The 115,343-nt window shown below is 54.1% G+C and carries 114 protein-coding genes, 1 tRNA gene and 1 pseudogene (2 of these 116 cut by a window edge); 39 read left to right on the top strand and 77 right to left on the bottom strand.

What is annotated here, in order from left to right:
• The 9 genes in view from M6D89_RS12545 to M6D89_RS12585 are tightly spaced (at most 32 nt apart) and all read right to left on the bottom strand, a layout consistent with a single transcriptional unit that may run on beyond the window.
• A protein-coding gene (locus M6D89_RS12545) for an LpxL/LpxP family acyltransferase (RefSeq protein WP_253968426.1) crosses the window boundary here: on the bottom strand, window positions 1-330 show its start. It extends 597 nt beyond the left edge of the window; the window shows 330 of its 927 coding nt (coding positions 1-330); the start codon lies at window positions 328-330; its stop codon lies beyond the left edge, outside the window.
• Window positions 323-1,066, bottom strand: coding sequence for a glycosyltransferase family 2 protein (locus M6D89_RS12550; protein ID WP_253968427.1), 744 nt, complete (start codon window positions 1,064-1,066; stop codon window positions 323-325). The genes M6D89_RS12545 and M6D89_RS12550 overlap by 8 nt, the downstream gene beginning before the upstream one ends.
• On the bottom strand, window positions 1,059-1,421 hold the full coding sequence (locus M6D89_RS12555; RefSeq protein WP_253968428.1) for an ApeI family dehydratase: 363 nt from the start codon (window positions 1,419-1,421) through the stop codon (window positions 1,059-1,061). Before M6D89_RS12555 ends, M6D89_RS12550 begins: the two co-directional genes overlap by 8 nt.
• A complete protein-coding gene (locus M6D89_RS12560) occupies window positions 1,418-2,803 on the bottom strand; it encodes an AMP-binding protein (RefSeq protein ID WP_253968429.1) in 1,386 nt (461 codons plus the stop codon). Before M6D89_RS12560 ends, M6D89_RS12555 begins: the two co-directional genes overlap by 4 nt.
• Window positions 2,793-3,353, bottom strand: a complete 561-nt coding sequence (locus tag M6D89_RS12565) for a COG4648 family protein (protein WP_253968430.1) — start codon at window positions 3,351-3,353, stop codon at window positions 2,793-2,795. The genes M6D89_RS12560 and M6D89_RS12565 overlap by 11 nt, the downstream gene beginning before the upstream one ends.
• Window positions 3,350-3,601, bottom strand: a complete 252-nt coding sequence (locus M6D89_RS12570) for an acyl carrier protein (RefSeq protein WP_253968431.1) — start codon at window positions 3,599-3,601, stop codon at window positions 3,350-3,352. Before M6D89_RS12570 ends, M6D89_RS12565 begins: the two co-directional genes overlap by 4 nt.
• 32 nt (window positions 3,602-3,633) lie before the next feature.
• On the bottom strand, window positions 3,634-3,897 hold the full coding sequence (locus M6D89_RS12575) for a phosphopantetheine-binding protein (protein WP_253968432.1): 264 nt from the start codon (window positions 3,895-3,897) through the stop codon (window positions 3,634-3,636).
• Window positions 3,890-4,678 (bottom strand): lysophospholipid acyltransferase family protein, encoded by a 789-nt coding sequence (locus tag M6D89_RS12580; protein WP_253968433.1) that lies wholly within the window; start codon window positions 4,676-4,678, stop codon window positions 3,890-3,892. Before M6D89_RS12580 ends, M6D89_RS12575 begins: the two co-directional genes overlap by 8 nt.
• Window positions 4,662-5,393: a beta-ketoacyl synthase chain length factor gene (locus M6D89_RS12585; protein ID WP_253968434.1), complete on the bottom strand. Its 732-nt coding sequence runs from the start codon at window positions 5,391-5,393 to the stop codon at window positions 4,662-4,664. Before M6D89_RS12585 ends, M6D89_RS12580 begins: the two co-directional genes overlap by 17 nt.
• Before the next feature lie 205 nt (window positions 5,394-5,598).
• Between M6D89_RS12585 and M6D89_RS12590 the strand changes: the two genes are divergently transcribed.
• The 6 genes from M6D89_RS12590 to M6D89_RS12615 are packed head-to-tail and all read left to right on the top strand — an operon-like array spanning window position 5,599 to window position 11,559.
• On the top strand, window positions 5,599-6,501 hold the full coding sequence (locus M6D89_RS12590; RefSeq protein WP_253968435.1) for an ABC transporter ATP-binding protein: 903 nt from the start codon (window positions 5,599-5,601) through the stop codon (window positions 6,499-6,501).
• Window positions 6,498-7,667 (top strand): ABC transporter permease, encoded by a 1,170-nt coding sequence (locus tag M6D89_RS12595; protein WP_253968436.1) that lies wholly within the window; start codon window positions 6,498-6,500, stop codon window positions 7,665-7,667. The genes M6D89_RS12590 and M6D89_RS12595 overlap by 4 nt, the downstream gene beginning before the upstream one ends.
• Complete coding sequence (locus M6D89_RS12600) at window positions 7,660-7,932, top strand: phosphopantetheine-binding protein (protein WP_253968437.1); 273 nt, start codon at window positions 7,660-7,662, stop codon at window positions 7,930-7,932. The genes M6D89_RS12595 and M6D89_RS12600 overlap by 8 nt, the downstream gene beginning before the upstream one ends.
• A complete protein-coding gene (locus M6D89_RS12605; protein WP_253968438.1) occupies window positions 7,929-9,080 on the top strand; it encodes a beta-ketoacyl synthase N-terminal-like domain-containing protein in 1,152 nt (383 codons plus the stop codon). The genes M6D89_RS12600 and M6D89_RS12605 overlap by 4 nt, the downstream gene beginning before the upstream one ends.
• Entirely contained in the window at window positions 9,077-9,919 is an 843-nt protein-coding gene (locus M6D89_RS12610) for a beta-ketoacyl synthase N-terminal-like domain-containing protein (protein WP_253968439.1), read from the top strand. Before M6D89_RS12605 ends, M6D89_RS12610 begins: the two co-directional genes overlap by 4 nt.
• Window positions 9,920-9,930: 11 nt before the next feature.
• Window positions 9,931-11,559 carry a histidine kinase N-terminal 7TM domain-containing diguanylate cyclase gene (locus tag M6D89_RS12615; protein ID WP_253968440.1) on the top strand — a complete coding sequence of 543 codons (1,629 nt, stop codon included), beginning with the start codon at window positions 9,931-9,933 and terminating at the stop codon, window positions 11,557-11,559.
• Here the strand turns inward: M6D89_RS12615 and darH are convergent.
• The 4 genes from darH to M6D89_RS12635 are packed head-to-tail and all read right to left on the bottom strand — an operon-like array spanning window position 11,556 to window position 15,056.
• Window positions 11,556-12,542 (bottom strand): BtrH-related acyltransferase DarH, encoded by a 987-nt coding sequence (gene darH / locus M6D89_RS12620; protein ID WP_253968441.1) that lies wholly within the window; start codon window positions 12,540-12,542, stop codon window positions 11,556-11,558. The two genes, M6D89_RS12615 and darH, sit on opposite strands and share 4 nt — an antisense overlap.
• The gene (locus tag M6D89_RS12625; protein ID WP_253968442.1) at window positions 12,539-12,946 is read right to left on the bottom strand and encodes a DarG family dialkylresorcinol biosynthesis protein; all 408 of its coding nucleotides are present in this window, start codon (window positions 12,944-12,946) and stop codon (window positions 12,539-12,541) included. The genes darH and M6D89_RS12625 overlap by 4 nt, the downstream gene beginning before the upstream one ends.
• A 12-nt stretch (window positions 12,947-12,958) precedes the next feature.
• Window positions 12,959-14,107, bottom strand: coding sequence for a beta-ketoacyl-ACP synthase III (locus M6D89_RS12630; protein WP_253968443.1), 1,149 nt, complete (start codon window positions 14,105-14,107; stop codon window positions 12,959-12,961).
• A 7-nt stretch (window positions 14,108-14,114) separates the two neighbouring features.
• Window positions 14,115-15,056, bottom strand: coding sequence for a dialkylrecorsinol condensing enzyme (locus M6D89_RS12635; RefSeq protein ID WP_253968444.1), 942 nt, complete (start codon window positions 15,054-15,056; stop codon window positions 14,115-14,117).
• Between the two features lie 143 nt (window positions 15,057-15,199).
• Between M6D89_RS12635 and M6D89_RS12640 the strand changes: the two genes are divergently transcribed.
• Window positions 15,200-15,619: a DUF2141 domain-containing protein gene (locus M6D89_RS12640; protein WP_253968445.1), complete on the top strand. Its 420-nt coding sequence runs from the start codon at window positions 15,200-15,202 to the stop codon at window positions 15,617-15,619.
• Here M6D89_RS12640 and M6D89_RS12645 read toward each other — a convergent pair.
• On the bottom strand, window positions 15,600-15,887 hold the full coding sequence (locus tag M6D89_RS12645; RefSeq protein WP_253968446.1) for an ApeI family dehydratase: 288 nt from the start codon (window positions 15,885-15,887) through the stop codon (window positions 15,600-15,602). The genes M6D89_RS12640 and M6D89_RS12645 overlap by 20 nt on opposite strands.
• 54 nt (window positions 15,888-15,941) lie before the next feature.
• On the opposite strand from M6D89_RS12645, the gene M6D89_RS12650 reads away from it, so the two are divergent.
• The 3 genes from M6D89_RS12650 (at window position 15,942) to M6D89_RS12660 (ending at window position 18,335) form a co-directional block, all read left to right on the top strand.
• Complete coding sequence (locus M6D89_RS12650) at window positions 15,942-16,382, top strand: hotdog family protein (RefSeq protein ID WP_253968447.1); 441 nt, start codon at window positions 15,942-15,944, stop codon at window positions 16,380-16,382.
• On the top strand, window positions 16,379-17,044 hold the full coding sequence (locus M6D89_RS17405) for a 4'-phosphopantetheinyl transferase family protein (protein WP_253968448.1): 666 nt from the start codon (window positions 16,379-16,381) through the stop codon (window positions 17,042-17,044). Before M6D89_RS12650 ends, M6D89_RS17405 begins: the two co-directional genes overlap by 4 nt.
• 118 nt (window positions 17,045-17,162) lie before the next feature.
• Window positions 17,163-18,335, top strand: coding sequence for an endo-1,4-beta-xylanase (locus M6D89_RS12660; RefSeq protein WP_253968449.1), 1,173 nt, complete (start codon window positions 17,163-17,165; stop codon window positions 18,333-18,335).
• Window positions 18,336-18,384: 49 nt separating this feature from the next.
• On the opposite strand, the gene M6D89_RS12665 is transcribed toward M6D89_RS12660, so the two are convergent.
• The 8 genes from M6D89_RS12665 to rlmE all read right to left on the bottom strand — a co-directional run bounded on the left by M6D89_RS12665 (window position 18,385) and on the right by rlmE (window position 26,777).
• Window positions 18,385-19,050, bottom strand: coding sequence for an outer membrane protein (locus tag M6D89_RS12665; RefSeq protein ID WP_253968450.1), 666 nt, complete (start codon window positions 19,048-19,050; stop codon window positions 18,385-18,387).
• 993 nt (window positions 19,051-20,043) lie between these two features.
• Window positions 20,044-20,128 (bottom strand) — tRNA-Leu (locus tag M6D89_RS12670).
• Between the two features lie 370 nt (window positions 20,129-20,498).
• Window positions 20,499-20,891, bottom strand: a complete 393-nt coding sequence (gene secG / locus M6D89_RS12675; RefSeq protein WP_253968451.1) for a preprotein translocase subunit SecG — start codon at window positions 20,889-20,891, stop codon at window positions 20,499-20,501.
• 32 nt (window positions 20,892-20,923) lie between these two features.
• Window positions 20,924-21,697, bottom strand: coding sequence for a triose-phosphate isomerase (tpiA, locus tag M6D89_RS12680; protein WP_253968452.1), 774 nt, complete (start codon window positions 21,695-21,697; stop codon window positions 20,924-20,926).
• 106 nt (window positions 21,698-21,803) lie between these two features.
• Complete coding sequence (gene glmM, locus M6D89_RS12685) at window positions 21,804-23,141, bottom strand: phosphoglucosamine mutase (RefSeq protein WP_253968453.1); 1,338 nt, start codon at window positions 23,139-23,141, stop codon at window positions 21,804-21,806.
• Window positions 23,142-23,154: 13 nt separating this feature from the next.
• The gene (gene folP / locus M6D89_RS12690; RefSeq protein WP_253968454.1) at window positions 23,155-24,009 is read right to left on the bottom strand and encodes a dihydropteroate synthase; all 855 of its coding nucleotides are present in this window, start codon (window positions 24,007-24,009) and stop codon (window positions 23,155-23,157) included.
• Window positions 24,010-24,094: 85 nt separating this feature from the next.
• Window positions 24,095-26,032 carry an ATP-dependent zinc metalloprotease FtsH gene (ftsH, locus tag M6D89_RS12695; protein ID WP_472924536.1) on the bottom strand — a complete coding sequence of 646 codons (1,938 nt, stop codon included), beginning with the start codon at window positions 26,030-26,032 and terminating at the stop codon, window positions 24,095-24,097.
• A 124-nt stretch (window positions 26,033-26,156) separates the two neighbouring features.
• Window positions 26,157-26,777, bottom strand: coding sequence for a 23S rRNA (uridine(2552)-2'-O)-methyltransferase RlmE (gene rlmE, locus M6D89_RS12700; protein ID WP_253968455.1), 621 nt, complete (start codon window positions 26,775-26,777; stop codon window positions 26,157-26,159).
• 81 nt (window positions 26,778-26,858) lie between these two features.
• Here rlmE and yhbY point away from each other — a divergent pair, with 81 nt between their 5' ends.
• Window positions 26,859-27,161: a ribosome assembly RNA-binding protein YhbY gene (yhbY, locus tag M6D89_RS12705; protein WP_253968621.1), complete on the top strand. Its 303-nt coding sequence runs from the start codon at window positions 26,859-26,861 to the stop codon at window positions 27,159-27,161.
• Window positions 27,162-27,257: 96 nt separating this feature from the next.
• Here the strand turns inward: yhbY and greA are convergent, their stop codons facing one another.
• From greA to carA, 3 genes are all read right to left on the bottom strand, one after another.
• Entirely contained in the window at window positions 27,258-27,734 is a 477-nt protein-coding gene (greA, locus tag M6D89_RS12710; RefSeq protein WP_253968456.1) for a transcription elongation factor GreA, read from the bottom strand.
• On the bottom strand, window positions 27,731-30,952 hold the full coding sequence (carB, locus tag M6D89_RS12715; protein WP_253968457.1) for a carbamoyl-phosphate synthase large subunit: 3,222 nt from the start codon (window positions 30,950-30,952) through the stop codon (window positions 27,731-27,733). Before carB ends, greA begins: the two co-directional genes overlap by 4 nt.
• 65 nt (window positions 30,953-31,017) lie before the next feature.
• The gene (carA, locus tag M6D89_RS12720; RefSeq protein ID WP_253968458.1) at window positions 31,018-32,157 is read right to left on the bottom strand and encodes a glutamine-hydrolyzing carbamoyl-phosphate synthase small subunit; all 1,140 of its coding nucleotides are present in this window, start codon (window positions 32,155-32,157) and stop codon (window positions 31,018-31,020) included.
• A 403-nt stretch (window positions 32,158-32,560) separates the two neighbouring features.
• On the opposite strand from carA, the gene M6D89_RS12725 reads away from it, so the two are divergent.
• Window positions 32,561-34,237: an LTA synthase family protein gene (locus M6D89_RS12725; RefSeq protein WP_253968459.1), complete on the top strand. Its 1,677-nt coding sequence runs from the start codon at window positions 32,561-32,563 to the stop codon at window positions 34,235-34,237.
• 85 nt (window positions 34,238-34,322) lie between these two features.
• Here the strand turns inward: M6D89_RS12725 and M6D89_RS12730 are convergent, their stop codons facing one another.
• The 17 genes from M6D89_RS12730 to M6D89_RS12810 form a co-directional block, all read right to left on the bottom strand.
• A complete protein-coding gene (locus M6D89_RS12730; protein WP_253968460.1) occupies window positions 34,323-36,224 on the bottom strand; it encodes an acyltransferase family protein in 1,902 nt (633 codons plus the stop codon).
• Between the two features lie 159 nt (window positions 36,225-36,383).
• A complete protein-coding gene (gene dapB, locus M6D89_RS12735; protein ID WP_253968461.1) occupies window positions 36,384-37,190 on the bottom strand; it encodes a 4-hydroxy-tetrahydrodipicolinate reductase in 807 nt (268 codons plus the stop codon).
• A gap of 11 nt (window positions 37,191-37,201) precedes the next feature.
• Window positions 37,202-37,807 (bottom strand): GTP cyclohydrolase II, encoded by a 606-nt coding sequence (gene ribA, locus M6D89_RS12740; protein WP_253968462.1) that lies wholly within the window; start codon window positions 37,805-37,807, stop codon window positions 37,202-37,204.
• Between the two features lie 16 nt (window positions 37,808-37,823).
• Complete coding sequence (locus tag M6D89_RS12745; RefSeq protein WP_253968463.1) at window positions 37,824-38,459, bottom strand: retropepsin-like aspartic protease family protein; 636 nt, start codon at window positions 38,457-38,459, stop codon at window positions 37,824-37,826.
• A gap of 28 nt (window positions 38,460-38,487) precedes the next feature.
• On the bottom strand, window positions 38,488-38,985 hold the full coding sequence (locus M6D89_RS12750; RefSeq protein WP_253968464.1) for a phosphatidylglycerophosphatase A family protein: 498 nt from the start codon (window positions 38,983-38,985) through the stop codon (window positions 38,488-38,490).
• Between the two features lie 14 nt (window positions 38,986-38,999).
• Window positions 39,000-39,980 carry a thiamine-phosphate kinase gene (thiL, locus tag M6D89_RS12755; RefSeq protein WP_253968465.1) on the bottom strand — a complete coding sequence of 327 codons (981 nt, stop codon included), beginning with the start codon at window positions 39,978-39,980 and terminating at the stop codon, window positions 39,000-39,002.
• An 8-nt stretch (window positions 39,981-39,988) separates the two neighbouring features.
• A complete protein-coding gene (gene nusB / locus M6D89_RS12760; RefSeq protein ID WP_253968466.1) occupies window positions 39,989-40,441 on the bottom strand; it encodes a transcription antitermination factor NusB in 453 nt (150 codons plus the stop codon).
• Window positions 40,441-40,908: a 6,7-dimethyl-8-ribityllumazine synthase gene (ribH, locus tag M6D89_RS12765; RefSeq protein ID WP_253968467.1), complete on the bottom strand. Its 468-nt coding sequence runs from the start codon at window positions 40,906-40,908 to the stop codon at window positions 40,441-40,443. Before ribH ends, nusB begins: the two co-directional genes overlap by 1 nt.
• Before the next feature lie 20 nt (window positions 40,909-40,928).
• The gene (gene ribBA, locus M6D89_RS12770; RefSeq protein WP_253968622.1) at window positions 40,929-42,047 is read right to left on the bottom strand and encodes a bifunctional 3,4-dihydroxy-2-butanone-4-phosphate synthase/GTP cyclohydrolase II; all 1,119 of its coding nucleotides are present in this window, start codon (window positions 42,045-42,047) and stop codon (window positions 40,929-40,931) included.
• A gap of 62 nt (window positions 42,048-42,109) precedes the next feature.
• Complete coding sequence (locus M6D89_RS12775; RefSeq protein WP_253968468.1) at window positions 42,110-42,760, bottom strand: riboflavin synthase; 651 nt, start codon at window positions 42,758-42,760, stop codon at window positions 42,110-42,112.
• A gap of 14 nt (window positions 42,761-42,774) precedes the next feature.
• Complete coding sequence (ribD, locus tag M6D89_RS12780) at window positions 42,775-43,932, bottom strand: bifunctional diaminohydroxyphosphoribosylaminopyrimidine deaminase/5-amino-6-(5-phosphoribosylamino)uracil reductase RibD (protein WP_253968469.1); 1,158 nt, start codon at window positions 43,930-43,932, stop codon at window positions 42,775-42,777.
• A 3-nt stretch (window positions 43,933-43,935) separates the two neighbouring features.
• Complete coding sequence (gene nrdR / locus M6D89_RS12785; RefSeq protein WP_253968470.1) at window positions 43,936-44,418, bottom strand: transcriptional regulator NrdR; 483 nt, start codon at window positions 44,416-44,418, stop codon at window positions 43,936-43,938.
• Window positions 44,419-44,537: 119 nt separating this feature from the next.
• Complete coding sequence (gene hisD / locus M6D89_RS12790; protein ID WP_253968471.1) at window positions 44,538-45,842, bottom strand: histidinol dehydrogenase; 1,305 nt, start codon at window positions 45,840-45,842, stop codon at window positions 44,538-44,540.
• A gap of 41 nt (window positions 45,843-45,883) precedes the next feature.
• A complete protein-coding gene (gene hisG, locus M6D89_RS12795) occupies window positions 45,884-46,519 on the bottom strand; it encodes an ATP phosphoribosyltransferase (protein ID WP_253968472.1) in 636 nt (211 codons plus the stop codon).
• A gap of 10 nt (window positions 46,520-46,529) precedes the next feature.
• Entirely contained in the window at window positions 46,530-47,792 is a 1,263-nt protein-coding gene (gene murA / locus M6D89_RS12800) for a UDP-N-acetylglucosamine 1-carboxyvinyltransferase (protein WP_253968473.1), read from the bottom strand.
• Between the two features lie 12 nt (window positions 47,793-47,804).
• Complete coding sequence (locus M6D89_RS12805) at window positions 47,805-48,038, bottom strand: BolA family protein (protein ID WP_253968474.1); 234 nt, start codon at window positions 48,036-48,038, stop codon at window positions 47,805-47,807.
• Between the two features lie 137 nt (window positions 48,039-48,175).
• On the bottom strand, window positions 48,176-48,793 hold the full coding sequence (locus tag M6D89_RS12810; protein ID WP_253968475.1) for an MlaC/ttg2D family ABC transporter substrate-binding protein: 618 nt from the start codon (window positions 48,791-48,793) through the stop codon (window positions 48,176-48,178).
• 154 nt (window positions 48,794-48,947) lie between these two features.
• Between M6D89_RS12810 and M6D89_RS12815 the strand changes: the two genes are divergently transcribed.
• The 12 genes from M6D89_RS12815 to yjgA all read left to right on the top strand — a co-directional run bounded on the left by M6D89_RS12815 (window position 48,948) and on the right by yjgA (window position 57,435).
• Window positions 48,948-49,910, top strand: coding sequence for a calcium/sodium antiporter (locus tag M6D89_RS12815; protein WP_253968476.1), 963 nt, complete (start codon window positions 48,948-48,950; stop codon window positions 49,908-49,910).
• Between the two features lie 38 nt (window positions 49,911-49,948).
• Window positions 49,949-50,917: a KpsF/GutQ family sugar-phosphate isomerase gene (locus M6D89_RS12820; RefSeq protein ID WP_253968477.1), complete on the top strand. Its 969-nt coding sequence runs from the start codon at window positions 49,949-49,951 to the stop codon at window positions 50,915-50,917.
• Between the two features lie 18 nt (window positions 50,918-50,935).
• Complete coding sequence (gene kdsC, locus M6D89_RS12825; protein WP_253968478.1) at window positions 50,936-51,463, top strand: 3-deoxy-manno-octulosonate-8-phosphatase KdsC; 528 nt, start codon at window positions 50,936-50,938, stop codon at window positions 51,461-51,463.
• A gap of 4 nt (window positions 51,464-51,467) precedes the next feature.
• Complete coding sequence (gene lptC, locus M6D89_RS12830) at window positions 51,468-52,043, top strand: LPS export ABC transporter periplasmic protein LptC (protein WP_253968479.1); 576 nt, start codon at window positions 51,468-51,470, stop codon at window positions 52,041-52,043.
• Window positions 52,033-52,557 carry a lipopolysaccharide transport periplasmic protein LptA gene (lptA, locus tag M6D89_RS12835; protein ID WP_253968480.1) on the top strand — a complete coding sequence of 175 codons (525 nt, stop codon included), beginning with the start codon at window positions 52,033-52,035 and terminating at the stop codon, window positions 52,555-52,557. The genes lptC and lptA overlap by 11 nt, the downstream gene beginning before the upstream one ends.
• A gap of 5 nt (window positions 52,558-52,562) precedes the next feature.
• Entirely contained in the window at window positions 52,563-53,288 is a 726-nt protein-coding gene (lptB, locus tag M6D89_RS12840; protein ID WP_253968481.1) for an LPS export ABC transporter ATP-binding protein, read from the top strand.
• Between the two features lie 133 nt (window positions 53,289-53,421).
• Window positions 53,422-54,942 (top strand): RNA polymerase factor sigma-54, encoded by a 1,521-nt coding sequence (locus M6D89_RS12845; RefSeq protein ID WP_253968482.1) that lies wholly within the window; start codon window positions 53,422-53,424, stop codon window positions 54,940-54,942.
• 57 nt (window positions 54,943-54,999) lie between these two features.
• Window positions 55,000-55,290, top strand: coding sequence for a ribosome hibernation-promoting factor, HPF/YfiA family (gene hpf / locus M6D89_RS12850; RefSeq protein ID WP_253968483.1), 291 nt, complete (start codon window positions 55,000-55,002; stop codon window positions 55,288-55,290).
• A 4-nt stretch (window positions 55,291-55,294) separates the two neighbouring features.
• Complete coding sequence (gene ptsN, locus M6D89_RS12855) at window positions 55,295-55,750, top strand: PTS IIA-like nitrogen regulatory protein PtsN (protein WP_253968484.1); 456 nt, start codon at window positions 55,295-55,297, stop codon at window positions 55,748-55,750.
• Window positions 55,751-55,756: 6 nt separating this feature from the next.
• Window positions 55,757-56,629, top strand: coding sequence for an RNase adapter RapZ (rapZ, locus tag M6D89_RS12860; protein ID WP_253968485.1), 873 nt, complete (start codon window positions 55,757-55,759; stop codon window positions 56,627-56,629).
• A gap of 5 nt (window positions 56,630-56,634) precedes the next feature.
• Window positions 56,635-56,910, top strand: a complete 276-nt coding sequence (locus tag M6D89_RS12865) for an HPr family phosphocarrier protein (protein WP_253968486.1) — start codon at window positions 56,635-56,637, stop codon at window positions 56,908-56,910.
• Between the two features lie 6 nt (window positions 56,911-56,916).
• Window positions 56,917-57,435, top strand: coding sequence for a ribosome biogenesis factor YjgA (gene yjgA, locus M6D89_RS12870; protein WP_253968487.1), 519 nt, complete (start codon window positions 56,917-56,919; stop codon window positions 57,433-57,435).
• 18 nt (window positions 57,436-57,453) lie between these two features.
• On the opposite strand, the gene M6D89_RS12875 is transcribed toward yjgA, so the two are convergent.
• From M6D89_RS12875 to M6D89_RS12900, 6 genes are read right to left on the bottom strand one after another with little or no spacing between them, the layout of a single operon-like run.
• Window positions 57,454-61,449: a YhdP family protein gene (locus tag M6D89_RS12875; RefSeq protein WP_253968488.1), complete on the bottom strand. Its 3,996-nt coding sequence runs from the start codon at window positions 61,447-61,449 to the stop codon at window positions 57,454-57,456.
• Between the two features lie 3 nt (window positions 61,450-61,452).
• Entirely contained in the window at window positions 61,453-62,922 is a 1,470-nt protein-coding gene (rng, locus tag M6D89_RS12880) for a ribonuclease G (RefSeq protein ID WP_253968489.1), read from the bottom strand.
• A gap of 34 nt (window positions 62,923-62,956) precedes the next feature.
• Window positions 62,957-63,550 (bottom strand): Maf family protein, encoded by a 594-nt coding sequence (locus M6D89_RS12885; protein ID WP_254722339.1) that lies wholly within the window; start codon window positions 63,548-63,550, stop codon window positions 62,957-62,959.
• Between the two features lie 7 nt (window positions 63,551-63,557).
• Window positions 63,558-64,055, bottom strand: coding sequence for a rod shape-determining protein MreD (mreD, locus tag M6D89_RS12890; RefSeq protein WP_253968490.1), 498 nt, complete (start codon window positions 64,053-64,055; stop codon window positions 63,558-63,560).
• Between the two features lies 1 nt (window position 64,056).
• Window positions 64,057-64,929: a rod shape-determining protein MreC gene (mreC, locus tag M6D89_RS12895; protein ID WP_336297556.1), complete on the bottom strand. Its 873-nt coding sequence runs from the start codon at window positions 64,927-64,929 to the stop codon at window positions 64,057-64,059.
• 46 nt (window positions 64,930-64,975) lie between these two features.
• Complete coding sequence (locus M6D89_RS12900; protein ID WP_253968492.1) at window positions 64,976-66,010, bottom strand: rod shape-determining protein; 1,035 nt, start codon at window positions 66,008-66,010, stop codon at window positions 64,976-64,978.
• Window positions 66,011-66,351: 341 nt separating this feature from the next.
• Here M6D89_RS12900 and gatC point away from each other — a divergent pair, with 341 nt between their 5' ends.
• From gatC to cysZ, 5 genes are read left to right on the top strand one after another with little or no spacing between them, the layout of a single operon-like run.
• Complete coding sequence (gene gatC, locus M6D89_RS12905; RefSeq protein ID WP_253968493.1) at window positions 66,352-66,639, top strand: Asp-tRNA(Asn)/Glu-tRNA(Gln) amidotransferase subunit GatC; 288 nt, start codon at window positions 66,352-66,354, stop codon at window positions 66,637-66,639.
• Between the two features lie 60 nt (window positions 66,640-66,699).
• Window positions 66,700-68,154, top strand: coding sequence for an Asp-tRNA(Asn)/Glu-tRNA(Gln) amidotransferase subunit GatA (gatA, locus tag M6D89_RS12910; protein WP_253968494.1), 1,455 nt, complete (start codon window positions 66,700-66,702; stop codon window positions 68,152-68,154).
• Window positions 68,155-68,166: 12 nt separating this feature from the next.
• On the top strand, window positions 68,167-69,615 hold the full coding sequence (gene gatB / locus M6D89_RS12915; protein WP_253968495.1) for an Asp-tRNA(Asn)/Glu-tRNA(Gln) amidotransferase subunit GatB: 1,449 nt from the start codon (window positions 68,167-68,169) through the stop codon (window positions 69,613-69,615).
• Window positions 69,612-69,908, top strand: a complete 297-nt coding sequence (locus M6D89_RS12920; RefSeq protein ID WP_253968496.1) for a PA4642 family protein — start codon at window positions 69,612-69,614, stop codon at window positions 69,906-69,908. The genes gatB and M6D89_RS12920 overlap by 4 nt, the downstream gene beginning before the upstream one ends.
• Window positions 69,909-70,676: a sulfate transporter CysZ gene (gene cysZ, locus M6D89_RS12925; RefSeq protein WP_253968497.1), complete on the top strand. Its 768-nt coding sequence runs from the start codon at window positions 69,909-69,911 to the stop codon at window positions 70,674-70,676.
• A 39-nt stretch (window positions 70,677-70,715) separates the two neighbouring features.
• Here the strand turns inward: cysZ and M6D89_RS12930 are convergent, their stop codons facing one another.
• From M6D89_RS12930 to M6D89_RS12950, 5 genes are all read right to left on the bottom strand, one after another.
• Window positions 70,716-71,198 carry a YajQ family cyclic di-GMP-binding protein gene (locus M6D89_RS12930; protein ID WP_253968498.1) on the bottom strand — a complete coding sequence of 161 codons (483 nt, stop codon included), beginning with the start codon at window positions 71,196-71,198 and terminating at the stop codon, window positions 70,716-70,718.
• Between the two features lie 9 nt (window positions 71,199-71,207).
• Entirely contained in the window at window positions 71,208-72,098 is an 891-nt protein-coding gene (gene ampE / locus M6D89_RS12935; protein WP_253968499.1) for a regulatory signaling modulator protein AmpE, read from the bottom strand.
• Window positions 72,099-72,102: 4 nt separating this feature from the next.
• Window positions 72,103-72,657 carry a 1,6-anhydro-N-acetylmuramyl-L-alanine amidase AmpD gene (gene ampD, locus M6D89_RS12940; protein WP_253968500.1) on the bottom strand — a complete coding sequence of 185 codons (555 nt, stop codon included), beginning with the start codon at window positions 72,655-72,657 and terminating at the stop codon, window positions 72,103-72,105.
• A 641-nt stretch (window positions 72,658-73,298) separates the two neighbouring features.
• Window positions 73,299-75,602, bottom strand: a complete 2,304-nt coding sequence (locus tag M6D89_RS12945; RefSeq protein ID WP_253968501.1) for a DUF1631 domain-containing protein — start codon at window positions 75,600-75,602, stop codon at window positions 73,299-73,301.
• A 292-nt stretch (window positions 75,603-75,894) separates the two neighbouring features.
• A complete protein-coding gene (locus M6D89_RS12950) occupies window positions 75,895-76,212 on the bottom strand; it encodes a hypothetical protein (RefSeq protein WP_253968502.1) in 318 nt (105 codons plus the stop codon).
• 28 nt (window positions 76,213-76,240) lie between these two features.
• Here M6D89_RS12950 and nadC point away from each other — a divergent pair, with 28 nt between their 5' ends.
• Entirely contained in the window at window positions 76,241-77,104 is an 864-nt protein-coding gene (nadC, locus tag M6D89_RS12955) for a carboxylating nicotinate-nucleotide diphosphorylase (RefSeq protein WP_253968503.1), read from the top strand.
• 340 nt (window positions 77,105-77,444) lie between these two features.
• Here the strand turns inward: nadC and M6D89_RS12960 are convergent, their stop codons facing one another.
• The 4 genes from M6D89_RS12960 to M6D89_RS12975 form a co-directional block, all read right to left on the bottom strand.
• Window positions 77,445-77,693 (bottom strand): BrnA antitoxin family protein, encoded by a 249-nt coding sequence (locus tag M6D89_RS12960; RefSeq protein WP_253968504.1) that lies wholly within the window; start codon window positions 77,691-77,693, stop codon window positions 77,445-77,447.
• Window positions 77,677-77,940 carry a BrnT family toxin gene (locus M6D89_RS12965; protein ID WP_253968505.1) on the bottom strand — a complete coding sequence of 88 codons (264 nt, stop codon included), beginning with the start codon at window positions 77,938-77,940 and terminating at the stop codon, window positions 77,677-77,679. The genes M6D89_RS12960 and M6D89_RS12965 overlap by 17 nt, the downstream gene beginning before the upstream one ends.
• Window positions 77,941-78,412: 472 nt before the next feature.
• Window positions 78,413-78,832, bottom strand: coding sequence for a type II toxin-antitoxin system VapC family toxin (locus tag M6D89_RS12970; protein ID WP_253968506.1), 420 nt, complete (start codon window positions 78,830-78,832; stop codon window positions 78,413-78,415).
• Window positions 78,832-79,083 (bottom strand): type II toxin-antitoxin system Phd/YefM family antitoxin, encoded by a 252-nt coding sequence (locus M6D89_RS12975; RefSeq protein ID WP_253968507.1) that lies wholly within the window; start codon window positions 79,081-79,083, stop codon window positions 78,832-78,834. The genes M6D89_RS12970 and M6D89_RS12975 overlap by 1 nt, the downstream gene beginning before the upstream one ends.
• A gap of 442 nt (window positions 79,084-79,525) precedes the next feature.
• Between M6D89_RS12975 and M6D89_RS12980 the strand changes: the two genes are divergently transcribed.
• From M6D89_RS12980 to M6D89_RS12995, 4 genes are all read left to right on the top strand, one after another.
• Window positions 79,526-80,845 (top strand): nucleotide sugar dehydrogenase, encoded by a 1,320-nt coding sequence (locus M6D89_RS12980; RefSeq protein ID WP_253968508.1) that lies wholly within the window; start codon window positions 79,526-79,528, stop codon window positions 80,843-80,845.
• Between the two features lie 200 nt (window positions 80,846-81,045).
• The gene (locus tag M6D89_RS12985; RefSeq protein ID WP_254722340.1) at window positions 81,046-83,061 is read left to right on the top strand and encodes an acyltransferase family protein; all 2,016 of its coding nucleotides are present in this window, start codon (window positions 81,046-81,048) and stop codon (window positions 83,059-83,061) included.
• Between the two features lie 76 nt (window positions 83,062-83,137).
• On the top strand, window positions 83,138-84,946 hold the full coding sequence (locus M6D89_RS12990) for a glycosyltransferase (protein WP_253968510.1): 1,809 nt from the start codon (window positions 83,138-83,140) through the stop codon (window positions 84,944-84,946).
• On the top strand, window positions 84,943-85,968 hold the full coding sequence (locus M6D89_RS12995) for a glycosyltransferase family 4 protein (RefSeq protein WP_253968511.1): 1,026 nt from the start codon (window positions 84,943-84,945) through the stop codon (window positions 85,966-85,968). The genes M6D89_RS12990 and M6D89_RS12995 overlap by 4 nt, the downstream gene beginning before the upstream one ends.
• Window positions 85,969-85,990: 22 nt before the next feature.
• Here the strand turns inward: M6D89_RS12995 and M6D89_RS13000 are convergent, their stop codons facing one another.
• From M6D89_RS13000 to M6D89_RS13035, 8 genes and pseudogenes are all read right to left on the bottom strand, one after another.
• Window positions 85,991-86,878 carry a glycosyltransferase family 2 protein gene (locus M6D89_RS13000; protein ID WP_253968512.1) on the bottom strand — a complete coding sequence of 296 codons (888 nt, stop codon included), beginning with the start codon at window positions 86,876-86,878 and terminating at the stop codon, window positions 85,991-85,993.
• A 2-nt stretch (window positions 86,879-86,880) separates the two neighbouring features.
• Window positions 86,881-88,131, bottom strand: coding sequence for a lipopolysaccharide biosynthesis protein (locus tag M6D89_RS13005; protein ID WP_253968513.1), 1,251 nt, complete (start codon window positions 88,129-88,131; stop codon window positions 86,881-86,883).
• Complete coding sequence (locus tag M6D89_RS13010; protein ID WP_253968514.1) at window positions 88,124-88,981, bottom strand: FkbM family methyltransferase; 858 nt, start codon at window positions 88,979-88,981, stop codon at window positions 88,124-88,126. Before M6D89_RS13010 ends, M6D89_RS13005 begins: the two co-directional genes overlap by 8 nt.
• Window positions 88,978-90,171 (bottom strand): glycosyltransferase family 4 protein, encoded by a 1,194-nt coding sequence (locus M6D89_RS13015; protein WP_253968515.1) that lies wholly within the window; start codon window positions 90,169-90,171, stop codon window positions 88,978-88,980. Before M6D89_RS13015 ends, M6D89_RS13010 begins: the two co-directional genes overlap by 4 nt.
• 70 nt (window positions 90,172-90,241) lie before the next feature.
• Window positions 90,242-91,093: a glycosyltransferase family 2 protein gene (locus tag M6D89_RS13020; protein WP_253968516.1), complete on the bottom strand. Its 852-nt coding sequence runs from the start codon at window positions 91,091-91,093 to the stop codon at window positions 90,242-90,244.
• On the bottom strand, window positions 91,090-92,931 hold the full coding sequence (locus M6D89_RS13025) for a hypothetical protein (RefSeq protein ID WP_253968517.1): 1,842 nt from the start codon (window positions 92,929-92,931) through the stop codon (window positions 91,090-91,092). Before M6D89_RS13025 ends, M6D89_RS13020 begins: the two co-directional genes overlap by 4 nt.
• A 39-nt stretch (window positions 92,932-92,970) precedes the next feature.
• Window positions 92,971-94,806, bottom strand: a complete 1,836-nt coding sequence (locus M6D89_RS13030; protein WP_253968518.1) for a tetratricopeptide repeat protein — start codon at window positions 94,804-94,806, stop codon at window positions 92,971-92,973.
• Between the two features lie 461 nt (window positions 94,807-95,267).
• A pseudogene (locus tag M6D89_RS13035) lies at window positions 95,268-95,376 on the bottom strand (prepilin-type N-terminal cleavage/methylation domain-containing protein); the annotation flags it as partial.
• Between the two features lie 701 nt (window positions 95,377-96,077).
• Here M6D89_RS13035 and pilB point away from each other — a divergent pair.
• The 5 genes from pilB to yacG all read left to right on the top strand — a co-directional run bounded on the left by pilB (window position 96,078) and on the right by yacG (window position 101,392).
• Window positions 96,078-97,784, top strand: a complete 1,707-nt coding sequence (pilB, locus tag M6D89_RS13040; RefSeq protein ID WP_253968519.1) for a type IV-A pilus assembly ATPase PilB — start codon at window positions 96,078-96,080, stop codon at window positions 97,782-97,784.
• A gap of 3 nt (window positions 97,785-97,787) precedes the next feature.
• Window positions 97,788-99,056, top strand: a complete 1,269-nt coding sequence (locus M6D89_RS13045) for a type II secretion system F family protein (RefSeq protein ID WP_253968520.1) — start codon at window positions 97,788-97,790, stop codon at window positions 99,054-99,056.
• Window positions 99,057-99,058: 2 nt separating this feature from the next.
• A complete protein-coding gene (locus M6D89_RS13050) occupies window positions 99,059-99,925 on the top strand; it encodes a prepilin peptidase (protein WP_253968521.1) in 867 nt (288 codons plus the stop codon).
• Window positions 99,926-100,608: 683 nt separating this feature from the next.
• A complete protein-coding gene (gene coaE, locus M6D89_RS13055) occupies window positions 100,609-101,211 on the top strand; it encodes a dephospho-CoA kinase (RefSeq protein ID WP_253968522.1) in 603 nt (200 codons plus the stop codon).
• A complete protein-coding gene (gene yacG / locus M6D89_RS13060; RefSeq protein WP_253968523.1) occupies window positions 101,204-101,392 on the top strand; it encodes a DNA gyrase inhibitor YacG in 189 nt (62 codons plus the stop codon). Before coaE ends, yacG begins: the two co-directional genes overlap by 8 nt.
• A gap of 203 nt (window positions 101,393-101,595) precedes the next feature.
• Here yacG and M6D89_RS13065 read toward each other — a convergent pair whose 3' ends face one another.
• The 12 genes from M6D89_RS13065 to murC form a co-directional block, all read right to left on the bottom strand.
• A complete protein-coding gene (locus M6D89_RS13065) occupies window positions 101,596-101,895 on the bottom strand; it encodes a type II toxin-antitoxin system RelE/ParE family toxin (RefSeq protein ID WP_253968524.1) in 300 nt (99 codons plus the stop codon).
• On the bottom strand, window positions 101,889-102,074 hold the full coding sequence (locus M6D89_RS13070) for a hypothetical protein (protein ID WP_253968525.1): 186 nt from the start codon (window positions 102,072-102,074) through the stop codon (window positions 101,889-101,891). Before M6D89_RS13070 ends, M6D89_RS13065 begins: the two co-directional genes overlap by 7 nt.
• A 672-nt stretch (window positions 102,075-102,746) precedes the next feature.
• A complete protein-coding gene (locus tag M6D89_RS13075; RefSeq protein ID WP_253968526.1) occupies window positions 102,747-103,688 on the bottom strand; it encodes a Nudix family hydrolase in 942 nt (313 codons plus the stop codon).
• A 679-nt stretch (window positions 103,689-104,367) separates the two neighbouring features.
• Window positions 104,368-105,588, bottom strand: coding sequence for a bifunctional glutamate N-acetyltransferase/amino-acid acetyltransferase ArgJ (gene argJ / locus M6D89_RS13080; RefSeq protein WP_253968527.1), 1,221 nt, complete (start codon window positions 105,586-105,588; stop codon window positions 104,368-104,370).
• Between the two features lie 12 nt (window positions 105,589-105,600).
• Window positions 105,601-108,345, bottom strand: a complete 2,745-nt coding sequence (secA, locus tag M6D89_RS13085) for a preprotein translocase subunit SecA (protein ID WP_253968528.1) — start codon at window positions 108,343-108,345, stop codon at window positions 105,601-105,603.
• A gap of 83 nt (window positions 108,346-108,428) precedes the next feature.
• Window positions 108,429-109,364 carry a M23 family metallopeptidase gene (locus M6D89_RS13090; RefSeq protein ID WP_253968529.1) on the bottom strand — a complete coding sequence of 312 codons (936 nt, stop codon included), beginning with the start codon at window positions 109,362-109,364 and terminating at the stop codon, window positions 108,429-108,431.
• Between the two features lie 170 nt (window positions 109,365-109,534).
• Window positions 109,535-110,446 carry a UDP-3-O-acyl-N-acetylglucosamine deacetylase gene (lpxC, locus tag M6D89_RS13095; protein WP_253968530.1) on the bottom strand — a complete coding sequence of 304 codons (912 nt, stop codon included), beginning with the start codon at window positions 110,444-110,446 and terminating at the stop codon, window positions 109,535-109,537.
• A 502-nt stretch (window positions 110,447-110,948) separates the two neighbouring features.
• Window positions 110,949-112,103, bottom strand: a complete 1,155-nt coding sequence (gene ftsZ, locus M6D89_RS13100) for a cell division protein FtsZ (RefSeq protein ID WP_253968531.1) — start codon at window positions 112,101-112,103, stop codon at window positions 110,949-110,951.
• A gap of 51 nt (window positions 112,104-112,154) precedes the next feature.
• Window positions 112,155-113,393, bottom strand: a complete 1,239-nt coding sequence (ftsA, locus tag M6D89_RS13105) for a cell division protein FtsA (protein WP_253968532.1) — start codon at window positions 113,391-113,393, stop codon at window positions 112,155-112,157.
• A 51-nt stretch (window positions 113,394-113,444) separates the two neighbouring features.
• Window positions 113,445-114,269, bottom strand: coding sequence for a cell division protein FtsQ/DivIB (locus M6D89_RS13110; RefSeq protein WP_253968533.1), 825 nt, complete (start codon window positions 114,267-114,269; stop codon window positions 113,445-113,447).
• Window positions 114,266-115,189 (bottom strand): D-alanine--D-alanine ligase, encoded by a 924-nt coding sequence (locus M6D89_RS13115; protein WP_418930358.1) that lies wholly within the window; start codon window positions 115,187-115,189, stop codon window positions 114,266-114,268. Before M6D89_RS13115 ends, M6D89_RS13110 begins: the two co-directional genes overlap by 4 nt.
• A 13-nt stretch (window positions 115,190-115,202) precedes the next feature.
• A protein-coding gene (murC, locus tag M6D89_RS13120; protein WP_253968535.1) for a UDP-N-acetylmuramate--L-alanine ligase crosses the window boundary here: on the bottom strand, window positions 115,203-115,343 show its 3' portion. 1,284 nt of this gene lie beyond the right edge of the window; only the last 141 of its 1,425 coding nucleotides appear in the window; its start codon lies off the right edge, out of view; the stop codon is at window positions 115,203-115,205.

Consider the following 115,343-nt stretch of genomic DNA (forward strand, 5'->3'; position numbering starts at 1 on the left):
TTGCTCTTGCAGCTGCAATAATTGTTTATGCCCGGTAAACGCGACATCGGAGCGCTGAATGCGCCCCATCCAAGCCCCTAAGCGATCGAGCAAAGCGGCAGCAAAGCTTAGATGATGCCGCCACACCTGCCAGGTATTACTTGTAGCCCCTGCGCGCTGTAGGTAATCGCGACTGTAACGTCGGGTTGCGGCGCGGGTGAGAAAAAAATACAACACCACCAGGTAGACTACCGGCTGAACCAAATAGCGCCCGCCGTGACGATACACCCAAAACAACAGGCGCATACCCAGGGCACTGCCCCGCTCGCGCTCTTGGTGCCAGTTACTCACCGCGAGACCTCAGACGGCGCCAAATTAATACCGGGGCACGCCACAACATACCCAATACCAGCCGGGTATGCATCCAGCTAATCGCCACATTATCGCCCCACAAGCGAAAGTTAGACACCCCATGTTCCGGGTAAACAACTTTGGTAGGCAGGCTAAGCACGGTATGCCCGCGCCAGAACAGCCGCACCATCACCTCGGTATCAAAATCCATCCGTCCGCCCAAGCGAACATCGTGGGCCAGATCCAACGTAGGCTTTAATGGGTAAACCCGAAAGCCACACATGGAATCTTTAATCTGCAGTGACAGGGTTTCAATCCACACCCACACGTGGGTTAAGTAGCGACTGTAAAAGCGATGTTTAGGCACCGACTCATCGTACTGGGGCACGCCGGTGATCAACGCTGCGGGGTTTTGCCGGGCAAGCGCTAACAGCTGCGGCACATCCGCACTGTCGTGTTGACCATCGGCGTCTATTTGCAGCGCGTGGGTAAACCCCAACCCCAGAGCATGCTGCATACCCGCCAGCACTGCTCGCCCTTTACCGCCATTGGGGTATTGTTCGACCAATTCACAACCTGTGTCACGCTGTAATCGCCGCAGATTTTCGCGCGCGCACTGATCGCCGCCATCGTTGACTAACACGCAGCAAAGACCCTGAGCCATTAGCGCATGGACCACGGGTGTCACTAGATGGGCGTGGTTATAAACCGGAATGACCGCACAGGCTTTAAACACCTTGGCCCTCTCCAGCAAATAGCAAAGCGCCTTTGGCGGTGACTCCGCGGGCATTGTGGTAGGTAAACTTGACCAGGCCCTTTGCCGGTTGGTAATCGAGCGTTAACTCCATGGTGACAGGCGGGCGAACCAGCTGTTGGAATTTATTAGAGCGCAAACTTTTAAAAGGCGTTTTAATATCAAAATAATCCACCGCCAGCTCGTGCACCCAGGCTACTTGAACCACACCGGCCAACACGGGCAGGCCGTCAAAATGGCCCTGAAAACACGGGTTTTCGGGGGTTAAGTCGAAGCGCCAGCGCACTAAGTGTTCGCGCGCTTCCACCAGGCGAAGAGAGTCGGGCAAAGCAATCACGCGGTCACCTCAAACAGCTTCACAATATCCCCCTGGGGCAGTTTGCCCTGGCTGTTGCGCGGCAACTGTTCGACAAACCGCCAGCGCCGCGGCAACAGCGGCCCCTCGTAATAGCGCGCGAGGTGCTCACGCAAGCCCTGGTTCAGGATACGCTTTCCCGAGTGCTTAATAACCTCGAAGGCGTCGTGGGTGATACTCGCCACTATAACCACCTCGTCCCGGCGCCCGCGCTTTACCGCCGCGCGGGCCTCCTTGACCCACACATGTTCGACCAGCCGCTGCTCCAACTCGGTTAACGACAAGCGCTTGCCCTCGACCTTGGCAATTAAATCCGCGCGCCCGCGCAACTCAAAGCGGCCATCGGCCTGCATTTCGGCTTTGTCGCCCATGGTAAACCATGGCAAGTTGCTTAGATGGGCACTTGAGACCTGTAATAACCCAGCGTCTGTGGTGCTGACCTCAACCCCCGGCAAGCTCTGCCAAACATTCGACTGACTTTGCCGCCGCCAGGCCACACCACCGGTTTCGGTACTGCCCAGAATTTCATAGAGGGGCGCAGGGCATCGGCTTTCCATGGCCTGCGCAGCGTCGGCTGTTAACAGTCCGCCGGAGGAAAAAGTAACCGAAATATTATCGCTCGCTTGCACAAACGGCTCGCTGCAAGGCAGGCGGGCTAAATGGGTGGGGCTGGACACCAATACCGCCCCGGGATGGGCCTGCGCCAGCGCGGCGAGAGGTTCGGGAAAATGACAGACTGAATCGACAAACGCAGCCCCGCGCGCCAACGGCCACAAAATGACATGCAAGAGGCCGTAAATATGCTGATGGGACACCGTGGACACGACGGGGCGCTGATCCAGCTCGGCACCCCACACCCCATGAAGCGCGGCCAACTCGGCTTCCAGATCGTTAAGATTTTTTATAATCGGGGCGGGCTCGCCCGTACTGCCCGAAGTAAAAAGCACCAGTTGTACATTCCGCGAAAAACACACCTCGGGGGGATTTTCTGTACTTTCTTTCCCCGCTAACGCCAGGGCACGGATTTGCCACTGGGGGCAGGTGAGATTATCCAGCGGGCTATCGCTGATCAGCGCATCGATGTGTGGCTGCAGCTCGGCGGCGGACTGGGGCTGCAGATTCTGCGGCATAACAATTTTTTTGCCCGCCAGCGCCAGGGCCAGTAATACCGTTAAAAAGTCGTAGCCCGACGCCAACCAAACGCCCACGCGCTCTTCGGAAGATCGCCGTAGACTGTGATACAGGGCAAGCACATCAGCGCGCAGACGGGTGCGATTGAGTGGTTCACCGTCCCGGTAGGCGATCACCCTTTCATCCCCCCCAAATGCGAGGCGACGTAAATTGTTACTGAATTTAAAGTCCATGTTTTTTCTTAAAATATAATTGGCGGTAGGCAAACTCACCGGCAAACAGTGCCCCCATTAACCCGTAGGCGATACCGCCATTGTATAACGCCCACACTTCGCGACTGCTGAACAGCGCCGTATACGCGGCGACAGCTCCGTTGCACAGCAAAAACACCACCCACAGACGCGTAACCCAGGCCGTGTAAACCTCAACGATGGGCGGCAGCCCCTGAGGAAATTCCAGCCGGGCCATTCGCGCAGGCAGAGTCGGAGGGTAATACAAGGTGTAGGTAAAGTAGACCGCGACAACGGCATTAATCAGCGCGGGCCAAAGCTTTAGCAATCGCTCGTCGTTAATCCACCAAAGCGCGCCGGCCAGGGCCATAAACCCGGCGACAATGACAAGGCGCTGGCCTGTATTCGCGGCTTTCACGCCCAGCCTTGCCCCGTAAATCCCAGCCAAAGCCAGGCCTATATAGCGCGGCTCTAGCCACTTGGTGCCCAGGTAAACCAGCGGCGGATACAAAATAAGTATCGCCACCGCGACTATCCCCAGGCTGCGGGTCACTTGGCCCTCAGCAGCTCATCAATCACGTTAACGGCGTCGCCAATCGTGCGCACGCCCTTAAACTGCTCGGGCTTCATTTGCTGACCGGTAACATTGTGAATTTTGGCCGCCAGGTCAATGGCATCAATGCTGTCAAAATCCAGATCGGCGTACAGGTCTGCCTCGGGCGAAATGTCATCGGCGTCAATCATAAACGATTGCACCAAGACATTTTTTAACTCGGTGTAAATTTCTTCTTTGGTCATCATCTTATCTGCGGTTCGGTTTACGGCGATGCGCGTTACTGCGAGGCACTTTGTGCCAAAACAAAATTGCGCAGGCTCGCGACACTGTAAAAATGTTCTTTGTTTTGCTCGGAGTTAGCATCGATTTTGACATTAAAGTTTTTTTGCAACGCCAGTCCCAACTCCAGAGCATCAATCGAATCCAGGCCCAGGCCATCGCCAAACAGGGGCGCCTCGGTGTCGATATCTTCTATAGCAATATCTTCCAGCTCTAACTCGGTAATAATCATTTGTTTTATATCGGTATCGATATCAGCCATAACGCTTTAAACCTTCTGCATAATAGTTCTCTAAGTAGCGCGTCAATAAGCGCGCCGCTCGGGGTTTATCATCGTACTGTTCAAGCAGCGCGCGCGGCTCGAGACACTCGTAAAAAAAGACATCGATGTGGGCTTTCCGGGGCGGTATCCGATACCAGGGCTCGCCTTTCACCAAAGTCAGAGGCCGACAGGTAATAAACACCGTCAGCAAGGGTGCGTCCGTGCGCACCGCAACATTGGCGGCGCCACGCTTGAACTGTAACGCCTGGCCGGGCACGCTGCGCGAGCCCTCGGGAAATATCAACACCGCCTGGCCGTCATCCAGCGCCTGGCGGCAGCCCGTTAGCAATTCATCTCCGCTGGCATTGCTGATAAAGCCCCCAGCCAGCATCACCCCGCGAATATACAAATTGCGCCACAGCGCGCCTTTTACCACACAATTGGCGCGCGGCAGAAGGGAAAATAAAATCACCACATCAATCAGCGTCGGGTGATTGGCAATCACCAAGTGCCCCCCGGCGCGCTCCAGCAGCTGGCGGTTGTGCAAATGCACCCGAATCAACCCCAGCCATTCCATCAGTGCCACGAAGCGGGCAAAGCTAAATTGCTGCAGCGCCCGCACCCGGGCGGCTTTAGCGCCGCGCTCGCCCGGCAGGGCGTAAATCACCGGAAACACCAATACGCTTTGCGCCAGCGCCAAAAACGAGAAGCAGGCAAAACAAAACCCCGTTGCCGAGGTTCGCCAGAGCCGGTCGCCCCAGTAACTAATCCTGTGCAGCACCGCGCCTCCAACACCACCGATGGTTTCCCGTATCGGCGGTTAACATTTGCTGTGAACCGTGCCACCAGGCCAAAAACTCGATGAGCAGCGAATTGTGCCCCGCACTTTCCCCGGCATCTTCCATGGTCAGACATACCGACGGCGCCGCAGGCTCGGGCTGGGCGCTTAACACCAGCGCCAGGGCTGCGGGCATTTCCCGTTCATCGGCATAATCGCGATAAAACTCTGCTAACGGCTCCTCGCTGTGGACCAGTAACACTTGCCGGGCCCCCTGTTGCAGCCAAGTCTCGGCCTCTCGCCAGGCGGCGGCCAGGGTATCGCGTCCCGCCGCCAGCGCCACCGAGGGCGCCTGGATTTTCTTGATGATACTGAATATGCCCAGCGCCGAGTTGTGGACCGATAAGCTAAAACCATTGGGTGACAGGGGGGCGTCGGTCGCCAGCGCCTGTAACAGTTTAAACGTCCGCTCAGTATCGCCGTGGCGCGAGGAGAAAATCACCGGCGCATCGGCCGCCAGGCTCTCGCAGGCGGGTTCGGCCACCTCCAGCGCCTGGCGTCCCCAGCGCGTGAGGCGCCGGCGAGTCATCGCTGGCACCCCAGCCGCAGCGGGCTTGGCGTCCGTCTCGGGAAGGCAATCGGGGCGAAAATCCGCCCACTGCTCGGCGCTCTCCAGCCCCGGGGCCCAGGCGCTACAATGAGTTACCCACACTTGCATAAACTGCATCCAACTCGCTAATTCCGTATGCTTCTCTTTTGGTGGGCCATTTTACACGACCTGTGGCGCCGCCGCAGTGACAAATAATGACCACTCGCAAAGGCGCTGCCACGAAGCGGCGCACTTAAATAAGCCCCATTGGGTGTAGGTCTCGGAATATAGTGCCAAAACCAGTATAGTTGCGACTTTTCCTGCGAAGAGCCCCATGTTAAGCCTAGATCGACTCAGTTTTGGCTATCGCCCCCACGAGCAGCAGATTGCCGATTTAAGCCTTGATCTCGAGGCGGGAGAGGTACTCGGCCTGCTGGGCCCCAATGGGGCGGGCAAGACCACTCTGGTGGGGCTGATTACGGGCCAGTTGCGCCCGCGAGCGGGGCACGTGCACTTTGATCGCGCTCCGGTGCGCCTGGGCCGGCCGGGCATTGCTCTGGTCCCGCAGGAGTATGCGTTTTATCCGCGTTTAAAGGTGCGGGAAAATCTCGCTTATTTTGCCGGTTTACTGGCCCTATCGGCCGCCGAACGGCGCCACCGAATTGCCGCAGCCCTGGACCAGGCGGGACTGACCGAGCTGGTCGGGCGCCGGGCGGGGGATTTATCCGGCGGCTATAAGCGCCGCTTAAACTTTGCTATCGCCCTGCTGCAAAAGCCGCAACTGCTACTTTTGGACGAACCCACCGCTAATGTCGACCCCCATTCGCGCCAGGATATCTTAACCGCTGTACGCGAACTGAGTGCAGCCGGTACCGCCATTATTTACACCTCACACCTGCTCGATGAGGTGGAGGCCATAGCCACACAAATCGCGGTGATGCACGCCGGCCAAATTGTACTGCGCGGGAGCACCGCCAAGTTGTTAAGCGACGCCTCTTCACAGGTAAGATTTAGCACCGAGCAACCACTGCCCCCGCCCCTGTGCCAACAATTGCAACTCGAGTCGCTAGACTCGCAAACTTATTTGTGTGACCTGCAAAAAGCCTCGCTTAGCCTGGCGGAGCTAACTCGCGCGCTGGAGCAAGCCGGACATTCCCCCAGCCGCCTCAGTTACGGACAACGCCGTTTAGAAGAGGTTTACCTGCAGTGCCTGGCACACACAGAGGCAACCGCATGATTGCGCTACTCGCCTCTTTAAAAAAAGAAAGCCTACTGCTGATGCGCGACTGGCATGCCCTGGCGCTGCTGTTTCTAATGCCAGCGCTATTTATCATTATCATGTCACTGGCGCTGCAAGATCGCTTTGGCGCCGAGCAAGGGATGGAGCTTGCCGGTCAATTCAACGATCAGGCATCCACCCGCGACGCTCGCCTATTTCGTCAACAGCTGGAATTGTCACCTTACCTAAGCTTGCAAGACAGCACCCGGCCGCTGAGTACGAGCGGCGAGCTCTACGCGATAACCCTCACCGCCGACTTTAGCCAGGCACTGGAAGCGCGCACCGACAAGCCAGGGGTGATGCTGCGCTTTGCCCCCGAACTGGGCGGACGCGAGAGAGCCTTGATCAGAGCCGCGGTGCAAGAAACGGCGGGGCAGCTGCGCGCCACGGCCATCGCCGAAGAGCTCGGCTATGATAAGCAATACGCCGAGCAAGAGTTTTTACTGACGCACTTAATCGTTGACGCGACCGATACCCATAGCGACCAGCCGGCCCTGCCTAGCGCGGTCCAGCAAAATGTGCCCGCCTGGCTGATTTTTGCCATGTTTTTTATCGCTATCCCCCTTTCCACGGCCATCATCGACGAGCGCCAGCAGCGCACGTTTATTCGGTTGCGCACCTTAGGCACTTCCGTGGGGCTGATCTACAGCGCTAAAATTCTGCCCTACTTTGTTATTAACCTACTGCAACTGGTGCTGATGCTGATGCTGGGTATTTTTCTAATGCCCCTGCTTGGAGGCGAGGCTTTGCACTTGCCCGCGCCGCAAATTCCCGCCCTGTTAATAATGGCCGTGTGCACTAGCCTGACCGCCCTGGCCGCCGCCAGCTTAATTGCCAGCGCGGCGCGCACCACCGAACAAGCCGCTATCGCCAGTGCCGCTGGAAACTTGTTGCTGGCGGCGCTGGGCGGGGTTATGGTGCCGGTGTTTATGATGCCGGCGTCTTTGCAGAGCGTGGCCGAACTGTCGCCCATGCACTGGGCCCTGAGCGGTTTTATTGAGTTACTGGTACGCCAGGGAAGCTGGAGCGATATAGCCGCTCCGGCGTTTAAATTGCTGGGCCTTGCTGCGCTACTGTTTACAGCGGCCTGGGCATTAATACAACGGAGCACGCGACATGCCTGATGCGGTTACCCCCGAACTTAAACACGCTCTCAAGCAAATGATTATCGACGAGTGCGACAAAGACGAACTGAGCCCCACGGATATACAAGACGACCAGGCACTACTGGGCGGTGATCTGGATTTGGATTCGCTGGATGTGTTGCAAATCTGCATGGCGGTAAAAACTCAGTACGGGGTGCGAATTGAAGGAAATACCGCCGCCCAACGAGCGCTCAAAAGTATCGACACCCTGGCCGATACGATTGTCAGGCAAAGTACTCCGTGAAGATCAGTATTCGCGCTTTCGAAGCGCGCTGCAGCCTGGGGGCCTCTGTGGAGCCGGCGGTTACCAACCTGCTTAGTGGCGCCTCATCCCCGCGACAACACACCTTTGACAACCTGCAAGAACCGGTCACCCTGCCTTACTTTAGCGCCCCGCCCGCGGGTGACTTTTATCGCGCCCAAGCCTCGTGTTTGAACTCGCTACTCGAGCGCGCCCAGCTCAGTCGCACTGAACGCCGGCGCACCGCGCTTTTGATGGGTTCTTCATCTTTTGATGTGCATATTTCCGAGAGCCAGTACCGGCGCGAGTTGAACACCCTCGGGCCAGAGCAAGCGCTGCCTATGCCTATTGTCGGCTACGGCAAAATAGCGCAGCACCTGGCCGACCAGCTGGCACTGGGGCCGCACCGCTACGCCTACTCCACCGCCTGCACCTCCAGCGCTAACGCCCTACTTTATGCCGCGCGCCTGTTGCAGCAGGATCAGGCAGACCACGCGCTGGTGCTGGGCTGCGAACACCTTAACGCCACCAGTGCACTGGGTTTTTACGGCCTGGGATTAATATCCCCGAGGGGTGAAATGGCCCCCTTTGACGCCCGTCGCGACGGTTTGATTTTGGGAGAAGGCACAGGTGCGCTACTGTTAAGCAAACCCTCGCAAACGCCGGCAAGCGAGCGGCGCTGGCAGCTGGCCGGAGGCGCGATAGGCACCGACAACTACAGCCTCACCGCCGCCCATGTCAGCGGCAAAGAAATCGCCAAAGTCATTCGTGCCGCTCTTGCCGACGCCGATATTACCGCTGCCGATATCGCGGCGATTAAACTGCACGGCACCGCGTCGCTGCTAAACGACGAGGCGGAGGCCGCCGCTTTACATCAGGTGTTTGCCACTCTCCCCCAGGGGTTTGCCCTTAAGCCTTATGTAGGCCATACCCTGGGGGCGTGCGGCGCCCTGGAAACCGCGTTGACCCTGGGCAGCCTGGCCAGAGGAACACTACCGGACAACCCCCGAGCGCTTGGCGATGGCGAGCTGGCCGTGCCTTTACTCAAAGAAAAACGTCCCGCTCAACCTGGTTACTACCTTTTGAATTGCTTTGCCTTTGGCGGTAATAACAATGCTCTGATAATCCGCGATCAGGGAGCTAACGAATGATCTACCTTATCGACAGCTACTCTCTGCTCAACACCATCGCCCCAAACGCCGACGGACTGCCGGATTTAAAAGCCATTATTCAGCGGTGGCACGGCGAGCGCATTCGGCGTATCGACCGCTACATTCAGCTGTGTGTCGCGGGTGGCTTAAGTTGCGTGGCGGGGCGGTCGCTGCCGGAAAATACCGGAGTCTATTTAGCCAGCCGCAACGGCGCGGTCGCGACCTCGGCGAGAGCCATGAGCAGCATTGAAGCCGACGGCCAGTTGCCCAAGCCTTTACACTTTGTAAACACACTGGGCAATTCCGCGGGCTTTTACTTAACTCAATTGCTCGGTCTCACCGGCACAGCAGTGGTCTGTTCGGCGGAGCAGTTATCGTTTGAAGCGGCTTTGACCCACGCGTGCCTGGATCTGCAAGCGCGGCAGTGCGACACCGCGCTGGTGGGAAGCTTTGACGAAACGCCTCTCCCTGTGCAGCACCAACGCCGGCGGTTAAATATCACAGACAGCCAGGCGCCTCTGCTTGAGGGCAGCCACTGGCTTTTGTTATCGCGTCACGCCCAAAACGCTCGGGCAAAACTCAGGGCGCCCGAATACACCGAGAGTTTGAGCCAAGCACTACGGCGAGAGGATACGGGTGTGCAACTGGCGTTCTCTCCGAACAAGGCTGAAGCCTCAAAGCTGCCAGGCAGCCACACTGTTTACAACCCAGTTGAGGGCGCCATCCCTCACGGCAGTTTTTCGGGTGCAGCGCTGGTGGAACAATTGAAACTGCCTTGCGGCACTCATGTCGCTCGCGAAGGCAAGACCTACTGCACGGTGCGCTGGACATCGGCGTAAAGGTTGCACCTATGGACTCTATTGTCACCGCTTTTCATTGGACGCCCGCCGTCGCTCTGGCGCTAGCGGTTTGTCTAGGTGTGGGCGGGCTGATTCACTGGACAACCAAACAAAGTCGATTTCCCGGGAAAGCCAGCTTTGTTGGCACTCACTTGGCAAGCCTTTGGTGGATGCTCGCAGCAGCGGCCGAACTGGCAGCCCTGCCGCCATCAGTAAAAATGTTTTTCGCCGCGATGGCTTGGCCCGGAATTGTGTTAATGCCGAGTCTCTGGGCCCTGTTTTTATACCAGTACACGCGCAGCGATTATCGCCCCCTGCATCGAGGTGTTTTGTGGCGATTAAGTCTAGCCCCTGTCTGCTTTTGGCTGCTGGCGCTAACAAACCCCTGGCATCACGGCTTTTATACTCATGCCAGTGCTCCTATCAACGCCGACTGGGGCGCCGCTATTAACTACCATCACGGTCCCCTGTTTTATCTTGCCGCCGTCTACGTATACTGCGTTATGCTCGCCAGTATCGCTATGTTAATTAAAGCGATTAAACAAACACGCAGTCTGTACCGAAATCATTTTTTGGCCATGTCCGTGGTCACACTTATTCCCTGGGTGGCGAATATTGGCTACGTATTTTTTGACCTTACCTTGTTTGGTTTTGATCCTACGCCTTTTACCTTTGCCTTTTCTTTGTCGGCCTTTATCTGGCTGATTCAACAAGCCCGCTTGTTCGATGCCGTACCCTTGGCGCGTCACCTTCTGCTTGAGGCACTACCCGACCCGGTATTGGTCATCGATAGACGCCAGCGCTTAATCGATGCCAACCCCGCTGCCCTAGCGCTGAGTCAACCTACGGAACAATGGCAAGCGCAGCCACTGGCGGAGTTGCCGACGCTGGGCTCCCGACTGGCTGAGCTTTTACATGCGACGCCGAAGGAGCAGCAACAAACTCTCGAACTGCCAGATCAACGCTTTTACGAAACCCGCATTTTGGCATTGCACAGCGAGGCGGGAAGCCTCTCGGCCCCCATTGGGCAGATGATTTACCTGCGCGACATCAGCCACCAACACTTGGCTCAACGTCAACTGACAGAGGCACTGCAATTAAGCGAGCAGCGCCTGGACACCATTTCCCAGTTACATAAAGAATTGCAGGCTCAAGCGATACGGGACCCCTTAACGGGCCTATACAATCGCCGCTTTCTGGATGAATTTTTTATTCGCGAGCTGGCGAGAGCCAAACGTGAACACGTACACCTTGCTCTGGCAATGATTGACCTGGATCACTTTAAATCTCTCAATGATCGTTATGGCCATCAAGCAGGCGATGATGTTCTGGCATTTACCGCCCATTTTCTAAGCTCAGAATTGCGCGAATCCGATGGCATTTTTCGCATTGGGGGCGAAGAGTTTTTGGTCATATTGCCCGGGCTTAATGCCACACAGGCGCGAGAACGTCTCAGCTATGTCGGACGGGTGTTTAGTCAAGAGTCGATTTCCACTGGCAAGCACCTATTGCAGGCGAGCTTCTCTGCGGGACTGGCCGCCTACCCCGAGCAGGGCGAAACACTTGAGGCACTTATTGCCCACGCCGATACAGCACTCTATCGAGCCAAAGCGCTGGGGCGTAACCGCGCCGAAGCTTAACCCCGATGCCAACGCTTGAGCTGATCCCACACCCCGGCTTCAGCGGCCGCGCTGACACGCAAACGCTCGGCTAAGCCGGCGCGGTCGATAGGCCGATCACTTTTACACTCTTTAACCACGGCCACTGCAAACTCGCGCCACAAATCACCCACATCTGTCATCGCCTGAGAGGCCTCAGCCAGGGCATTATCATTCAGCATCTGTGCCGCCTCTTGCAAAAAAGACGCGTACACAAAACGAAAACCCGCGCCGCCAGTGCCAATCTCTTCCTGCATTCGCACGATATGCCCCAGGTACAATCGTTTATCTTGTTCACTGCCGCGCAAATGCTCGATTTTTTTGGCCATATGGCGAATGCCGCGCACCCCGATCACCGGTAAAGGAGCCCCGGTCATGACCTTCATATTTTTGCCAATCGCCTGGCGGATTAAGCGCGGATAATCAATCTCTGATGGCACAGAATCAATGGTGTACATCAAGCCTTTGGGGGCCAATGGGCCACGCACAAAGCGCGCTTTGTTTAAATCCCGTGGGGCGATTTCCATCAGCTCTTCGAACACCGGGTCACTGATCTGATACACGCCATCGCGCTTGCCGTACACCAGTAAATTATGGGCGTTAAAGTGAAAGCGCATTTGCTCGGGAAAGTAAGGCAGGTAGTAAACCGATGTTTGCAATCCCACCAACTGGCCACGCGCGACACAATCATCCAGTGCCTCGGCCGCATCCATTGGGCTTTTAAAGGTGTGAAATTTAACCCCCACCCCCAAACGCTTACACAAACCCTTGATAATTGCGCGCGGCGGCAGGCGATAGGCAACCAAGGGTTGGCCACCGATTTTAACAATGGGGATATAAGCAAACGCCAACGCATTGGCCAAGCCAAAGGCCATGGGCTCACTAATGGACAACCCCTGATGACTGAGCAGCGAGGAAATAACGCCACTCTCACAGTGGGCGGATTGCCGGTGTTGAAAATTCATGGTCGCTGCTCCGGCAGTTGGGTGAGTTGTGCGGGGCTTACATCCATGGCCTGGGCGTAGCGGGCCAAAATGGCGGGGCTTAACCGCGCAAACACTCGGGGCGCAAAGTGGCGCTTCACTCGCCAGCGCCACAGGCCGGTCAATTGAGACAAGAGCACAAGATCCATTCGGCAGTGATGCATATGAAAATACAGAGGCGACTTGCGCCCCGCGTGCACTTCTTGCCAGGCCTGTCGCGCTCGCTCGCGGTATAGCGCCACGGCATCTAAAGTCGCGGCGGCCTCTACCGCCCAACCACTACTTTGCACACCACAGTAGCGGCCACTTTCATCCTGCGCATACAAGAGCTTTTTATGCCCGGCGTAGGTCGTACTTTTATCCTGTGGTACTTGATCGGTTCGCATACTCTGCTCCGCTTAAACCACTTCCAAAAGCATATACGACACCGAAAACCGACCGCTTTCGGGGACATAGCAGAGTATTTTTTCGCCCTTTTGCAAGCGCCCACTGCGAAACAGCTCGTCCAACATAATATAAATGGACGCCGAGCCGGTATTGCCCTTAGTGGATAAATTGGTAAACCAGCGGCTCTGATCTATCGCAAAATTCACCTTGCGCATACCCTCGTCCAAGCGATCGCGAAAATAGGCCGAAGAGTAATGGGGGATAAAATAATCAACCTGCTCCGGAGTCAGTTGGTGTTGCTTAATAACCTCGGGCAGGGCCTTTTCCACGGTATAGCGAACGATATTTTCATTGAGTACTTTAACGTCCTGTTTTACCGACATAAAACTCTCAGCGCGGCTTTGCTCGGCGCTTACCGCCTGCCAGCCCAGCAAGCTTTGATCGCGCTGCTTGCTCGCACCGGCGTACATGCAAACGGGCATTTCCCCGGCGTACGAGCGCAACTCCAGCCAATGAACCTGTAGCGCGAGCGCGTTAGGCTTCTCCCGTTGCAGCACGCAGGCGCCCGCGCCATCGGAAAGCATCCAGCGCAAAAAATCTTTTTCAAAGGCAATTTCCGGGTGCTTTTCCAAGGCCTGAATGCGATGGGTCAATTCGGGCAAGAAATTCCCCGCTTTCATACTGTAAGAGGCCGCCTCAGATGCGGCCGCTACCGCTGTGGAGTGCATGCCGGAGGCGACATTAAGCCAGGCGTATTTAAAAGCGCTCATACCGCTCACACAAATGCCCGACAGATTGGCCACCTCGCAGGCGGGACTGCCCAGCTCGCCGTGTACCATGGTGCCGTGGCCGGGCATTAACTGATCGGCAATGCTGGTCGCCGCCGCCAGACAGGAAACCTCCTGCAAAGAAATTTTATTTCCCAGGGCCTTGCGCACCGCCCGCGCACACAACTGCGCATTGGTGTAATTGTGCTCACCGGTTTCGGGGTCAATGGCATAGTAGCGTGTTTGTATCTGGTTACTGCGCAGCACTAAGCGGCGCGAACGCGACGGCCTTTCCCCCACTTGTCCCAGCAGAGTTTCCATCTGCTCATTGCCGACCGGATTGTTGGGCAGAAAACTCCCGGTATGGGTAATGTAAACTGGATCTAACGTCATAAAGTACTTACCCTTCGCCCGAGGGCCAGGAATAATATTTTTTTTGCTCAGCAATGCGTTTTCGCAACAGGGGCTTAAACAGCGTTTTTACGAGCGCGGTCAGGGGTACCACGGTGCCAATCATAAGCACTAAAAAGAGGATATAAAACACCGCCAACACCTGCCTTAAGGCCGCATTAGGGCGACCACAAGCCAAAAACAACTTTCCCCATAAATAGAAGCTGCGATTGCCCACCTTTTCGCTGGCGATTAACTTGTCATTAATAGTCACCGCTCCCATGCCTTGCCACAGAGTTTCATCCAGGGGCCTGCCCCGGGCAAACGCCTGCTGTATTTTTTCGCCAAAGCGCTGCGCCGCGGCAACCTCTTGCTCTTTAACGCCGGCCGCCGGAACCAGACCAAACCAGTGGGGCCCCTTGCGGCCGGTTAACACCCATAAGGGGGTGGAGAAAAAGCTGGCCGCCGAACTCACGCCGTCCGTTAACGCCACATTGCCCACCAAGCGCGCCTGCAACCTGTCCAGGTGGGCTTTAACCTTTTCCTGAGCCTGCAACCACATATTGCGGCAGGCAATCACCGTGACCACCGGTTTGTCTTTAAGTAACCGGAGCGCCAGCTCACTTTGTAGAAAAGTCGACACCGGAATAGAGGGCGACAAATACCACACCTGATACGCCAAAATAATCAAATCGTAATCGTCGGCCAGATGGGATGTATCCACACGCAATTGGCAGGGCACCTGATGCGCGGACTCGGGAAAAGCGTTGATAAACCGCAACAGTGGCCAGGGAAACGGGTAGGGCTCCACAGGCTGCAGATTGAGAAAGTCCACACTCACGGCGTCGTCTGCCAGCAGTGGGGCCACTACCGAACGGGCCACCCGCTCCAGCTGCCCACTCTGAGAATAGTGAACTACCAGAACCCGCGATCTGTGTGCTACTTTATCCAACCTTTACTCCCAACCCCATGCACTCGGCAATGGCCTCACCAAAATGGGGCGAATTTTAGCACATGTGACTTAGTGCCAGGCAAAGGGCGCCAAGCAAAGAGAGAAGAGACCACTTGTATATTATCCGATTTATAGCGCCACTAATGATACTGCTATTATTAGTCGACACCCTACAGGCAGAGTCGCCAAGGTTTACTCTACAGATAAACGGCAATCAATCGGCGGGCGCCACCCTTTACCTGGCCATTTACCCCGCCGACAGTGACGACTGGCAGGCTGAAGCGCATCAGAACCTGAAACGTGTGCTGCCTGATACCGAGCAGGTGCAATGGCCGCTTGATCTGCCCGCCGGGCGCTATGCGATTAAAGCCTTTGTCGATCTGAATCACAATGGCCAACTGGATCGCAAAAACCGCCGCACCCCACTTGAACCCTTTGCCTTTAGCCTGGGGGACGGGCGCGACAAACCCGGCATTAGCTTTAACAAAGCGGTATTTACCCTGGACGGGGAACACACGACCGCCCGGCTACCACTTCAATACCCTAAACAGCGCGCCCGCTAGCTTGCAGCCGCACCTGATCGGCCACCTGCAGCACCACCTTAACAGCGGGCCATTTGCTGTCATCCCAACTCAGGGTGACAGCCTCGCCGGGCAAAACAGGCGCGATAAACTTTACTTTTTTAAGCTCTGCCAGCTCATGGCCAGCAAAACGATCGCTAAAACTGGCGTGCACCTGGGCCAGCAAATAGGCGCCGGGCACAATCGCGCCATCCGGAAAGTGCCCCTGGACACAGGGAGAATTTTTAGCGACTCGAAATTTATCTGACATGGGTTATCATAGCCTTTTATCTATCATTTTACGGGCAAACGCTGATCGCACTCTATGAGCACTGACTCCCCTGCCATTGCCGAGCTACTGCCTCACGAACCGCCCATGGTGCTGCTAGATTCTATCATCGCCCACAGCGAGACGGATATTACCTGTATCGCCCATTCCCATCTGGACCCGCACAATCCCCTGCGTATCGGCAATACCCTGTCTATTTACGCGGGAATTGAATACGCCGCCCAGGCCATGGCCGCCCACAGTAACCTCTGCGCAGCGGCGGATCAGCTGCCCCGCCGGGGAGTCGTCGCGGTAGCGTCCAAGCTCCAAGCCCACTACCCAAAGCTCGACAACTTTGCCGTGCCCCTGCAAATTGATGTGAATATATTGGTTCGCAACGATACCAATAGCTTGTGTGGCTTTCGCCTTTGCGCGGGCGAGAATGAATTGCTGTGCGGTCAGCTCACGGCCAGCATCATTGATCCGGCGCGCCCGTGAAACTTCACCTGCTCAGCTGCAAACAAATAGAAAAATCCCATGGGTCGAATCAGGCAAGCTGGTTGAGCGATGCCGAACAAGCGCGCGCGCAGCGTCTGCGAAGCGTGAACGCTAAACGTACATTTATCTCTAGCCGGCTGTTATGCCGCGCGATTCTCGCACAGGAGCTAGACACTCAACCGCAAAACCTCAGCATTGCCCTCAGCCCGGCGGGAAAACCCTACGTAGAAAACGCCCCCGATCTTCACTTTAATCTAAGCCATAGCGGGCAGTGGATCGCTTTGGGTGTAAGCCACACAGGACCAGTGGGGGTTGATATCGAACAACCACAAAAACAGCGCCCGCTACTCAAAATCGCCCAGCAGTTCTTTCACCCGGAAGAGGTCTCACTGCTGCAATCTCTGCCAGCAGGTCAATGTGAGCAGGCTTTTTACCGCCTGTGGACCTTGAAAGAAGCCTTTTTTAAAGCCCGAGGAACCGGTATTGCCGAGGGCCTGGCACAGGTTAACTTCGCCGCGGGCAATACCCCCACCGCACCGGCCGAATTTACCCCTGGGCAGTGGCACTACTTCTTTACCCAACCACCCGTACCCACAGGCGAAGCCCTCTATCTGGCCTGTGTTAGCGCCAGCGACTCGGTAGTGGTTGAGGCATACGATTAGACTAAGCCCATACCACACGGGCAATTTCCGTAACCTTTGAACCAGGCAGAGTCGTGTTTGACTAATCCCCACACCAGTTATAGTCTTATGGACAATATAATTATTAAGGAGCGCCACCATGCCCAACACCAAACGCAGACTCATTAGCAAACCTAAGCTCGTACACCTCGCCCTACTAGCTCTAGGGCTTACAGGTCTTCCCCTCGCCAATGCCGCCTCGAATTCGCAACCCTTAAAATCCGTTTATCAGCAGGCCTTTAAAATGGGCGCCGCTGTCAACGCCGAGATTGTGAATGGCAACAATGCCCAGGCTCAACAGATCGTTCTGCGAGAATTTAATAGCATTACCTTAGAAAATGGCATGAAAGCCGGCCCCATTAACCCCGAACCCGGCGTTTATAACTTCGAGCCCGCCGATAAATTCGTCCAGTTTGGTCGCGAGCACAACTTATTTGTACTGGGGCATACATTGGTTTGGCACAACCAAACCCCCGAATGGTTTTTCACCAATGCCCAAGGCGAACCCAACACCCCCGAGCAACAGCTGGAAGTCATGCGCCAGCACATCAAAACCGTCGCCGGACGCTACCAAGGCAAAGTCGACGCCTGGGATGTGGTCAACGAAGTTATCGCCGATGACGGCTCCTACCGACCCACCACCTGGGTTGAAGGTGTGGGCGATGGAGATACGATGGTAAAGGCGGCGTTTCGCTACGCCCAGCAATACGCGCCCGACGCCGAGCTTTACTACAACGACTTTAATGCCTGGCGCCCCGCCAAGCGTGACGGCATTATCCGCATGGTTAAAATGCTGCAGGAAGCGGGGATTCGTATTGATGGCGTGGGCATTCAAGCTCACTGGGGCCTTAACTACCCCAAAACCGAATACATTGAGCAGGCCATTGACGCCTACGCAGCCGCCGGGGTCAAAGTCATGATTACCGAAATGGATATTGATGTGTTGCCGCTGACCAAAGAGGGGCAAATTATTGGCACCGGCATGCTACACCCGCAGTTTGAGCTGGAAGAGTTTGAAACCTTCCTTGACCCCTACCCACAGGGCCTGCCCGAGGACATTCAAAAGCAATTAAGCGATCGCTACGCCGAGCTGTTTGGGATCTTTTACCGCAAACGCGACAAAATTGATCGGGTCACCTTCTGGGGCGTCGACGACAGCATGTCGTGGAAAAACGACTACCCCATCAACAACCGTACTAACTATCCTCTTTTGTGGAACCGGGACTTTAGCGAAAAGCCCGCGGTGAACGCTGTTCGCGCTGTACCGCAGTAGCTAAAAAAATGCCGGGCTTAGCCCGGCACCTTCATCAATACGTAAAGCATCAATACATAAAACCAAATTCAAATATGGCCGAACCCACCGATGGGTCGCTTTCGGCATAGTCGATGTCCAGCCAGCGCTCGTAATACCCCGCGCGGATAAAATGATTCGGACTCAAATCAAAGCGCAAACCAGCCCCCACTCCCCATGAGAAGGAATCGCCGCCGTAGGTCGGCTGATACCAATCGCACACATAGCCCCACCAGGGGTCCCACCAACACACCTGATCCGGATGCCCGGCAGCGATATTAGAATCGATGCTGGTCCAACCAATCATACCGCTCACAAAAGGCGTCAACTTACCCTCAGAGAAGTAATAATCGGCGACACCGGCGGCGCTAAAGGTATCCATGACCCCGCTCACCGACTCTACCGTTCTGGCGCCATCATCCACAATTCGCTGGCCGTCATAGCGGGTATCATTCCAGGTAAAGCTGGCGCGTAAATTCAAATTGTTGGAATAATTGTACCCGGCGGTAAAGCCAAAGCCCGGGTCAGAGGCAATATCGGCTGTGGCTCCACCTTCAAAATCTATTGTTTCACCAAACAGATAAGGCACCTGCAGCGAAAACTCGTACTTGTTTATCCGATCGGCCTGAGATGGTGCCGCCACAATGGCTACCAGGCAACCCAAGGCCCAGAAAGGTTTAAAAATGCGCAGTTTCATATTTCATTCCCTAGAGAGTGGAGTACAACAAACGGCCCCCAGGGCGGGAGCTTTCCTACAGATATAAGAATAACGATATTCACTGCAGTTTTCGACTAGCGATTACCTAAAACAACGAATACAGTCCAAACGGGATTGGAACACCAAGAAATCATTACTGACCTAGACCGCGGTGCATTGCGTTGCGCACCCAGTTTCGACACTAGGCCTACAGCAAGACCATTCTCGATATTGCCTGTAAACCGGGCATACTAAACCCGGTAAAACAGATTTTAGGGGCAGACGTTTATCTAAGATACCTCTGATTAAGCTCTAGCAGCCTATGCGCGCCCCAAATGAGCAATCTATTCCCCTTGACCCACACCTCAAGCAATGGCCATAGCCTCTGACGAGAAGAATAAGAGGGGGAATGTACCTATAGCCTCCCGGCTTGAAAGGTTTGGCGAGCAAAACGACTACAGAAACAACACCTAATTCAAGTCCGGCCTTGGTTCTTGAAATGGTCTAAATTTTCTTGTTATCACTTCCCGCATTTCACCGGAAAATCAAGGAATTAACGACGACGAAACCTAGCAGGATATCGTCAGGCAGCCGCAAAACGGACGTCAGGGTGCCTTGCGGCCCTCCTGACACACGCAGAAAAGCTGTTCGCTTGTGTGAAGAGCCTTCGTTAATGTGGTGCCCACTAATTTGCCGGGAGCAAATTAGGATAGCCCGTCGGGGCTGGTCCGAGGACCGAGGCGCAGGGAAGCGCCGAGTCAACGCTGGACCATGGTCCGGCCTGAGACACATAAAGAAAAGGCCCTACGCTCTCGCGTAGGGCCTTCCTCTATTCGGTGCCCACCAATTTGTCAGGAACAAATTAGGACAGCCCGGCAAGGGCTGGCTCGAAGAGCCGGGGCGCAGGGAAGCACCCCGTCCACGCCGGACCTCGGTCCGGCCTGGCACACATAAAAAAGGCTCTTCACTTGCGTGAAGAGCCTTCCTATTTAATGGTGCCCAAGGCCGGACTTGAACCGGCACGGCTTGCGCCACTACCCCCTCAAGATAGCGTGTCTACCAATTCCACCACTTGGGCAAAGGGGAGATGCATAAGCATCGAATCTTTCTTAACGTAATGTGCGAGAGTCCCGACACGCTACGCGTGGTCGCTTTCGGCGTCCTGCCTCTCGCGACACTTGTGTATCCTGCACGTCGTCTACCCTTCCACCACTTGGGCAAAGGGGAGATGCTTAAAGCATCGAATCTATTTTAACGTAATGTGCGAGAGTCCCGACTCGCTACGCGAGGTCGCTTTCGGCTCTCGCCTTACGCGACACTTGTACTTTCATTTACATCGGTCGCTCCCGGCGTCCTGCCTCCCGCAACACTTGTACATCCATGTACATCGTCTACCCCTTCTGCCGTTTAGGCGAAGGGGATGCTTACGCATCGAATTTTGTTAGATCTTACTCGGCAGGTACTGCGGGTACTTCACCGGCGTTATTTTCGCTGCCCATGCTGGGTACCTCAGAAGCCTCATCATTGGCGGTGGGTACGTCGCTTTCCTGGGCGGCGCCAGCGGGGGCGGATTCTATCATGGAAGGAATTGCCGCGTCAGTCACTTGGCTGCTATTTTTTGCAATAATTGCCAAGCCAAAGCTGGTGCAAAAAAAGACGACCGCAAAAATGGAGGTGGCACGGGTGAAAAAGTTACCGCTGCCCTCGCTACCAAATACGGTTTGCGATGCACCGGCGCCAAACGACGCACCGGCGGAGGCACCTTTGCCCTGCTGCATAAGGATCAGTGCGATAATCGCCAGGGCGGTTAACACGTGTATGATTAAAACAATCTTTTCCATTACTCGGCTCTCTGCTTTGAGCGTTATAAACGTTATTTGTCGGCACTTTCGGCGTGCTGACAAACAGCAATAAAATCTTCAGCATTTAATGATGCTCCGCCTAAAAGCGCACCATCAATATCCGCCTTGGCAAACAGTTCCGCAGCGTTGCTGGGTTTGACACTGCCACCGTACAAAATCGTTAGCTGCTGCCCCAAATGTCCGAACGTCTCGCGGATAAATCCGTGCACCTGCTCGGCCTCTTCGGGGGTGGCAGTTTTCCCGGTACCCACAGCCCAAATGGGCTCATAGGCAACCACTGCGTGGGCGAATGACTCGAGCCCGGCGTGGTCAATAACCGCATGCAGCTGAGACTCGATAGTCGCCAATGCCTGTCCAGCCTCTCGCTGTTCACTGGACTCACCCACACATAAAATGGGTATCAAGCCCGCATCCAGCACCGCCGTATACTGCGCGGCCACCTGAGCATTATCTTCACCCTGTAGACGACGGCGCTCGTTATGACCGACAATCACATAACGACAGCCCATATCCGCGAGCATGGAGGCAGAAACCTCGCCGGTATAAGCGCCGGCTTGCTCAGCATTGGTACTCTGAGCGCCCCACATAATTTGGCAGGACTTCAGCGCCTGGGCCACCTGCTGCAGGTATACAAACGGTGGGCAAATCACCGTATCCGTGTCTTTCAGAGGGTTCCAACCTTGCAAGATCTCTTGCAGCAACCGGTCGTTGCCCTGACGATTGCCGTTCATCTTCCAATTACCGACAATCAGTCGACGGCGCCCAGCTGAGGGCTGCGAGGTCATATTCTACCCTCCGTAAAACGGCCGCCAATGGTAGCCGAACACTGCCTAAGATACAACGTCCATTGCCGCGCTTTGCACGGGTAGGGGCCAGAAACAGTCAACATATTCAGCTCAGCGCCTTTTCGACGGCGGCGGCGAGCTCTTGGGCGAGGGTTTTGACCTGCGTGCGATCTTTGCCTTCAACCATTACTCGCACCACAGGCTCAGTTCCCGAGGGGCGCAGCAGCACGCGACCGCTGCCAGCGAGCTGAGCTTCGGTGTCAGCTACCGCTTTTTGCACGGCCTCATCCTTATCTAAGTCGACCTTTTTAACCCGGTGGACATTGATCATCGTTTGCGGCAGCTTGCGCATTCCCTGTTTGGCCGCATGCAAGCTTTTTTCCATGGTACAAATGGCCAATAGAACCTGCAGCGCCGAGATAATCCCGTCACCGGTGGTAGTGACATTACTGCATACAATATGGCCCGAGGATTCTCCCCCCAGCGCCCAGCCGTTTTTACGCATGGTTTCGATGACATAGCGATCGCCCACCTTGGCCCGGGCGAAGCCGATGCCCAGCTCTTTGAGCCCCAACTCGAAGCCAAAGTTACTCATCAAAGTGCCCACCACCCCGGCGCAACCGCCGCCGTATTCCTGCTGATAGGCGGCGATGATATAGAGCAGCTCATCACCGTCCACGATTTCACCCTTGTGGTCCACAAAAGCCACCCGGTCGCCGTCTCCATCAAAGGCAATGCCCAAATCGGCGCCCATTTCCTGCACCTTTTCTTTTAACGCCTCGGGGCTTGTGGAGCCGCAACTGCGGTTAATATTGGTACCGTTGGGCTCGGCGGCAAAGGGAATGACCTTGGCTCCCAGCTCGGAAAACACACTGGGAGCAATGTGATAGGTGGCGCCGTGGGCGCAGTCCACCACAATTTGCAAACCGCTGAGGTTAAACCCCCAGGGCATAGTGCCTTTGCAGAACTCGATATAACGACCAGCGGCGTCGGTAATGCGGCGCGCTTTACCCAAACGCTCGGCAGTGGTCATTGGCTCGTCCAGTTGCGCTTCTATCTCACGCTCGATCTCGTCATCGAGCTTGGTGCCATTGGCGCTGAAAAATTTGATGCCATTATCAAAATAACTGTTGTGGGAGGCACTGATCACAATACCCGCCTGGGCCTGAAAGGTACGGGTTAAATAGGCAATGCCAGGGGTGGGCATTGGGCCCAACAGGCCGACATCCACACCGGCGTTGATCAGCCCCGCCTGCAGCGCTGACTCAAACATATACCCGGAAATCCGCGTATCTTTACCGATCAGAATCAATCCCGGCCCATCGTAGCGATCTACTAGCACGCGGCCTGCGGCCCAACCCAGCTTAAGCATAAAGTCGGGGGTAATCGGCGCCTCGCCGACGCGCCCGCGAATACCATCGGTACCAAAATACTTGCGGCTCATAGCAATTGTTTCCTTATCCTTTTAAGGCCATATGCACGTTCAACGCATCGGCCGTTTCACGCACATCGTGCACACGTATTATCTGGGCGCCCCGTTGGGCCGCCTCTAACGCCAGAGCCAAGGACCCCGGCAAGCGTTCATTCACATCTCGCCCCAGCAAATGCTGCAACATAGACTTGCGCGACATCCCCACCAACAGGGGGCAACCAAAATGCTTAAAGTGGGCTAACTGCCCGAGCAGAGTCAGATTATGCTCGAGGGATTTACCAAACCCAAATCCTGGATCGAGCAGTATGCGCTCGGAGGGGATGCCCGCTGCAGTGCAGGACGCTATTCTTTGCGCCAAGAACTCATTCACCTCGGCCACCACATCGTCGTAGGCAGGAGCCTTTTGCATATTTCCCGGCTCACCTCGCATGTGCATCAAGCATACGGGCAAGCCTGTCGCGGCCGCCGCCTCCACAGCACCATCGCGTCTGAGGGCGCGCACATCGTTGATTATCGCCGCGCCAGCAGAAGCCGATTCACGGATAACCGCCGGGGTGCTGGTATCCACCGAAACAGGGCAGTTCAGCTCACGCACTATGGCTTCTACCACAGGCACGACCCGATCAAGTTCCTGAGATGCACCCACCGGGGTAGCGCCAGGACGGGTTGACTCGCCCCCGACATCAATAATAGCGGCACCGTCGTCCAGCATTTGTTTGGCGCGCGCCAGGGCTCTGTCGAGATTAACGCTGTCGCCCTGATAACAGTTGCCGCCGTCGGAGAAAGAGTCGGGCGTGGTGTTAAGGATCCCCATGATCAGCGGGCGCGACAAATCGAGGCGGTACTGAGCGGCGGTGAGAAATTGAGATTTTGGCGTCATGGATGGAAGATTAACGGGACTCTACAAAAGAACTCTACAGTAAAAAGAAACCCCGCCGCAGCGGGGTTGTTGTTCTGTCGCCCTATCAGCGTCCTTCTGCAGGGCCGCCAATCGGTGCGTCTTTAGACTCTTTGGGTTTATCGGCGTCATCGGCTTTTACACCCGCGCCACCACCGCCCGTGTGGCCATTAAAGTCGCCGTCATGCCAATCGCGCGGAGGACGCACTTTGCGCCGCGCCATCAGGTCGTCTACCTGTTCGGAATCGATGGTCTCGTATTCCATCAGAGCGCCTTTCATGGCTTCCAGAATATCGCGATTGTCATGCAATAATTGCTCGGCGCGCTTGTAGCAACGATCGACAATATCCCGCACCTCTTCATCGATAATTTTGGAAGTCGCGCCCGAGTAATTGGGATTACCCGAACCCGGCATCATGCCTTCGTCTTCACCATAGTGCAGCGGCCCCAGCTTTTCGGATAAGCCCCACTTGGTCACCATGTTGCGAGCCAGCTCGGTGGCGCGCTCAATATCGTTAGAGGCGCCCGTGGTGATGCCTTCATCGCCCAGGGTCATTTGCTCGGCAATACGTCCGCCAAACAAGGTGCAGATTTGCGATTCAATGGCGCGTCGGCTCAGGCTATATTTATCGGCCTCGGGCAAAAACTGAGTGACACCCAGCGCGCGGCCACGCGGAATAATAGTAACCTTGTGAATCGGGTCATGCTCGGGCACGAGGCGGCCGATAATGGCGTGGCCCGCTTCGTGATAAGCCGTATTTTCCTTCTCTTTCTCGCCCATCACCATCGAGCGGCGCTCGGCGCCCATCATGATTTTGTCGCGGGCTTTTTCAAACTCTTCCATGGTGACCAAGCGCTTGTTGGCGCGCGCGGCGAAGAGCGCGGCCTCATTCACCAGGTTGGCCAAATCGGCACCCGAAAATCCGGGAGTGCCGCGGGCAATAACCGAGGCCTCCACACTTTCGGCGATAGGCACTTTGCGCATGTGCACTTTTAACACCTGCTCGCGGCCGCGAATATCAGGTAAGCCCACAACGACCTGGCGGTCAAAACGACCGGGACGCAATAAAGCTTTATCCAAGACATCGGGACGGTTGGTAGCGGCAATCACAATCACGCCTTCGTTGCCTTCAAAGCCGTCCATTTCTACCAATAGCTGGTTAAGAGTTTGTTCGCGCTCATCGTGTCCACCGCCATGGCCGCCACCACGATGACGGCCTACGGCGTCAATTTCATCAATAAAGATAATGCAAGGAGACTGCTTTTTCGCCGTTTCGAACATATCGCGCACCCGCGAGGCGCCCACGCCGACAAACATTTCTACAAAGTCAGAGCCGGAAATGGAGAAGAAAGGCACTTTCGCCTCGCCCGCAATGGCTTTAGCCAGCAGGGTTTTACCCGTACCCGGAGGGCCCGCCATCAGTACACCTCGGGGGATTTGCCCGCCCAGGCGCTGGAATTTAGATGGATCGCGCAGATACTCGACCAACTCCTGCACTTCTTCTTTGGCTTCATCCACACCTGCCACATCGGCAAAGGTGGTTTTAACCTGGTCTTCGCCCAGCAGCTTGGCCTTACTCTTACCAAAGCTCATAGGGCCGCCCCGACCGCCACCAGCGCCGCCCTGCATCTGGCGCATAAAGAACAAGAAGACGGCAATAATAATCAGAATAGGGAAGCTGGCCACCAACAGCTGGTGCCAAATGCTGGGCTCTTCCGGAGGTAACACGGTGATTTCCACGTCGTGAGCGCGCAAATCGGGCATCAGCTCGTCGTCACGAATCAGCGGAAGCGTGGTCTTAAAGGTGGTGTTGTCCATCATCACCCCGCGCACTTCCAACTCCTGAATGGTCACTTCGCGCACGCGATCTTGCTCAATCGCGGTGACAAATTCAGAGTAAGTGAACGGATCGGACTGTGTTTTGCTCTCAAAGCCCTGAAAAACGCTGAACAGAACAGCGGCAATAATCAGCCATAAGATCAGGTTCTTAGTCATATCATTCAAGGTAAAACCCTCAGTTACATCGTATTGAGCGCCACGCTGGACACTCGCTTGACCGCCTTGGGGCCATTATCAATGGGTGTATAGCCACAGTATAGCGTCCGAGATCACACTCCGACACGAAAAATCAATTTTTAAAGCCTCGTCCGACGATGTAAACCTCCCGCGAGCGCGCTCGCGAGGCGTCGGGTTTGCGAGTGACGACCTTGGTAAACGAGGCTCTTACCTCGGCCAGCCAGGGCTCAAAGCCCTCACCCTGGAACACTTTGGCGACAAAATCACCGCCGGGGGTCAAAATCTGACGCGCCATATCCAATGCCAGCTCAACCAAGTACATAGCCCGGGGCTGATCCACCGCCCCTACTCCACTCATGTTGGGGGCCATATCCGAGATTACAAGGTCCACCGGAGCACCGTTAATCGCGGCCATCAGCTCCTCAAAAACACTGTCCTCGGTAAAATCGCCCTGGATAAACTCGACCCCGGCGATAGAATCCATCTCCAGGATGTCGGAGGCAAACACTCGCCCCTTGTGCCCCACGCGCTCGGCCGCCACTTGCGACCAACCACCGGGGGCCGCTCCCAGGTCGACAACCGTCATTCCCGGGCGAAACAAACGGTCTTTTTTATCAATCTCGACCAATTTATAGCTGGCACGCGAGCGATAACCATCGCGCTGAGACTGTTTGACGTACTGGTCCGAGAAATGTTCCTGCAACCAGCGCTTGCTGCTTTTCGAGCGGGCCATTAAATCTATCGTCCTGTATGCGTTACAATAGCGTCCCGCCACTGACGGCGGCTACGAATGAATTCTGGTAAAGGTAACTCTATGCCCCTAAGCGCCGATAAACGCAAACAGTTCCGCACCCTGGGACACAATTTAAAGCCAGTGGTCACCATCGCGGGCAATGGCCTGTCTGAAGGGGTAATGACCGAGCTGAACCGGGCCCTGGATGACCACGAGCTGATTAAAGTAAAGCTGGCGTTCGTAGAACGCGAAGAGCGCCAGGAAGCGATTGAAGAGCTGAAAAAACTGCCCCGAACCGAACTGGTGCAAACTATCGGCAAAATCGCCCTTTTGTACCGGCCGGCGAAGAAGCCTAACCCCAAACTGTCGAATTTGTTGCGTTAAAAGCCGGACGACTGAAGTCTGATGTCTGACGCCACCAACATCCTCTTTTGCTTCAGTCGTCCGATTTCAGACATCCAGCAAAGGGGCTTAGCCCCTTTAAATATGCTCTACTTTATCAATTTCGTACTCGACGTCGCCGCCGGGCGCTTTCACCATCACCACATCTCCCTCTTCCTTACCGATTAGGGCGCGGGCGATGGGCGAGCTGATGGAGATTTTATTCACCTTCACATCGGCTTCGTCGTCACCCACGATGCGATAGACTTTCTCCTCGTCAGTTTCCACGTTCACAATGGTGACTGTGGTGCCAAAAATCACTTTGCCCGAGTGCGGAATCGCCTTCACGTCAATGACTTGTGAATTCGACAGCTTACCCTCAATCTCCTGAATACGCCCTTCGCAAAAGCTCTGCTGCTCGCGCGCGGCGTGGTATTCGGCGTTCTCTTTCAAGTCACCGTGCTCACGGGCCTCGGCAATCGCCTCGATAATGCGTGGGCGCTGAACCTTTTTAAGGTCGTTAAGCTCGGCGCGCAGGGCGTCGGCACCCTCGACGGTCATGGGGACTTTATTCATTGTGCGGCCTCCTTATGCAAGTCTTGCAGGCGGCGAACTTCAATTTCATTACTGGTGCGAAGCGCCATGCAAACCGCCTCGCCACCGGCCAAGGTGGTGGTGTAGTAAACTCGATGGGCCTCGGCACTGCGACGGATAGAGGCCGAATCGCGGGTGGCCTGGCGACCTTCGGTGGTGTTAATAATCAAAGCGATCTCGTCGTTTTTGATCATATCCACAATATGCGGGCGACCTTCGCCCACCTTGTTCACCACACCCACACTGACACCGGCGCCCTCAAGCACTTTGGCGGTACCGCGGGTAGCCACCAGGCTAAAGCCGAGATCAATCAGCTCTTGGCACATGGCAACGGCGCCCGGCTTATCGACATCGCGCACACTGATAAAAGCATGGCCGCCGGTGGGCAGGCGGCTATTGGCGCCCAGCTGGCTTTTGCCGTAGGCCTCGCCAAAGGTGGCGCCCACGCCCATAACCTCACCGGTGGATTTCATCTCGGGGCCCAGAATCGGGTCCACCGCCGGAAATTTATTAAAGGGGAACACCGCCTCTTTCACGTTGTAACAGGTCGGTACGATCTCCTCGGTAAAGCCCTGCTCGGCGAGCGAGATACCCGCCTGACAGCGCGCCGCCACTTTCGCCAGCGACACACCTACACACTTGGACACAAAAGGCACGGTGCGCGAGGCGCGCGGGTTCACCTCAATCACGTAAATTTTGCCGTCTTGCCAGGCCAGCTGGGTGTTCATCAAACCCACTACACCCAACTCCAGTGCCATGGCTTTTACCTGAGCGCGCATTTCGTCCTGCACTTCAGCGGGCAGCGAGTAAGGCGGTAGAGAGCAGGCAGAATCACCAGAGTGAACGCCACACTGTTCGATGTGCTGCATAATGCCGCCAATCACGACTTCTTTACCGTCGGAAACGGCGTCGATATCCACTTCAATCGCGGCACTCAAGAAGTGATCCAGCAACACAGGCGCGTCTTCGGAAACCTTAACCGCCGAATGCATATAGGTGCGCAGCTCTTCTTCTTTGTAGACAATCTCCATTGCCCGGCCGCCCAAAACGTAGGATGGACGAACCACCAGCGGATAGCCCACTTTCTCGGCACTGATCAGCGCTTCTTCAAGTGAACGTACAATCGCGTTGGGCGGTTGCAGCAGGTCCAGCTTTTCAATCATCTGCTGGAAGCGCTCGCGGTCTTCGGCGCGGTCGATAGCGTCGGGACTGGTCCCCAGAATCGGTACACCTTCGGCCTCCAGGGCGCGCGCCAGCTTCAGCGGCGTCTGGCCGCCAAACTGCAAAATCACGCCTTTAGGCTGCTCTTTGTGCACAATTTCCAGCACATCTTCCAAGGTGATGGGCTCGAAATACAGGCGATCTGAGGTGTCGTAATCGGTGGAGACTGTCTCGGGGTTGCAGTTAACCATGATAGTCTCGTAACCATCTTCACGCATCGCAAGAGCGGCGTGCACACAGCAGTAATCAAACTCGATACCCTGACCAATGCGGTTAGGGCCGCCACCGATCACCAGAATCTTCGGCTTACCACTGGGGTCGGCCTCACACTCTTCATCATAACTTGAGTACATATACGCGGTAGAGGTTGCGAACTCGGCCGCACAGGTATCTACCCGCTTAAAGACTGGGCGGATATCCTGAGCGTGACGCGCGGCGCGCACCTTGGCCTCTTTAACGCCCAACAGAAGCGCCAGACGCTTATCGGAGAAGCCTTTACGCTTCAGCAAGCGCAGGTCGTCTGCGGTCAGGTCGCTGAGCTTGGCGGTACGCACTTTTTGCTCCAGCTCGATCAGCTCGCGCACCTGCTCCAGGAACCAGGGGTCAATTTTGGAGGCTTCAAACACCTCATCCACGGTCATTCCTAGGCGGAAGGCGTCGCCCACATACCAAATACGCTCGGCGCCTGGAGTCGTCAGCTCGCGGCGGATGCGTGCGGGTGTTTCTTCAGCATTTAGGTCCAGCTTGGACTCAAAGCCCGCCGAGCCCACTTCCAGGCCGCGCAGGGCTTTTTGCATAGATTCTTGCAGGGTGCGACCAATGGCCATCACCTCGCCCACCGACTTCATCTGGGTGGTCAAACGGGCATCGGCATCGCCGAACTTCTCGAAGGTAAAACGCGGAATTTTGGTAACCACATAGTCGATAGATGGCTCAAACGAGGCTGGAGTGGCACCACCGGTAATTTCATTTTGCAGCTCATCCAAGGTGTAACCCACCGCCAGCTTGGCGGCGACCTTGGCAATCGGGAAACCGGTGGCCTTAGAGGCCAACGCCGACGAACGAGATACCCGCGGGTTCATCTCAATCACCACCAGGCGACCGTTATCCGGATTAACCGCGAACTGCACGTTAGAGCCACCAGTCTCCACGCCGATTTCGCGCAACACCGCCAGCGAGGCGTTACGCATGATTTGCAACTCTTTATCGGTCAAGGTCTGGGCCGGAGCAACGGTGATAGAGTCGCCGGTGTGTACGCCCATGGGGTCAAAGTTTTCAATCGAGCAGACGATAATGCAGTTGTCGTTTTTATCGCGCACAACTTCCATTTCGTACTCTTTCCAGCCCAGCAGCGATTCGTCAATCAGCAGCTCGTTAGTGGGCGACAAATCTAAGCCGCGAGTACAGATCTCTTCAAACTCTTCCCAGTTGTAGGCGATACCGCCGCCCGAACCGCCCATGGTGAAAGACGGACGAATAATGCAGGGAAAGCCGAACTCTTTGGGGACCTCTTTGGCCTCTTCCATCGAGTGAACGATTTTGGCGCGGGCGCATTCAAGGCCGATTCGCTTCATCGCTTTGTCGAACAGGTCGCGGTCCTCGGCCATGTTGATGGCCTCTTCTTTAGCGCCAATCAACTCAACGTTGTACTTTTCCAACACCCCGTGCTTGGCCAAATCGAGGGCACAGTTAAGCGCGGTCTGTCCGCCCATGGTGGGCAGCACGACGTCGGGGCGCTCTTTTTCGATGATTTTAGCAACCGTTTCCCACTCGACCGGCTCAATGTAGGTGGCATCGGCCATGGCCGGATCGGTCATAATGGTGGCGGGATTGGAGTTCACCAGGATCACCCGGTAACCCTCTTCGCGCAGGGCTTTACAGGCCTGGGCGCCGGAGTAGTCAAACTCACAGGCCTGGCCGATAACGATAGGGCCCGCGCCCAGAATCAAAATGCTGTTAATGTCGGTACGTTTTGGCATGTCGGTCTCGCTGTCAGAATCGGTTTAACGGGTTCAAGGCGTCGTCTTGCGGCGTGCGCTGTCCGTCACCGTTTCGCGCTCTCCATCAATTCAATAAAGTGGTCAAACAGACCGTCGGCATCATGAGGGCCCGGGCTTGCTTCGGGGTGCCCCTGAAAGCTAAACGCCGGCTTATCGGTGCGGTGAATACCCTGCAAGGTGCCATCGAACAGCGACTTGTGGGTCACCTTAAGATTGGCCGGCAGGCTCGCCGCATCTACGGCAAAACCATGGTTCTGTGCGGTAATCATCACCCGTCCGGTTTCGGTATCCTGTACCGGGTGGTTGCCGCCGTGGTGGCCGAACTTCATTTTCAAGGTCTTGGCACCCGAAGCCAGGGCCAGCAACTGATGCCCCAAGCAGATACCAAATACGGGGGTATCAGTCTCAAGAATCTCTTTAATCGCGGCAATGGCGTAATCGCAAGGCTCTGGATCGCCCGGGCCATTGGCCAAAAATACGCCGTCTGGCTTCATCGCCAACACGTCACTGGCCGGAGTTTGTGCGGGCACCACGGTAATATCGCAGCCGCGATCGGCCAGCATGCGCAAGATATTGGCTTTAATACCATAATCGTAAGCCACCACCTTAAAGCGAGTCTCTACCACATCGCGATGGCCTTCGCCCAACTTCCAGGTGCCTTCAGTCCAGCGATAGGGCTTAGTGCAACTAACCTCTTTCGCCAGATCCATGCCCTTAAGGCCCGGGAAAGCTTTAGCGGCCTCAATTGCTTTAGCCTCGTCAATATCCCCCGCGACAATACAGCCACTCTGCGCACCTTTGTCACGCAGCAGGCGGGTCAGGCGGCGGGTGTCGATATCGGCAATGCCCACGACATTTTTGGCCTTAAGGTACTCATCCAGACTCTGGGTCTGACGGAAGTTGCTTGAACGCGCCGGCAGGTCGCGAATCACCAGGCCCGCGGACCAGATGGTGCTGCATTCTTCATCTTCAGGCGTGGCGCCCGTATTGCCGATATGGGGATAGGTCAAAGTCACGATCTGACGGGCGTAAGAAGGATCGGTGAGGATCTCCTGATAGCCGGTCATGGAGGTATTAAACACCACCTCGCCCACCGACAGGCCGTCGGCGCCGATGGCGGTACCTTTAAAAACACTGCCGTCTTCAAGTACGAGCAGAGCGGGTCTTTGGGGCCCTGTAATCAAGTCAACCTCCTCAAGATTTCACTTTCTTTATGCCGAGCGAGACGACCACACCAGCCGGGTGCGTTTGCGCAGCTACATCTCGTCGGAATAATTAAAGCCCGGCCGCAAGTTGCAAAAAAGCGAGATGAAACATGGGGCTTCATCTCGCTTATTGTTCACTGTTCTATGGCGACCGCTGGCGCGGCTTGGGTTAATACAACTAACCGTGTATTCTAGGTGAATCTCTACTTTTTGTCCAACTTAACTTACCCCTTTCTCCAACCGTTTGTCCCGCTGCCAGAAACACAACTCCAGATGAAAGCACTGACACCTGAACAATGTCATCGATTTGTCATATTCGTTATAATCGCCCGTTTTTAGTGACACCTATTCTTTTTACCAATCTCAGGAGGAGAAAAAACCGTTGAGCAAGCACATCATCAGGGCACTATCCGCCATAGCATTCATTTACCTTTTGGGCTTAGCTCTTGACCACCACCTAAAAATTTTCGACACCCCCGTCAAACAGCTGGCTAATCTGCTGCCAGCAATCGCTGCACTCGGGCTTTTTTACGGGTTAACCAGAAGACTGTGGACATCCGCAGCCCTAACAGCCGGAACACTGGGACTCATCTTTGCCGCGCATCACCTGAAAATTGAACACTTGCACCAAAGCCTTAAGTTTGCCGACACCTTCCTAGCATGGCAAACAGTAACTAACTGGAACCTCTTGTCACTTTACGCTCCTACTTGGCTTATTCCCGTCATAGCCATCGGTATCACTTTTATTGTCGCTATTGCCTATTGGGAAAAGGCCGACCGATGGTTGATAGGTGCACCCATCCTTGTGGCAGCCCTATTGTGCTTTATTGGCATTAGTCACAAGCAATACAGCCCTAACTCGCTGTACGGCCCACACGCTCACGGCGCTAAGCCTTGGGACACTCAAAGCAAAACCCAGGCGCAGGGGCTTTTGGCTGCCATCACCTCTGGTGCCCGCTCAGCGCAAATTCACCTCCCCGAGGTAGATCGGCAAACGCTCGACTCATTTTTGGCCAAATCGCCGCCACGTACCCCAATTACAAACGAGGCTAAGCCCGATATTGTCGTCTGGCTGGCGGAAAGCTTTTTTGATCCAGGCATTCTTCACGACATCAAAACCTGCGAATATTTGCCCGAATACTGCTCCTTGCTCAACGAATCGCTGCACACCAGCCTCGAAGTGCCCACCTTTGGTGGTAACACCACGCGCACAGAGTTTGAAGTGCTAACCAGCACTCCTTTTCACGCACTAGGCACAAAAGATTACCCTTATGTGTCAGTTGTTCACCACAATATGAGCTCCATCGTGTGGTCACTCAAAGCGCTGGGGTATCAAACTACGGCGATTCACCCCAATCACGCCAGCATGTGGCAGCGCGACAGAGCTATGCCACTACTCGGATTTGACAAATTTATCAGTAGGGCCGACTTCGATAAACCGGAATTAGATGGGGTCTGGGTATCGGATGCAGAGCTGTTGCGGCGCATTCAGACCACCCTAGCCGCAAGCGATACTCCACAGCTTGTGTTTGCCATCTCCATGGAGGGGCATGGCCCCTTCCCCAAGCGGGAGGTTGTCGACCTGCAGCGCAGAGATGCCGTAAAGGTTCCCGAGGGAACTAACACTAAAGCGGCAACGCAGTGGCGCGAGTATATTTACCATGCACAAAATGCCGGCAGGGCTGTTCACCACCTGAAGAGCGCGATAGAACAAAAAGAACAGCCGACACTGGTAGTATTTTTTGGTGATCACCTGCCCAATTTGAAACATTTATTCAAACAGCGGACTTTCAAAAACGGCAAACCTGCATGGCAACAAAAAACACCGGCCCTCGCCTTTGCCAACTACCCATTAAACGTCAGCTGGCTACCAAAAGCGACTTACGAACTAGGGGTGTGGTCATTAGCGCTGGCAGGGTTGGTAGAGCACACCAAATACCATTACTTAGCCCACGCCATCGAGCTTAGCCAACAGGAGGAGTCAAACGACGAACTCGCCCCTGTCATTGAGGCCCTGCAGATCGACAACCTTTACACCACCATTGAGGCCAGCCCGTAACAGTAAAATTTTACGGGCCAACTGACGCAGCATAGTGCTTTCTCGATTGAGCCACAGAGGCATGCCTGTATTAATTAGAGGTGCTCTAATGCTGTAAAAAGTCATCCCAGGTAGGAGCCCGCTCACGCAGCACCTGACCGGCCTTAACGGCGGCCTCATAACTCATATGATGATCATCATAACTAAACAGCTCACCCGAATAATCCATTTGGCAGCTTCGCAAATCTTCATCAGCGCACAATAGTAACTGCTTACTGACAAACCGATACGGTTGCTGGGAGGACAATGCCTGCAGTTTATCCTCAAACAGAGCGAAGCTCTTCACCGTATCGGGAGCCTCTCTGGGGTCAACACCTAGATTAAACAAATCGGGCATCGGTTTATGCAATGCTAAAAAGTTACCAAACACGACAACATCGAGATCAGCCTCTTTCTCAAGATAGCGAAGGGTTTCACTTAAATGTTCAGGCTGGTACCGCCCCCAATACACAGCGATGACCACCGTGTCGAACTGCCGCAGAAACTCCGGTGCCAACCGCTCCTGGTTCAGCTGATCGCACTCTTGTAATTTGGACCACCCCGCCCATATATCATAGAGCGTTCCACCCACTGTAGGCGGACAACCGCCAAGAGATTTATTAACGTAATACCGTTCCGGATAAGCCGTACGAAGAATGTTATACGCATCCACCGTATGACTATCCCCAATAATCAACACATTTTGCTCTCTGTTCGCCGATGGCATCTTGCACTCACTCCAACCTCGCTCTCTGCAATCTGCCGACACAAGTTGAAACCGGCGCTGCTTACCGGCTTCAATATCACTTTCCAGCAGTTGAGTACGAGCGTGGCGCTCCGGAAACCCATCCTGCACCAATGTCCACACTGAGGCACCCAAAACCGCCAGCGCCGTGCCGGTTGCCAGCGGGGCAAAAAAACGCTTGGAAATAATTGTTGTTTTGCGGCGAAAAGGTGTTTCTACAAAGTGATACATCACCACCGCTAATGCTGCAGATGCAGCCAACAACCAAAGCTTATCAGCCACCGCAAATTGATGAGCAACATGTTTATAAATAACAATCAAAGGCCAGTGATTGAGGTATAGCGAATAGGATATTAAACCGATATACACAATAGGCGACCAACGTAACAACGCAGCCACTCGCGCCTGACCACCGTAAGCGATAACCAAAGCGGTCCCCACACAAGGAATAACCGCCATCACACCGGGGAAAAGAGTCGACTCATCAAACATAAACACCGGAACAATAACAGCAACCAGCCCCAGGAACGTTAGAACCTCCCCCAGCAGGGCCTTAACCGTTCCTTTTCCCACCAACCAGACAAGTACACCACCAAAGGCAAACTCAGTGATGCGAAAGGGCATCATATAAAATACTAATTCGGGGTGTTGCTCAACCCACAGTTGCGCCGCCACTAAGCTGATAAGCCCCAGTCCAACCAGTAGTAAAAAAACAGACCTTTCTTTTTTGACAAAACATAAAAGAAGGGGCCAAAAAAGATAAAACTGCTCTTCTACTGACAAGCTCCATGTATGCAATAGAGGCTTGAGCGTAGATGCGGTATCAAAATATCCAGATTCGCTCCAAAACAGAACATTAGATACCGAAAACAAAGCGAAAATATTTTCTTTGGCAAGCCGCTCCAGATTTGAAGCGGGCAATACAAACCAAGCCACAACAAGTGTAGCCACAAGGGTCAGCAGCATGGCGGGCAAAAGTCTTCGCGCACGCTTAGCGTAAAACCATTTGAAACTAAAGTAACCCTGTGTAACGGCCGTTCGAATATGCGCAGTAATCAAGTAACCCGAAATAACAAAAAAGACATCGACACCGATAAACCCACCTGAAAAAAGCACAAACTCTAGGTGAAACAGGATGACGCTCAATACTGCAATCGCTCGCAGCCCGTCAATATGTGGAAAGTAAGGTTGCTTAGCCGATGGGGCCGTTACTTGAGAGTTCACTATTTTTATCTTCCTATACGCCAGCTTGAGCCAGCAAACGGCTGAAAAGTCCGAATGTTTAACGCCGTTCGAAACATACCAAAATTGGAGGGTAGCGCTGAAAGCGCCAACTCATATGACCAGCGGCGAGTGCAGTATGAGTGCGCTTGCTCGGGGCTGTTATTTAATATCAAGTACATCCTGCATATCAAACAGACCACTATCTTTCGTAAACAACCAGCCGGCCGCCCTTACAGCGCCATAACCAAACGCCAACCGACTGGAGGCTTTGTGGGTAATCTCTACGCGCTCACCGTCGGCTAAAAACATAACGGTATGCTCGCCGACCACATCGCCGCCGCGTACGGTGGCAAAGCCGATGGTGTCGCGATCGCGTGGCTCGCTGATGCCTTCGCGGCCGTAGACGGCAACGTCTTTTAAGTTGCGACCTGTGGTATCGGCGATAACCTCCCCCATGCGCAGGGCGGTGCCAGAGGGGGAATCCACCTTGTGGCGATGGTGTGCCTCGACAATTTCAATGTCGGACTCGGCGGCCATAACACGTGCAGCGGTTTCCAACAATTTAAAGCACAGGTTGACGCCGGTGCTGTAATTGGCAGCCAGACAAAGTGGGATTTTGTTTTGATAGGCGAGTAGCGCGTCTTTTTCCGCATCGCTGAAACCGGTGGTGCCAATCACCATGGCTTTGCCGTATTCGGCGCACAGCTTGGCGTTATCCAACGTAGCCTGGGGGGTTGTGAAATCGATAATAGCGTCAAACTCATCGATAACATCGGCTAGATTGTCGACGATTGTCACCCCCTGTTTGCCCACTCCCGCCAGCTCGCCGGCATCGGCCCCGGTTAACGAGCTTCCCGGACGCACGATGGCGGCGGTTAGTTCGGCGTTGTCCGCTTTTACCGCCGCCTCAATTAAAATTTTTCCCATACGACCGGCGGCACCGGTCACGGCAATTCGAGTTGTCATGTGATTAACCTTTATTTGGATTCGCTGTCGTCTTCAAACAGATGGCCAAGTTTACCTTTTTTGGTTTCCAGGTATTTGGCATTGTGCGGGTTGCGGCCCGTCTGGTGGGGGATTCGCTCGGCGATTTTAATGCCCATATCTTCCAGTGCCGTCACTTTGCGCGGGTTGTTCGTCATCAACTTGAGAGCGTGAATATTCAAGTGATCCAACATGGGCTTGAGGATACTGTAATCGCGCATATCCGCGCCAAAGCCCAACTGTTCGTTGGCCTCGACGGTATCGGCGCCACAATCTTGCAGGTGATAGGCTTTAATTTTATTGAGCAGACCAATGCCCCGCCCTTCCTGACGCAGATAAAAGATGGCGCCGCGCCCGACAATGGAGATTTTATGCATCGCCGCCTGCAGCTGGGGCCCGCAATCACAGCGCATGCTGAACAGGGCATCGCCAGTCAGGCACTCGGAATGCACCCGAGCCAGCACTGGTTCGCCATCGCTCACCTCGCCCATAGTCAGCACCACATGCTCTTTATCCAGCGAGTCGTCGCTAAAGCCGTGCATTACAAACATGCCCCACGGCGTAGGCAATTTAGAGGATTCTACAAAACGTATGGTCACCGAACTTTCTCTTGCGTTAGTGGCGTGCCTGCAAAACCAGTACGCCGTTGTCTGTACTCATATCCACCAAGCTTAAATAACTGTTGCCCAGTAATATGACATGGGGAGAGCGGCCCACAATCACTACGGCCTCAACGTGCTTGACCTCGACCGAGCCCACCGAGACTTTGTCCAACCACACCCGGTAGGCGGTCGCAATACCGTTGGCGGTACTGACCCGAGTCTGGTCGCCCGCCAAATAGTTAATACCCAGTCTTTGCGCTTGCTGACTGTTCATGGCAATGGAAGTCGCGCCGGTATCCACCATAAAATCCACCGCCACGCCATTAATACGCCCGGCCACTTCGTAGTGACCTCCGCGGCCGCTAGCTATGCGCACCTCGGCTTTTTCCGCCTGCTCAAACGAGGTGGCAATATGCTTTTGCAGGGTCAGATCGTAAGTTTGACCCTGATACTCAACCCGGGCACCGCTGCGCGAAGCGCTGATAAGCGTTACGCCTTCGGGACTGGTCTGCCCCGCCCGCAGCATTCTCTGAGCGCCGTTCACCTCAATCAGCGCCGATCCTTTGGCCAACATTTTTGCGCTCAAATCGGCTGCCTGAGTCGCACCACAAAACCAGCAAAAACAAAGCAACAACAATAATCGGGGCATATCCTTTTCCCTCCCAAAACGCTTTAGATTAGTTGAGCCACCAGGCCAGAGCCTGCAAACATAACCACGCGTATACTGCGGCCAAAATGTCATCCAGCATAATGCCCAGACCACCGTGCACCTTGCGATCAATGGCGCCGATGGGCCAGGGTTTTAAAATATCGAAAATCCTAAACAGAACAAAACCCGCCAACATCCATAACAGCCCGGCGGGGGCCAAAAACATGGTTAGCCAATAGCCCACCATTTCATCCCAGACAATACCGGGATGATCGTGCACCTGTAGCGCCTTGGAGCTGCGATCACACCAGTACACCCCCAGGGCAAAAGTGACCGCCAACCACAAAAGGTAAAGCGGTAGACTCAGATCAGCCACTAACCAAAAAATCGGTATCGCCGCTAAAGTACCGAAGGTACCCGGCGCCTTGGGGGCCATGCCCGAGCCAAAACCAAAAGCAAAAAAATGGCTGGCCTGAGTGTATAGCTGGCGAATACTGGGCTTGGGAAGTCTTTCTGCGCGATTCATGATGTCACCGAGGTCTAAAAGTGGCGAAAGCCCTCAGCTTCCACAGAATAAGGTTGGTCATCGAGCAGGCAGTGTACACCAGCGCCGGCGACAATCCGACCAATCACCGATGCCTGAATCTCTCCGCGCGCCTGCGCCATGGCAAACTCGGGCATCTTGTCGGGGTGCAGGGTAAACACCAACTCGTAATCATCGCCCCCGCTAAGCGCCCATTGCCGTCCCTGCGCTTGCCCCGGCGCCTGCGCCGCAGCACTGATAGGCAATGACTCGACATCCACCTCGGCGCCGACATCGCTAGCGGCGCAAATATGCCCTAAATCGGCCAACAGTCCATCCGAGACATCCTGAGCACTGGAGGCCAGTGCCCGTAAGATCACGCTTTCTTTGATGCGCGGCTCGGGGCAGTAGAAGCGTTGGCTTAGATAATCCCGCTGCTCATCACTAAAAACCGCACTGTCGGTAAAGCTTGCTAACGCAGCCGCGCCATCGCCTAACGTATGGGTCACCAGCACAAAGTCTCCCACCGCAGCGCCGTCGCGGCGCAAGGCCTGGCCGGGAGGCACTTGAGCAATCATTTGGATGGCAATATTCAAAGGGCCGCTAGTGGTATCACCGCCGATTAACGGGCATTTAAAAGCCTCAGACACCCGCCGCAACCCGCGGCTAAAGCCCGCAACCCAGTCGCCACGCTCCTGCTCCGACCAGTCTTGGGGCAGAGTTAACGACAGCGTAAACCAGGCGGGCGTGGCGCCCATGGCGGCAATATCACTGAGGTTTACGCGAAGCGAGCGCTCACCCACAAATTCGGGGTCGGCACCCTCGGGGAAATGCACTCCCGACACCAGAGTATCGGCAGCAACCACCAGCTGTTGTTCGGGGTCGGGCTCAACAATCGCAGCATCATCACCAATGCCCAGCACCACACCCGCGCCATCGGGCTTATCCGCCGGTGGGCGAAAGTATTGATCGATCAGCTCGAACTCACCCACGGGCACAGAGCTGCCTACCCTTTTTGCGCTTTGACTTCTAAGCCACGCACATCGGCTGCGGCGCGATCGAGCACGCCATTAACGAATTTGTGGCTGTCGGTAGCGCCGAATTTTTTCGCCAGAGCCACGGCTTCGTTAATGACCACTTTGTAGGGCACATCAATGCGGAACTTAAGCTCGTAGGCGCCCAGGCGCAGCAAAGCCTCGGTCACCGGGTCCAGCTCTTCGCCGCTACGCTCTTGCAGGTGGGGCAGGTAAACTTCTTCGACCTGATCCAAGCGCGCGGGAATTTGATGCAATAACTCGTGAAAGTAGGCGACATCCACATGCTTCATATCGTAATCGGTACGAAAGGTCGCCTCAATGATATTGATGCTGTTGCCGGACATTTTCCACTCGTACAAGCCCTGCACGGCGTAGTGGCGGGCCTTGCGGCGCGCCGATGGAGAGATACCATTGTCGCTCATTAAATCTTACCCAACAGAGAAACCATTTCCAGTGCGGTAGAGGCCGCCTCAACGCCTTTGTTACCGGCCTTGGTGCCCGAGCGCTCGATGGCCTGCTCGATGGTGTCGACCGTCAAGACCCCAAAGGTGATGGGAACGCCAGCATTCAGAGACACCTGAGCCAGACCTTTGGTGCACTCGCCCGCGACATAATCAAAGTGGGGGGTGCCACCGCGAATCACCGCACCCAGCGCGATAATGGCGTCGTACTCGCCTTTGGCCGCAATTTTTTGCGCCACCAAGGGGAACTCAAACGCGCCCGGCGCATAGTAAATGGTGACACTGTCATCGCTAATACCGTGACGGCGCAGAGTATCCAGGGCGCCCTCTTTTAAGCTCTCGACCACAAAGCTGTTCCAGCGGCTGACGATCAGGGCGTACTTGCCCTTAGAGGCGGAAAAATCACCTTCAATAATGTGCTTGCTCATAAGTATGTCTCAATAATCAATTAACTGTTATCGGGGCCGACATAGTCGACCACCTCTAAATCAAAACCCGACAGCGCCGAGAAACGCATGGGCGCGGACATCACCCGCATTTTCCGCACCCCCAGGTCGCGCAGAATTTGCGAACCGGTGCCCACCTGTTTATAGACCACATCGGGACTGCGCCGCTGCTGGCGGCCCGACAGCAGCCAGTCGATGGACTCCTCGACATCGGCGGTGGACTCGTCGTGACAGATAAGCACCAGCACGCCGCGCCCTTCTTTCTCGATGCGCGCCAGCGCCTCGCCGTAGGTCCAGGAGCAAACGCCATCCACCGCCGGGCGTTTAATCGCCAATAAGTCTCGCGCAGTGTCCATCACATGCACCCGCACCAGGGTGTCGTCTTCGGGCTCAAGCTCGCCCTTTACCATAGCAAAGTGCAAATCGCCGCGAGCGGTATCTTTGTAGGTGTGCAGGGCAAACTCGCCGTATTCGGTACACACCTGACGGCGGTTAATACACTCTACGGTTTGCTCTTTGGTGGCGCGGTAGTGAATCAAATCGGCAATGGTGCCAATTTTAAGGCCGTGGGTCTGGGCAAACTGTTCCAGCTCGGGCCGCCGGGCCATAGAGCCGTCGGGGTTCATCACCTCGACAATCACCGCCGAGGCGTCAAACCCGGCCATGCGGGCCATATCGCAACCGGCTTCGGTGTGACCGGCGCGACTCATTACCCCACCGGGCTGAGCGACAATGGGAAACACATGCCCGGGCTGAACAATATCCGCGGGCTTGGCATTGCCCGCCACAGCGGCGCGGACAGTACGGGCCCGATCGGCGGCGGAAATACCGGTGGTAACGCCTTCGGCCGCCTCAATCGAGGTGGTAAAGTTGGTGGAGTGTTTGGCCTTATTGTCCTGCACCATTAAGGGTAAACCCAGCTGGGTGCAACGCTCTGGGGTAATGGTCAGGCAAATCAAACCGCGCGCATGGCTGGCCATAAAGTTAATATCTTCGGCGCGCACCTGCTCGGCCACCATGATCAGGTCGCCCTCGTTTTCGCGGTTTTCGTCATCCATTAAGATGATCATCTTGCCCTGACGCAAGTCGTCTATTAGCTCTTCAACGGTATTCAGTTGCATTGGGGCCTGCTTTTCGTTCATGGAATTTGCTCAATCGTTGATACCCGGGCGCGTTGAACCGGCTATTTATAGCCATTCTCGGCTAAAAACTCGACGCTTAATCCGCTGGGCGCGGATGTTTCGGCGCCCTGCAGTAGCCGCTCGAGATAGCGCGCCAGTACGTCTACCTCTAAGTTAACCTGCGAGCCCGCCTGGTAACGTCCCATAATAGTCTCGGCCAGGGTATGGGGCACAATATTGAGCTCAAATTCGGCCCCTTCAACCTTATTCACCGTTAAGCTGGTGCCGTCCACGGTAATGGAGCCTTTGTGAGCAATATAGCGCGCCAGCGCCTCGGGCGCGCGCAGGCGAAAGCGCTCGGAGCGCGCGTCTTTTTCGCGCCGCACCACTTCACCTAAACCATCCACATGGCCGCTGACGATATGCCCACCTAAACGCGTGGTGGGCAACAGCGCTTTTTCTAAATTGACCGTCTGGCCGGGGCGCCACCGGCCGATGGTGGTCAGCGATAAGCTCTCGCGGGAGACGTCGGCGTAAAAACCGTCGCCGGGCAAGCCCACCACCGTCAGGCAAACACCATTGGTGGCGATAGAATCGCCCATAGCGACATCCGCTAAGTCCAGCTTGCCGGTGCGGATACGCAGGCGTAAATCACCACTTTGCGGGGTCGCCTCGACGACCTCACCTACCGCTTCAATAATACCTGTAAACACTGGCTGTCTCGCTCTCAGGAATCAAAATCTGGGACGGCGGTAATGCGCCAGTCCTGGCCTACCGCGCGCATGTCGGTAATTTTTAAAGGCAGCTGCCCGGCCATGGCGTCCACGGGCAACTCAAACAAACCCCGGGCGCGATTGCCCATCAGTTTGGGCGCCATATAAATGATCATTTCGTCCAGCATGCCCATACGCAAAAAACTACCGGCAACCTTAGCGCCCGACTCAACCAGCACCCGGTTGCAGCCGCGCTTACCCAGCTCGCGCAATAGGGCGTAGGGATTCACACCGCCCTCGCGCTCAGGCAATACAATATGTTCAACATGTTCGGGCCATCCCGCGGTATCTACCTCGCGGGTATGCACCAGCAATATCGGCGACGGCGTCTGAAACAGGGCGCCATCGGGCGGTAAGCGTCCGGTGGTGTCCAAGACAACCCGCAGCGGCTGACGGATCTGTTCTTGCGCGGGCGCTTCGGGCCAGTCTTCGGCGCGCACGGTCAAACTGGCATCGTCCAGCAGCACGGTATCCACCCCGGTCACAATGGCGCAGCTGGCCGCGCGCAAACGCTGCACATCTTCACGCGCCCGGCGCCCGGTCACCCAGCGGCTTTCGCCACTGGCCATGGCGGTGCGTCCATCCAGGCTCATCGCCATTTTGCAGCTAACCAGCGGCAGGCCCCGGGTCATGCGTTTTACAAACCCCCGGTTAAGCGCCAAAGCTTCGTCCTCAAGCACCGGGCCGATCACCTCGATGCCCGCCTCGCGCAACAAGGCAAAGCCCGCGCCGGAGACTTCGGGGTTGGGGTCTTCCATGGCGTAAATCACCCGCACGATACCCGCCTCTACCAGCGCCTGGGCGCAAGGGCCGGTGCGGCCGGTGTGGCTGCAGGGCTCGAGGGTAACGTAGCAGTCGGCGCCCTCACAGGCGCCGCGGCGCGCAGCCGGATCGTTAATATCACCGCCGCTTGCATCCACCGCATCGCGCAGGGCGTTAATTTCGGCGTGGGGTTCACCGGCGGCGCGATGCCAACCGCTCCCGATCACCCGACCGTCGCGCACTAACACACAGCCGACGGCGGGATTGGGGGTTGTGGTGGTCAGGCCCCGGCGCGCTAAGCTGAGCGCCTCGGCCATATGGACACTGTGAGATTGCGAACTGACAGACATAAGTTAGGGCTGGCTGGAGGGCTCGGGCTCGCGTTCTTGCCCTTCCAGGCGATCGATCTCCTGACGAAATTCGTGTAAATCTTTAAAACTGCGGTAGACCGAGGCAAAACGCACATAGGCGACTTCGTCCAACTCGCGCAGCTCGTCCATCACTTTTTCGCCCAGCCTGCGCGAGCGCACTTCGCGCTCGCCGGTGGCCTGCAAAAAGTGCTTAATATTGGCAATGGCGGTCTCGATAGACTCGACCGATACCGGGCGTTTCTCTAGGGCTCGCTGCAAACCCGCACGCATTTTTGCCTCGTCGAAAGGCTCGCGGGTACCGTCTTGCTTGATGATACGCGGCATCACCAGCTCGGCAATTTCGTAAGTGGTGAAGCGCTCATGGCAGGCCAAACACTCACGCCGACGGCGCACCTGATCCCCCTCGGCCACCAGCCGGGAGTCAATCACCTTGGTTTCTTCGGCGCTACAGAATGGACAGTGCATGAATTTTGCCTCGTTAGGGCGACAGTTGGTCGGCAAATGGCGCAAAGTGCGCGCATAGTAGCATAAAGCGCCGCCAAAAATGTAACGCCCCAGCACCCGAGTTCAGCGTTCAGCAACGTTTACCGCTTGCGATAATCCGCTGACAGCGCGTGTGCTTCTAAATCCTCACTGCGTGCCAAAGTGGCCGCCGTGTGCGCCAAAGTTGAGGCGCCCTCGGGCGAGGCGTAAATAATCGAACTGCGCTTTTGGAAATCGTAGACCCCCAATGGCGAGCTAAAGCGCGCGGTACCCGAAGTGGGCAAGACGTGATTGGGGCCAGCGCAGTAATCGCCCAGCGCTTCCGGGGTGTGGCGCCCCATAAAAATCGCACCGGCGTGGCGAATCTGCGGCAAGAGTGTATCGGGGTCGGCCACCGACACCTCTAAGTGTTCGGGGGCAATGCGGTTGGACAAGGCAATGGCCTGATCCATGGTATCGACTTTGATCAGGGCACCGCGATTGCGCAGAGACTCGCGAATAATGGGTTCGCGAGACATCTCGGGGAGCAAGCGCGCCATGGCGGCTTCCACTTTATCCAAAAACTCGCCATCGGGACTGATTAAAATAGACTGCGCCTGCTCGTCGTGCTCTGCCTGGCTGAACAGGTCCATGGCAATCCAATCGGGATCGGTCTGGCCGTCGCACAACACCAGAATCTCTGAGGGGCCGGCAATCATGTCGATAGCCACCTGGCCAAACACCGCGCGCTTAGCGGTGGCGACAAAAATATTGCCGGGACCGACTATTTTATCCACCTTGGCGACCGTCTCGGTACCATAAGCCAGAGCGGCCACCGCCTGAGCACCACCGGCAGTAATTACCCGGTCGACTCCGGCGATTGCGGCAGCGGCTAACACCATCTGGTTTAACTCGCCATCGGGGGCGGGCACCACCATGGTCAGCTCATCCACCCCGGCGACCTTGGCGGGAATGGCGTTCATTAACACGGATGACGGATAAGAGGCTTTGCCACCTGGCACATACAGCCCCACCCGCTCCATGGGGGTAATCTGCTGGCCCAGCACGGTGCCGTCGGGCTCGGTGTAGCGCCAGGACTCCTGCCGCTGGTGCTCGTGATAGACCCGCACCCGGCGCGCTGCCTCTTGCAGAGCCTCGCGCTCGGGGGCGCCAATACTCTCAAGCGCCTTTTGCAGCGCTTCGGGCGGCACCACCAGCTCGGCAAAAGATTGCACGTCGCGGCGATCAAACCGGTTGGTGTATTCCACCACCGCAGCGTCACCCCGAGTTTTCACCTGATGCAGAATATCCGCCACAGCGTCGGCCACTTTGTGGTCGGACACCGAATCCCAGGCGAGCAGTGCGTCAAGCTTGCCGGTAAAGTCGGTGTCTTGGTAATTGAGACGGGTAATCAATGCGTCGGTCATGGCGTCTTTTGTCGTACCTTGATTGTGTTTGTGTGACTTGCTTACTCTTGGGCTAGCGCTCCGGATATACCGTCAATAATAGCCTGAATGCCCACGTGCTTCATTTTCATGGAAGCCTTGTTGACGATCAGGCGCGAGCTGATATCGGCAATATGCTCGCGCGCCTCCAGTCCATTGGCTTTGAGGGTATTGCCGGTATCGACAATATCCACAATCTCGTCGGCCAAATTCATAATGGGCGCCAGCTCCATACCGCCGTAGAGCTTGATAATATCCACTTGCCGCCCTTGGGTAGCGTAATACTGCTTGGCGATATTGACGTACTTGGTCGCGACGCGCAGGCGCCCGGGCTTGGCCGGGGCTTCTTTAATCGCGGCGGTCATTAAACGGCATTTGGCGATCTGTAAATCCAAAGGCTCGTAGAGGCCGTCAGCGCCGTTTTCCATCAGGGTGTCTTTGCCGGAGATTCCCATATCCGCCGCGCCGAATTGCACATAGGTGGGCACATCGGCGCCACGCAACACCAGCAGCTGCACATCGGGTTTATTGGTGGCAAACACCAGCTTGCGGCTTTTGTCGATATCTTCTTCGGGATGGATATCCGCCGCCGCCAACAGCGGCAAGGTCTCTTTTAAAATGCGCCCTTTGGTCAGCGCGATGGTAATCATTTCACTCATGGCGTTTTACTCAGTTGGGCACGCGGCGAATATTCGCCCCCAGCATTTGCAATTTCTCTTCAATACATTCATAGCCGCGATCGATATGGTAAATCCGGTCCACCAAGGTGGTACCGTCGGCCACCATACCGGCAATGACCAGGCTGGCCGAAGCTCGCAAGTCTGTTGCCATCACCGGCGCGCCGCGCAGGGTCTCTACCCCCTCGATCAAGGCCGTATTGCCCTGCAGGGTAATTTTGGCCCCCATGCGGTTTAGCTCGTGCACTTGAATCAGGCGGTTTTCAAAGATGGTTTCGGTCACCGAGCTTGAGCCCTCGGCCACCGCATTCATGGCGGTAAACTGCGCCTGCATATCCGTGGGGAACGCGGGATAGGGCGCGGTTTTAAGGCTGACCGCACGCGGGCGATTTCCTTTCATGTCCAGACTGATCCAATCCACACCGGTATCAATGTGGGCGCCCGCTTCTTCCAGCTTTAACAACACGCCTTCCAAAATATCGTCGCGGGTGTCTTTTAAGCGGATACTGCCACGCGTGGTGGCCGCCGCCACCAGATAAGTGCCGGTTTCGATACGGTCGGGCATAACGTTGTAACGGCAGCCTTTTAAGCTTTCCACACCGTCAATCGTCAGAGTCGCAGTGCCAATACCCTGAATATTCGCCCCCATGGCCACCAGACAGTTGGCCAAATCTACCACTTCGGGTTCGCGGGCGGCGTTTTCCAGCACGGTGCGACCCTCGGCCAGCACGGCGGCCATCAGCAGGTTTTCGGTACCGCCCACGGTGACGGTATCCATAAAGATATGCGCGCCTTTTAAGCGGCCGTCGGTGCGGGCACGAATATAACCCTCGTCGACTTCAATCGTGGCGCCCATCGCCTCTAGGCCACGCAAGTGGATATCCACCGGACGCGAACCGATCGCGCAACCACCCGGGAAGGACACATTGGCCACCCCATGGCGACTGAGCATGGGTCCCAGCACCAAAATAGAGGCGCGCATGGTTTTTACCAGCTCGTAGGGCGCGGTAAAGTCGTTGATGGCGTTGGCGTCGATCTCGACCGACATGCGCTCGTCGATCATCACACCTACCCCCATGCAGCGCAGCAGCGCCAGCATGGTGGTAATGTCATTCAAATGCGGCAGATTGGAGATGTGTATCGGGCCATCCGCCAGCAGGGTCGCGGCCAAAATAGGCAGCGCCGAGTTTTTCGAGCCGGAAATCCGGATTTCCCCATTTAAGGGGCCGGCACGGCTAATCATCAGTTTATCCATGGGCTACCTGTACTATTGCGCCGCTTCTTCGGGGGTTAGCGTTTGCATGTGAACGGCGTGAATCTCACCGGTGGCGATTTTATCGTTGAGTACGGCATACACCATTTGCTGCTTTTTTACCGGGCTTTGGCCGGCAAAAGCGGGGCTAACCACACGCAGGTGCACGTGATTGCCCTCAATTTGTACTTGAGCTTGACTGTCGGCGATGGCGCTTTCTACCAGCGCCTGAATCTGTTCGGCTTGCATAGGGTCCCTATAGGGCTAACCGCGCCAAATAAAATGGCGCCGATGAATGGATCTCAGGGCGGGAATCTTACCGGATTGCGCGTCCGGACGCACCCATTGCGGGGCGCCCATGACGCTTGCGAGGGGCAAAAAGGGAATTAAGAGTCGCTGGCGCCATCCCAGTTAGCGATGACCTTGTCGATATCGCCATCGTATTTACCGGCCATCTGCTTAAACTGACTGATCATAGAGTTTCCCAAGTTGGCGCCGTTTAAAACCAGGTTGATCAACTTCCACTCACCGTCGCGATTTTTTCCCATCGAGTAGGCCAGCTTGTGAGTGGCACCCTGATAGCGAACCTGCTGCTCAACCGTGACACGGCTCTTATCGCCCACCTCACCCGGCTGCAGCTCGATATCACTGTCGGCGTAGGTGGCAATACCTTTGGCGTAGGTCTCGACCAGGCTCGTTTTAAAAGTCTCGGCAAAGGCTTGGCGCTGCGCGTCAGAGGCATCATCGTGGTAGTTACCCATCACCACGTGGGCAATATAATCAAACGCCACCACCGGCTCCAAGGCCGCCAAAACCTTTTTATCAAAGGTCGCCTTATCACCGTCGTCATTGTACTGGCGCGCCGCGCTCACCAGCTGATCCGTCACATCCGCGACAATGTCGTAGGGATCGGCCGCCTGCGCCTGGGCAAAGCCCGACAACCCTACCAACACTAATGCCAACCAAAAACGCTGGGCAAAAACCATCAGGCCCACTTTTTTCATGTCACTGTCCTTTAAATAAGATTAATCATAATTGAGTTAGGAAGACGCTAATAATTGCTGCGCGGCAGGTAAAACTATACCATCTCACACCGCGTGAACCCACTATGCCATCCGGAACTGAACCGGACCGACTCCACATCCCGAGAAAGAATTTATGACCCAACTCTGGCTTCCTGTACTCTTTGTGATCATCGGTTTTGTCGGCCTTATCTGGAGCGCTGACCGCTTTGTGGGCGGCAGCGCCGCCATGGCCCGCTCATTCGGTATATCCAAACTCATCATTGGCCTGACTATCGTCGCCTTTGGCACCTCGGCCCCCGAAGTCATTGTCTCAATCAACGCCGGCATCCGAGGAGCGGGCGACTTAGCCGTGGGGAACGCGCTCGGCTCCAACCTTGCCAACATTGGCTTGGTTTTGGGTGTGACTGCGCTTATCGCCGCCCTGCCCATTCAGCAGCATCTACTAAAAACCGAAGTTCCGGTTTTGCTATTAGTCACCGCCATGGCCGGTTGGTTCCTTTTCGATGCGCACTTAACTCGCCCTGAGGGCTTAATTTTGCTGTTTACCCTGCCCTGTGCCATGGGCGTTATTATCTGGAGCAAACGCCACCACCCAGAAGAAGTTGAAGACGAAATCCCCGACATGACCCGCGGCCGAGCTTTTTTTTGGTTTGCAGTGGGTCTGGTTTTACTGATTGTCAGCTCTGATTTACTGGTCCGCGGTGCCAGCGAGCTGGCTTTGGCGTTTGGCGTCAGCCCGCTCATAATCGGTTTAACCGTGGTCGCCGTGGGCACCAGCCTACCCGAGCTGGCCGCCTCGGTCGCCAGCGCCCTCAAAGGGCACCACGATATCGCCATCGGCAATGTGATTGGCTCCAACCTGTTTAACATCCTGGCGGTTATGGCGATCCCGGAATTAATTCAGCCACTTACCATGGAAGCCAGCGTATTCGGGCGCGACTATCTGGCCATGGCCGGACTGACCGCACTACTCGCCGCCGCGCTTTACTTGAGCGCCATTGTGCACAAAAACCGTGGCGGGGCGCGTCTGGGGAAAATAACCGGATTGCTACTGCTGGCTCTGTATGCGGGCTACTATATCCTGCTGCTGGCGTGATTGACGTATAATCACCCCACCGATGTCAGAGGTTTTTGATGAGCAGCTTTGATTACGCCGATTCCGCCAGACGCACCATTCGCCTAGAGGCAGACGCCGTTGCCACTTTGGCCGAGCGGGTGGATGGCGAGTTTAACCGCGCCTGCGATCTAATTATGCAATGCCGGGGGCGAGTCATAGTCTCGGGCATTGGCAAGTCAGGGCATATGGGCCGCAAAATCGCCGCGACCCTGGCGAGTACCGGCACCCCTGCATTTTTTATGCACCCGGGCGAGGCCAGCCACGGGGATCTGGGCATGGTCACCGCCAGCGACCTGCTGATTGCCATTTCCTACTCTGGCAACTCCGCCGAGCTGTTGACCCTGCTACCGCTTTTCAAACGCCTGGGCATCCCTTTAATCAGTATGACGGGCGATGCCAACTCCACCCTGGCCCAGGCAGCGGCGGCCAACCTGTCCATCGCCGTCGAGCGCGAGGCCTGCCCGCTGGCACTGGCGCCCACCTCCAGCGCCACTGTCACAACGGTATTGGGCGACGCCCTCGCCCTCGCCCTGCTGGAGGCGCGCGGCTTTACCGCCGAAGATTTTGCTTTCTCACACCCGGGTGGGGCTTTAGGGCGTAAACTGCTGCTGCGGGTCAGCGACATCATGCACAGCGGCGATCAGCTGCCCTGCACCTCACCGGACCACAGCCTGTCTGACGGACTGCTGGAAATGAGCCGCAAGGGGCTGGGGATGACCACGGTGCAAGAAAACGACGCTTTGGTGGGCATTTTTACCGACGGCGATCTGCGCCGCTGTATTGATCGCCGCATCGACTTACAAAACGCCCACATGGGCGACGTTATGACTCCCGCCCCGCAAACCATCGAAGAAGACACCCTCGCTGCCGAAGCTCTTAAAGTCATGGAAGAGCGTAAAATCACCTGCTTGGTGGTCGCCTCGGGCGATCAAAAAGCCATCGGCGTTGTCCATATGCACGACCTGCTGCGCGCAGGTGTCCTTTAAGTTAAAGCACAAAAATTTATGAGCGAACAAACACTGGCCTTGGCCCAACGCATTAAACTGCTGATTCTCGACGTCGACGGCGTTCTTACTGACGGTCGCCTGTATTACGACAACCACGGCAATGAAATGAAAGCCTTTAATACCCAGGACGGCCAAGGCATTAAATCTCTGATGCGCAGCGGCGTGCAGGTGGCGATCATTACCGGACGCTCCAGCGAGGTGGTGGCGCGCCGGGCGCGCGAGCTGGGCATCGACATCCTGATTCAGGGGCGCGAGGACAAATGGGCTGCGCTGCAGGAAATTTTCACAGAGCTCAACTTAGAGCCAGAGCAAATCGCTCATATGGGCGACGACTGGCCCGACCTGTCGATCATGACCCGCGTCGGCCTCGCCCTAACCGTGCCCAACGCCCACAGTACAGTCTCGGAATACGCCCACTGGATTAGCCATCGCGCCGGCGGCGAAGGCGCTGTGCGGGACGCCTGCGACTTGCTTATGCAGGCCCAAGGCACCTTTGCCGACGCCGTCGCCCGCCACACGGATTAACCCTATGCGCACACGCCAACCTAAACCCTGGATTATTGTCGTCGGTTTCTGCATCGCACTCGGCTACGGCGCGCTTCACTTTACCCCGCGCGATCTCGCCCTAAGCGACGCTCCTGTGCAGCCCAAACAGACGTTACCGGAAACCTACATTCTGGGTATGATCGACCGAAGTTTTGACGATGACGGCCGCCTGAGCTACACCCTCGAAGCCGAACAGGTCACCTACTTTGAGCAAGGCCAGGGCACAGACGGCACCCTAACAAAACCCAAAGTCTTATTTCTTAGCGAAAAGACTACCCCCTGGAACCTAGAAGCTGATAAAGGCCATGTCTATTCAGGCAACAACACCGTTATTCTGAATGACAATGTGGTGGCTTACTCTCGCTCAGACGATCACGGCGAGCTCACCCTGCTGACCGAAACACTTAACATTGACACCGACAAACAATACGCCCATACCGACAAACCTGTTACTATGCGCAGCGCCCGCAGCAACACCCAGGCAGTGGGTCTCAAAGCCGACTTACAGGAAGGTCGCATGGAATTATTATCTGAAGTAAGAGGTCGCTATGAACCCTAAACTGGGGCACTTTCTCAAGGCGGGACTGTTGATCGGAAGCTGGACCTTAGCCATGCCGAGCCTCGCCCTGCCCGAAGACCGCGAACAGGCGTTTCAACTTCAGGCCGACAGCCAAACCTTTGATCAGAAAAATGGCCGCGTCACTTATAGCGGTGAAGCCCGCCTGCAACAGGGCTCGATGGTGATCGAGGCCGACACTATAACCGTTGACTTTGCCACCGATAACAGCGTCAGCAAGGTCACCGCCCTAGGCGACCCCGCCAAGTTCCAGCAGCGCCCCAGCCGCGACCGCGGCACCGTCTATGCCGAGGGCGAGACCATTACCTATGACAGCGACAACAACACAGTATCGCTAGAGCAAGAAGCCAAGCTGGAGCAAGACGGCGCCGTAATGCGCGGTTTTAGCATTCACTACGACCTCACCCGCGAACTGGTGCGGGCCGAGAGCGACAAGAGCGAGTCGAGCGAACAACAGAGAATTCAAATGACCATCCCGCCGGCGATGGTTGAGTAAACGTTATGGCAACACTAAGTGCACAGGGGCTGGCCAAGAGCTATAAAGGCCGCCAAGTGGTTATCGACGTCTCCCTGAGCGTTTCCAGCGGCGAAATCGTGGGCCTGCTTGGCCCCAATGGTGCGGGTAAAACCACCTGCTTCTACATGATTGCCGGCCTTGTCAAAGCCGACCGAGGCCAGGTCACACTTAATGACAAAGACCTAACCCGCATGCCCATTCACGGACGCGCCCGTGCGGGTATTGGCTATCTGCCGCAAGAGGCTTCGGTCTTTCGCAAATTGTCAGTCAACGACAACATCATGGCCATTTTGCAGACCCGCAAAGAGCTGAGTAAAAAGCAGCGCATTGACGAGCTGGAATCGCTGCTGCACGAGTTCCACATCACCCATATTCGCGACAACCTGGGTATGTCCTTGTCGGGCGGCGAGCGCCGCCGGGTAGAAATCGCCCGAGCCCTGGCCACCAACCCGGCGTTTATCCTACTGGACGAGCCCTTTGCCGGGGTGGATCCCATTTCAGTCAGCGATATTCAGCAAATCGTCCGCCACCTAAAAGACCGCGGCATTGGCATTTTAATCACCGACCACAATGTGCGCGAAACTCTAGGCATTTGCGAAAAAGCCTATATCGTGTCCGAAGGACATATTATTGCCGAGGGTAGCGCCGACGATATCCTCAGCAATGCCAAGGTGCGCAAAGTCTATCTGGGCGAAAACTTTATGCTGTAGGGCGCAGCCCCCTCAACCCTTGACTTTTGCCCTCAAAAGCCCATTAGGCACAATCATTGCTTAAAAGTGTTGCTTGCAACGGACAGGCTGTCTACACTCTCTAATAAATGCCTGATAGATCACATACAACATTATGAAGCAATCGCTACAGCTAAAGCTGGGCCAACAGCTCACCATGACTCCTCAACTGCAACAGGCCATTCGCCTGCTGCAGCTATCGACCCTGGATTTGCAACAGGAAATTCAGGAGGCGCTGGACTCCAACCCCATGCTGGAGGTCGAGGAGAATCTCGACAGCGAGCCGAGCGACAAAAACGCCGAGGCCAATGACACGAGCGAAACCGCCGAGGCCCGCGAGAGCGCCAATGCTACCAGCGAAACCCCACAACCGACCAACGACAGCGACGGCGAACCTCAGGCCGACGGCGAGTGGAACGACGCCATTCCCCAAGACTTACCCGTTGACACCAGTTGGGACGATGTCTACGAAAGCTCGGGCCCGACTTTGCCGGCCAGCAATTACGAAGGCGACGACAGCGATTTCGAGAGCCGCAACACCAGCACCGAATCCCTTTACGACCACCTGATGTGGCAACTCAATTTAACCCCGCTGTCCGAGCGCGACGAAATCATTGCCATGGCAATCATTGACGCGGTAGAACCCAGTGGCCTGCTAAGCGTCACCATCGAAGATATTTACGAAGGCCTGGCAAATAACTTTGAAGAGCTGGAGCTGGACGAAGTGCAGGCGGTACAACACCGCCTGCAACAATTCGACCCCTCGGGCGTGTGCAGTGAAAACCTAATGGAATGCTTACTGGTGCAACTGGCCCAGTACGATGCCGACACTCCCTACCTGGAAGCCGCCAAGCTGATCGTCAAACAGTATCTGCCGCTATTGGGCAGTCGCGACTACCGCCAGCTGATGCGCAAAACACGTCTCAAAGAGCCCGAACTGGCCCAGGCGGTGGCGCTAATCAAATCCCTCAACCCTCACCCGGGGGACATGATCGACACCCGCGAGACCGAATATGTAGTGCCGGACGTATTTGTAGAAAAACGCGAAGGACGCTGGAGCGTAGAACTCAACCCGGATATCGCGCCACGCCTGCGCATTAACTCGGGTTATGCGTCGCTGGTAAAACGCGCCGACTCGAGCAGCGAAAACACCTTTTTAAAGAACAATTTACAAGAGGCGCGCTGGTTTTTGAAAAGCCTGCAAAGCCGCAACGAAACCCTGCTCAAGGTCGCCACCTGTATCGTCGAAAAGCAGCGGGGCTTTCTCGAATACGGCGCCGAGGCCATGAAGCCTCTGGTGCTGCACGACATTGCCGAGCTGGTGGAAATGCACGAGTCCACCATCTCGCGGGTGACGACGCAAAAGTACATGCACACCCCCCAGGGTATCTTCGAGCTCAAATACTTTTTCTCATCCCACGTCAGCACCGATTCCGGTGGCGAATGTTCCTCCACCGCAATTCGAGCTATCATTAAGAAGCTAATAGCGGCGGAAAACCCCAAAAAACCACTCAGCGACAGTAAAATCACCGATATGCTGGGCGAACAGGGGATTAAGGTTGCGCGGCGCACGATCGCCAAATACCGCGAATCGCTACACATTCCACCGTCAAACGAGCGCAAAAGCCTGGTGTAACTCGCCGGATTCGCTCAGACAGCAAGGTAAAGCACCCAGACGACCGAGGACTCTCGTATGCAAATAAACATCAGTGGCCATCACCTGGAAATTACCGACGCCATAAACGATTACGTTTTAAATAAGCTGGAGCGTTTAACCCACCACAGTGAATTTATTACCAGTATCAACGTCATTCTCGAAGTAGAAAAAAACACCCAAAAAGCCGAAGCTATTATTCACGTCAATGGCAAAGATATTTTCGCCGACGCCGATTCCGAGGATCTCTACGCCGCCATTGACGCGCTCACCGACAAGCTTGACCGCCAACTGATCAAGCACAAAGAAAAACTCAAAAGCCACCGCTAGCACTATGGAAATTTCTCAATTTCTCGCCGCCGACCGCACCCTATGCCGCATTGAAGGGGTCAGCAAAAAGCGCGCCCTGGAAATTCTCGCCAATACCATTGCCGAGAAAGTGCCGGGCATGGATACCGACGACATTTTTCGCCGTCTGATCGCCCGGGAAAAGCTGGGCTCAACGGGTATCGGCCACGGTATCGCCATTCCCCATTGCCGCATTCCCGGCTGCGACACGACGCTCGGGGCGCTGATCACTCTGGAGCAACCCATCGACTTTGACGCTCTGGACGGCGAGCCGGTGGATGTACTTTTTGCCATGCTGGTTCCCGCCGAAGCCGAAGACGACCACCTTAAAACCCTGGCCGCTCTCGCCGGCGCTTTGAATCAGCCCGAATATCGCAAAAGCCTGCGCGACGCCGAAACCCCCGACCAACTCTATCGGGCGGCGTTGGAACAGACGGACTGATTGCTTATGCATCTGGTGATTATCAGTGGGGTCTCGGGCTCGGGTAAAAGCACCGCCTTGAACGCGTTGGAAGATGCGGGCTACAACAGCATCGACAACTTACCGGTGAGCCTCTTACCCTCGCTGGTGGCGCAAATTCAAATTCACAAAGATGCCGAGAACCAGCACTTTGCAATCGGTATTGATGTGCGCGACGCCTGGCAGGATCTGGACATATTCCCGCAGATGATCGACACCTTAAAAGAGGCCCACCTGCCCTTTACGGTGGTCTTTTTGGATGCCGAGACCAAGAAAATCGTCCAGCGTTTTAGCGAAACCCGGCGCAAGCACCCGCTCAGCGGCAAACACCGCCACTTAAACGAAGCGATTGATACCGAACACCAGCTGCTCAACCCCATGCGCGACTCGGCGGATGTAGTCATCGACACCACCGAGCTCAACCTGCATCAGCTGCGCGATTTGATTAAAACCCGGGTGGCGGAGCCGGCCTCAGAGGGCATGGCGGTTCTGTTTGAATCTTTCGGTTTTAAACACGGCCCCCCCAACAACGCCGACTTGGTATTTGACGCACGCTGCTTACCCAACCCTCACTGGGACCCAGCCCTGCGCACCCAGACGGGCAAGGATGTGGGAGTTATCGCTTTTTTAGATGGCGAGCCGTTAGTGCAACAGATGTTCGACGACATTAAAAATTACCTGGGGCGTTGGTGGGAACACTACGAAGCCAACAACCGCAGTTATATCACCATTGCCATTGGCTGTACCGGCGGCCAACACCGGTCTGTGTACCTGTGCGAGAGACTGCAGCAGTTTTTTAGCCGCAAGCTCGACAATGTACAGGTGCGCCACCGCGAACTCCACCGCAATCAGACTGAGTAGTGTCAATGGCCCAGCGCACCGTCACCATTGTTAATAAAAAAGGACTACACGCACGCTCGGCTGCCAAGTTGGTATCCCTGGGCAAAGAGCTGCCCTGTGCGGTCGAGGTTCACTTTTGCGATAAGCGCGCCGATTGCACCAGCATGATGGCGCTGATGATGTTAGCCGCCGGGCTGGGCTCGCAACTGTCCTTAACGGCCGAAGGTGAACACGCCGACCATGCGCTGGAGCGTGTTTGCCATTTAATTGAATCCGGCTTTGACGAGCTGGGCGAGGAATAACCCCCCATGATCGATTACGACGACGAATACGAAGAACTGGCCCCCAGCAAAAGCCAGATTAAACGGGAAATGCACGCTCTGCAGGATATGGGCAAAGCGTTAAGCGAGCTTACCCCCTCTCAATTGGCCGGTATCGAGCTGCCCGACGAGGTGCGCGATGCCATTGCCGAGCTGTTGCGTATTCGCAGCAATGAAGCCAAGCGCCGCCAACTGCAATACATTGGCAAATTAATGCGCAAAGTGGATGCCGAGCAGGTAGCGGCAGATTTAGAGGCTATTAAGGCTCAGGGCACGCTCAGCGTGCAGCGCCAGCACCTGATTGAACAGTGGCGCGACCGCATGCTCAGTGGTGACAAACAAGCGGTGGGCGACTTTATCGACGCCTACCCCCAGGTGGATATTCAACACCTGCGCCAGCTGGTGCGCCAGGCGTTGAAAGAAAAATCTCAGCAAAAAGCTCCGGCTCACGCTCGCAAACTCTTTCGCTACCTGCGCGATACCATAGCACTAGCGGACTCACAGTAAACTTAAAAGGCGCAATGCTTATTGCGCCTGATCGGCCACTCCCACAAATTCGGTTTGCGGGTCATCCCAACTGCCGGTCACCTTGTAGGTCAAGCTGGTCACCTTATTCATCTGATCCTCAAACAGCTTACTCAACACAAACACCCCAGCGGCTACCGGAAAACCGGCGGCCAGGGCGGCGATGACCGTCAGGTTACCGCCCATGGGAATCGTTGCCACCAAATGAGTATTAAGGGTCTGCGCCTGCAAATCCACACCACCGGTCAATTGCATCCGGCCCGAGGGGCTCTGCATTTGAATGGGCTCGTCTATGTGCAAGTGCCCCTCGTTAAAGCTGACAGCGCCATTAATATGGTCAAAGGTCAACCCGCTGGTATAGACATCGGAAAAATCCAGCCGGGCGCGCCTTGCCAGCGAATCGAAATTAAACAGCCCCAGTAATCGCAACAACCCCTCGCCGGCGCCCCCGCTTGTGCGAATAAAGCGCCCCTCTCCCAATGAGGTCCGCGCCTGCCCCGATAAATGCTCCAGCTCAAAGTCCAGGGGGCTGCCCGCCCACCCCAACTCCAGTTGCATTTGGGCGGTTTCGGTTTGAATACTGGCGGGCGCGCCCCAGGCCTGCAAAACTTGCCCCATATCGGTAGCGTTAAGCCCGGTGGTCAAATGGGTACGCAAGGTTTCACCCAGCTCCAGGCGCAAACTCGCACCGCTTTGATCCCCAAGCCCGTCAACCGCAATGCCGCGAATATCGCCGGTAATATTATGCAAACCCAGGTGCTCACGGTCGGGGCGAAACTCAAATTGCCAGCGGCCATAATCGGCGTCACCCAAATGCAAAGATTCAATCGCCACATTGGCGCCGCGCCACTCACTCATGGCCTGCCAATCGAGGGCGGGCTTACGCTCAACTGTGCTATCACTCTCTGATTCCTGGGTATTTTTCTCTCCCAATAGCGATGAGGGCATAGCAAGCTTGTCGATATGAATATGAAACGGCTCACTCAGATCCAACGGCCAAAAAACATCACCCACAACCTGGGGGTGATCCACGTGGAGCTTCCAGGCGTCGGGCTGCTGGGTCGCCAATAGCTGTAAATCCTTTAATGTCCAGTTACCCACGCGGTGCTCACCCAGCGTCAAACCCAATTCGACCGGAAGACTAAGCCCGGCTTGAGTGACTTCACTGGACGCCTCGGGAGGATGCAACTGACGATACTTTTGCCACAGGCCCAGCCAGGCATTTTTATCCAGCTGCGCCAAAGAAGCGGTGACTTTAAGCTTGGGCTCAAGATCCAATTCCGGCTCGGACCCAAGGTTAATGGCGCCGCCCAGCAACTGTTTGCCATTGGGGGATAAGTGCAAGAGTGCGCGCAGATTGTCCCGGTAGTGGATATCCGCCAGCGCGGTCTGTGCCCCCAGAATGTAATTGAGGGCCAAACGTCCCGGCTCGCCCGCCGCTTTGCCCAGCGGCGCAGGTAAAGCCACCGACACCTCTTGTAACTCCGCCTGCACGCCAATGGCCGCGACCCGCTTATCGGCTGAAACAGACTCTTGCTGAGCATAGTTATGGTTCAGCTCCACATGCACATCCAGCGGAATTCGTCCTTCGATCAAACGCAAACTTGGCTGATCACTCCACTCGGTCAGCTGTGCGGCGGTGGCTGCAGTGGCAACATCGATAGTGGTTAGGGCGTTCGGCGTCCCGGGGGCGCGAGTGCCAATGGCGATTTCGGTTGGCTCATTGAATAGCGTCGCCTGCAAAGACTCAGAGCGCAGCCCCGTCTCGGAGCTATAGGCAATACGCCCGGAAAAGTCTTCCAGCTCCAGCTTAAAGTTATCCAGCGCAAACATAGAGGCATTCACATCCAATACCAGATTCTGCTGCGCGCCACGCGCCTCCGGCGCCAACGGAATCGCCAAATCCACCACGCCGGTCAAATCGCCGTGCAAATACCAGGTGTCCATTTGGTTGCCCACAAAGCGACGCAGCACGCTTTGCCGCAAAATCCGCAAACCATCACTGGCAATGCCATCGATAGCGCCATTTATCTGCAATAGCTTGCCAACATCGTCCGGATTGTCCGCCAGGGTTAGCTGAATATCCGTAATATCGCTGTTATAGATTTGCGCCCGCTCGATACGCGCGTGCACATCGCCATCGTCCACCACCAAGCGGCCGTGGGCATCGTGCAGCTCGGGCCAATCCGGGTGGTACAAAAACGAGCCATTTTCCAGCGCCAGATCTAAACCCACGCTGTAACTCTGGGGGCCTTTTTCGTTAAGCGTACCGCGATAAATAAAACTGCCCCGGCTGGCAAGGGCTCGATTGCTGCGACCAATGCCCCGGGTTAAATACTCCGTCAGACTTTGCGGCACCACCTGAGGCAAGTACTTGCGATACTGACCGGCCAAAACATCCGTCGCCGTGACCGCCAGAGTCAACTCAATGGGACCGGTATTGCGGCGAATAGGCAGCGACAAATGAAACTGCCCTTCGGCTCGCTCTGCCTTGTCGCTTACCTGCAGCTTGCCCGAATACACATCCACCTGATTGGCATCGGGCTGTACCCGCCACCCCACACTGCCGTGGGCCGAATCGAACTTGAGGGGGCGGGCATAAACTTTGTCAAAACCCATGGTGAACGCTTGCTGAGTATCCAGCTGTACATGCCCGGCAAACAGGCCCGTGTGCAAATACCCGGTCACGCCTGAGAGCGCGGGAATCCCTTTCCAGCCATCGCCACTGACCTGTTCCAGGCGAGCCTGCAAGCGGGCCGAGCGAGGTTGCTTAAGGGGAACACTGAGGGTTACATCACTCATCTGGCCGCGCAAATCCATCGCCGTCAATAGCTCGGCATACCAGCGTTCGGAGTCAATCAGCTCACTTTCCAGTAATTGCCGATTAAGCCAACCCACATCCAAATCCGCCAGGCGAACTTGCAAGGGCGCCTTGGGATCATCCTGCCCCAACCACAAACGCAATTGCCCTTGGGTGATTCCCAGGGCGGCAACAAAGAGCTTATCCAGCCCCAACTGCCAGCGTCCCTGATGGTAAGAACCACTCAGGTCCGCCTGTATGCGCTCCAGTGAAAAAGTCCGGCTGGGGGACAACGGCAGCTCGGCATCGGCCAACTGCAGCTCGCCCCGGGCGCTGTAACCTGTGTTGGCATCGGGCCGGTCAATCCACACACTGGCATCCAAACGCCCGGCGAGTTCATCCGCCGCGCCCTGCCACCACTGCCTCGGCAAGGCAGCGCCTAAGTCAGCCAGGGGGAAATCGCGTACCTGCACATACCCGCGCTGCCGGGCGCTCGAGCGGCGCGGATCACCCTGCGATTCGAGCAGTACATAAAGCGCATTAGGGTTGCCCGCCGAGCCCAGCTGCAGCAACAAACGATGAAAGTCGCCGCGGTTTTCCAGCAACAGGTTAGGCGCCTGCAAATTAATACTGTGACCACTGGCGAATTGGACATCCAGCTGGGTTTGCTCAATGCCAATGCGCCGAGCGGCGAGTAAAATATCCAATAGCTGGTTTTGTAACTCGGCGGACAGAGGTTCAGCCCGACTGGCGCGTGCGCCGCGCAAGCGCCAGTGCCCAGTTTCATCCTGCAGCAGGGCCAGGGCGCCGCCGCGCAAGGTGACACCACTCCACACGGGTTTTAGCTGCCAGGCCGAGGCGATTAGATCGAGGCTTAATTGCGCCTCGCTCATTTCCAGTAGCAGTTCGCCGCCCTGCCCGTGCACGCGGATATTGTCTACTTGCAGCAAAGGGCGCATACCCGACCACTCGGCCTCGAGCGCACCAATTTCAATACGGGTGCCGGTTTGCTCCGACAAGAGTTCGGCAATGGGTTCGCGGTAATCGCTTAACAGCGGGGTTAAACTGCGGGCCAGCTGCACCAGCACCGCCAGGGTAATAATCGTAAAGGCGAGCAGCAGGTAAAATTGACGCAGGCAAAAACGCAACACCCGTCTCATGGTGAACTCCGCCAAAGCCCCATCGCTGTTGCCCATTCGCTACACCAGAACAATATCGTACTGCTCCTGGTTAAAAAGCGGCTCCACCTGAAACTCGATGGTGCGGCCGATGAACGCTTCCAGGTCGGCCACATAGGCGGCGTCTTCATCCAGCAAGCGATCCACCACCACCGAGGCGGCCAACACCAGAAACTTGTCGTTGTCGTAGGCGCGGGCCTCGCGCAGAATTTCGCGAAACACTTCGTAACAAATGGTTTCGGCAGACTTAACCTGGCCGCGGCCGGTACACACCGGGCATGGCTCGCACAGCATTTGCCCCAGCGATTCGCGGGTGCGCTTGCGGGTCATCTCTACCAGCCCCAGCTCGGATACACCGGTAATTTTGGTTTTGGCGTGATCTTTCTCCAGCGCCTTTTCCAAAGTGCGAAGCACCTGACGCTGGTGCTCCGGGTCCTGCATATCGATAAAATCCAGCACGATAATGCCACCAATATTGCGCACCCGCAGTTGGCGGGCAATGGCGCCGGCCGCCTCCATATTCGTTTTGAATATGGTTTCTTCCAGATTGCGTCGCCCCACAAACGCCCCGGTGTTTACATCCACCGTGGTCATGGCCTCGGTCTGCTCGACAATCAGATAACCGCTGGATTTAAGCGGCACCCGGGTGTCCAGGGCGCGGGCGATTTCATCCTCCACGCCGTACAAATCCAGCAGCGGGCGCTCGCCCTGGTAGCACTCGATTAGGTTGATCAGCTGAGGGGCGTAATCATTGGCAAACTCGCGCATTTGAGTCCAGCTCTGGCGTGAATCCACGCGAATTTTCTCGAGCGGCGAGCGCGCCAAATCTCGCAGCGAGCGCAGTGCTAGGGGCATATCTTCATACACCACCGACGACACCGGCAGGGCGCTTAGCTTCTGATTAATGTCCTGCCAAAGCTTCTGCAAAAAAGGAATATCGGCCACGACCGCATCGGCGCTAATCCCTTCGGCCACGGTGCGCACAATAAAACCGCCGCTGCCATCGCCATCTTTCACTGCCGTCTCTACCGCCGAGCGCAAGCGCCCGCGCTCGGCCTCATCATCAATGCGAATAGAAACTCCAATGTGCGGGCTGTTGGGCATGTAAACCAAGTAGCGGGATGAAAGCGTGATATGAGTGGTTAAACGTGCGCCCTTGGTGCTGATAGGGTCTTTGCTAACCTGCACCACCAGCGCCTGCCCCTCGCGCACCAGAGTGCGGATATCGGGCAGCTCGCCGCGTTTGCTGTCGCCCTCGGGCACTTCGGGCACCAGCTCCTGGGCGTGAATAAATCCGGTGCGCTCCAGGCCAATATCCACAAAGGCCGCCTGCATACCGGGCAGCACCCGCACCACCTTGCCTTTATAGATATTGCCCACAAACCCTTTGCGGTGAGTGCGCTCGACGTGCAGCTCCTGCAAGACCCCGTTATCCACCAGGGCAACCCGGGTCTCCACCGGCGATACGTTAATTAGGATTTCTTCGCTCACCGCTGCACACTCTCAGACTATTCGGTCATATAAATTATATTTGCCATACAGGGATATTGTACTCGGCCAAGAGCGCCGCTGTCGCCTCCAGCGGTAAGCCCACTACCGCCGAATAGCTGCCCGACATCGAGACCACAAACACCGCCCCCAACCCCTGGATGGCATAGCCACCAGCCTTGTCCTGTGGCTCGCCGGTTTCCCAGTAGCGGCTTATCTCGCCATCGCTCAGCTCGCGAAAGCGGACCCGGCTTTCCACCAGACGACAACTACAGCGCTGCCCGTCGGTAAGCGCAACCGCCGATAAAATACGGTGCTCGCGTCCCGACATGGCCCGCAACATTTGTGCGCCATGACCCTGATCGCGGGGCTTTTCCAACACCTGGCCGTCCAAAACGCCCAGAGTATCGGCCCCCAGTACAACGCCGGCGTCGCCCGGCAGGGCGGCAAGACCCGCCCGGGCCTTGTCTTCCGCTAGGCGCTGGACATAGGCCTCGGGCGTTTCCCCGGCGGCGCGCACCTCGGGTACATCCACCTTTATACGGGTAAAGGGCACGCCAATTTGCGCCAGCAATTCGCGCCGTCGGGGCGAGCCAGAGGCAAGGTATAAATGCGGGATTGATTGGATCATAAGCTCATTAAATTTGCCGGGCGATACGCTGAGTACGCCGCAGAGCATCCAAAAGCATCGACAGCAGGGGCCAGAGACTGGCGCTGGCCAGCGCCGGCAGCATAAAACCCAGCGAGGTTAACTCGCGCCCCTGCAGCGATTGCACCCAGTAGGATAAACACTGCCCCAGCAACACTAACAAAAACACCCACAGGGCCACCTGCCAACGGGCAAAATGGCGCACCCGGCGATAGGTGCGCAGACACAAATAACCCACCAGTACCAGCACCAAGCCGTGCTGCCCCAAGGGCGTGCCCACCACTGTGTCCTGTACCACGCCCAACACCAGCAGCAAGATCATGCTGGTGCTTTGGGGCAGGATATTAATCCAGTAAATCACCACCAGCAGTACAAACTGCGGGCGAAAGGTCTGGTACTCAAAAGACAGAGGGTAGATATCCAGCAGTAAGGCGAAGAGAACCGTGGCAAAAATGAGGGTGTGATGGGCGACGCGATCCAGCCACATATCAGCGCTCCACTAACGGCGCATCAAACACCAGCAGCACATTTAATACCCGATCCAATTGAGCCATGGGCTTAACGGTAATCTCAGCAAAAGGCTGGCCCGGATCGCGCACCACAGACTCTACCACGGCTACCGGGTAACCGGCTGGAAACTTCTGCCCCAGCCCCGAGCTTACCAGTAAGTCGCCCTCGCGAATGTCGGTAGTATTGGAAACATGGCGCAGCTTTAACTGGTTTAAATCGCCCGTTCCCTCGACAATACTGCGCACACCGTTGCGGTTTACCTGCACAGGCATGGCGTGAGACGGGTCGGTAAGCAGCAATACCCGGGCACTGTCAGGGGCGACCTCAATCACCTGCCCCACCAAACCCTTGGCATCCAGCACCGGCTGCCCCTCAAACACACCGTCTTCGCGGCCGCGATTAAGCACCACCGTGTGGCTAAGCGGATTGGGGGATATGCCAATCACCTCCGCCACTAAGACATCGTCTTCAAGCAGTTCGGTGGCGTTGAGTAATTGTCGCAGACGCGCGTTTTCGGCGGCCAGGGCGGCCATTTGCTGGAGTTTACGCTGATGGATAAGCAGTTCAGATTCCAGGCGCTGCTTCTCTTCCAGCAAATCGCCGTGGGAGGTAAACACCTCTTTGCGCCAGGCATCAATGCGGCTGGGCCAGTCGGTAATCTGATACAGGGGTTTGGCAATTACGCCCAGCTGACGGCGCGGCTCATCCAGAATATCGGTGTACAGCGACAGCAGCACCAGTATCAGCGCAATCAGGCTGAACAGCGCAAAACGAGAGCCGACGGCGGGGCCTTTGCTAAAAAGGTTTTTAATGGTTCTTGCTCCGGCTAACGGTGCCGGGCCCGGGTAAATCTAACGGGCCCTGGCGACTGACTCCCGGCGGGCACCGGGCTTACACTCAGGACGACAGCAAGTCGATATTGCGCTTATCGTTCATCTCCATCGCCATGCCGCCACCGCGGGCCACACAGGTCAGAGGGTCTTCGGCCACCACAAACGGCAGACCAGTTTCATTGGCCAGCAGGCGCTCGATATCGCGCAGCAGGGCGCCGCCGCCGGTCAGCACCACACCGCTCTCGGCGATGTCCGAGGCCAGCTCGGGCGGGGACTGCTCCAGCGCACTTTTCACCGACTGGACAATTCCGGCCAAAGGCTCTTGCAGGGCTTCGAGAATTTCGTCACTGTTTAACGTAAAGCTGCGGGGCACGCCCTCGGCCAGGTTGCGGCCGCGCACATCGATTTCGCGCACTTCACTGCTGGCGTAGGCGCAACCAATCTCTTGTTTGATGCGCTCGGCGGTAGCATCGCCAATAATGCTGCCGTAGTGACGGCGCACATAGTTAACAATGGCCTCGTCAAAGCGATCACCACCAATGCGCACTGAGTCGGAGTAAACCACGCCGTTTAAGCTGATTACGGCAATTTCGGTAGTACCGCCGCCAATGTCCACCACCATCGAACCACTGGCCTCGGCCACTTTCAGGCCCGCGCCAATGGCGGCGGCCATGGGTTCCTCTATTAAACGCACCTCTAAGGCGCCGGCACCCAGGGCCGACTCGCGAATCGCGCGTTTTTCTACTTCGGTAGACAGACAGGGAACGCTGATCAAAACCCGGGGGCTGGGGGCAAACCAGCTGTTTTCGTGCACTTTGCGAATAAAGTGCTGCAGCATTTTTTCGGTCACCTGAAAGTCGGCAATCACGCCGTCTTTTAAGGGGCGGATGGCGGTAATATTGCCTGGGGTACGCCCCAGCATACGTTTGGCTTCTGTCCCTACCGCCTCGACAATTTTTTGCCCGTTATGATGGCGAATCGCCACCACCGAGGGTTCATCCAGGACAATACCGCGTCCGCGTACGTAGATAAGCGTGTTGGCTGTGCCGAGGTCAATAGAAAGGTCGTTGGAAAAAGCGCCGCGAAGATATTTAAACATGTTTATTGCTGGCCTTAGATACTAAGAGTGCCCGGGCCGCTGATACAAAGCAGCCCGAGCAACAAAATCTGTTACTCACCACCCGAAGCTGGGGATTTAAGTGTCACTGTGGGTCGGTCCGCAGGGGGCGCAAACGCGCACTTTGCGCAGACCTCTCGCCAATGCTGGCACTCTATCAACGGCAGGGATTTAGGGCAAGGCGCAAATGTGATAACTTTAGCGCCTTTTCGGGCAATCTCGGCATTTTTGTCTTCATTTTAGTGGGCACTTGCCAAAACACCCCTTAAAATTGCCAACTTTTGACCAATGCGCTTATGCGCGAGCAAGGCGGAGCTAAGCCCATGGCTGTAAATCAATCCGATATCGAAAAACTGGCCGAACTGGCAAAACTGGAAATTTCCACCGAGGCCGCCGGCGCTACGGCCGACAGTATTTCTCAGGTGTTAGAGCTGGTGGATCAACTGCAGGCGGCCGACACCACAGGCGTGGCCCCCATGGCCCACCCGCTGGATGCGGTGCAGCGCCTGCGCGCCGATCAGGTAACCGAAGCCGATCAGCGCGAAGCCCTGCAGGCCATGGCCCCGGCCACTGAAGACGGCCTGTATCTGGTACCGCGCGTGATCGAATAAGCGTCGCCTGTCGCTGACCAACCACGAATTCAACGCTCATCCTATTCAAGGACACGGTTCATGCATACCAAGACCATTGCCCAGCTTATTGAGGGGCTGCGCAGTAAAGAATTTTCCAGCGTCGAGCTGACCCGCCACTATTTACAGCGGATAAAAGAGCGCGACGGCACCTACAACAGCTACATCACCGTCACCGAAGAGGCCGCCCTGGCCCAGGCCGAGGCCGCCGACCAGCGCCTGGCCGCCGGTGACGACAACCCCCTGTGCGGCATTCCCATTGCCCACAAAGATATTTTTTGCACCACCGGCATTCGCACCAGCTGCGGCAGCAAAATGCTGGACAATTTTATTGCCCCCTACGACGCCACCATCGTCGAGAACTATCAAAAAGCGGGCGCGGTCATGCTGGGCAAAACCAATATGGACGAGTTCGCTATGGGCTCATCCAACGAAACCAGCTATTACGGTCCGGTAAAAAACCCCTGGAACACCAACTGTGTCCCCGGCGGTTCCTCGGGCGGTTCGGCCGCCGCCGTCGCAGCGCTACTGGCACCAGCGGCCACCGCCAGTGACACCGGCGGCTCGATTCGCCAGCCAGCGGCACTGTGCAACCTGACCGGCCTTAAGCCCACCTACGGGCGGGTATCACGCTGGGGCATGATTGCCTTCGCCTCCAGCCTGGACCAAGCGGGCACCCTCACCCGCACCGCCGAAGACTCCGCCATTATGCTCAACGCCATGGCGAGCTTCGATGCCAAAGACTCCACCTGCGTGGATGAACCACTGGAGGATTACACCGCCAAGCTGGGTGATAGCCTGCAAGGCCTGACCATCGGCATCCCCGAAGAGTACTTCGGCGAGGGCTTAAACCCGCAAACCGCCGAGCGGGTACAGGCGGCGATTAAAGTCTACGAATCCTTGGGCGCGACCACCAAATCCATCAGCCTGCCCCACACTCATCTGGCGGTACCGGCTTATTATGTGATTGCCCCGGCGGAGTGCTCGGCCAACCTGTCACGTTTTGACGGCGTGCGCTACGGCCACCGCTGCGACGATCCGAAAGATCTGGCCGACCTGTACAAGCGCTCACGTGGTGAAGGCTTTGGCGACGAGGTGAAACGCCGTATTCTTGTGGGCACCTACGCCCTGTCGGCGGGTTATTACGACGCCTACTACAACAAAGCCCAGCAAGTGCGCCGCTTAATCAAACAGGACTTTGTGGACGCTTTTAACCAGGTTGACGTAGTACTCGGCCCCACCTCGCCCTCACCGGCGTTTGAGTTTGGCGCCAAGTCAGACGACCCCGTGGCCATGTACCTCGAAGACATTTACACCATCGCCACCAATCTGGCGGGCCTGCCCGGGCTGTCGATACCCTGCGGCATGGTGGACAACAAGCCCGTGGGCTTGCAGCTGATTGGCAACTATTTTGCCGAGAGCAAGCTGCTCAATGTCGCCCATCAATTCCAGCTCGCCACTGACTTTCACCAGCAGTTGGCCCCCGAAACAGCGTAAGAGGTAAGCACTATGGAATGGGAAACGGTTATCGGGCTGGAAATTCACGTACAGCTTTCCACCCAATCAAAAATATTCTCGGGCGCCAGCACCGCTTTCGGCGCGGCCCCCAACTCGCAGGCCTGCGCCATTGATCTGGCCATGCCCGGCACCCTGCCGGTGGCCAACGAACAGGCGTTTCGCTTTGCAGTGATGTTCGGCCTGGCGATGAACGCCGAAATCGGCAAGCGTTCAGTCTTCGAGCGCAAAAACTACTTTTACCCCGACCTGCCCAAAGGCTACCAGACCACTCAACTGGAAGAGCCTATTGTGGGCCCAGGCGTGATCGACATTGAGCTGGAAAACGGCGAGACCAAATCCATCCGCCTGCACCACGCTCACCTGGAAGAAGACGCGGGTAAATCCCTGCACGAAGACTACCAGGGCATGAGCGGTATCGACTTAAACCGCGCCGGCACTCCGCTGATTGAAATCGTCTCGGAGCCGGACATGCGCTCGGCCGAAGAGGCGGTGGCCTACCTGAAAAAAATTCACTCCATCATCACCTACCTGGGCATTTCCGACGGCGAGATGTCTCAGGGCTCTATGCGCTGCGACGCCAATGTCTCGGTGCGCTTAAAAGGTGAAGAGGAATACGGCACCCGCTGCGAAATCAAAAACATCAACTCGTTTAAGTTTGTGGAAAAAGCCATTAACGTCGAAGTTGAGCGCCAGATTGATTTGATCGAAGACGGCGGCAAGGTGGTGCAGGAAACTCGCCTGTACGACGCAGACAAAAACGAAACTCGCTCAATGCGCAGCAAGGAAGTCGCTAACGACTACCGCTACTTCCCCTGCCCCGACTTGCTGCCGGTAATATTGGACGATGACTATATCGCCGAGATAAAAAGCAAACTGCCCGAGCTGCCTGACGCCAAGCGTGACCGCTTTGTTTCCGATTACGGGTTGTCCAGCTATGACGCTACCGTGCTGACCGCCGAGCGCGCCACTGCGGATTACTTTGAAAGCGTTGCCAAAACCTCGGGCGAGCCTAAGCTTGCCGCCAACTGGGTTATGGTGGACCTGGCCGCCTACCTGAATAAGTCCGAGCAAAAACTGGCGGACTGCCCGGTAAGCGCCAAACACCTGGCACAATTGATAGCCCGTATCAAAGACGGCACCATTTCCGGCAAAATCGCCAAGCAGGTGTTTGAAGCCATGACCAATGGCGAAGGCGACCCGGACAGCATTATTGAAAAGCGCGGCTTAAAGCAGGTGTCCGATACCGGCGCCATTGAAAAAATGGTGGATGAAGTCATCGCCAACAATCAGGCCCAAGTGGACAACTACAAAAACGCCGACGAGAAAAAACGCCCCAAAATGCTGGGCTTTTTTGTGGGCCAGATCATGAAAGCCAGTAAAGGCCAGGCGAACCCGCAGGCCGTTAACGAAATCCTACTAAAGAAGCTAAACGAACAATGACACTGAAAAAAGACAAGCAAAAAGTACTGGGCGAAGTATTTGATGACGAGCGCATTAAAAGCTTTTTTAACTACCCCGCCCCCGATGGCATCAATCAGGATTACCACCTGCTAGAAAAAGCCTACCGGGGCATGCGCGAAGAAAACTTTGCCACTTTTGTAAAGTTCTTTACCGAACAGGGCCGCGACCTAAACGCCGAGGGCCCCGAAGGCAAAACCATTTTGCAAACCATCAAAACCCATCGCCACGCGGATGATTATATCGCCGCGCTGGAGCAAGCCGGAGCCAAATAAGTGCGGGGCAATCCTGCCAAGGCGCTCGACTACCTGAGCCGCGGGGCACATTTAATTACCACCCCGGGGCTCAGGCGCTTTATTGTGGTCCCGCTGCTGGCCAATGTGGTGGTTTTTATCCTCACCACCATTGCGCTAGTGAATTTATTCAGCGATGTATTAAGCATGCTGATGGGCTGGCTACCCGGTTGGCTGGAGTTTTTAGCCTGGGTACTCTGGGCTATTTTCGCCCTGGCACTGCTGGTGTTTTACGGCTACAGTTTTAACCTTATCACCAATTTAATCGCCGCTCCGTTCTACGGTTTTTTAGCAGAAAAAATAGAGACAAAACTCACTGGCATTCCCCTGCCCGAGGAAACCTGGGCGCAACTCATTCCCCGCACTCTGGGGCGCGAGCTAGTCAAGCTGTGGTACTTTTTTACCCGGGGCTTGCTGGTTCTGTTGGTCGTTATAATCAGCTGGTTTATTCCCGGCTTAAACCTGATTGTGCTGGCCATAACCACCCTCTGGGCCGCCTGGTGCATGTCCGTTCAGTACGTGGACTACCCCGCCGACAACCACCAGACACCCTTCCCGGAGCTGCGCAAAAAACTCGGCGCCGCACCGCTCACCAGCTACAGCTTTGGCGGCCTGGTCATGCTAGGCAGTATGATTCCCATTGTGAATATTTTTGTGATGCCAATCGCCGTAGCGGGGGCGACGGTTTATTGGGTTGAAGAGATGCGAGAGGAAAATGATGTCGGACGTCTGAGATCGGATGTCAGATGAAAAACAAAGGCGGCGCCTTCAGCGCCACCTATTAAATTATTAATCCCGAAAATTATTAAACTGCAGTGGCTGGTCAATATCCGCGCCTTTTAAAAATGCGATGACACTCTGTAAATCATCGCGCTTTTTACCGGTGACTCGCAGCTGGTCGCCCTGAATTTGCGCCTGAACTTTTAGCTTTTGCTCTTTGATCATTTTCACGATCTTTTTCGCCAAATCTTGCTCGATACCGGTTTGCACCACCACTTCTTGCACTGTGAGTTTGCCGCTGGGACGCGGTGGCTTGGTGTCCAGACAAGCGATGTCGATGCCGTTTTTCATCAGCGCGCTCTGCAGGATATCCAGCATTTGCTTTAACTGAAAATCGCCTTCAGCGGTCATAGTGACCAGATACTCTTTTAAATCAAAGCTGGCTTCTACACCTTTAAAGTCGTAGCGCCCCTTGACCACACGGCCCGCCTGATCAACCGCGTTGGTTAAATTGTGCTTATCAACTTCTGACACCACATCAAACGATGGCATGATTACTCCTTAAAAAATTAATGTAATAACCGCCGCAACCACCACCCAAAGCAGCAGTGAGCGAGAGAACATGCCCGGCATCTGCTCTATCATTTGCAGACTGAATGCGGGCTCTATTTTAACCGCCTGGGTGCTGCCGGGCTCGGCGGCGTCATTATCACCCAAGGCGCCTCGCAGCACTCGCGCCAAATAGACCGGGGTGGTCTCAAACGGGTGCAAACAACCGTGGCGCCAGTGCGCAACACAGGCATCAAAATTACCCACCAGCGCCCACGACAACCCCATCAAACAGGCCGCGGGCCACTCAACCCAGGTAATGACTTTGCCCAGCCCCTGGGCGCCTGGGTGATTGCTTTGCAATAATTGCTGCCACAATAAAATCAGCAAACGATAAGCCAGTGCGGCCGGCGCGCCCAGCAGCAAAAACCAGAATAATACCGCAAACATCCGCTCAAAGCCCCGGTAGGCAAACACCCGCAACGCTTCGTGGTTTAAATCGAGCCAATCGTCGGGGTGGGGCTCCGCGCGCAGCGCCGGGTCCAGATTTGACTCGTCTACAATCTGCACCGCGCGCACCGACTGATCGGCATGGGCGGCTTCCGTATAGGCCTGCAACGGCTGGGAAAAATCGCCGCGCCCCAAACTGTACAAGAGCACCAAACAGTTGACACACAAAATTAACAAAAAGCCCGCTGATATCTGATGCAAAGCCCCCCACAGAAGGCTTAGCCCCAGCACAGGCAAGGCGAGGGTCAACCCCAACCGCAGGGCGACAGGTAGCTTTTTCAGGCCATCCAGACGCTGCCACAAACTTAAAAACCACCGATCTTTATGCAGCGGACGGCCCGACCCCCACCACTGCACCACAAGCAACACAATCACAACGCTTAAAAAAGTCATTGAGCTATCCTTTTAACGCGGCCAAATAGCGGCTCCACTCAAACGCCGGCCCCGGATCAGTTTTGCGCCCCGGCGCTATATCGCTGTGGCCGGTAATACGAGCTGGTGTAATCTCGGGGTATTCGCGCATTATAGCGTCTGTTAACCCCCGCAAAGCGTGGTACTGATGCGCGGTATAGGGTTGAGTGTCGGTACCTTCTAGCTCAATCCCAATACTAAAGTCATTGCACTCCTCACGCCCGGCAAAGCGCGATCGCCCCGCATGCCAGGCCCGCTTATCCAGGCCAACAAACTGCACCAACTCGCCGGTGCGAGAAATCAGTAGATGGGACGACACCTTCAGGTGGGCAATTTCAGCAAAATAAGGGTGAGCCTTGCAATCGAGGCAGTTGGTAAAAAATCGCTCTATATGGCCGTTACCATACTCGCCTGGGGGCAGACTAATGTTGTGAATCACCAGCAGGCTGATATCCGAGGCCTCGGGCCTATCGCCATAATTGGGCGACGGACAATGGCGCGCCTGAGTCACCCAACCCTTGTTTATTGTTAATTCAGTCAAAGCACCGCTTACCTTGTTATTACCAGCCGTCAGTATAGCGGATGTAAGCCGCGGGGGAATGGTGCGACAAGTCGCGCTGTTTAGCTTGGGAACCTCTGATTAAGTCCTCAGCGGTCTCTGCGCGAGTCCAAAACGTTCATTCCGTAAGGCGCACTTCGCAGGCAATGGCCTTAGTCCTTGGCAAGAAGTGCAAGCCTTCCGCGTCCTGCTCACGGCCCTTACCTACATCCGTGTAGGCAACACAGCGGATGGACGTTTTGGCCGCGCCCTTCGGGGCTTACAGAGGCTGCTGAGGACTTAATCAGAGGTTCCCAAGATCCCCGACCGGGGTCGGGAATGACGAGACTAAATATAGGTGTGGAGATTGAGAGTTATGGGCTCAGGTTCCGGGGTGCTGGGTGCTGGGTGCTGAGTGCTGGGTGCTGGGTGCTGGGTGCTGGGTGCTGGGTGCTGGGTGCTGGGTGCTGGGTGCTGGGTGCTGGGTGCTGGGTGCTGCAGTATCGTAGCACTATGGATGTGATACGAGCGCGCGATTCACACCATCAAAACCTCCTGCATCAGTCGTTTTAAGTTCACCGCCTGCTCTCTGCTCGGCATTAAACGTCTAACGTCAGACCTTCGACAGCAAACGTTTACCCTGATCAACTCCCCCGGGCCTGGCGCAAATTGCCAATGACTGACTCTAAGGCCCGATCGAACAACATGCCGTCGTCCAGCAGTGACATTTTGCCGTCCCGCAGGGCGTAGGCCAGCTCTTCGCGAGTGTGTTCGGCTACCTTCATACCCGTGCGGTTCACAAATATGTATTTGCCGGTGGGCTTGATGACGGCGGCCAGTCGACAACGGTATTTATCGCCGCCGCTACTAATAATTTCAAACCATGAGCCCTGAGTCAGATTGGAGACCAACGCTAAATGCTGTGCATCAATGGCGTCGGTTTGAGACTCATTCGCCAGCGGCTCAAGCATGGCCTCCGCCGAAGCTCGCTCTGCCAAGGTGGGTTCGGGCGCCGTCTGTTGCTCCGCCGGTTCAATATCAGTGTTTGTCTCAGCTACGGGCGGTGCAGTCGAAACGCTCGTCGCGGGAGCCGCGGGTTCACTTGCCGGCGCACCCTCTACCTCAGTCGCAGGCTGAGCATTTCCGCGCAATATATCCAAATGCAGCTTTTCCAGAGCTTTAAACATTTGCCCCATTTGGTAGGGGTTAAAGGCAATATCTTCCAATCCTTTACGCAAACGCGATAACAAACGCGGCACCAGCTTTAACAACTTTTGCCGATTTTCGGCGTTCATGGCGGTCGTGGTACTCCAAACCAGATCGCGCGCGGTATTTAACTGTGCCTCAAAAGTTTCACTGTCTGCGCCCTCTTTGAGACAAGTAATAAACAGCACATTGGACCAAGCCGCCGCCAATAACTGCGCGGCAGCCGGGGGCACGTCAGCACCTGCGGTAATTTCCGCCAGCGCGGAATCCACTTCGGCGCGGGCGCGCTGCGACTTGGCTTTACCGTCCTCGGCATCAATGGTTCTCTGCTCAAGTATTTGCGCGCGACGCTTTTCCTTTTCCTGAAAAGCGCGGAAATCTTGCAGCAATACTTCAAACACCGTTATGTCTTTTTGGTACTCTGCCAAAACTCGGCTAACGGTGTTGTCTACGTTTTTATACAACGCGTCTTTAACGCGCTTTTCCTCGCCCGGATCTTGCCAGCCCAACGCAGCGCTGGCCATCTCATTTAACAAACGGCGAGCGGGGTGACCGCCCTTACCGAAAAACGACTTATCGGCGATGGCGACCTTAATCATGGGGATTTGCAGGCGGGCCAAAAGCGCCTTCATGGGCGCAGCCAAGTTGCGATCTTCAAGGATAAACTCGAACATCATGCTAACCAGGTTAATAACATCTTCATCGACCTGGTTAATAGCCTTGTCAGCGCCCCCGCTGCGCGCCATCAAATTGCCCAGCAAGGCCTTCACATCCGCTGGCGTTTGCAAGGTTTGCTCACTCGCAGCTGAGTTTTGCTGCGCCAGCGACAATAGAGCCACCACGTCCTGAGATGACACACTCACCACTTCGCCGCCGCGCCCGGCATTAGCGCCTCCGCCCTGCCCCTGCAACAGCTCGCGCAGCTGCACCAAAACGTTATCGTCTATAGCGTCGGCGTTAACGGATGATTTTTCACTTGCCTGGGAAGTGGGCGCAGGGCGAGTCGTAGGCTGCTTAACGTTTTTTGAGGCCCCACGAACCGAGGGCAAGATATTAGCGTCTATCAGCAACTGGTTTAGCTGCTCGTACATAGCTCCCAACTGCGCCATTACGCAGCGATCAAACAGTTTATAAAGCACTAAACGCGCTTTAACATCGATTTCTATGCGGCTGGCCGCACTGACAAAGCCCTCGCAAATGCGCTCGGGCCCCACCGGATTGTTTTTAAGATACACCTTGACCGGCACCAACTGATCCACTCGCAGCGCCAGGTGCTGAAGCGATTCGGCAAACTGCTCGCAAGCGCGATTAACCATCGCCTCACTCGCGACCATTTCCTCAAGCTCGTCGTTGCCTACCAGCGACAAATTATCCGGGTCCGCCTCGGCTTTGTCTTTAGTATCAGGGGTAGCAAACTCGGGTTCCAGCAGACGTACAAACCCCACATCCAACTGCTCGTAAAATTCCGCCTCGGTCTTTTTTCGGCACAAGCGCACTTGCCGCATCGAGTCGAAATACAGATTCTGCTCTTGGTTGTTTGTTGCTTTATCTGCCAACTCAAACAGAGCATCGTCCGCCTGGTCAAACAGGCCGCTCAATAACGCTTGCAGTGAGGAACGCGATTTTTCCCGCAGCTGATGCATAACCGCCGGCATGCGCGCCAATGCGGCGTCAGCTGAACGCTTAGCCTCAGGCTTTAACTGAACGACATTTTCGCGGTCATCAATGCGTGAACTGGACATAAGCCTTAAACCGTTAGAGGGAAATACATCAGTTTCTAGTATAAAACTCTGTATCGGCCAGCGCCGGATAATATTTACACAATGCGCGACATATCACACTAATTGATAAGAGGTGGTACGCCTTATGCCTTGGAAGCAAGATTTCAAAAAAAGCATAACTTAAAGGCATAAGAGTGACGCGAAAATTAACACAGAACATTATTCCCACCTTCCCGTCACGATCAACCACCATCATTCCGCCCTCACGTCATTTCCGTGCAAGAACGTCATTCCCGCGGATGCGGGAATCCAGCTAAAGAGAGTGTGGCTTGCCACTACATCTATGGAAACCAGACAAAGAAATGCGCTTTAGCCCACCAACCACGCCACTCCCGACCACGATCGGGAAACCAGACAAGGAGATGCGCTTTAATGCACCAACAATGTCATTCCCGGCCACGATCGGGAAACCAGAAAAGAAGATGCGCTTTAGCGCACCAACCACGTCATTCCCGGCCACGATCGGGAAACCAGACAAGAAGATGCGCTTTAGCGCACCAACCACGTCATTCCCGGCCACGACCGGGAAACCAGACAAGAAGATGCGCTTTAGCGCACCAACAACGTACAATACCCCCTTTTACCCACAGGGCACCGTAATGACCCAACAAAACGCACCCAATCTACCCGGCCTGCAGGACAGCATCGCGCAAAACGTCGCCAACGCCCTGAGCGAAGACGTGGGCACCGGCGACATTACCGCGCAATTGGTGCCCGCCTCACAAACTGCAAAGGCCCGCGTTATTACCCGCGAAGACTGCATATTTTGCGGCCGAGCCTGGGTTGAAGAAACCTTCCACCAGCTGGACCCGCTGGTGACAATCACTTGGCACGTTAACGATGGTGAACAAGCCGCCGCCAACTCAACACTATTCGAGCTATCCGGGCCCGCCCGCTCTCTTCTAACCGGCGAACGCACCGCGCTTAACTTTGTCCAGCTACTATCGGGTATAGCCACTACCGCCAGCCACTATGCCGAGCAAGTCAAAGACCTTCCAATCCAAATACTGGACACCCGCAAAACCCTACCCGGCCTACGCTTGGCGCAAAAATATGCGGTAACCTGCGGCGGTTGCCACAACCACCGCATCGGCTTGTTTGACGCTTTTTTAATCAAAGAAAACCATATCGCCGCTGCAGGCGGCATCGCCCAAGCCGTGCGACAGGCTCGCACCATCGCCCCCGGCAAACCCGTTGAAGTGGAAGTCGAAACGCTAGACGAATTAGACCAGGCCCTGACAAGCGAAGCCGACATTATTATGCTGGACGAAATGGACTTGGCAGAAGTTAACCAGCATCTGGAGGGCCGCCAGATTAACGCCCAGCTAGAGCTATCCGGCGGAGTCGATATCGCCCAAATTAGCGCGCAAAAAGCACTGTTTAAAAATATCAGCCGTATTTCCGTGGGGGCACTAACCAAGCATTGCCGGGCCGTGGACTTGTCTATGCGGATAGTGGAGTAAGGGGTTTGAACGCTGAACGCTGAACGCTGAACGCTGAACGCTGAACGCTGAACGCTGAACAGCATTCTAATTCGTCCCCTCCCTCCAATGAACGTCATTCCCGCGGATGCGGGAATCCAGCTAAAGAAAGCGTGGCTTGCCACTACATCATCGTCAGTCAGCTTATAGGCAGGGTACGCAACTACAAACTGAACCCACGCTATCCATTTATCCATCCGCTGGCCGCTTTGCTAAAAAGTGCCCTAACCGCTTACCCTAGCGAGCTCAAAAACCGATTATTGATACAGCGCACCCGCCCCCGCCAGGCGAGAAAACCACAAGTCAGCGCCCAACGAGCGTGTTAACGATGCTCTGAAACATACTCGCGCAACGCATTATTTAATCGGGTTTGCCAGCCCTTGCCATCGCGCTTAAAAAACTCAATAACATCCTCATCCAGGCGCAGGGTGGTTGAACGCTTAGTCTTTTCAGATTTCGGGCGGCCCAAGCGTCGCGCAGCCTCCGTACCACGCCTGGCCCGAGCGAACATCTCATCAGTCCATTCAGGGTTTTCGGCATCCGGCCCGGTAACATCAGTTGACTTGCTCATAACGGCGCACCTCACGTTGATTGGCTTTGCGCAAACTAATTACTCGGACAGCATCTGCGCGCAATGTGTAAACAAGGGCGTGAAGGCGGTGACCAATAACACAAAGTGCAAAATAACGTCTCTCACCCTCTACGGTCTGCACTACCTCTAATGCCCCTTCAAAGTCGAAGTTAGCGACTAATTCAAAGCTCAAACCTCTCGCTTGAATATTCCGCTGGTTCTTTGCTTCATCATATTCGACTTTCACAGACTTATTGTAGTAACAAAAACCCTAAAACTCCAGTGCACTCGCCGCCAATCTACCTCAAGTGCGATCAAGCCCAGCCCCAAAGCCGCACACAGCCCCTCCGTCACGTGCCTGCCCACCCCAAAATAGAAGCCCCCAACGCTGGCCCCCATACGGCGTATGGGATGACCAAAAAATATGGCCGGTGCACCTTCCCCGCCCCCATCACCGCGATGAACGTCATTCCCGCAAAGGAACGTCATTCCCACGTAGGTGGGAACCCAGCCAAAAAGTGCGGTTTACCGCAAGACGTCATTCCCGACCACGATCGGGAAACCAGACAAAGAGTGCGGTTTACCGCAAGACGTCATTCCCGACCACGATCGGGAAACCAGACAAAGAGTGCGGTTTACCGCAAGACGTCATTCCCGACCACGATCGGGAAACCAGACAAAGAGTGCGGTTTACCGCAACATAAAACGACCGCATTCGATTACCCCGCCCACGGATTCACTAGCTCGATACCAGCACCGGAAAAATCAGTAACATTGCGGGTAACAACCGCCATGCCATGCACCTTAGCCGTGGCGGCTATTAGCGAATCGCGTATAGACCTTGGGTCTGGTACATGCATACCGCCGCACACTTTCGCCACCCGAACGTCAACCGGCAGAATACGGCCTTCAAAAACCGGCAAAACATGCGCCTCAAACCATTCGCGCAAGATCGAACCCTGCGCCTGATCGCGACGCTCAACCAAACCCACCCCCGTTTCCAGCTCCTGAACCGAAATGGCCGACAAATACAAACTTAGCGGGTCAAGCGCCTCCGCCCAGCGGGCGACGTTTGTATCAGCTTTACCACTTTTGACCTTACGCAGCTCCGACACCACGTTCGTGTCTAGCAAAAGCATTAAAGCTCCGCGCTGCGAGCCGACTCACCCGCCTTGGTAATGGGCAACTCCACATCCTCGGCACCGGGTGCCGCTAGCAAATCAGCTACCGAGCGACTGCCACCAGTTAAACGCTGATACTCCTCATACGTCAGCAAAACATGGGCGGGCTTACCGCGGGTTGTAATAAAAACCGGACCATTGGCTGCGGCACGTTTAGCCTCGCTCGCATGTTGGTTAAATTCACGACTGGTAACAGTAAGAATCGACATAAAACCTCCAACCCAAAACAATGTAGAAACATTACTACAAACTTTAAAGAGGGTCAACAAAAGTACACCCCCACCGCTGGCTCCCATATCGGCGTATGGGATGACCAAAAAATATGGCTGGTGCACCTCCCCGCCGCCCATCACCGCGATGAACGTCATTCCCGCAAAGGAACGTCATTCCCGCGGATGCGGGAATCCAGCTAAAGAATGTGACTTGTCTCGAGACGTCATTCCCGGCCGCGATCGGGAAACCAGACAAAAAGCGCGACTTGTCGCGAGACGTCATTCCCAACCACGATCGGGAAACCAGACAAAAAGTGCGACTTGTCGCGACATCACTTGCCCACCACCCCAACTTCTGCGATGATCTAAAAATCCCTGGCGACCACGTCTTGCCGCCAGCACACCAGACAAAAACTTAAAAAAACTCAACGAGTTACCCATGCCTGCCAGCGACAATAGCGCCCTTGATAAACTGCAACAACGCCTGGAAGCGGGCGACTGCCATGTGGGCATTTACGGGCTGGGTTACGTGGGCTTGCCTCTGGCGCTGCGTTTTGCCGAGGTAGGCATAAAAGTCACCGGCTTTGATATCGACCCGCAAAAAGTCCAGCAACTAAACGCGGGCCAAAGCTACATTAAGCGCATTACCGGCAACGACATTACCGCCGCGCTAAACAATGGTTTTAGCGCCACGACTGATTTTAGCCAAAGCGCCCAGGTAGACGCGCAAATAATCTGCGTGCCCACGCCGCTGGATCAGCACCACCAGCCAGACTTATCGTTTGTGACCAACACCGTAGATTCCATACTGCCTTACTTTCGCGAGGGGCAAATACTGTGTTTAGAAAGCACCACCTGGCCCGGCACGACTGAAGAGCTGCTGCAACCCCGACTGGAGCAGCAAGGCTTTACCCCCGGCAAAAACTGCGCCCTGGTCTACTCTCCCGAGCGCGAAGACCCAGGCAACCCCAACTATTCCACCGCCACTATCCCTAAGGTGTTGGGCGGCATTACCCCCACCTGTTTAAAGTTGGGCGAACGGCTTTACCAACATGCTATTAACACGCTGGTGCCCGTTAGCAACACCCGCGTAGCGGAAATGAGCAAGCTTTTAGAAAACATTCACCGGGCAGTCAACATTGGCCTGGTGAACGAAATGAAAATTGTCGCCGACAAAATGGGCATAAACATACACGAGGTTATCCAGGCCGCCGCCACCAAACCCTTCGGCTTTGTGCCCTACACCCCCGGCCCCGGCCTGGGCGGGCACTGCATACCCATTGACCCCTTCTACCTAACCTGGAAGGCCAAAGAGTTCGGCATCAATACACGCTTTATTGAGCTGGCAGGCGAGGTAAACCACCAGATGCCCGAGTGGGTAGTCAACAAAGTGGCCGAGGCGCTCAACCAGCATAAAAAAGCCATAAACGGCAGCCGCATATTGGTACTGGGCTTAGCCTACAAAAAGAACATAGACGACACCCGCGAATCGCCCGCGGTTGAAATAATGCAGCAACTGCAAGACAAAGGCGCGATTATTGATTACTCCGACCCCTACGTGCCGAGCTTTCCCAATAAGCGGGATTATCACTTTGACTTAACAAGCGTAGAATTAACGGAAGAATCTATACAGTCGTACGATTGTGTGGTGTTGGCGACCGACCATGATGATTTTGATTATGCGCAGCTACAAGAATGCAGCAAAATCATTGTAGACACCCGCAACCGAATTAGCGGCAAAACCGCTGTCCGCGCTTAGGTATTAACCCGGTGGCAGCATATGCCGGATTAAAAGGCGGTGCAGGGACGCAACTCCATGAGCCGAAGGTTCATGCGAGCCCTAAAAATCCAGGGTTTTCGCACAAAGCCGCCTGATTTTTAGGGCGAAGGGTAAATAGATCAGGACGATTTATTTATCCACCAAGTTAATAGGACAATAAACTTTATAAAACCAAAAAAATGAACCACTCGCCCCCTCGTACCAGCACAGACAGCGGAGGATTTAACAAAAACCTACAGGGCCTACGAGCCATTGCAGTGGGTATTGTTCTATTAAACCACGCCAAGGTACCGGGGTTTTCCGGCGGTTTTATCGGTGTTGATATTTTTTTTGTCCTATCCGGTTATCTAATTTCTGCAGGCCTTTACAAACAATACTCTGCCAACGGCCTTAAAAGCTTTAACCTGTTAGGATTTTACAGCCGCCGCTTAAAAAGATTACTGCCGGCGCTCGCCATTGTCATTATCGCCTCTATCGCAATGCTTTTTTACTTGCTACCTGCAGAAGAGGCAAAGCTGCGCATATCATCGGCGCCCTACGCGGCCACCTGGCTTTCAAACTTCTTTTTTGCCTATAGAGAACTCGGCTACTTTGATGGCCTGGCTGCTAATGACCTTTTCTTACACACCTGGTCTTTAGGAGTAGAGGAACAGTTTTACCTGATCTGGCCCTTGATTATTTTTGGGTTAATGAAGCTCACCCAAAACAACCCAGCCCCAGTTACAACCTCTGGCAACGGCTTGGCGGGTGGGCTGGCCTTGATAGTGCTTGCCGGTTTTGCATTCAGCCTTATATTACTTAAATACTCGCCCAACTCGGCATTCTACCTAATGCCCTCCCGAATATGGCAGTTTGCACTTGGGGCGCTGGTATTTTTTATCTCAGACTCTACACGCGCTCAAATTTGCTTTTCGCGCAACACAGTATCGAGCGTTACAGCCGCTCAAGTTGCGGGGCTTATAGCCATAGGCATTTCAACCTATTGGTTTCATACCGCCATGCCCTATCCGGGTTTTGCAGCCATATTACCCTCGGTCGGGGCAGCGTTAGTAATAGCGGCTAGTGTACGAAACGAAGGCGTACCGCTACTTTCTTTTGCACCGCTTGTATGGTTTGGAAACCGATCATACAGCTTATACCTATGGCACTGGCCAGTCCTGTTAATTGTAGAAATAATCGCTGGCGGCTTAAGCGCTAAAGCAATAGCGGCCGCAATTCTCATCAGCATACTGCTCGCCCACACAAGCTATGGCGCCATTGAGCTTCCATTCTGGAAGGGAAAATTCAGTAAATTTAATGCCCTTATTACTTTAACATCAGCATTGGCAGCTATTGCAGCGCTGGCGGTTATTAGCCACTTCAGTGCCAAAATTGAAGTAGTGAAATCCTCTAAAGCCGTAGCTGTTAATAGCTCTACCCCAAGTACTGCCAGCGAGTGGCGAAAAGACCGGCCTGCCATTTATGAGCAGTCCTGCGACTCTTGGTACGCCAGCAGTAAACTCCAGCCCTGCTTATACGGGAACCAAGACGCCCCCAACACGGTAATGCTTATTGGGGACAGCATAGGAGCACAGTGGTTCTCGCTTATCGCGCTAAGCTTTCAGAAGGAAGAGTGGCGCACCATCGTTCTGACCAAGTCAGGGTGTCCAATGGTAGACGAGCCTTACTATTATGAAATAATCAAAAGTGAATACACCATTTGCGAAGAGTGGCGAAACAACCTCTTAGGTGCAATAAAATCTTGGTCGCCAGATACTATCTTCATGGGCAGCTCTTCACACTACAGCTATACCGAACGCGAATGGCGCGAGGGAAGCAACCGCATATGGACTAACATGCTTAAAAGTGGCGCAAATATCGTCACAATAGCCGGCACCCCCATGCTAAAAACGGACGGGCCAACCTGTGCCTTTCGTGAGCAAAATAGCAAACGAGCAGGTGATATAATTGACTGCCAAACACATATAGAAGCCAGTAAAGCCGATAAAATATCCCGCTTACTTCAGGCCGAAGCCGAACAGCACGAGGGGATTAGTATTCTGGACTTAAACTCACTTGTTTGCCCACAAGGGCTATGCCAACCAACCACTGCAGATGGTATAGTAGTGTTCAGAGACAACCAACACCTGTCGGACACATTTGTTAGGTCTCTAGTATCCAAGCTAGCACCGCGTATTCAACAGTACGCCGAGTAAACCCCAAAGACTTATAGCCATGCCCCCAGCAAAGGTTCTTATCATAACCCGCAACCTCCCACCACTAGTGGGCGGCATGGAAAGACTTAACTGGAATATGGCAAAAGGGCTAGCGGAGCATGGGCCAGTCACTATAGTCGGCCCCAGCCTGGCTAAGCAGGCCGCACCTAAGGGGGTGGGGTTTTCCGGCGTACCCTTAAAGCCATTATGGCTGTTTTTATTATGCGCTCAACTTAAAGCACTGTTTCAAACCTTTAAGTTTAAGCCCACCCACATCATAGCCGGTAGCGGCTTAACCGCACCGATTGCTTTGATCTGCGCCAAGCTAATCGGCGCTAAAGCTATTACCTATACTCACGGGTTGGATGTTGCCGTCTCACACCCTTTATACAAAGCTTTTTGGATTCCCAGCTTTAGACGCATGGATACGGTAATTGCCAACAGCACACCCACTAAAAACTTGCTGTTAGACCGGGGTGTTAAGGAAACTAGCATTGTCATTATTCACCCAGGCGTGGATGTACCGGAACACCCGCCCACAGAGCGTGAAATTGCCGATTTTAAACAGCAATACGGGGTACAAGAAGGCCCGATACTGCTATCGGTGGGCCGCTTAACCACCCGAAAAGGCTTAAAAGAATTTGTTGCCAACTCGTTACCGGACATTGCCAATGAATTTCCCAACGTCCAGCTGTTAATTATTGGTGAGGCACCGCAAAACTCGCTATACGCGACCCCACAAACCAAAGAAGAAATACTGCAAGAGGCCGAAAGACACGGTTTACAGGCAAACCTTATATTTACCGGAAATATTACCAACCTTAAAATCTTACAGGCAGCATACACTGCAAGCGATGTACACGTATTCCCGGTAAGGGAAATACCTGGCGACCCCGAAGGGTTTGGCATGGTTGCAATTGAGGCGGCGGCTCAGAGCCTACCTACCGTTGCTTTTTCTACTGGCGGTATTATCGATGCGGTAAGCGAAGGTACATCCGGCAGCTTAGTGGCGGCAAACGATTACTATTCTCTATCTCTGGCGATAGTTAAGACTTTGCGCGACCTCCCTAGTAACGAATTCGTTCTAAATTTTTCAAAAGCCTTTGATTGGTCTTTTTTCAACAAAAATATTAAACTGATCATTAACAGCGAACCAAAGCACAAAAAACGTCACCCTCACGCGGTTACCGAGCTAGCATCTCGGATTCCTAAAGCAGAAAAAATCACTAAACTGCTCAGACTAGATCATGTACATACTGGAGAAAACCTCCGCATCTTAGAGATAGGTTGCGGCTCGGGCGGAATTTGCAGTTATCTTGGAAACCTTCCCACCCTCAAATGTGAAGTGATAGGAATCGATGTACACGATAATCGGCAAGCCACAGATGGTTACGATTTTCGAAAGGTGAATGGAGTAAAGCTGCCATTCCCAGACGAAAACTTCGACGTTATTATAACTAACCATGTAATAGAACATGTTGGAGAAGAAGCCGACCAACTTCTTCACTTAAAGGAAATAAAACGAACATTAAAGACCGGAGGGCGATGCTATCTGGCTGTACCGAATCGATGGATGATTACAGAGCCGCACTACAATTTAAAATTTTTAAGTTGGGTTCCACGGCGTTATAGAAGTAAATATCTACAATGGTCAGGAAAAGGTGACTTTTATGATTGTGAGCCTTTAGAACTAGGCCGATTGAATCATCTACTTAAATTAGCTGGAGCAAACTACGAAAACGTGAGCATTGCCGCTGCTAGACTAACCTTTGAGCTAGAAAGGCCCTCGCGCATTAGCACGAAGCTCTTACAGTCATGTCCTGATACAGTATTGAGCATATTTAAACCAATTATTCCCACGCTAATCATTATAATTACAAAATGAACATAAAACCTGCCATCTGGTTTCCGACCGTCGAGACAAACACCGGTACAGACGTATTTACCGAACGTTTGGTGAAAGGACTAAACGAATTAGGTTTACAAGCCGAAATAACTTGGCTCCCTTTGCGGGCTGAGTATGCTCCGTGGAGTGTACCAGTTCCGAAACCGCCTAAATGGGCTACAATCACTCATGTAAACACATGGATGCACCCAAGATTTATTCCTATTAATATCCCAGTAGTAGCCACCATTCACCATGCCGTCCACCACCCAAACGCCCAAAGCTATAAAGGCTTTGCTAGGTCTATTTACCATAGCAAATGGATAGCACCAATCGAACGAAGAATTATGCGAAGCGCAACCAAACTAATCGCTGTCAGCCATTTTTCAGCTCAAAGCGCTAGAGCCAGTCTCGTAGACCTTCCTATTGAGGTTATCTACAATGGTGTTGATACAAGTGTATTTACTCCCCCCATGTTTAGTCACAGACCTAATGAACGGTTTCGTTTATTATATATAGGAAGCTGGGCACACAGAAAAGGAGTTGATTTACTTGAACCGATTATGAAGTTGCTCGACGACAGTTTTGAACTATGGTATACGGGAGGAAAAGCATCTAGTAAAGATAAGCAGTCTATGCCGTCAAATATGATAGACATTGGTAGGTTGAACAGCGGGGCCGAAGTTGCAAAAATTATGCAACTTTCTGATGCTCTCTGCTTCCCGTCTCGGAGCGAAGGTCACCCACAAGTAGTGTTAGAGGCTATGGCATCAGGCCTTCCTATACTGGCCACGAAAGGCTCAGCAGTAGAAGAGATCTTAAATCATGGTAAAACTGGGCTCCTTAGCGGTCCTGAGGACACCTATGGCATGGCTCAACACGCAAATACTCTAAAAAAAGACCACACATTGCGATCAAGTATTGCGAAGTCAGCCAGAAGCTATGCGATCAACACCTTTTCCATTCAACGTATGTACGAAAAATACATAAAATTTTATGTCAAAATATTATCCGACATTTAAGATCGCAAGCAACGACCTTAGCTTAACGTCGCTCCGGCGCCCCCCCAAAGAATAACCTAAACAACTCAAAACAACCGACAGTTCGTAGAACAATAGCTACGAACAGGACTCGAACACTATCAAGAAAGCTCAAATCATTATCAATCAAAATCCATTTGACAGCCTGAAAGAAAGTTCTCTTTTTTTGCAACTTTTCTTCTCCTAAGTGACTCAAGCCTAAAGAGCTCAATGACCTTCTTCCACCCACAACCCGCCTAACTTGTCGAATTGCTGAGCCAAAAGAATTTCTAGGTAGGGTGTAGACCAAAGCCTCAGGCTCATAATCAATCTCGAAACCCAAGCGTATCGCTCTCCAACACCACTCTCGGTCTCCACCTGAGAAAAGCCGCTCATCGAACCCTCCAACCACATCGAACGCTCGCTTTTCAGCGAACATGTTCAAAGTACAAGAAAATTGCCGATCATATACATTTGATCTCTGATCAAACCCTTCTAGACATTGATACAAAGCAATACTCGAAGGGTTTTCTGGCATTACCAACTGAGCCTCTCCCGCGATAAAGGCCGCCCCTCCCTTTTCTTGCACCTTTGTAAATCCTTTAGCTAGCCAATTGCGCTCAGGCCAACAATCCGCATCAATAAAAGCGATCACTTCACCTCGAGCTTTCTTAACTCCTAAATTTCGTGCAGCAAAAGATCCGGGAACAAAACATGAGAAAACTTTCACCAAAAAATCAAACGACGAACTATCGATGCTAACGGAAACCTTAGAGCCGTTATCGATCACTATGACTTCAAGCATTTCATCGGGGACAGACTGGGACTTCAATGCCGCTAAACACCGATCTAAGCCAGCTAAATCATTAAAAACCGGGATGACAACACTAACCTTTGGAGAAACTGAAAGCATTGCTACGGAATCCTAAAGTCAAATATAGATTTTCTCATCAAAAACACTACAAGCAACCAAAATACTTCCGAGAGGATTATTGCCAGCGCCCCCCCGATAGCACCTTTCGTGGGAATGAGCCACCATGCCCCCCCCAAACAAACAAGACCTGACAGAACGTCAACCAAAACTCTACATATTACATTATTTGTGACAGTAAGAACCGCACCTATAATTTGCCGCAAGAAGTATACAGGCAAAGAAAGAGATAAAATGGATATGATTAAACCTGCCTCCTCGAAGCCAAGACCTAAAACAATCGCCCAGTACGACTTAATCAACCAAAAAAGGAGGATACAGATGAGGCCATAAACAGAAAACGCTAATGCATACTCCTTAAAAAACTTTTGATGCTGAAAGTTCAGCTCTCTCCCATAACTAAAAAGTCTATATGCCTGAGACTGTATAATTGAATTCAACGGCATTGCCGCAGAGCCGACTATTCGACTTGCCGCGCCAAATAATCCTGATTCGGCTGCCCCAGAAGCCATCAACACCAGTGGTTTGACACCTTCCCAAGATAGGTGATTAGTCACACCACTCAACGGGTATAAGAAATCTGACTTAACGTTCAATATTCGGCCAATGCCAGGGTATCTTGGCTTAGGTAGTACGCGTAAAGCGATATAGAAGCATGCAACAACGGAAACCAAGCCACTAAAAACCATGGAAAGTATGTATTCCTCGATACTCAAACGCCCCAAAACTATAACGAATATAGAAAGCGAGATTATTTTCAAGATAGAAGGAAAAACCTGCACCATCAGGGAGGTGCGAATCAATCCAAACCCCATAATTCCATACGCAGCCGATGCACACAAGGGAAATAACACTAGTTCAGAAACAGCAATAAAAAAATAAACTATGAACGATTGCCCAGCACTGAAAATAAAACATGAACAGACACTATAACCAACAGCTAAAAAAATTCCTGAGAACATGTATCGAGCCAAAGAAGTACCCCATGCCTCAGAAAAAAGGCTTGCATCCTTAGATGCATCACGAATATTCGCCACTCCCGAGCCAACACCTACAAACTGACTAACCACTGCCGCCATACCAACGACCACTACAACAAAGCCATAATCGTCAACCCCAAGAACATTAGTCGACAATACTAAGTAGGATGCCATAAACACCAGCTTTAGGAGCTGTGCGAATAGGGCCACAGATTGTTGACAAGCCAACAATCCTATAAAATTCGTTTTATACATCTAACTCGTCACAAGTCGCAAATATCGATGGATAGTGGCTATCCTGTAGCTCCCCTAATCTTTGAAGCACGTACTTCTTTCTAAAGATTGCAACTAATCCCGACTCGAATATATCTCTAAGCCCTATACGTGAAGCAGAAACCTCATAGTAGTTAAAGTATCCAAGCTTCTGTAAAACACTGATGACATCTCCCCCTTCTTTAGCTCGCCGTGATTCAAATGCTATCAACGGCCTATCTCTTAATATACATTTTTGAAGTCCCTGAATCACAGAGACCTCCATACCCTCAGCGTCGATTTTTATAAATCCAATTTTTTCATATCGGTCAAATAAAAGTTCATCTCCCTTTTCAACCTGAACACGCTCAGTATCATTAGAAATACCGCCACCAAACCTTTTTAGCTCAACCATACCAATATTATCTGAGGCCTGCTCCACGACTCCAGCAACCCCCTTCGAATCCCCCAAACCATAAGAAGACACTTCCACATTATTTATTTTGTTACGCAACACATTTGCCCTTAGAACCATATTTAAATATGAACATGGCTCAAAAGCGATTACAGAGTCGAAATAACGCGACATGAACAAAGAATGATTCCCTATATTCGCCCCCACATCTAATGCGACCTTACTACGGAATTCCAGCTTATCTGCCAACGAGCAAACGCAAAAAAGAAACTCTCTTTCGTAAAGACCTTTTACCATTATCTGAGCGCTAATTTTATCATTTGTAGAAACAAAAACCCGATCCTGACGATCGCAAATAGGCACCTGAAAGCGCCTAAATATAAACACTAACGCTCTCTCTAGAAAATATTTAGCATAGGAAAGGGAGTAAATATTCACTGGACTTTGATCGCCTCCTCAGACACAAAAACATAATCTTTTATCATTTTTTTCATACAATACACTTCAGCCGCCTTAGCAGATTTCCTTGCGATTGATCTAGGAACCTGACTAAAGATCAAGCGCTCCACCTCTTTAACGATTGACAAAGCATCGTGCTGACTTGCAACGTATCCAGCACCTCTAACTGTATCTGGAAGCCCCCCACAAGGTGTTACTACCACCGCCATTTCAGCAGCCATCCCTTCAACTGCAACACGACAGAACGCTTCTTTCCAACCATCCTCGGTAGACTGAGAACACACCAAAAGGATATCATCCTTGCGCATTATATTCGGAACCTCCTCATAACGAACCTTGCCGAGAAAAGAGACATAGCTAGACAACCCCTGAACCCTTACCTTTTCTTCCAGGCTATTCCTTTCGTCGCCGTCCCCTCCAATACTTAAGACGAAATCGATTTCCGGATGTCTCTGCCTCATATAATCTAATACATCAATAGCTACATCATGCCCCTTGCACTTTTCAAGACGCCCAACCGAAAGAAGCCTAATCTGGCGCCCCCACTCTAACCGTCGAGGTCTATCAGGAGAAAAGCGTTCTGTATCTACCCCCAATACAACGTGTTTTACGCTTCTTTTTAAGTTGCGCTTGATCACTTCCTCAACATAATCACTATGACATACCAGAACTGCTTTACATAATGACTTTCTATACACCCCCCATCCATGCTTCTTAGGGTAGACAGAAACATCATATCCATGGAAATTTACAATATAAGGGCAATGAAAGTTTTTAAGCGCCAAAGAGCAAATGATCCCATTAGGACCGAAGTGAGCGTGAACCAAATCGGGATCAATTTCTTTAATTAAGCGGGCAATACGATTCGCCTTTAAAGCCATAAACCTAGCATGTAGCGACCAAGGGGATGAATGCCCCTCTACTTTAGCTAAAAAGGCCCTAATTATATTTACCTCTCCTCCAAACATTAAGGAGAATAAAGAAATTTTTTTTACATTTAACCTACTGCTTAATTCTTCAAAAAAACATTTCACCATCTCATCATTCACTTTATACGCAACAACGCTAACCATCCAACCGGACAGCAACATTCCTCGCAAATGATCAACGACAAAAGTCTCGGAAAACTTGGGAAACTCAGACACAACAACAAGAACGTGATTAGTCATACCCCTCCCGAATTAGAAAGAACCCACACCTCCCTCGCCCCAAAAATAAGACAACCAACGTCACCTACCTCTAACTTTTATACATCAATGCCGTTATTTGCTCTGAGATTAGCCCCATCAAGAAAACAACGATCGCAGTGGTTATAAGCACTGCCCCCATGTTTGTAAAGCGGCCATCTGACAGATATGTATACACATAGTAAACGCCCCCCCCAGTACCTAACACCAAAGAAATTGGAAAAAACAATTTTAATGGCGAAAACAAAGTACCAACTTTAAAAATAATCAGAAGGAAGCGCAGCCCATCTTTCCACAAGCTAATATGGCTTTTAGAGCCTTCCGCTCGCTTAAGCACTGTAATCGGCACATACCCCACCGAATAACCAGTCCGAAAAAAACTCATGGTAATGGTGGTCGGGTAGGAGAATTTATTGGGCAATAGACTAATAAACTCCAGGAACTTACCCCGCCTAACAGCACGAAAGCCCGAGGTTAAGTCTTCAACTTTATGCCCCACCATCCAACTGGCAAATTTATTGTAGAACCCATTGGCCATAGAACGATGAAGCCCCGCCTGCCCTTCACGGCTGCGTGCGCCCACCACCATATCGTAGCCAGACTCCAGCTTTTCCAATAACGGGGCTATATCTTCGGGGCGGTGCTGGCCGTCGGCATCCATGCAAACCACAATATCATTGCTCGCGGCGCGCAGGCCCGCCTTGATCGCGGCCCCATTACCTTTACTATAAGGCTGGCTTAGAACCCTGGCCCCCGCCGCCTCGGCCACAGGTGCCGTATCATCAGTCGACCCATCATTTACCACTATTATTTCAGCGTCTGGATAATACCTACGCACCCCGGCGACTGTATCGCCAATGGCTAGTGATTCGTTTTTAGCAGGAAGTACTACAGTCAAAGTCATAGTGCCTCGGCTCGCGCTTTTGTTAGGCTATCAACCCACTCGTGCCTACCCGCATTCGCTAATTTGTTCAGCACATTTTCAATTGCCGGTGCACCAGGAGCCAATCGTACTGCACGCTCCAGGTAGGGATATGCCTTATCGGGCTGATACGTTTCGTTGAATATAAAAACTGCAATTTTAATTGATTCACCAGCATTAAGGTTTGTCACCTGGTCGAATGTTTCTATAACTCTTAACACTTGATTCTCGTTCTTATATAGACCACTTTGAAAGTTATTCAGTGTAGCCCAGAGAATAGCTTTATTCTGGGTGCTCATCGAAACATTTTTTAGGCGATCATTTAACTCATCCCAATATACATCCTCCACATCACCTTTCATTGCCTTATAGGTTATCAAGCTACTCATTAACAAGGCGGATTGCGGATGGATGGCTGAACCTTTCTCGCAAGCTTCGACGGCGGAATTCAAGTGAGACAGACCTTCCTCCCCCCTGCTCCGCACAAAGTGTGAGGTGCACAATGTTTTCCAGGCACGCTCCGACTCAGGGGCTATCTCAGTATGGTAACGAGCCAAACTTAACTCGTCGCCCCACATACTAATACGATGGAAAGACATCGCAACAATCGGAATCGTTAGCAACAGGAAAACAACCGCCAGCCCCCGACTTGTCAGCTTAGCCCGCTGAGCACCAAGCGCTATTAAATCCAGAACAGCGAGCAACACGCCCACCATAGGCAAATGATTTCTATGCTCATAAGCCAAATCCAAGCTGATAACGTTGCTAGTCATAAAATGACCAGCAAAGTAAAACAGAATACCAAAAGCGAAAACAGGGCGTAAATTACGCCAAACCATCCCCCACGCGATCAATCCAGCTATAAAAAGAAGTGATGGCAGAGTAGTCCAGGGCTGAATAATGCCTCTTGATACCTCAACCCCATCGTAGAAAAACTTCATTGTTTCGGGCATGGGCAATAGGATTTGCCCTAAATACATCACTAGTACCCGGCCCTGCGTCATTATACGCTCTACGCTATTAAAGTCTCGTCCAGAATAGGGCTCCCAACTCCAGTACTCTGGAACAACCCAGAAAAAATATGCGCCAGCCCCCAACAGCGTAAACAAAAAATAGCCCCGCCTAAGGAGCCATCTTACTTTTGAATCTGCCGCCTCAAAATTGAGCAAGGTTAACTCGAGTACGAGAAAATACAGGGGTAGTAGTGCTGCATCTTCTTTACAAGCAAAAGCAAAAACCGAAAATAAAAGTGCTAACGCTCCAAACCGATAGTTTTTGACTCCGCCTATTTGATTTATTCGCATTTTTACGTAAAAAAGTAGCGCCAAAAAGACAAAGAGTGTCGTCATCGTTTGCATTCGCTGGACAATGTAAAGTACAGACGAAACCTGTAAAGGGTGCACACCCCAAACAAAGGCGACCACCAATGAGCTTATTGCAGCGCTCTTCGCAGACCATCCAGCTGTCAGTAAGAGCCGGCGTGATAAGAATGCCAACAGAGCACAAGTAACACCATGAATTAGCACATTGGTTATCTTAAATGCCGACGGATCCAAGCCCGCCCGCCGATAATCAAGCGCGAACGTCAGCATTGGCAAGGCTCGCGACCCTTCACCTGCGCCAAAGCTGTAAGCAGAATAGAGCAAATCATCTATTCCATTAATTTCCGACAAATGCAACGCAGAATTATTTATAATATTGGGGCGATCATCCAGCAAAAAGCCGCCGTCAATCCCCACCATATATAAAGCAGCGATTGTCGCGGCCAATAGTAACGCCACCACCCAAAAGCGCTGCTCGATGAATCTCGCTACATTCACGCTAACCATCCTTTTCTATTAGTGCACATCGTCACTTAACTAAAGCGCATTCGCCTGTATTTGTCTCGCCTCTTCGGTTAACCCTGCTTGCTCTAACAAGTCAACCACACGCATAAGTCGCTGATCATTTGCATTGGTCTTTTTTGCGTAGCGCATGAAAAGAGGTATCGCCTGCTTGGGGCTGCCATAACTATAAACAAAATAACCCAACCGCAAATAGCCACTACCTCTCATTGGCTGTTTATCAACTAGAATATAAATGGACTCAACAACCTTATTTACATCAACCCCAATATCACGTTTTACGTTCTCCATTAACGTTGCAACTGCAACCATGTTTTGCAGACCGGGGGGAGCGTTCTTTAATACATTCTGAAATACCCACCAGTCCTCGTCTACATTATCCCCTAGCACAATTTTGTATATCACGACGTTCGACGCCAGCGAGGGAGCCTGAACATGCCTTAGGCCCGCTTGGTTAACCTCAACCGCTTTTTCCAAGTCTGCAGGGTCGCGACTAAGCTTGTACCGATCATAATAGGCCCCGCCCAACTGCGTCCAAGCACGGGATGACTCTGGAGCAAGATCGACCAAGTAATGACCAAGGCGAACCGGCTCGCCCCAAGCATATCCGCGAAACATTGTGGCCGACCCCAGCAGTAAAATAATGAAGACTATACCCAATTGCTTTCCCCACCTACTGATCTTTAACCGGCGGCAACAAAGTAAAAATAGGTCACCAACAGCCAATACCACACCTATTAGGGGGAAATGATTGCGGTGCTCAAAGACCAACTCGAGAGGTATAACGTTGCTGGTAATTACGTGGCCACTAAAAAAGATCAGAACACCCAACGAAAAAAGTGGCCTCGCGTTACGCCACTTTAGGGCGCAGATTATCAGCACTAACACAATAACCAGCGCAGGCAAAGTGGTCCAAGGTGTAAATAGCCCTGCTGAAACCGTAAAATCGTCGTACAAAAAGGTCATGTTATTGGGCCAAGGAAATATAATTTGGCCTAAATACATAACCAGCACCCGCGCCTGAGTCAGCAAACGCTCAAGCGTTGAAAAACCTCGCCCAGGGTAATCACCCCAATTCCAATAATTGGGCACGATGTATAGCGCGTACCCGACTATCGCTACTACTGTCATCAACGCGAAACTTTGCTTTAACCCCGTCGAGACCTTTGGGTCCGCCGCACTAAACCGCAATGCCACACACTCAATTACAAGCACGTATGCAAATATCAAAGGTGCATCCTCTTTACAGGCCAGGGCTAAAAAACCACAGAAGAGCACCATTACGCCCTGCAAACGGCCTCGCCCTGCTCCACTCAGCTGAGCCTGGCGCATTGCAATATATGCCCACATAGCGAGAACGATAAACATCGTTGCCATGGTTTGCATCCGCTGAACAACGTACATAACAGAGGACACCTGCAAAGGGTGTACTGCCCAGACTAACGAGAAAGCTATTGCACCCCACGCAGCACTCGCTGACGACCAACCAAGTAACTTCAGTAACCGGCGAAGGAAGAACGACATAAAAATAGTCGTTAGAATATGAATCAACAGATTGGTAACTTTAAAAGCAAGAGGCTCCATCCCCCCAGCGCGCCAATAATCAAGCGCAAAACTCAGCATTGGTAAAGGGCGCTCTCCGTTACCACCGTGAAAGCTAAGTGCCGCATCTCTTAGCGCGCCAGCACTGAACTCATCAACATAAAGAAGATAGTTCTGAAGGATGTTGATGCCATCATCCAACATAAAGCCGCCGCCTAACGCAGGGACGAACACTAGAGAGGCTAAAATCGCAGATGCAACCGAAAGAAAAAGAAAATATCGCTGGAAGATCTCAGCTGGGCTATTCATTTAGATTTATAAAAATAGGAGGTCATATGAGTAGCTAGAAAGCCGTCTTTACGTTTGCTATAACACCAATAGAGGTAAGATCAGGCTCAAATGGATTGACTTCGTGCACTCCACAGACGTAGGAAACATACATTTCCCACTTAAAGTTCAACCTAAAGAGCCTCCAATCAAAAAGGGCGTGCAAAGCACGCCCCCTCGAAGCTCAAACAGTCAATATTATTCTGCAATTGAGCAAGAACCGTTACCCGCATCACATGTCACAAGCTTAACAAGATTTGCATTACCCTGAGTCTTAGGAGTGAACTCCAATTGAGCGCCAGTACCATATCCAGAAACCGTGACGTCGTCCCCTTCGGTACAAGCACTCGCCTCGAAAGCTGAGGGCTCGCGGTTATCAGCGGCATCAGAAACAGCTGCACCCATATAAGCTTTTGCTTCTGCCAGGCAGGCACCATTAGCTGAACGTTGAGTATAATCGCGATACTGAGGCAGTGCGATAGCAGCCAAAATACCGATAATTGCTACAACGATCATCAGTTCAATCAAAGTAAAACCTTGTTGTTTTTTCATCAGAGCCTCCAGAAATGCTCGTTATTCGAAAATATGTTTAAACATGGGGCCAGCTTATTACCAACCTGAGATGAGACCTGCAAAATAGAGGCCAATTGTAAAATTCGGTTAAATTGGGGGTTTGGGGGCCGGTTAACGGGTATGAGTTGACGCTGGGGCGCAAGGGGTGACGTTTTTTGTCAGGCGTGACGGTCTGAGGTCGGACGCCTGAGGTCTGATGAATAAGAAGTGGCGGCAAGCCGCTTTTTTTAGCTGGATTCTCGATCGGGGTCGAGAATGACGGGGTAAAGGGGCGGTGGTCGGGAATGACGGGACGGAGAGCACGTTGCCAAGAGAGTCTATTGGGAATAAAGTAGGAGATTATTGTAAATTTACTTCCTGGGCAGTGGGTTAGGGATTGTTTTTAAGGTTTAGCTGGAGGTTTGCGGATACCAAGGTCGCCGTGCATACAAACAAGCGACTAGCGGTGTACAATCGGGCTACCAAGTTGTTGCAAAACTACCTACGTTGCCGCTGCGGTGTTAAAAATGGCATCAAAGTGCTCATTTACTGCGTGTAAACTCCGCTTTTTCAGCCATTTTTGCCTTGCACCGTCGGCCTCGCCTACGTTTTTCAACGGCTTGGGTATATTGTACCTATAAATAGTTATAAGATTTGAAATAGGCGTTTAAAACCTAAAACAATATTTTATTGGGGCGTGCATGGCAGCATTGACGGGGTTGGCCAAGCGGTTGGTAACCGATGGCGTGTTGGACGAAGGCTTGGCAGCCGATGGGCTGGCCGAGGCCAATAAGCAGCAGCTTTCTTTTGCGGCCTATTTGGTGCGCAACGATATTCTGGATGCCCGCACGGTAGCGCAAATAGCAGCGGATGAGTTTGGCACACCTGTTTTTGATATTCGCGCCATTAGCCCCCACTCGCTGCCCAGAAAGCTGGTAGACGCCAGCTTGATTGAAAAACACCAGGCCTTGCCGCTAATGCGCCGGGGAAACCGGCTGTTTGTGGGTATGGTAGACCCCACTAACCTGCGCGCACTGGATGAAATTAAGTTTAACACTGGCATAAACACCGATGCTGTGCTGGTAGAAGCCGACAAGCTAACTGTGGCCATAGAGGCCTACCTGAATGCCAACGACGAAAGCCTGAGTGAAGCGCTGGGCGGGCTGGACGACGAAGCCTTGGAAGGTATTGATGCCGGTGGCGTAGTAGAGGCCGAAGAAGAACCCAGCGAGGCGGATGAAGCCCCGATTGTTCGCTTTATTAATAAGATATTGCTAGACGCCATTAAAACCGGCGCCTCGGATATTCACTTTGAGCCCTACGAAAAAGCCTACCGAGTAAGATTCCGCACCGACGGCATTTTGCGCGAAGTGTCCAAGCCGCCCATTAACCTGGCCACCCGACTGGCGGCCCGCTTAAAGGTGATGTCGCAAATGGATATTTCCGAGCGCCGCATGCCGCAAGACGGCCGGATTAAGATGAAAATATCCAAAAACCGGGCGGTGGATTTCCGGGTAAACTCACTACCCACCCTGTTTGGAGAAAAAATCGTACTGCGGATTCTGGACCCCAGCTCCGCCAAAATGGGTATTGATGCGCTGGGCTACGAAGACGAACAAAAGCAAATGTACCTGGAGGCTCTGGAGCAGCCCCAGGGGATGATTCTGGTAACCGGCCCGACCGGTAGCGGTAAAACGGTATCGCTGTATACCGGCCTGAATATTCTAAACACCGAAGAGCGCAATATTTCCACCGCTGAAGACCCCGTAGAGATTAACCTGGAAGGCATAAACCAGGTGCAAATGCACTCTAAAATCGGCCTGACGTTTGCCGAATCGTTGCGCTCGTTCCTGCGGCAAGACCCGGATATTGTGATGGTGGGCGAGATTCGCGACCTGGAAACCGCCGAAATTGCCATTAAAGCGGCGCAAACGGGGCACTTGGTGCTTTCCACACTCCATACCAACAGCGCCCCCGAAACCCTAACGCGCTTATTGAACATGGGCGTGCCCGCGTTTAACGTGGCTACCAGCGTAAGCTTAATTATTGCGCAGCGCTTGGCAAGACGCCTGTGCACCAAATGCCGCCGCCCCGCCAATGATATTCCCGATGAAATTCTCACCGAAGAAGGTTTTGACGACATCGGCATTCCCCGCGATGAATTTGAGCTATATCACCCCGTGGGCTGCGACAGCTGCTTAAAAGGTTATAAGGGACGTGTCGGGGTATATGAAGTAGTTCGCATCACCCCCGAGATCGCAAGCCTTATAATGGAAGGGGGGAATTCTTTGCAAATTGCCAAGGCCGCCAATGCTGCCGGGTTTAACAATTTGCGGAAATCAGCATTACGAAAAGCTGCACAGGGCTTAACCAGCCTGGAAGAAGCCAACCGAGTCACCAAGGACTAATTTATGGCCACTGCAACTGCACAAAAACAAAAAGCCGCACCGAACAAGCGCAAACCGGGTGTTACCACCAATCAGGTTTTTTTATATAAAGGTACTGACCGTAAGGGGCAGGTACTAAAGGGCGAGATGTCTGGCAGCAGCCCGGCTTTAGTGCGCGCCCAACTGCAAAAGCAAGGCGTAGTGGTTAAATCGGTAAAAAAGAAGCCAAAGCCCCTGTTTGGCGGAGGCAAAAAGAAAATTAAGCCGGCGGATATTGCGGTATTTTCGCGGCAAATGGCCACCATGATGAAAGCGGGTGTACCCTTGGTGCAATCGTTTGAAATTGTCGCCGACGGGCTGGAAAACCCGTCGATGCGCGAGCTAATCTATAAAATTCGCGACGACGTCGCCGCTGGTGGTGGTTTCGCCGCAGCATTACGACACCATCCACGTTATTTTGATACCTTATTTTGTAACTTGGTTGAGGCCGGTGAACAATCGGGCGCATTGGAAACCATGTTGGCCCGTATTGCCACCTACAAAGAAAAAACAGAAGCACTTAAAAAGAAAATTAAGAAAGCGCTTACCTACCCCATAGCGGTTATTCTGGTTGCCATTGTGGTAACCGCCATACTGCTAATTAAAGTGGTGCCACAATTCGTTGATACCTTTGGTGCATTCGGGGCTGATTTACCTGCTTTCACTTTATTTGTGATGCATTTGTCTGAACTAGCCCAAGCTTACTGGCTTTATGTACTGGTTGGCCTTATAGCATTTGGCTTTGCGTTTAAAGAATTAAAAGTTCGCAGCCCTAGATTTTGTTATTTCTTAGACAGAACATCTTTAAAGCTACCAGTAATAGGCAGTATTTTGTATTTGGCAATTATGGCCCGTTTTGCCAGAACTTTATCCACCACCTTTGCCGCCGGTGTTCCACTTATTGACGCTTTAACCTCTGTTGCGGGCGCCGCCGGCAACAGAGTTTATAGTGACGCCATATTAAAAGTTCGCGAAGACGTGTCTACCGGTATTTCTCTAAACGCCGCCATTCGTAATCAAGGCATCTTCCCTCCCCTGTTGATTCAAATGTCGGCAATTGGTGAAGAGTCGGGCGCGCTGGATGATATGCTGGATAAAGTCGCCACTTACTATGAAGAAGAAGTGGACAACAAAGTCGATAACCTCTCCGCCTTGATAGAACCCATGATCATGTCGGTACTGGGTGTTTTAGTAGGCGGCTTGCTAATTGCCATGTACCTGCCGATCTTCCAGTTGGGTAACGTAGTAGGTTAAATTTGAATACTATAACGACAGAATTACCCTTATGGTTTATTTATCTGTTTACCGCGCTGTTCGGGTTAACCTTGGGCAGCTTTTTAAATGTACTGATATTACGTCTGCCAAAAATACTAGAGGCCAGCTGGAAAGCCCAGTGCTGCGAGCTGCTAGAGCAACCTGCACCCGAAGGTGAAAAGTTAGGTCTGGCGTTTCCGGCCAGCCACTGCCCTGCATGTAATGCACCTATTCAACCCTGGCAGAACATTCCGGTAATCAGCTACCTGTTTTTGCGCGGGCGCTGCGCTAACTGTAAAACGACAATATCCCCGCGTTACCCGATTATTGAAATAGTCACCGGCTTACTATCAGTCGCCGTGGTGTATTTTTTTGGGGTTAACTGGCAAGCCGCGTCGATTTTAGTCTTTACCTGGGCACTGCTGACGTTAACGGTTATCGATTTTGACACCCAGCTGCTACCCGACTGCATTACGCTGCCGCTGTTGTGGTTAGGTATTCTTGTTAATAGCTCGGGCCTTATTACCGATTTATCCAGCGCCGTATGGGGCGCGATTTGGGGATACCTAGCCCTGTGGAGTGTGTTCTGGGCGTTTAAGCTGCTAACCGGCAAAGAGGGTATGGGTTATGGCGACTTTAAGCTGCTCGCCGCCTTGGGCGCCTGGATGGGTTGGCAAATGCTACCACTGGTGATTATTTTGTCGTCCGTTGTCGGGGCGGTTATTGGTATAGCGCTGATTGTGATTAAAGGCCGGGATAAAAACATCCCGATACCCTTCGGCCCCTACCTGGCGATAGCCGGGTGGATTGCGATGCTGTGGGGGGATGAGATTGTTGCGCGGTATTTGCAAATAGCGATGGTGGGTTGAATTACGTCTTAGGTCGGACGTCTGATGTGAATAAATTGTTGCGTTGGCGCGCGGCTTTTTGTTTGCCCGAGTCGCCGGGCATGGCGAGTTACTTTTCTTTGCTTGTCCGAAAGAAAACTAACGAAAAGAAAGGACCCCCGGAGATCCAGGCCTTCGGCTTCCTTCTCTCCGGTTGATTTTAAGGGGCCGTATCGACAGGACGTCCCTGTCCTGGCGATACTTGCGCAAACGTCCTGTTTGCTCACCCCTTAAAATTCAACCTGCGTTCAGCTGGATATACGGGCTGACACTGGTACTTCGTAGCTCGGGTTTGGGGCTAATCAAACTAATGGCATTTTACAGGTAGCTCCCACTCACCGAATAAATCATTGCACCTCTCCTGCAGAATGGCACCCCTAGGGGCCCCTGAGAGCGAGCCGAACGGAGGCCGATTTTAGGGGGTAAGTGAGCAGGACGCTCACGCAAGTATCGCCAGCGCATGGACGCGCTGTCGATACGACCTCCTAAAATTGGTCGGAGTAAGGGAACCCGTCAGGGCCGCGAACCGGGGTGGGCTTCTCTTTTCGTTAGGTTTCTGTTGCCCAAACAACAGAAAAGTAACTCGCCATGCCCGGCGATTCGGGCATAAAACAGTGCGCTTTAGCGCATCAAACATCAAACCTCAACCCAAAGGTCCACACCCTATGCCCATCATCATTGGCCTAACCGGCGGTATCGGCAGCGGTAAAAGCGCGGCGGCAGATTTATTCGCGGCGCGTGGTATTAATATTGTGGATGCCGACATTGCCGCGCGTGAGGTAGTCGAACCAGGAACGGTTGCCTTGCAGGCGATTGCGGAGCACTTCGGGCCAGATATCTTACTCGCCGACGCGTCACTCGATCGCCGGGCCTTGCGCGAAATTATTTTTACCCACGCCGACGAGAAAAAGTGGCTAGAGACCCTGCTGCACCCGGCAATTCGAACCCTGATTAAGCAACAGCTGAATGAAGCGTCGTCAGCTTACACGATACTGGTGTCGCCGCTTTTGCTGGAAACTGACCAGCATACCCTGGTAGACCGCTTACTGGTCATCGACTGCCCCGAAGCCGATCAGATACAGCGCGCCGCCGCGCGTGACCAGTCGGGCCCTGAAAGGATTAAAGCCATTATGGCTAACCAGTTAAGTCGCGACGCCCGCCTTGCCAAGGCGGATGACATTCTGCACAATCACGCCAGCTTAGCCGACCTGGAAACACAGGTTGAAACCCTGCACCAAACTTATTTGAGCCTTGCCCAACGTGACTGATGATAAGCCCATAAAACTGAACTGCCCCACCTGCCAGAAAGCCATTACCTGGAGCGAAGCTTACCCCTTTCGCCCCTTTTGCAGCGAGCGTTGCAAAATGATTGATTTGGGCGAGTGGGCAACCGAGGGACACCGTATTCCCGGCGAGGACGCCCAGGCGCAGAATGATGAGTTTGAGTAGGAAGATGGCCTGATGACTGATGTCGGACGTCTGATACAAACCGATTGATGCACTGGCTAACGAGGTGTAGGTAGAACGGGATACGGGTAAAGAGATAAATGATGCGCGGCGCGCGGCTTTTTTGCTGGATTCCGTGTTGGGGCACGGAATGACGATCCTAATAAAGCTATGCCCTATTCCACAAAAAGATATGGTAGTGCTAGCTAAGGCTTCGTTAGATCTTCTTGCTCAATGTGCCGTCTTTTATGGATCACGGCCAGTACCTGAATAACATGGTTAGGCTTGACTTCGTAAATAATCCTATAGGAGTAAAAGCTTACTTCCCGAACGGTTTCATCGTTAAGCTCTGGTATTTTATGCCCCTTGCGAGGCAGCTGATCCAGACCAACCGTTTTATCTAGCAGCTCTTCACTGACACGTCTGGCGTATAGAGGTGGATCTGCAGCAATATAATCATGAATGTTACGAAGTTGGGCCTTGGCGTGGGCCGTCCACTTCACCACGTCTGAATATCCTTGAGCACCTCTTCTACGCTTTCAACTTTACCTTCAGCGGCATCTTGCTGGCCACGACGGATATTTTCAAGTACGTAAAGTCGATACATAATTTCTTCGATATCAGCGTTGTCTGGCAACCCCTGGATAGCGTTCAATGCTTCCTGTTTGGCAGTATGATCTTGCATTACGCACCTCCTTTAGGACGGCTAAGAGCTATAGCCAATTGATATGATTGGCTTCGGAAGCCTGAAACTTTAGGGAACCTCTGATTAAGTCCTATGTGGTCTCTGGCTAACAGAGCTTTCCGAGGTCAAGGCGGCGATCCGATAGCGGGCTGCCTGCCCGGTGAGGCGAGCCAACGCAGAGATCGGGAAGCTCCGTGAGCCCCGAAGGGCACGGCCAAAATGTCCATCCGCTGTGTTGCACTTCTTGCCAAGGGCTATGGCCATTGCCTGCGAAGCGCGCCTTGCGGAGTGAACGTTTTGGACTCGCGCAGAGGCCGCATAGGAGTTAATCAGAGGTTCCTTAGATCTAACTACCAGCAAAACCTTAAAAATCGAGCATTTTTTGAACAAAGAGTATTCTTCTACTATATCACACAGAAATTTCTTGAATACACACTTTGAGACTATCGAACAGGGCGATTAATGATGAGTTTGAATAGGGAAAAAGTCTGATGTCTGATGTAAAAAGATTACTGCGTTTGTTTAAAGAGGTGCGCGGAGAACGGGATACAGGTACCGCGATAGATGATACACGGCGCGCGGCTCTTTAACTGCCCGGCTCGTCGGGCATATAAAAAAGCGCACTTTAGCGCCGCCTATTTCACGTCCGACTTCAGACGTCTAGCATCAGACTTAGTTACCCCACCAACAGGATATCCCCGCAATACCCTGCCCTCCTTTTTGTTTAACCGGAGGCAAGTGTTCTTCGTTCATGCCGCCTAGGGCATAGACCGGTAGAGTGGCCTTTTTGGCTAGGTGAACGAAGTTATTCCACCGCAGAGGCGTCGCGTCGGGATGACTTTTGGTCGGCAGTACGGGCGAGAGCGTAGCGTAGTGAGCGCCGAGTTTAGCGGCTTGTTGCAGCTGGGACTGGTTATGGCAGGAGGCGCCCACAATAATGTCCGCAGGCAACACGGGGGCCTTTTCCAGCGCGGCTGAGCTTAAATGGATGCCCTGTGCGGGTATGCTGTTGAGAAAATCGGCGGCATTGTGACGATTTAACACCAGCCTAGCACCGTAGAGGTTACACCGCTCGCTGGCCAGCCCTGCCAGCTGTTCATAGTCAGTGTCGTTTACCTCGTGAGCGCGCAGCTGAACCAATTTAACACCCTGCTGTAAAGCGGCCTCCAAACGCCCGGTAAAATCATCCACTGAGTTAAAAGCGCCGGTAATCAGCAATTTATCGGGCAGGGTGAGCGCATTTACAATGGGGTAATTAGCCGCCGGAAACTCATACTGCGGCAGCTCGTTCACCGGCACCCAGCGCAGCGGTTGCCCCTCTTTACCTCGGGGTGTTCCGGTAAAAGCAGTCACCCAGTGCACATCCAACCAGACGGTTTTGTCGCCATAGTCGTGAATAATTTCTATAACCGGTTCGGCGCTGACGACGCGAATATCCAGCTCTTCAAACAGTTCGCGATCCAGCGCCTGGAGCAGGGTTTCGTTGGGTTCGACCTTACCCCCAGGAAATTCCCACAGCCCCCCTTGGTGGGCGTGACCTGGGCGTTTGGCAAGGAGGATATTGCCGCTGCCATCGGTTATTGCCCCAACGGCTACGTGGATAAGTTTATGCATAGACACTCTTTTGCTTGGAGTAATGCGGATTTACTATTTTACTCTCTATATGCCCGTTTCGCCGGGCGGGCGAGTTACTTTTCTTTGCTTGTCCGAAAGAAAACTAACGAGAAGAAAGGACACCCGGAGATCCAGGCCTTCGGCTTCCTTCTCTCCGGTTGATTTTAAGAGGCCGTATCGACAGGACGTCCCTGTCCTGGCGATCCTTGCGCAAACGTCCTGTTTGCTTACCCCTTAAAATTCAACCTGCGTTCAGCTGGATATACGGGCTTAAAGGGCACTTCGTAGCCAACTTTTGGGCAAAATTAGATAACCTATACTTTGGCGTTTTTAGCTACCATACTCTTTGCATTCATTTTTCCGCCTAACCTGCAGAATGGCACCCATTGGGGCCCCTGAGAGCGAGCCGAGCGGAGGCCAATTTTAGGGGGTAAGCAAACACGGAAGTTTGCGCAAGCATCGCCGCGCCAAGAACGGCGCGTCGATGCGGCCCCCTAAAATTGGTTGGAGTGAGGGAACCCGTCAGGGCCGCGAACCGGGGTGGGCTTCTCTTTTCGTTAGGTTTCTGTTGCCCAAACAACAGAAAAGTAACTCGCCCCGCCCGGCGACCCGGGCCTATAAAAAGCCTGTGACTCGTCACATCATAATCGTCAGACGCAGTGCACCCAGCACACCAACACTAAGTCCGGTAATCAGCGTTAATCCGCACGTACTCGTAGGACAGATCAGTGGTCCATAGCAATTCGCTGCAATTACCCCGGCCCAGGTCAATGTGAATAGTAATGCGCTCGCCATTCATAACCGATTGGCCTTGCTCTTCGGTATAGCTGGCGGCACGGCCACCATTTTCCACAATGAGCACATCATTTAAATGCACGCGCACCGCAGTGTCATCCAGGTTTTCAACGCCGGCGTACCCGATGGCGGCGACGATGCGGCCCCAGTTGGGGTCCGAGGCAAACAGCGCGGTTTTAATCAGCGGTGAATGAGCCACAGCGTAGGCAACTTTAAGGCATTCATCGTGGCTGGCGCCGCCGTTAACATCCACGGTGACAAATTTGGTGGCTCCCTCGCCGTCGGCGACGATCATTTGCGCAAGCTCGGTACAGACCTCGCCAATCGCCGCCTTTAGGGTTTGGTATGCCGGGCTTTGAGTATCGACTATACGGGTATTACCCGCCTGGCCTGAGGCCATAACCATGCAGGCATCGTTGGTGGAGGTATCGCCATCGATGGTAATGCGGTTAAAGGATAAGCCCGCCGCTTCGCGCACCAGCGCTTGCAAAGGTGCCTGGTCAATGGCCGCATCCGTCGCGATAAAACCCAGCATAGTGGCCATATTGGGGTTAATCATGCCCGCGCCTTTGGCGATGCCGTTGATGGTTACGGTAACGCCGTCTAGCTCCACCTGGCGAGTGGCGCCTTTGGGACGGGTGTCGGTGGTCATAATCGCGCGGGCGGCAGCCTGCCACTGACTTTCGGCGGCGCTTTGCACCAGCGCGGGTACAGCGGCGTTGATTTTACCCACGGGTAACGGCTCGCCGATTACGCCGGTAGAAAACGGCAAGACATCGGTTTGCGCCAGGGAGTATTCGCGCGCGACCTGATCGCATACGGCGAGGGCATTAGCCCGGCCTTCGCCGCCGGTGCAGGCATTAGCGTTGCCGGAGTTGATTACCAGCAAGCGAGGCTGCCCCTGCTGTAAATGCTCACGGCAAATTTTAATTGGCGCGGCGCAAAAGGCGTTTTGGGTAAACACCCCCGCGACCGTGGCGCCCTCGGGCAAAGCAAACAGCAGCAAATCGTTGCGGTCGGCTTTTTTAATGCCCGCCGCGGCAACACCAATATTTACCCCCGCAATGGGGGGCATGTCCGGAAACGGATATTCACCTACGGCCATGTGTGTTCTCGCTTAACCTAACTTACCGTGACACTGTTTAAATTTCTGTCCGGAACCACAGGGGCAGGGATCGTTGCGGCCCACTTTGCGACCATCGCGAGTGTAGGGCTGGGCGTTGGCCTGCCCGGTTGCGGGCTCACTCTGGGGTTGGGGCGCCTCGCCCAGGGCCGAGGCCTGCTCGTGCTTGGTTTGCATTTGCTGGCGCAATTGTGCCTCTTGCTCGCGGCGGCGCTGTTCCATCTGATCCATTTGCTCTTGGGTGATAGGCTCCACCCGCGCCAACAGCTTGATGGTTTCGGCTTTTACGTTGTCCAGCATTTCCTGGAACAGGTAGAAAGCCTCGCGCTTGTATTCCTGTTTGGGGTTGCGCTGGGCGTATGAGCGCAGGTTAATCCCCTGACGTAAATGATCCATGCTGGCCAGCTGCTCTTTCCAGGCATTGTCCAGCACCTGCAGCATTACCTGGCGCTCCAACTCGCGCATGGCGTCGGGTTTGCCCACCGCTTGGCCAATGCGCTCGCACTTGGCGTCGTAGGCGCCCTGCACTTCGCTCAAAATACGCTCGCGCAGGGTTTCTTCGTGCAGGTTGTCGTCTTCGTCCAACCACTTCTGCAGCGGCAGCTCGATGCTGAAGTCAGCTTCCAGCTGTTTTTCCAGCCCCGGCACATCCCACTGCTCTTCGATGGACTGCGGCGGAATGTGGGCGCTGATGGCGTCGGCCACCACGTCGGCGCGCACGTTGGTAATGGTATCGGAGATGTCCTCGGCCTCTAGCAGCTCGTTGCGCTGTTGGTAGACAATCTGACGCTGATCGTTGGCGACATCGTCAAACTCCAGCAGCTGCTTACGAATGTCGAAATTGCGGCCCTCGACTTTGCGCTGGGCTTTTTCAATGGCGTTGTTCACCATGCGGTGCTCAATAGCCTCGCCTTTTTCCATACCCAGTGATTGCATAAAACCGCGCACCCGGTCGGAGGCGAAGATACGCATCAGGTTATCTTCCAGCGACAGGTAAAAACGGGTGACCCCCGGATCGCCTTGGCGTCCGGAACGACCGCGCAGCTGGTTATCGATACGGCGCGATTCGTGACGTTCGGTACCAATAATGTGCAAACCGCCGGCTTTGATCACCGCGTCGTGGCGCTCTTGCCACTCGGCTTTGATCTTATCAATCTGCGCTTGGGTGGGGTTGTCCAGCTTGGCGACTTCGGCCTCCCAGCTACCACCCAAAACAATATCGGTACCACGGCCGGCCATGTTGGTGGCAATGGTTACAGCACCTGGGCGGCCCGCCTGGGCGATAATTTCGGCTTCTTTTTCGTGGTATTTGGCGTTTAGCACCTGGTGCGGAATTTTTGCCTTTTGCAAACGCTTGGACATTTCTTCCGAGGTCTCGATTGAAGCGGTACCCACCAGCACCGGCGCGTTATTGGCCCGATACTCTTCAATGTCTTTTACGATAGCGTCGAACTTATCTTCGGTGGACAGATAAATTAAATCGTTTTGGTCAATACGCTGTTTAGGTTTGTTGGTGGGGATAACCACCACATCCAAGCTGTAAATTTCGCGGAACTCGAACGCCTCGGTATCGGCGGTACCGGTCATGCCCGATAGAGTCGGATACAGACGGAACAAGTTCTGGAAAGTGGTGGAGGCCAGCGTCTGACTTTCACTTTGAATGCGCACGCCCTCTTTGGCCTCAATGGCCTGGTGCAGCCCCTCTGACAACCGACGACCGGGCATGGTGCGGCCGGTGTGCTCGTCAATCAGTACCACCTCGTTGTTTTGTACGATGTACTCCACGTCGCGGTTAAACAGCGCATTGGCGCGCAGCGCCGAGTTTACGTGGTGCAGCAGGCTTAAGTTGGCGGCGGAATACAGGCTGTCTTCGGCGGGCAGCAAGCCGGCGTCAATCAGCAGCTGCTCGACGTGCTGGTGGCCCTGTTCGGTAAGCTCTACCTGGCGGGTCTTTTCGTCCACAAAGTAGTCACCGTCTTCCTCGCCCTCGTTCTGACGGGTCAGACTGGCGATCAGCTTATTCATGCGCTGATACATTTCAGAGCTGTTCTGTGAGGGGCCGGAAATAATCAGCGGTGTGCGCGCCTCATCGATCAAGATGGAGTCCACCTCATCCACCACCGCAAAGTGCTGCGGGCGCTGAGCCTTGTCCTCTTTGGACATGGCCATGTTGTCGCGCAGGTAGTCAAAGCCAAATTCGTTGTTGGTTCCGTAGGTTATATCAGCGGCATAGGCGCCGCGCTTGCTCTGAGTATCCTGCCCCGAGTATATAACCCCCACGCTGATGCCCAAAAAGTCGTATAGCGGCTTCATCCAGGCGGCGTCTCGGCTGGCCAGGTAATCGTTTACGGTGACAATGTGTACGCCCAGACCGGTAATGGCGCGCAGGTAAGCGGGCAAGGTGGACATCAGGGTTTTACCCTCACCGGTGCGCATTTCGGCAATGCAACCTTCGTGCAGGGCCATACCGCCAATCAACTGCACATCAAAGTGGCGCATACCCAAGGTGCGCTGGCTGGCCTCGCGCACTACGGCAAAGGCTTCAGGCAACAGGGCGTCCAGCTTTTCGCCGTCCTGGAAGCGCTTGCGAAAATCGTCGGTTTTAGCGGCCAGCTCGGCATCCGACAGCCCCTGCATCGGCTCTTCTAGCTCGTTAATGCGCGCCACAGTTTTGCGCATACGTTTAAGGACACGGTCGTTTTTAGAGCCGACCAGAAACTTGGTAATTTTGCCTAACATGTTACTAATCCAAAAATAGAAATCATTAATGCAGCGCGTTTTTAAACGCACTGGAGAGGTTTAACGAGTAGAGCGAGAGAAGGTTATCGCAGGGTGCGATGAATATAGGATGCGGGGTCGACCGCGCGGCCGTTTTTGTACACTTCAAAGTGAACATGAGGGCCAGTGGAGCGGCCGGTAGATCCCATAAGGCCAACCACCTGGCCTTTTTTGACCACATCGCCCACCTCGACGGTGTTTTCTTTGTTGTGACCGTAACGGGTGGTAAAACCGTTGCCGTGGTTAATCTCTACCAGGTTGCCATAACCGTGGCGATCGCCCGACCAGGTAACCACACCCGAGGCGACGGCGATAATATTGGCGCCTTCTTTACCGGCAAAATCAACCCCGCCATGCCAGGCGGCTTTACCGGTAAAAGGATCGGTACGACGGCCAAAGCGCGACGACATCCATCCCTTTTCAATGGGGCGACCGGCGACAAAGATATCTTCTTTGAGGCGGCGATTAACCAGCAGTGCATCCAGGGTTTCCAACTGCTGTTCACGGTTTTCAATTTGCCGCGATAAGGCGTCAATGGCCGAGATAAAGTCCGGCGGGGTGTAGGCATCGCCTAAGGTTTCGCCCTCGGGGCCGCCCAGCGCGGGGGTTTGCGAGAAATCAAACTCGCCCCTGTCCAGCTTGGCAATGGTTGTAAGGCGCTCGCCCAAGGCGTCGAGCCTTACCAGGCGCGCCTGCAGTTCGGCCACTTTTAAGGTCAGTGCGGCGACATCGGCGCGGGCGCGACGCTTGCTTTCGACCACCTGCTCTTTTTGTTCGGCGAGAGCCATTTCCCAGGCGCGGCGGGTTTCGGCATTAAACACATCGCCATGCCCCGCCTGGGCGACCAGTAAGTGGTAACCAAGCACACCGGCGACCGCGGGCAGACCCAAAATGCATACAGACAGTAGCGCACGCGTCCACCCACCCAGCTGAATGCTGCGGGCATGACCGTGACGTTTACTGACCAGTATGATTTTCATGTTGGATTTATTAACACCCAGAGTTAGTAAGCGCTAACTAATGTACTTTATTCAGCGGTTTATTTTATGCTCCCGCCCCATTTTAATTGCGATTAGTTTGCAACAAATTTGGACAACTATAGTAAAAAGGCCCGCTGGTTACAATCAGCGGGCCTTAAAATATCTTATTTTTATACCGCTAAGAGCGGCTTCATATAAGAAATAGGGGCGGCGGTTTCATCCTCAAAGGTGACCACTTCCCAGGCATCCGGCTGCGCGATTAATTGGCGCAAGGACTTATTGTTCAAGGCGTGGCCCGACTTGTGGGCTTTAAATTCGCCAATCAGACTGTTGCCCAGCAGATACAGATCGCCAATCGCATCCAGGACTTTGTGCTTGACGAACTCGTCGTCATAGCGCAAGCCGTCTTCATTCAAAATACGGTATTCATCCACCACGATAGCGTTGTCGACACTGCCGCCTTTAGCCAGGCCTTTAGAGCGCAGGTATTCGATTTCATGCATAAAACCAAAGGTGCGCGCACGGCTCACTTCCTTCACAAACGAGGTGCTGGAAAAGTCCACCGAGGTCTCCAGAGCGCGGCCGTCAAAGACCGGGTGATCAAACTCGATAGAAAAAGACACCTTAAAACCGTCGAAAGGTACGAAACTGGCGGATTTATCGCCGTCGGTAACGGTAACAGGGCGCTTAATACGAATAAACTGCTTAGCCGCCGCCTGCTCTTGAATACCCGCTGACTGAATCAAAAATACAAAGGGGCCAGCGCTGCCATCCATAATCGGTACTTCGGGCGCGCTGACCTCAACAATAGCATTATCAATACCCAAGCCTGCCATGGCCGAGAGCAAGTGCTCTACGGTTGATACCTTAACGTCATCCTTGACCAAACTGGTTGAGAGGGTGGTATCACCCACGTTTTCGGCCTTGGCCTCAATTTCGACCACCGGGTCTAAATCAACCCGTCGGAATACAATGCCGCTGTCTGCCGGGGCGGGCAGAAGCGTTAAGTAGACCTTTTGGCCGGTATGCAGGCCCACGCCGGTGGCGCGGATGGCATTTTTTAGCGTACGCTGTCTGATCATTTTTGGGTATGGCTCTAGTGTCGATACTGGGCAGGCGCGACTGTCCCGCTACCTGCGTGTGACCCCGAAATCGGGGAAATGACACACAAACAGCGACATCGCCTGTAATACGGCTGTTCAAAGCGGCGGATTGTAACAAAATTTCACTAAATCCACCAGTTTTTAACCAATCTCGCCCAAATGTGGTGCACGATGGATGTACCGGAGGCACAACTCTTTTCTGGGTCCCCACCTTCGCGGGGATGACGTCAGCACGAACGGACAATCCGGCAGCTCGTCCTCTGGATCCCCGCTTGCGCGGGATGACGTCAGTAATATTTACCCCTACGCCTCAGGGCCGGCATCGTCATCCGTGCATTAACACCGCATTCGACCGCAAAGAACAGCTTGTTGTAACCGCAATAACTCCGCCCGAGGCCAACTCGTCAAGTTTTTCCGGTCATCCCCGCGCAGGCGGGGACCCAGCTAAAAAGCTGCGCTTTAGCGCACCATCATTTCACCGTTAATCCGCCTGACGACGCAAAAAGGCCGGGATATCCAAGTACTCCATATCCCGATCTGCCGCCGGAGCGGTAGCCGCCGCCTGACCGCCGTTGTTGCGCATAACGGTGGGGCGATCCAGTGCAGCATAGTCCACCTGGCCGTCGGCGCGGCGAGTATTGTCTACCACAACTTTGGTCGGAGCTTTGGCCATTTCTTCGGCCACACCCAAACCGGTAGCAACAACGGTTACACGCAACTCGTCTGACAACTCGGGGTCGATAACAGTTCCCACTACAATAGTGGCATCGTCGGAGGAGAACTCGGCAATGGTGTCACCCACCTCGCCGTATTCACCCAACGATAAGTCCATACCGGCGGTGATGTTCACCAAAATGCCGCGAGCGCCCTGCAAGTTGACGTCCTCTAGCAGCGGGCTGCGAATAGCCGCTTCGGCTGCCTCACGGGCGCGGTTCTCGCCTTGGGCGTGGGCAGTGCCCATCATTGCCATACCCATTTCCGACATTACAGTTTTCACATCGGCAAAGTCGACGTTGATCATGCCCGGACGGATAATCAAATCGGCAATACCCTGTACCGCGCCCTGCAACACACTGTTCGCGGCTTTAAAGGCGTCCAACAAAGTAGTGGTTTTACCCAATACTGAAAGCAGTTTTTCGTTGGGAATAGTAATCAACGAATCGACCCGCTCTTGCAGCTCTTTAATGCCGGCGTCGGCAATCTGCATGCGCTTGCGGCCTTCAAACGGGAAAGGCTTGGTGACGACCGCCACGGTTAAAATATCCATGTCGCGCGCCACCTCGGCCACAATAGGCGCCGCCCCGGTGCCGGTGCCACCGCCCATACCGGCGGCAATAAACACCATATCGGCGCCGCGCAGTGACTCGGCGATACGCTCACGATCTTCCATGGCCGCCTGGCGCCCTACCTCGGGGTTGGCGCCCGCGCCCAGGCCCTTGGTCATGCTGTTACCCAGCTGCAGTGCAACTTTAGCGTCGATGTCATTCAACGCTTGGGCATCGGTATTGGCGCAGATAAACTCCACCCCTTCTACCTGATTGGAAATCATGTGCTTGATGGCGTTGCCGCCACCACCACCGACACCAATAACTTTAATGACTGCGTTTTGTGGCATGTCGTCTACTAGCTCAAACATGGTAATCCCCTCTCATCGTCCGTAAATTGAAAAATTAAAAAAAAGTAAAAGTTAAAATTCGCCTTGAAACATTTTTTTCAGCTTAGTGAACCACCCGGTTTCACCACTTTCGCTGGCCGGTGTTGCATGCATTTCGCCCTGATGCTGTTTCAGCGCGTACTGCAAGAGCCCCACACCGGTGGAGTAAATCGGGTTATTGACAATGTCAGACAACCCGGAAATATTGGCCGGCGCCCCCAGGCGCACAGGCATATGAAAAATTTCTTCGGCAAGTTCGACCACGCCTTCCATTTTGGCGGTGCCGCCGGTAAGCACAATGCCGCCGGGCAGCATGTCTTCAAAACCACTGCGGCGAATTTCGGCCTGCACCAAGGTAAACAATTCGTCGTAGCGCGGCTCGACCACCTCGGCCAGAGCCTGACGCGACAAACTGCGCGAACCGCGATCACCCACGCCCGGCACCTTGATGGTTTCTTCAGGGCCGGTCAGCTTGGCCAGCGCGCAGGCGTATTTAATTTTGATGTCTTCGGCGTGCTGAGTGGGTGTGCGCAGCGCCATAGCTATATCGTTGGTGACTTGATCGCCCGCAATAGGAATAACCCCGGTGTGGCGAATAGCGCCCTCGGTAAAGATGGCGATGTCGGTGGTGCCGCCGCCAATATCCACAATGCACACACCCAACTCGCGCTCGTCATCGGTTAATACCGAATAGCTCGATGCCAGCTGCTCCAAAATAATGTCTTCTACTTCCAGCCCGCAGCGGCGGATGCATTTTTCGATGTTCTGCGCTGAGTTCACCGCACAGGTAACCAAATGCACCTTGGCCTCTAAGCGAACGCCACTCATCCCCAGGGGCTCTTTGACGCCCTCTTGTTCGTCGATTAAAAACTCCTGCGGCAAAATGTGCAGGATTTTCTGATCCGCCGGAATCGCCACCGCCTGGGCCGCGTCGATCACCCGTTCAATATCCTGGCTGTACACTTCACGATCTTTAATGGCGACTATGCCGTGAGAGTTAAGGCTGCGAATATGGCTGCCCGCAATACCGGCAAAAACCGAGTGAATTTGACAACCGGCCATCAGCTCGGCTTCTTCAACCGCGCGCTGAATAGAGTGCACGGTGGACTCAATATTGACCACCACACCTTTTTTTAAACCGTTGGAGCGACACGAGCCGATGCCGACAATTTCCAGCTCGCCTTCGGGTGTTACGGCCCCGACAATAGCCACCACTTTGGATGTGCCTATATCCAGCCCCACTACCATTTTGTTGTCATTAGAGCCCGCCATGCATTGGACCTCTTTTCCCCAAGCTGTTGCTAAAAAGTTTCACTGTGTGGTTTATCCTGTAGTTTCTATGGTTACGTCATAGGCGTCTGACCAGGACACCGCCAGACCGTTGGCGTAACGCAAATCGACACGTACCACGGCGTCGAAATGTTGAATTAAATGTTCGTCATACACGCGCAAAAAACGTTGCAGTCTTTCCGGCACATCGCTACTGCCTAACACTAGTTCGGCGCGACCGCGCAACTGCAAACGCCAGGTATCCAATTCGTCTACCCAAAGTCTGGCCACGCTTAGGTTGCGCGAGCGCAGCACTCGGGAAAAATCCTGGTATTGCCGCATAATCTCTTCCGATTCGACATCGCGCCCCGACAACTGCGGCAGCTGCGCCAAATCGGCCAAATCATCGGTAACAATAATTTCGCCGCGCTGATTTAAAAAACCGTTATCCCCCCAGCGCGCAATGGGTACTTGCTCGACCAGGGTGACGCTTAAACCACTGGGCAACTCGCGGCTGATGACCGCGCGCTCCACCCAGGGATGAGCTTCAATTTTGCTTTTTAGCTGCGCCAAATCCAGCTCGACATACTCGCGATCAATGGCATTACCAATCAGCTCGGTGGCTTGTGCCCGGTCAATGTGCACAAACTGCCCTTCCACGCGAACCTCATCCACCGGATGGCGCAACCAACTGTTTAATGCCTGGCCACCAAAGTGATACAACCCCGCTGCTAAACCCACCACTAAGGCCACCAGTGTCGCTTTTTGCAACAGTGCAAAGGCGCGTTTAACCCCGCTGAAATCGCGCGCACCGCGACGCACCGCACCCTTGGGTGTGGCCTGGCGATGACCTTTGGCGCGGCGCGGCTGAGTGTTCATCGCAGTAGGCTTTCCTCCAGTACGGTTAATACCAACTGATCAAAGCTGAGCCCCTCGGCCTTAGCGGCCATAGGCACCAGCGAGTGATCGGTCATGCCCGGCACGGTGTTAACTTCCAGCATATAAAACTCGCCATTTTCATCGGCCATGACATCCACCCGACCCCAGCCGGTGCAGCCGATGCTTTGAAACGCTTGCAAAGCCTGGTCTTTAATCGCCGATTCACGCACCTCGTCCAAACCGCAGGGACAGATGTAGCGAGTATCGCCGGCCTCATATTTGGCTTCGTAATCGTAAAAACGATGATCGGTCTCCAGGCGAATAGGCGGTAGCGCTTTATTGCCCAAAATCGCCACCGTGTATTCGGCGCCGCGTATCACCCGCTCGGCAATCACCAAGGCATCAAACTCGGCCGCTTTCCCATAGGCCTGCTGCAATGCCTCGGCGCTATCGACGCGCGCCATACCAATGCTGGAACCTTCATGTGCGGGCTTTACCATGACTTCGCCGCCCAACTGTTCCATCACCAAAGACCAACTGCTTTGCTCGCTAAGCACGACAAAGTCCGGCGTTTGCACTCCCACCCCGCGCCACAATTGCTTGGTGCGCAGTTTGTCCATGGCAATGGCCGAGGACTGCACATCGCAACCGGTAAAGGGAATATTTAAATACTCCAACACCGCCTGCATCCGGCCATCTTCACCGCCGGGGCCGTGAAGCGCGATAAACGCCCGGTCCAGCTTGGCCTGTTGCAACTGGGCAATACCGTCAGCGCCAATATCAATACCGATTACATCAACGCCTAAGCGCTCTAACGCCGAAATAATAGCTGCGCCACTGCGAAGAGAAATATCCCGCTCGGCTGAGTGGCCGCCGTAGAGAACACCGACGCGGCCAAATTTTTCTTTAAGACTGCTCACACTACTCAATGCTCTACTCCACCAGCTGGCGTTTGGCCAGCTCTTGCGCCAGGGCGCCGACATTGCCAGCCCCCTGAGTAATGACAATATCGCCGGGTTGAATCATGTCGCGCACGACGGCGGGGACGCCATCGACACCCTCGACAAAAATTGG

It is taken from the genome of Gilvimarinus xylanilyticus, assembly GCF_024195295.1.
Lineage (GTDB): Bacteria > Pseudomonadota > Gammaproteobacteria > Pseudomonadales > Cellvibrionaceae > Gilvimarinus > Gilvimarinus xylanilyticus.

Excerpts from the sequence above, each read along its gene's own strand:
- M6D89_RS12560 (WP_253968429.1), bottom strand. The coding sequence starts at position 2,803 with ATGGACTTTAAATTCAGTAACAATTTACGTCGCCTCGCATTTGGGGGG.
- M6D89_RS12570 (WP_253968431.1), bottom strand. The coding sequence starts at position 3,601 with ATGATGACCAAAGAAGAAATTTACACCGAGTTAAAAAATGTCTTGGTG.
- M6D89_RS12575 (WP_253968432.1), bottom strand. The coding sequence starts at position 3,897 with ATGGCTGATATCGATACCGATATAAAACAAATGATTATTACCGAGTTA.
- M6D89_RS12585 (WP_253968434.1), bottom strand. The coding sequence starts at position 5,393 with ATGCAAGTGTGGGTAACTCATTGTAGCGCCTGGGCCCCGGGGCTGGAG.
- M6D89_RS12590 (WP_253968435.1), top strand. The coding sequence starts at position 5,599 with ATGTTAAGCCTAGATCGACTCAGTTTTGGCTATCGCCCCCACGAGCAG.
- M6D89_RS12595 (WP_253968436.1), top strand. The coding sequence starts at position 6,498 with ATGATTGCGCTACTCGCCTCTTTAAAAAAAGAAAGCCTACTGCTGATG.
- M6D89_RS12600 (WP_253968437.1), top strand. The coding sequence starts at position 7,660 with ATGCCTGATGCGGTTACCCCCGAACTTAAACACGCTCTCAAGCAAATG.
- M6D89_RS12610 (WP_253968439.1), top strand. The coding sequence starts at position 9,077 with ATGATCTACCTTATCGACAGCTACTCTCTGCTCAACACCATCGCCCCA.
- M6D89_RS12615 (WP_253968440.1), top strand. The coding sequence starts at position 9,931 with ATGGACTCTATTGTCACCGCTTTTCATTGGACGCCCGCCGTCGCTCTG.
- darH (WP_253968441.1), bottom strand. The coding sequence starts at position 12,542 with ATGAATTTTCAACACCGGCAATCCGCCCACTGTGAGAGTGGCGTTATT.
- M6D89_RS12625 (WP_253968442.1), bottom strand. The coding sequence starts at position 12,946 with ATGCGAACCGATCAAGTACCACAGGATAAAAGTACGACCTACGCCGGG.
- M6D89_RS12630 (WP_253968443.1), bottom strand. The coding sequence starts at position 14,107 with ATGACGTTAGATCCAGTTTACATTACCCATACCGGGAGTTTTCTGCCC.
- M6D89_RS12640 (WP_253968445.1), top strand. The coding sequence starts at position 15,200 with ATGATACTGCTATTATTAGTCGACACCCTACAGGCAGAGTCGCCAAGG.
- M6D89_RS12645 (WP_253968446.1), bottom strand. The coding sequence starts at position 15,887 with ATGTCAGATAAATTTCGAGTCGCTAAAAATTCTCCCTGTGTCCAGGGG.
- M6D89_RS12650 (WP_253968447.1), top strand. The coding sequence starts at position 15,942 with ATGAGCACTGACTCCCCTGCCATTGCCGAGCTACTGCCTCACGAACCG.
- M6D89_RS12660 (WP_253968449.1), top strand. The coding sequence starts at position 17,163 with ATGCCCAACACCAAACGCAGACTCATTAGCAAACCTAAGCTCGTACAC.
- M6D89_RS12665 (WP_253968450.1), bottom strand. The coding sequence starts at position 19,050 with ATGAAACTGCGCATTTTTAAACCTTTCTGGGCCTTGGGTTGCCTGGTA.
- secG (WP_253968451.1), bottom strand. The coding sequence starts at position 20,891 with ATGGAAAAGATTGTTTTAATCATACACGTGTTAACCGCCCTGGCGATT.
- tpiA (WP_253968452.1), bottom strand. The coding sequence starts at position 21,697 with ATGACCTCGCAGCCCTCAGCTGGGCGCCGTCGACTGATTGTCGGTAAT.
- glmM (WP_253968453.1), bottom strand. The coding sequence starts at position 23,141 with ATGAGCCGCAAGTATTTTGGTACCGATGGTATTCGCGGGCGCGTCGGC.
- folP (WP_253968454.1), bottom strand. The coding sequence starts at position 24,009 with ATGACGCCAAAATCTCAATTTCTCACCGCCGCTCAGTACCGCCTCGAT.
- rlmE (WP_253968455.1), bottom strand. The coding sequence starts at position 26,777 with ATGGCCCGCTCGAAAAGCAGCAAGCGCTGGTTGCAGGAACATTTCTCG.
- yhbY (WP_253968621.1), top strand. The coding sequence starts at position 26,859 with ATGCCCCTAAGCGCCGATAAACGCAAACAGTTCCGCACCCTGGGACAC.
- greA (WP_253968456.1), bottom strand. The coding sequence starts at position 27,734 with ATGAATAAAGTCCCCATGACCGTCGAGGGTGCCGACGCCCTGCGCGCC.
- carB (WP_253968457.1), bottom strand. The coding sequence starts at position 30,952 with ATGCCAAAACGTACCGACATTAACAGCATTTTGATTCTGGGCGCGGGC.
- dapB (WP_253968461.1), bottom strand. The coding sequence starts at position 37,190 with ATGACAACTCGAATTGCCGTGACCGGTGCCGCCGGTCGTATGGGAAAA.
- M6D89_RS12745 (WP_253968463.1), bottom strand. The coding sequence starts at position 38,459 with ATGCCCCGATTATTGTTGTTGCTTTGTTTTTGCTGGTTTTGTGGTGCG.
- M6D89_RS12750 (WP_253968464.1), bottom strand. The coding sequence starts at position 38,985 with ATGAATCGCGCAGAAAGACTTCCCAAGCCCAGTATTCGCCAGCTATAC.
- nusB (WP_253968466.1), bottom strand. The coding sequence starts at position 40,441 with ATGAGCGACAATGGTATCTCTCCATCGGCGCGCCGCAAGGCCCGCCAC.
- ribH (WP_253968467.1), bottom strand. The coding sequence starts at position 40,908 with ATGAGCAAGCACATTATTGAAGGTGATTTTTCCGCCTCTAAGGGCAAG.
- ribBA (WP_253968622.1), bottom strand. The coding sequence starts at position 42,047 with ATGCAACTGAATACCGTTGAAGAGCTAATAGACGACTTGCGTCAGGGC.
- ribD (WP_253968469.1), bottom strand. The coding sequence starts at position 43,932 with ATGTCTGTCAGTTCGCAATCTCACAGTGTCCATATGGCCGAGGCGCTC.
- nrdR (WP_253968470.1), bottom strand. The coding sequence starts at position 44,418 with ATGCACTGTCCATTCTGTAGCGCCGAAGAAACCAAGGTGATTGACTCC.
- hisD (WP_253968471.1), bottom strand. The coding sequence starts at position 45,842 with ATGACCGACGCATTGATTACCCGTCTCAATTACCAAGACACCGACTTT.
- hisG (WP_253968472.1), bottom strand. The coding sequence starts at position 46,519 with ATGAGTGAAATGATTACCATCGCGCTGACCAAAGGGCGCATTTTAAAA.
- murA (WP_253968473.1), bottom strand. The coding sequence starts at position 47,792 with ATGGATAAACTGATGATTAGCCGTGCCGGCCCCTTAAATGGGGAAATC.
- M6D89_RS12805 (WP_253968474.1), bottom strand. The coding sequence starts at position 48,038 with ATGCAAGCCGAACAGATTCAGGCGCTGGTAGAAAGCGCCATCGCCGAC.
- M6D89_RS12810 (WP_253968475.1), bottom strand. The coding sequence starts at position 48,793 with ATGAAAAAAGTGGGCCTGATGGTTTTTGCCCAGCGTTTTTGGTTGGCA.
- M6D89_RS12815 (WP_253968476.1), top strand. The coding sequence starts at position 48,948 with ATGACCCAACTCTGGCTTCCTGTACTCTTTGTGATCATCGGTTTTGTC.
- M6D89_RS12820 (WP_253968477.1), top strand. The coding sequence starts at position 49,949 with ATGAGCAGCTTTGATTACGCCGATTCCGCCAGACGCACCATTCGCCTA.
- kdsC (WP_253968478.1), top strand. The coding sequence starts at position 50,936 with ATGAGCGAACAAACACTGGCCTTGGCCCAACGCATTAAACTGCTGATT.
- lptC (WP_253968479.1), top strand. The coding sequence starts at position 51,468 with ATGCGCACACGCCAACCTAAACCCTGGATTATTGTCGTCGGTTTCTGC.
- lptA (WP_253968480.1), top strand. The coding sequence starts at position 52,033 with ATGAACCCTAAACTGGGGCACTTTCTCAAGGCGGGACTGTTGATCGGA.
- lptB (WP_253968481.1), top strand. The coding sequence starts at position 52,563 with ATGGCAACACTAAGTGCACAGGGGCTGGCCAAGAGCTATAAAGGCCGC.
- M6D89_RS12845 (WP_253968482.1), top strand. The coding sequence starts at position 53,422 with ATGAAGCAATCGCTACAGCTAAAGCTGGGCCAACAGCTCACCATGACT.
- hpf (WP_253968483.1), top strand. The coding sequence starts at position 55,000 with ATGCAAATAAACATCAGTGGCCATCACCTGGAAATTACCGACGCCATA.
- ptsN (WP_253968484.1), top strand. The coding sequence starts at position 55,295 with ATGGAAATTTCTCAATTTCTCGCCGCCGACCGCACCCTATGCCGCATT.
- rapZ (WP_253968485.1), top strand. The coding sequence starts at position 55,757 with ATGCATCTGGTGATTATCAGTGGGGTCTCGGGCTCGGGTAAAAGCACC.
- M6D89_RS12865 (WP_253968486.1), top strand. The coding sequence starts at position 56,635 with ATGGCCCAGCGCACCGTCACCATTGTTAATAAAAAAGGACTACACGCA.
- yjgA (WP_253968487.1), top strand. The coding sequence starts at position 56,917 with ATGATCGATTACGACGACGAATACGAAGAACTGGCCCCCAGCAAAAGC.
- M6D89_RS12875 (WP_253968488.1), bottom strand. The coding sequence starts at position 61,449 with ATGGGCAACAGCGATGGGGCTTTGGCGGAGTTCACCATGAGACGGGTG.
- M6D89_RS12885 (WP_254722339.1), bottom strand. The coding sequence starts at position 63,550 with ATGATCCAATCAATCCCGCATTTATACCTTGCCTCTGGCTCGCCCCGA.
- mreD (WP_253968490.1), bottom strand. The coding sequence starts at position 64,055 with ATGTGGCTGGATCGCGTCGCCCATCACACCCTCATTTTTGCCACGGTT.
- M6D89_RS12900 (WP_253968492.1), bottom strand. The coding sequence starts at position 66,010 with ATGTTTAAATATCTTCGCGGCGCTTTTTCCAACGACCTTTCTATTGAC.
- gatC (WP_253968493.1), top strand. The coding sequence starts at position 66,352 with ATGGCTGTAAATCAATCCGATATCGAAAAACTGGCCGAACTGGCAAAA.
- gatA (WP_253968494.1), top strand. The coding sequence starts at position 66,700 with ATGCATACCAAGACCATTGCCCAGCTTATTGAGGGGCTGCGCAGTAAA.
- gatB (WP_253968495.1), top strand. The coding sequence starts at position 68,167 with ATGGAATGGGAAACGGTTATCGGGCTGGAAATTCACGTACAGCTTTCC.
- M6D89_RS12920 (WP_253968496.1), top strand. The coding sequence starts at position 69,612 with ATGACACTGAAAAAAGACAAGCAAAAAGTACTGGGCGAAGTATTTGAT.
- M6D89_RS12930 (WP_253968498.1), bottom strand. The coding sequence starts at position 71,198 with ATGCCATCGTTTGATGTGGTGTCAGAAGTTGATAAGCACAATTTAACC.
- ampE (WP_253968499.1), bottom strand. The coding sequence starts at position 72,098 with ATGACTTTTTTAAGCGTTGTGATTGTGTTGCTTGTGGTGCAGTGGTGG.
- M6D89_RS12945 (WP_253968501.1), bottom strand. The coding sequence starts at position 75,602 with ATGTCCAGTTCACGCATTGATGACCGCGAAAATGTCGTTCAGTTAAAG.
- nadC (WP_253968503.1), top strand. The coding sequence starts at position 76,241 with ATGACCCAACAAAACGCACCCAATCTACCCGGCCTGCAGGACAGCATC.
- M6D89_RS12960 (WP_253968504.1), bottom strand. The coding sequence starts at position 77,693 with ATGAGCAAGTCAACTGATGTTACCGGGCCGGATGCCGAAAACCCTGAA.
- M6D89_RS12970 (WP_253968506.1), bottom strand. The coding sequence starts at position 78,832 with ATGCTTTTGCTAGACACGAACGTGGTGTCGGAGCTGCGTAAGGTCAAA.
- M6D89_RS12975 (WP_253968507.1), bottom strand. The coding sequence starts at position 79,083 with ATGTCGATTCTTACTGTTACCAGTCGTGAATTTAACCAACATGCGAGC.
- M6D89_RS12980 (WP_253968508.1), top strand. The coding sequence starts at position 79,526 with ATGCCTGCCAGCGACAATAGCGCCCTTGATAAACTGCAACAACGCCTG.
- M6D89_RS12985 (WP_254722340.1), top strand. The coding sequence starts at position 81,046 with ATGAACCACTCGCCCCCTCGTACCAGCACAGACAGCGGAGGATTTAAC.
- M6D89_RS12990 (WP_253968510.1), top strand. The coding sequence starts at position 83,138 with ATGGAAAGACTTAACTGGAATATGGCAAAAGGGCTAGCGGAGCATGGG.
- M6D89_RS12995 (WP_253968511.1), top strand. The coding sequence starts at position 84,943 with ATGAACATAAAACCTGCCATCTGGTTTCCGACCGTCGAGACAAACACC.
- M6D89_RS13000 (WP_253968512.1), bottom strand. The coding sequence starts at position 86,878 with ATGCTTTCAGTTTCTCCAAAGGTTAGTGTTGTCATCCCGGTTTTTAAT.
- M6D89_RS13005 (WP_253968513.1), bottom strand. The coding sequence starts at position 88,131 with ATGTATAAAACGAATTTTATAGGATTGTTGGCTTGTCAACAATCTGTG.
- M6D89_RS13015 (WP_253968515.1), bottom strand. The coding sequence starts at position 90,171 with ATGACTAATCACGTTCTTGTTGTTGTGTCTGAGTTTCCCAAGTTTTCC.
- M6D89_RS13020 (WP_253968516.1), bottom strand. The coding sequence starts at position 91,093 with ATGACTTTGACTGTAGTACTTCCTGCTAAAAACGAATCACTAGCCATT.
- M6D89_RS13030 (WP_253968518.1), bottom strand. The coding sequence starts at position 94,806 with ATGAATAGCCCAGCTGAGATCTTCCAGCGATATTTTCTTTTTCTTTCG.
- pilB (WP_253968519.1), top strand. The coding sequence starts at position 96,078 with ATGGCAGCATTGACGGGGTTGGCCAAGCGGTTGGTAACCGATGGCGTG.
- M6D89_RS13045 (WP_253968520.1), top strand. The coding sequence starts at position 97,788 with ATGGCCACTGCAACTGCACAAAAACAAAAAGCCGCACCGAACAAGCGC.
- coaE (WP_253968522.1), top strand. The coding sequence starts at position 100,609 with ATGCCCATCATCATTGGCCTAACCGGCGGTATCGGCAGCGGTAAAAGC.
- M6D89_RS13070 (WP_253968525.1), bottom strand. The coding sequence starts at position 102,074 with ATGCAAGATCATACTGCCAAACAGGAAGCATTGAACGCTATCCAGGGG.
- M6D89_RS13075 (WP_253968526.1), bottom strand. The coding sequence starts at position 103,688 with ATGCATAAACTTATCCACGTAGCCGTTGGGGCAATAACCGATGGCAGC.
- argJ (WP_253968527.1), bottom strand. The coding sequence starts at position 105,588 with ATGGCCGTAGGTGAATATCCGTTTCCGGACATGCCCCCCATTGCGGGG.
- secA (WP_253968528.1), bottom strand. The coding sequence starts at position 108,345 with ATGTTAGGCAAAATTACCAAGTTTCTGGTCGGCTCTAAAAACGACCGT.
- M6D89_RS13090 (WP_253968529.1), bottom strand. The coding sequence starts at position 109,364 with ATGAAAATCATACTGGTCAGTAAACGTCACGGTCATGCCCGCAGCATT.
- lpxC (WP_253968530.1), bottom strand. The coding sequence starts at position 110,446 with ATGATCAGACAGCGTACGCTAAAAAATGCCATCCGCGCCACCGGCGTG.
- ftsZ (WP_253968531.1), bottom strand. The coding sequence starts at position 112,103 with ATGTTTGAGCTAGTAGACGACATGCCACAAAACGCAGTCATTAAAGTT.
- ftsA (WP_253968532.1), bottom strand. The coding sequence starts at position 113,393 with ATGGCGGGCTCTAATGACAACAAAATGGTAGTGGGGCTGGATATAGGC.
- M6D89_RS13110 (WP_253968533.1), bottom strand. The coding sequence starts at position 114,269 with ATGAACACTCAGCCGCGCCGCGCCAAAGGTCATCGCCAGGCCACACCC.